Annotated in this window: 123 protein-coding genes and 1 pseudogene (2 of these 124 cut by a window edge); 68 read left to right on the top strand and 56 right to left on the bottom strand. The window is 53.5% G+C overall.

The genetic code is table 11. From position 1 onward, the window contains the following. The 8 genes from IG193_RS02180 to IG193_RS02145 all read right to left on the bottom strand — a co-directional run. On the bottom strand, positions 1-84 hold the start of the coding sequence (locus IG193_RS02180; protein ID WP_192819265.1) for a hypothetical protein. 1,014 nt of this gene lie to the left of the window's left edge; 84 of the gene's 1,098 nt are visible here — the first part of the coding sequence; its start codon is at positions 82-84; the stop codon falls past the left edge of the window. Next, positions 68-1,009: a hypothetical protein gene (locus IG193_RS02175; RefSeq protein ID WP_192819264.1), complete on the bottom strand. Its 942-nt coding sequence runs from the start codon at positions 1,007-1,009 to the stop codon at positions 68-70. The genes IG193_RS02180 and IG193_RS02175 overlap by 17 nt, the downstream gene beginning before the upstream one ends. Positions 1,010-1,333: 324 nt before the next feature. After that, the gene (locus tag IG193_RS02170; RefSeq protein WP_192819263.1) at positions 1,334-2,614 is read right to left on the bottom strand and encodes a DUF58 domain-containing protein; all 1,281 of its coding nucleotides are present in this window, start codon (positions 2,612-2,614) and stop codon (positions 1,334-1,336) included. Continuing rightward, entirely contained in the window at positions 2,611-3,639 is a 1,029-nt protein-coding gene (locus IG193_RS02165) for an AAA family ATPase (RefSeq protein WP_192819262.1), read from the bottom strand. The genes IG193_RS02170 and IG193_RS02165 overlap by 4 nt, the downstream gene beginning before the upstream one ends. Further along, on the bottom strand, positions 3,629-4,522 hold the full coding sequence (locus IG193_RS02160; RefSeq protein ID WP_192819261.1) for a DUF4350 domain-containing protein: 894 nt from the start codon (positions 4,520-4,522) through the stop codon (positions 3,629-3,631). The genes IG193_RS02165 and IG193_RS02160 overlap by 11 nt, the downstream gene beginning before the upstream one ends. After that, on the bottom strand, positions 4,519-6,294 hold the full coding sequence (locus IG193_RS02155) for a hypothetical protein (RefSeq protein WP_192819260.1): 1,776 nt from the start codon (positions 6,292-6,294) through the stop codon (positions 4,519-4,521). Before IG193_RS02155 ends, IG193_RS02160 begins: the two co-directional genes overlap by 4 nt. A gap of 116 nt (positions 6,295-6,410) precedes the next feature. Further along, positions 6,411-6,662: a hypothetical protein gene (locus IG193_RS02150; RefSeq protein ID WP_192819259.1), complete on the bottom strand. Its 252-nt coding sequence runs from the start codon at positions 6,660-6,662 to the stop codon at positions 6,411-6,413. Further along, positions 6,640-7,338 (bottom strand): hypothetical protein, encoded by a 699-nt coding sequence (locus tag IG193_RS02145; RefSeq protein ID WP_192819258.1) that lies wholly within the window; start codon positions 7,336-7,338, stop codon positions 6,640-6,642. The genes IG193_RS02150 and IG193_RS02145 overlap by 23 nt, the downstream gene beginning before the upstream one ends. A gap of 122 nt (positions 7,339-7,460) precedes the next feature. On the opposite strand from IG193_RS02145, the gene IG193_RS02140 reads away from it, so the two are divergent. The 22 genes from IG193_RS02140 to IG193_RS02035 all read left to right on the top strand — a co-directional run bounded on the left by IG193_RS02140 (position 7,461) and on the right by IG193_RS02035 (position 28,951). Further along, positions 7,461-9,350, top strand: a complete 1,890-nt coding sequence (locus IG193_RS02140) for a hypothetical protein (protein ID WP_192819257.1) — start codon at positions 7,461-7,463, stop codon at positions 9,348-9,350. Between the two features lie 54 nt (positions 9,351-9,404). Then, the gene (locus IG193_RS02135) at positions 9,405-9,833 is read left to right on the top strand and encodes a hypothetical protein (RefSeq protein ID WP_192819256.1); all 429 of its coding nucleotides are present in this window, start codon (positions 9,405-9,407) and stop codon (positions 9,831-9,833) included. Positions 9,834-9,876: 43 nt separating this feature from the next. Next, positions 9,877-11,334, top strand: a complete 1,458-nt coding sequence (locus tag IG193_RS02130; protein WP_192819255.1) for an oligosaccharide flippase family protein — start codon at positions 9,877-9,879, stop codon at positions 11,332-11,334. 44 nt (positions 11,335-11,378) lie between these two features. Next, positions 11,379-11,642 (top strand): DUF86 domain-containing protein, encoded by a 264-nt coding sequence (locus IG193_RS02125; RefSeq protein WP_192819254.1) that lies wholly within the window; start codon positions 11,379-11,381, stop codon positions 11,640-11,642. Next, the gene (locus IG193_RS02120; RefSeq protein ID WP_192819253.1) at positions 11,632-12,015 is read left to right on the top strand and encodes a nucleotidyltransferase domain-containing protein; all 384 of its coding nucleotides are present in this window, start codon (positions 11,632-11,634) and stop codon (positions 12,013-12,015) included. Before IG193_RS02125 ends, IG193_RS02120 begins: the two co-directional genes overlap by 11 nt. Next, positions 12,015-13,076 (top strand): ATP-binding protein, encoded by a 1,062-nt coding sequence (locus IG193_RS02115; RefSeq protein WP_192819252.1) that lies wholly within the window; start codon positions 12,015-12,017, stop codon positions 13,074-13,076. Before IG193_RS02120 ends, IG193_RS02115 begins: the two co-directional genes overlap by 1 nt. Positions 13,077-13,176: 100 nt before the next feature. After that, positions 13,177-14,283: a glycosyltransferase family 2 protein gene (locus IG193_RS02110; protein WP_192819251.1), complete on the top strand. Its 1,107-nt coding sequence runs from the start codon at positions 13,177-13,179 to the stop codon at positions 14,281-14,283. A gap of 62 nt (positions 14,284-14,345) precedes the next feature. Continuing rightward, entirely contained in the window at positions 14,346-15,347 is a 1,002-nt protein-coding gene (locus IG193_RS02105; protein ID WP_192819250.1) for an ATP-binding protein, read from the top strand. Further along, a complete protein-coding gene (locus IG193_RS02100) occupies positions 15,344-16,369 on the top strand; it encodes an ATP-binding protein (RefSeq protein WP_192819249.1) in 1,026 nt (341 codons plus the stop codon). The genes IG193_RS02105 and IG193_RS02100 overlap by 4 nt, the downstream gene beginning before the upstream one ends. A 1-nt stretch (position 16,370) precedes the next feature. After that, entirely contained in the window at positions 16,371-17,285 is a 915-nt protein-coding gene (gene hepT / locus IG193_RS02095; RefSeq protein ID WP_218042162.1) for a type VII toxin-antitoxin system HepT family RNase toxin, read from the top strand. A gap of 68 nt (positions 17,286-17,353) precedes the next feature. Further along, the gene (locus IG193_RS02090) at positions 17,354-18,355 is read left to right on the top strand and encodes a glycosyltransferase family 4 protein (protein WP_192819248.1); all 1,002 of its coding nucleotides are present in this window, start codon (positions 17,354-17,356) and stop codon (positions 18,353-18,355) included. Beyond that, a complete protein-coding gene (locus IG193_RS02085; RefSeq protein ID WP_192819247.1) occupies positions 18,333-19,139 on the top strand; it encodes a class I SAM-dependent methyltransferase in 807 nt (268 codons plus the stop codon). Before IG193_RS02090 ends, IG193_RS02085 begins: the two co-directional genes overlap by 23 nt. Position 19,140: 1 nt before the next feature. Further along, complete coding sequence (locus IG193_RS02080; RefSeq protein WP_192819246.1) at positions 19,141-19,434, top strand: glycosyltransferase; 294 nt, start codon at positions 19,141-19,143, stop codon at positions 19,432-19,434. Further along, positions 19,431-20,507 (top strand): glycosyltransferase family 4 protein, encoded by a 1,077-nt coding sequence (locus tag IG193_RS02075; RefSeq protein WP_192819245.1) that lies wholly within the window; start codon positions 19,431-19,433, stop codon positions 20,505-20,507. Before IG193_RS02080 ends, IG193_RS02075 begins: the two co-directional genes overlap by 4 nt. Before the next feature lie 440 nt (positions 20,508-20,947). Beyond that, the gene (locus IG193_RS02070; RefSeq protein ID WP_192819244.1) at positions 20,948-22,447 is read left to right on the top strand and encodes a hypothetical protein; all 1,500 of its coding nucleotides are present in this window, start codon (positions 20,948-20,950) and stop codon (positions 22,445-22,447) included. Then, positions 22,440-23,111, top strand: a complete 672-nt coding sequence (locus IG193_RS02065) for a hypothetical protein (protein WP_192819243.1) — start codon at positions 22,440-22,442, stop codon at positions 23,109-23,111. The genes IG193_RS02070 and IG193_RS02065 overlap by 8 nt, the downstream gene beginning before the upstream one ends. Further along, on the top strand, positions 23,108-24,253 hold the full coding sequence (locus IG193_RS02060; RefSeq protein WP_192819242.1) for a glycosyltransferase family 4 protein: 1,146 nt from the start codon (positions 23,108-23,110) through the stop codon (positions 24,251-24,253). Before IG193_RS02065 ends, IG193_RS02060 begins: the two co-directional genes overlap by 4 nt. Then, positions 24,250-25,329 carry a glycosyltransferase gene (locus tag IG193_RS02055; protein ID WP_192819241.1) on the top strand — a complete coding sequence of 360 codons (1,080 nt, stop codon included), beginning with the start codon at positions 24,250-24,252 and terminating at the stop codon, positions 25,327-25,329. The genes IG193_RS02060 and IG193_RS02055 overlap by 4 nt, the downstream gene beginning before the upstream one ends. A gap of 184 nt (positions 25,330-25,513) precedes the next feature. Further along, positions 25,514-26,134 (top strand): (d)CMP kinase, encoded by a 621-nt coding sequence (locus IG193_RS02050; RefSeq protein ID WP_192819240.1) that lies wholly within the window; start codon positions 25,514-25,516, stop codon positions 26,132-26,134. Positions 26,135-26,235: 101 nt separating this feature from the next. After that, the gene (locus tag IG193_RS02045) at positions 26,236-26,928 is read left to right on the top strand and encodes a nucleotidyltransferase family protein (RefSeq protein ID WP_192819239.1); all 693 of its coding nucleotides are present in this window, start codon (positions 26,236-26,238) and stop codon (positions 26,926-26,928) included. Positions 26,929-27,094: 166 nt separating this feature from the next. Next, positions 27,095-27,997 carry a glycosyltransferase gene (locus IG193_RS02040; RefSeq protein WP_192819238.1) on the top strand — a complete coding sequence of 301 codons (903 nt, stop codon included), beginning with the start codon at positions 27,095-27,097 and terminating at the stop codon, positions 27,995-27,997. A gap of 57 nt (positions 27,998-28,054) precedes the next feature. Further along, the gene (locus tag IG193_RS02035) at positions 28,055-28,951 is read left to right on the top strand and encodes a nucleotidyltransferase family protein (RefSeq protein WP_192819237.1); all 897 of its coding nucleotides are present in this window, start codon (positions 28,055-28,057) and stop codon (positions 28,949-28,951) included. A gap of 112 nt (positions 28,952-29,063) precedes the next feature. Here the strand turns inward: IG193_RS02035 and IG193_RS02030 are convergent, their stop codons facing one another. Next, a complete protein-coding gene (locus IG193_RS02030; protein WP_192819236.1) occupies positions 29,064-30,308 on the bottom strand; it encodes a hypothetical protein in 1,245 nt (414 codons plus the stop codon). Between the two features lie 567 nt (positions 30,309-30,875). On the opposite strand from IG193_RS02030, the gene IG193_RS09165 reads away from it, so the two are divergent. The 7 genes from IG193_RS09165 (at position 30,876) to IG193_RS01995 (ending at position 34,281) form a co-directional block, all read left to right on the top strand. Next, positions 30,876-31,022, top strand: coding sequence for a hypothetical protein (locus IG193_RS09165; RefSeq protein WP_225876105.1), 147 nt, complete (start codon positions 30,876-30,878; stop codon positions 31,020-31,022). 163 nt (positions 31,023-31,185) lie between these two features. After that, positions 31,186-31,458, top strand: coding sequence for a hypothetical protein (locus tag IG193_RS02020; protein ID WP_192819235.1), 273 nt, complete (start codon positions 31,186-31,188; stop codon positions 31,456-31,458). Further along, complete coding sequence (locus IG193_RS02015) at positions 31,433-31,915, top strand: type II toxin-antitoxin system VapC family toxin (protein ID WP_192819234.1); 483 nt, start codon at positions 31,433-31,435, stop codon at positions 31,913-31,915. The genes IG193_RS02020 and IG193_RS02015 overlap by 26 nt, the downstream gene beginning before the upstream one ends. A gap of 335 nt (positions 31,916-32,250) precedes the next feature. Further along, positions 32,251-32,400: a hypothetical protein gene (locus tag IG193_RS02010; RefSeq protein ID WP_192819233.1), complete on the top strand. Its 150-nt coding sequence runs from the start codon at positions 32,251-32,253 to the stop codon at positions 32,398-32,400. Between the two features lie 35 nt (positions 32,401-32,435). Then, on the top strand, positions 32,436-32,804 hold the full coding sequence (locus IG193_RS02005) for a hypothetical protein (RefSeq protein ID WP_192819232.1): 369 nt from the start codon (positions 32,436-32,438) through the stop codon (positions 32,802-32,804). 394 nt (positions 32,805-33,198) lie between these two features. After that, on the top strand, positions 33,199-33,597 hold the full coding sequence (locus IG193_RS02000) for a hypothetical protein (RefSeq protein ID WP_225876104.1): 399 nt from the start codon (positions 33,199-33,201) through the stop codon (positions 33,595-33,597). 30 nt (positions 33,598-33,627) lie between these two features. Continuing rightward, the gene (locus tag IG193_RS01995) at positions 33,628-34,281 is read left to right on the top strand and encodes a hypothetical protein (RefSeq protein WP_192819231.1); all 654 of its coding nucleotides are present in this window, start codon (positions 33,628-33,630) and stop codon (positions 34,279-34,281) included. A 131-nt stretch (positions 34,282-34,412) separates the two neighbouring features. Here IG193_RS01995 and IG193_RS01990 read toward each other — a convergent pair whose 3' ends face one another. From IG193_RS01990 to IG193_RS01970, 5 genes are all read right to left on the bottom strand, one after another. Next, a complete protein-coding gene (locus IG193_RS01990) occupies positions 34,413-35,057 on the bottom strand; it encodes a PD-(D/E)XK nuclease family protein (RefSeq protein WP_192819230.1) in 645 nt (214 codons plus the stop codon). A gap of 119 nt (positions 35,058-35,176) precedes the next feature. Beyond that, positions 35,177-35,536 carry a nucleotidyltransferase domain-containing protein gene (locus tag IG193_RS01985; protein ID WP_192819229.1) on the bottom strand — a complete coding sequence of 120 codons (360 nt, stop codon included), beginning with the start codon at positions 35,534-35,536 and terminating at the stop codon, positions 35,177-35,179. Continuing rightward, positions 35,512-35,901: a HEPN domain-containing protein gene (locus IG193_RS01980; protein WP_192819228.1), complete on the bottom strand. Its 390-nt coding sequence runs from the start codon at positions 35,899-35,901 to the stop codon at positions 35,512-35,514. Before IG193_RS01980 ends, IG193_RS01985 begins: the two co-directional genes overlap by 25 nt. A gap of 326 nt (positions 35,902-36,227) precedes the next feature. Next, complete coding sequence (locus IG193_RS01975; protein ID WP_192819227.1) at positions 36,228-36,674, bottom strand: type II toxin-antitoxin system VapC family toxin; 447 nt, start codon at positions 36,672-36,674, stop codon at positions 36,228-36,230. Next, on the bottom strand, positions 36,671-36,919 hold the full coding sequence (locus IG193_RS01970; protein WP_192819226.1) for an AbrB/MazE/SpoVT family DNA-binding domain-containing protein: 249 nt from the start codon (positions 36,917-36,919) through the stop codon (positions 36,671-36,673). Before IG193_RS01970 ends, IG193_RS01975 begins: the two co-directional genes overlap by 4 nt. Positions 36,920-36,994: 75 nt before the next feature. On the opposite strand from IG193_RS01970, the gene IG193_RS01965 reads away from it, so the two are divergent. After that, on the top strand, positions 36,995-37,240 hold the full coding sequence (locus IG193_RS01965; RefSeq protein ID WP_192819225.1) for a hypothetical protein: 246 nt from the start codon (positions 36,995-36,997) through the stop codon (positions 37,238-37,240). An 8-nt stretch (positions 37,241-37,248) separates the two neighbouring features. Here IG193_RS01965 and rfbC read toward each other — a convergent pair whose 3' ends face one another. Genes rfbC through IG193_RS01945 form a run of 4 tightly spaced genes read right to left on the bottom strand, consistent with a single transcriptional unit; the run spans position 37,249 to position 40,771 of the window. Further along, positions 37,249-37,806: a dTDP-4-dehydrorhamnose 3,5-epimerase gene (gene rfbC / locus IG193_RS01960; RefSeq protein WP_192819224.1), complete on the bottom strand. Its 558-nt coding sequence runs from the start codon at positions 37,804-37,806 to the stop codon at positions 37,249-37,251. Continuing rightward, entirely contained in the window at positions 37,806-38,699 is an 894-nt protein-coding gene (gene rfbD, locus IG193_RS01955; protein WP_192819223.1) for a dTDP-4-dehydrorhamnose reductase, read from the bottom strand. Before rfbD ends, rfbC begins: the two co-directional genes overlap by 1 nt. Continuing rightward, positions 38,696-39,694 carry a dTDP-glucose 4,6-dehydratase gene (gene rfbB / locus IG193_RS01950; protein ID WP_192819222.1) on the bottom strand — a complete coding sequence of 333 codons (999 nt, stop codon included), beginning with the start codon at positions 39,692-39,694 and terminating at the stop codon, positions 38,696-38,698. Before rfbB ends, rfbD begins: the two co-directional genes overlap by 4 nt. A gap of 9 nt (positions 39,695-39,703) precedes the next feature. Next, positions 39,704-40,771 (bottom strand): glucose-1-phosphate thymidylyltransferase, encoded by a 1,068-nt coding sequence (locus IG193_RS01945; protein WP_192819221.1) that lies wholly within the window; start codon positions 40,769-40,771, stop codon positions 39,704-39,706. A 199-nt stretch (positions 40,772-40,970) separates the two neighbouring features. Here IG193_RS01945 and IG193_RS01940 point away from each other — a divergent pair, with 199 nt between their 5' ends. Beyond that, positions 40,971-41,366 (top strand): hypothetical protein, encoded by a 396-nt coding sequence (locus tag IG193_RS01940; protein WP_192819220.1) that lies wholly within the window; start codon positions 40,971-40,973, stop codon positions 41,364-41,366. A 231-nt stretch (positions 41,367-41,597) separates the two neighbouring features. Here the strand turns inward: IG193_RS01940 and IG193_RS01935 are convergent, their stop codons facing one another. Further along, the gene (locus IG193_RS01935) at positions 41,598-42,029 is read right to left on the bottom strand and encodes a nucleotidyltransferase domain-containing protein (protein ID WP_192819219.1); all 432 of its coding nucleotides are present in this window, start codon (positions 42,027-42,029) and stop codon (positions 41,598-41,600) included. Next, a complete protein-coding gene (locus tag IG193_RS01930) occupies positions 42,013-42,420 on the bottom strand; it encodes a HEPN domain-containing protein (protein ID WP_192819218.1) in 408 nt (135 codons plus the stop codon). Before IG193_RS01930 ends, IG193_RS01935 begins: the two co-directional genes overlap by 17 nt. Positions 42,421-42,701: 281 nt before the next feature. On the opposite strand from IG193_RS01930, the gene IG193_RS01925 reads away from it, so the two are divergent. Beyond that, positions 42,702-43,508 (top strand): hypothetical protein, encoded by an 807-nt coding sequence (locus IG193_RS01925; protein ID WP_192819217.1) that lies wholly within the window; start codon positions 42,702-42,704, stop codon positions 43,506-43,508. A gap of 174 nt (positions 43,509-43,682) precedes the next feature. On the opposite strand, the gene IG193_RS01920 is transcribed toward IG193_RS01925, so the two are convergent. Beyond that, complete coding sequence (locus tag IG193_RS01920; RefSeq protein WP_192819216.1) at positions 43,683-44,105, bottom strand: pepsin/retropepsin-like aspartic protease family protein; 423 nt, start codon at positions 44,103-44,105, stop codon at positions 43,683-43,685. Positions 44,106-44,160: 55 nt separating this feature from the next. On the opposite strand from IG193_RS01920, the gene IG193_RS01915 reads away from it, so the two are divergent. From IG193_RS01915 to IG193_RS01905, 3 genes are all read left to right on the top strand, one after another. Beyond that, entirely contained in the window at positions 44,161-44,322 is a 162-nt protein-coding gene (locus IG193_RS01915) for a hypothetical protein (RefSeq protein WP_192819215.1), read from the top strand. A 33-nt stretch (positions 44,323-44,355) separates the two neighbouring features. Further along, entirely contained in the window at positions 44,356-45,420 is a 1,065-nt protein-coding gene (locus IG193_RS01910; protein ID WP_192819214.1) for an AAA family ATPase, read from the top strand. A 70-nt stretch (positions 45,421-45,490) separates the two neighbouring features. Beyond that, complete coding sequence (locus IG193_RS01905; protein ID WP_192819213.1) at positions 45,491-45,766, top strand: HPr family phosphocarrier protein; 276 nt, start codon at positions 45,491-45,493, stop codon at positions 45,764-45,766. Positions 45,767-45,768: 2 nt separating this feature from the next. Here IG193_RS01905 and ptsP read toward each other — a convergent pair whose 3' ends face one another. Further along, positions 45,769-47,481 carry a phosphoenolpyruvate--protein phosphotransferase gene (ptsP, locus tag IG193_RS01900; protein ID WP_192819212.1) on the bottom strand — a complete coding sequence of 571 codons (1,713 nt, stop codon included), beginning with the start codon at positions 47,479-47,481 and terminating at the stop codon, positions 45,769-45,771. A 115-nt stretch (positions 47,482-47,596) separates the two neighbouring features. Here ptsP and nagA point away from each other — a divergent pair, with 115 nt between their 5' ends. Genes nagA through IG193_RS01885 form a run of 3 tightly spaced genes read left to right on the top strand, consistent with a single transcriptional unit; the run spans position 47,597 to position 51,806 of the window. Then, entirely contained in the window at positions 47,597-48,748 is a 1,152-nt protein-coding gene (nagA, locus tag IG193_RS01895; protein WP_192819211.1) for an N-acetylglucosamine-6-phosphate deacetylase, read from the top strand. 2 nt (positions 48,749-48,750) lie between these two features. Further along, entirely contained in the window at positions 48,751-50,580 is a 1,830-nt protein-coding gene (gene glmS, locus IG193_RS01890; RefSeq protein WP_192819210.1) for a glutamine--fructose-6-phosphate transaminase (isomerizing), read from the top strand. 5 nt (positions 50,581-50,585) lie between these two features. Next, positions 50,586-51,806, top strand: coding sequence for a neutral/alkaline non-lysosomal ceramidase N-terminal domain-containing protein (locus IG193_RS01885; RefSeq protein ID WP_192819209.1), 1,221 nt, complete (start codon positions 50,586-50,588; stop codon positions 51,804-51,806). Here IG193_RS01885 and IG193_RS01880 read toward each other — a convergent pair. From IG193_RS01880 to IG193_RS01865, 4 genes are read right to left on the bottom strand one after another with little or no spacing between them, the layout of a single operon-like run. Further along, positions 51,798-52,901: a Gfo/Idh/MocA family protein gene (locus IG193_RS01880; protein ID WP_192819208.1), complete on the bottom strand. Its 1,104-nt coding sequence runs from the start codon at positions 52,899-52,901 to the stop codon at positions 51,798-51,800. The two genes, IG193_RS01885 and IG193_RS01880, sit on opposite strands and share 9 nt — an antisense overlap. A 17-nt stretch (positions 52,902-52,918) precedes the next feature. Next, positions 52,919-53,422 carry a PTS system mannose/fructose/N-acetylgalactosamine-transporter subunit IIB gene (locus IG193_RS01875; RefSeq protein ID WP_225876143.1) on the bottom strand — a complete coding sequence of 168 codons (504 nt, stop codon included), beginning with the start codon at positions 53,420-53,422 and terminating at the stop codon, positions 52,919-52,921. Positions 53,423-53,440: 18 nt separating this feature from the next. Further along, positions 53,441-53,881: a PTS sugar transporter subunit IIA gene (locus IG193_RS01870; RefSeq protein ID WP_192819206.1), complete on the bottom strand. Its 441-nt coding sequence runs from the start codon at positions 53,879-53,881 to the stop codon at positions 53,441-53,443. Positions 53,882-53,887: 6 nt separating this feature from the next. After that, entirely contained in the window at positions 53,888-54,772 is an 885-nt protein-coding gene (locus tag IG193_RS01865; protein ID WP_192819205.1) for a DUF7916 family protein, read from the bottom strand. An 88-nt stretch (positions 54,773-54,860) separates the two neighbouring features. On the opposite strand from IG193_RS01865, the gene IG193_RS01860 reads away from it, so the two are divergent. After that, on the top strand, positions 54,861-56,465 hold the full coding sequence (locus IG193_RS01860; RefSeq protein ID WP_192819204.1) for a PTS system mannose/fructose/sorbose family transporter subunit IID: 1,605 nt from the start codon (positions 54,861-54,863) through the stop codon (positions 56,463-56,465). Positions 56,466-56,474: 9 nt separating this feature from the next. On the opposite strand, the gene IG193_RS01855 is transcribed toward IG193_RS01860, so the two are convergent. Both IG193_RS01855 and IG193_RS01850 read right to left on the bottom strand, forming a co-directional pair. Continuing rightward, a complete protein-coding gene (locus tag IG193_RS01855; protein ID WP_192819203.1) occupies positions 56,475-57,179 on the bottom strand; it encodes an HAD family hydrolase in 705 nt (234 codons plus the stop codon). Between the two features lie 229 nt (positions 57,180-57,408). Continuing rightward, positions 57,409-58,137 (bottom strand): phosphoribosyltransferase family protein, encoded by a 729-nt coding sequence (locus IG193_RS01850; RefSeq protein ID WP_192819202.1) that lies wholly within the window; start codon positions 58,135-58,137, stop codon positions 57,409-57,411. Positions 58,138-58,222: 85 nt separating this feature from the next. On the opposite strand from IG193_RS01850, the gene IG193_RS01845 reads away from it, so the two are divergent. From IG193_RS01845 to IG193_RS01835, 3 genes are read left to right on the top strand one after another with little or no spacing between them, the layout of a single operon-like run. After that, positions 58,223-59,017 (top strand): hypothetical protein, encoded by a 795-nt coding sequence (locus tag IG193_RS01845; RefSeq protein ID WP_192819201.1) that lies wholly within the window; start codon positions 58,223-58,225, stop codon positions 59,015-59,017. 3 nt (positions 59,018-59,020) lie between these two features. Next, positions 59,021-59,857, top strand: a complete 837-nt coding sequence (locus tag IG193_RS01840; RefSeq protein ID WP_192819200.1) for an energy-coupling factor transporter transmembrane component T family protein — start codon at positions 59,021-59,023, stop codon at positions 59,855-59,857. Continuing rightward, a complete protein-coding gene (locus tag IG193_RS01835) occupies positions 59,839-61,497 on the top strand; it encodes an ABC transporter ATP-binding protein (RefSeq protein ID WP_192819199.1) in 1,659 nt (552 codons plus the stop codon). Before IG193_RS01840 ends, IG193_RS01835 begins: the two co-directional genes overlap by 19 nt. Here IG193_RS01835 and IG193_RS01830 read toward each other — a convergent pair. Continuing rightward, positions 61,466-62,491: a hypothetical protein gene (locus IG193_RS01830; RefSeq protein ID WP_192819198.1), complete on the bottom strand. Its 1,026-nt coding sequence runs from the start codon at positions 62,489-62,491 to the stop codon at positions 61,466-61,468. The genes IG193_RS01835 and IG193_RS01830 overlap by 32 nt on opposite strands. Positions 62,492-62,553: 62 nt before the next feature. Continuing rightward, complete coding sequence (locus IG193_RS01825) at positions 62,554-64,017, bottom strand: DUF2139 domain-containing protein (protein ID WP_192819197.1); 1,464 nt, start codon at positions 64,015-64,017, stop codon at positions 62,554-62,556. Positions 64,018-64,143: 126 nt separating this feature from the next. Here IG193_RS01825 and IG193_RS01820 point away from each other — a divergent pair, with 126 nt between their 5' ends. Both IG193_RS01820 and bgaS read left to right on the top strand, forming a co-directional pair. Further along, on the top strand, positions 64,144-65,418 hold the full coding sequence (locus tag IG193_RS01820) for an MFS transporter (RefSeq protein ID WP_192819196.1): 1,275 nt from the start codon (positions 64,144-64,146) through the stop codon (positions 65,416-65,418). A 5-nt stretch (positions 65,419-65,423) separates the two neighbouring features. Then, on the top strand, positions 65,424-66,986 hold the full coding sequence (gene bgaS, locus IG193_RS01815; RefSeq protein WP_263971727.1) for a beta-galactosidase BgaS: 1,563 nt from the start codon (positions 65,424-65,426) through the stop codon (positions 66,984-66,986). Here bgaS and IG193_RS01810 read toward each other — a convergent pair. Beyond that, positions 66,970-67,872 carry a helix-turn-helix transcriptional regulator gene (locus tag IG193_RS01810; protein WP_192819195.1) on the bottom strand — a complete coding sequence of 301 codons (903 nt, stop codon included), beginning with the start codon at positions 67,870-67,872 and terminating at the stop codon, positions 66,970-66,972. The genes bgaS and IG193_RS01810 overlap by 17 nt on opposite strands. A 155-nt stretch (positions 67,873-68,027) precedes the next feature. Then, the gene (gene galT / locus IG193_RS01805) at positions 68,028-69,071 is read right to left on the bottom strand and encodes a galactose-1-phosphate uridylyltransferase (RefSeq protein WP_192819194.1); all 1,044 of its coding nucleotides are present in this window, start codon (positions 69,069-69,071) and stop codon (positions 68,028-68,030) included. Position 69,072: 1 nt separating this feature from the next. On the opposite strand from galT, the gene IG193_RS01800 reads away from it, so the two are divergent. After that, positions 69,073-70,257: a galactokinase gene (locus IG193_RS01800; protein WP_192819193.1), complete on the top strand. Its 1,185-nt coding sequence runs from the start codon at positions 69,073-69,075 to the stop codon at positions 70,255-70,257. A 227-nt stretch (positions 70,258-70,484) separates the two neighbouring features. On the opposite strand, the gene IG193_RS01795 is transcribed toward IG193_RS01800, so the two are convergent. Further along, positions 70,485-72,476 carry a P-loop NTPase family protein gene (locus tag IG193_RS01795; protein ID WP_192819192.1) on the bottom strand — a complete coding sequence of 664 codons (1,992 nt, stop codon included), beginning with the start codon at positions 72,474-72,476 and terminating at the stop codon, positions 70,485-70,487. Between the two features lie 31 nt (positions 72,477-72,507). Beyond that, positions 72,508-73,545, bottom strand: coding sequence for a UDP-2,3-diacylglucosamine diphosphatase (locus IG193_RS01790; protein ID WP_192819191.1), 1,038 nt, complete (start codon positions 73,543-73,545; stop codon positions 72,508-72,510). Between the two features lie 147 nt (positions 73,546-73,692). Between IG193_RS01790 and IG193_RS01785 the strand changes: the two genes are divergently transcribed. Both IG193_RS01785 and IG193_RS01780 read left to right on the top strand, forming a co-directional pair. After that, positions 73,693-74,802 (top strand): hypothetical protein, encoded by a 1,110-nt coding sequence (locus IG193_RS01785; protein ID WP_192819190.1) that lies wholly within the window; start codon positions 73,693-73,695, stop codon positions 74,800-74,802. A gap of 40 nt (positions 74,803-74,842) precedes the next feature. After that, positions 74,843-76,912: a Sip1-related alpha-galactosidase gene (locus IG193_RS01780; RefSeq protein ID WP_192819189.1), complete on the top strand. Its 2,070-nt coding sequence runs from the start codon at positions 74,843-74,845 to the stop codon at positions 76,910-76,912. A 36-nt stretch (positions 76,913-76,948) separates the two neighbouring features. Here the strand turns inward: IG193_RS01780 and IG193_RS01775 are convergent, their stop codons facing one another. The 5 genes from IG193_RS01775 to IG193_RS01755 all read right to left on the bottom strand — a co-directional run bounded on the left by IG193_RS01775 (position 76,949) and on the right by IG193_RS01755 (position 79,972). Continuing rightward, positions 76,949-77,299, bottom strand: coding sequence for an aspartyl protease family protein (locus IG193_RS01775; RefSeq protein WP_192819188.1), 351 nt, complete (start codon positions 77,297-77,299; stop codon positions 76,949-76,951). 126 nt (positions 77,300-77,425) lie between these two features. After that, the gene (locus IG193_RS01770; RefSeq protein WP_192819187.1) at positions 77,426-77,773 is read right to left on the bottom strand and encodes a hypothetical protein; all 348 of its coding nucleotides are present in this window, start codon (positions 77,771-77,773) and stop codon (positions 77,426-77,428) included. Further along, positions 77,760-78,140, bottom strand: a complete 381-nt coding sequence (locus IG193_RS01765) for a succinate dehydrogenase (protein WP_192819186.1) — start codon at positions 78,138-78,140, stop codon at positions 77,760-77,762. Before IG193_RS01765 ends, IG193_RS01770 begins: the two co-directional genes overlap by 14 nt. A 5-nt stretch (positions 78,141-78,145) precedes the next feature. Continuing rightward, positions 78,146-78,811 carry a succinate dehydrogenase/fumarate reductase iron-sulfur subunit gene (locus IG193_RS01760; protein ID WP_192819185.1) on the bottom strand — a complete coding sequence of 222 codons (666 nt, stop codon included), beginning with the start codon at positions 78,809-78,811 and terminating at the stop codon, positions 78,146-78,148. A gap of 6 nt (positions 78,812-78,817) precedes the next feature. Next, positions 78,818-79,972, bottom strand: coding sequence for an FAD-dependent oxidoreductase (locus IG193_RS01755; RefSeq protein ID WP_192819184.1), 1,155 nt, complete (start codon positions 79,970-79,972; stop codon positions 78,818-78,820). Positions 79,973-80,305: 333 nt separating this feature from the next. Between IG193_RS01755 and IG193_RS01750 the strand changes: the two genes are divergently transcribed. Then, a complete protein-coding gene (locus tag IG193_RS01750) occupies positions 80,306-80,713 on the top strand; it encodes a HEPN domain-containing protein (protein ID WP_192819183.1) in 408 nt (135 codons plus the stop codon). Further along, positions 80,676-81,020, top strand: coding sequence for a nucleotidyltransferase domain-containing protein (locus IG193_RS01745; protein WP_192819182.1), 345 nt, complete (start codon positions 80,676-80,678; stop codon positions 81,018-81,020). The genes IG193_RS01750 and IG193_RS01745 overlap by 38 nt, the downstream gene beginning before the upstream one ends. Before the next feature lie 3 nt (positions 81,021-81,023). Here the strand turns inward: IG193_RS01745 and glpK are convergent, their stop codons facing one another. Continuing rightward, on the bottom strand, positions 81,024-82,601 hold the full coding sequence (glpK, locus tag IG193_RS01740) for a glycerol kinase GlpK (protein WP_192819181.1): 1,578 nt from the start codon (positions 82,599-82,601) through the stop codon (positions 81,024-81,026). Positions 82,602-82,740: 139 nt separating this feature from the next. Between glpK and trxA the strand changes: the two genes are divergently transcribed. Continuing rightward, positions 82,741-83,145 carry a thioredoxin gene (trxA, locus tag IG193_RS01735; protein ID WP_218042161.1) on the top strand — a complete coding sequence of 135 codons (405 nt, stop codon included), beginning with the start codon at positions 82,741-82,743 and terminating at the stop codon, positions 83,143-83,145. A gap of 63 nt (positions 83,146-83,208) precedes the next feature. Next, positions 83,209-83,955 carry an HAD family hydrolase gene (locus IG193_RS01730; RefSeq protein WP_192819180.1) on the top strand — a complete coding sequence of 249 codons (747 nt, stop codon included), beginning with the start codon at positions 83,209-83,211 and terminating at the stop codon, positions 83,953-83,955. Here the strand turns inward: IG193_RS01730 and IG193_RS01725 are convergent. Then, positions 83,936-84,652 carry an SDR family NAD(P)-dependent oxidoreductase gene (locus tag IG193_RS01725; RefSeq protein ID WP_192819179.1) on the bottom strand — a complete coding sequence of 239 codons (717 nt, stop codon included), beginning with the start codon at positions 84,650-84,652 and terminating at the stop codon, positions 83,936-83,938. The two genes, IG193_RS01730 and IG193_RS01725, sit on opposite strands and share 20 nt — an antisense overlap. A gap of 70 nt (positions 84,653-84,722) precedes the next feature. On the opposite strand from IG193_RS01725, the gene IG193_RS01720 reads away from it, so the two are divergent. The 3 genes from IG193_RS01720 to IG193_RS01710 are packed head-to-tail and all read left to right on the top strand — an operon-like array spanning position 84,723 to position 87,028. Then, complete coding sequence (locus tag IG193_RS01720; protein ID WP_192819178.1) at positions 84,723-85,592, top strand: lysine exporter LysO family protein; 870 nt, start codon at positions 84,723-84,725, stop codon at positions 85,590-85,592. Positions 85,593-85,636: 44 nt separating this feature from the next. Further along, positions 85,637-85,882: a ferredoxin gene (locus IG193_RS01715; RefSeq protein ID WP_192819177.1), complete on the top strand. Its 246-nt coding sequence runs from the start codon at positions 85,637-85,639 to the stop codon at positions 85,880-85,882. Positions 85,883-85,927: 45 nt separating this feature from the next. Then, on the top strand, positions 85,928-87,028 hold the full coding sequence (locus IG193_RS01710; protein ID WP_404813141.1) for an MFS transporter: 1,101 nt from the start codon (positions 85,928-85,930) through the stop codon (positions 87,026-87,028). A 126-nt stretch (positions 87,029-87,154) separates the two neighbouring features. On the opposite strand, the gene IG193_RS09125 is transcribed toward IG193_RS01710, so the two are convergent. Then, positions 87,155-87,301 carry a hypothetical protein gene (locus tag IG193_RS09125; RefSeq protein ID WP_218042160.1) on the bottom strand — a complete coding sequence of 49 codons (147 nt, stop codon included), beginning with the start codon at positions 87,299-87,301 and terminating at the stop codon, positions 87,155-87,157. Between the two features lie 29 nt (positions 87,302-87,330). Here IG193_RS09125 and IG193_RS01705 point away from each other — a divergent pair, with 29 nt between their 5' ends. From IG193_RS01705 to IG193_RS01695, 3 genes are read left to right on the top strand one after another with little or no spacing between them, the layout of a single operon-like run. Further along, positions 87,331-88,116, top strand: coding sequence for a hypothetical protein (locus IG193_RS01705; RefSeq protein ID WP_192819175.1), 786 nt, complete (start codon positions 87,331-87,333; stop codon positions 88,114-88,116). After that, the gene (locus IG193_RS01700) at positions 88,113-88,538 is read left to right on the top strand and encodes a hypothetical protein (protein WP_192819174.1); all 426 of its coding nucleotides are present in this window, start codon (positions 88,113-88,115) and stop codon (positions 88,536-88,538) included. The genes IG193_RS01705 and IG193_RS01700 overlap by 4 nt, the downstream gene beginning before the upstream one ends. 45 nt (positions 88,539-88,583) lie before the next feature. Next, positions 88,584-88,865 carry a hypothetical protein gene (locus tag IG193_RS01695; RefSeq protein ID WP_192819173.1) on the top strand — a complete coding sequence of 94 codons (282 nt, stop codon included), beginning with the start codon at positions 88,584-88,586 and terminating at the stop codon, positions 88,863-88,865. A gap of 30 nt (positions 88,866-88,895) precedes the next feature. On the opposite strand, the gene IG193_RS01690 is transcribed toward IG193_RS01695, so the two are convergent. After that, positions 88,896-89,447, bottom strand: coding sequence for a flavin reductase family protein (locus IG193_RS01690; RefSeq protein WP_192819172.1), 552 nt, complete (start codon positions 89,445-89,447; stop codon positions 88,896-88,898). A gap of 61 nt (positions 89,448-89,508) precedes the next feature. Here IG193_RS01690 and IG193_RS01685 point away from each other — a divergent pair, with 61 nt between their 5' ends. Both IG193_RS01685 and IG193_RS01680 read left to right on the top strand, forming a co-directional pair. Then, the gene (locus tag IG193_RS01685) at positions 89,509-90,402 is read left to right on the top strand and encodes a carbon-nitrogen hydrolase family protein (RefSeq protein WP_192819171.1); all 894 of its coding nucleotides are present in this window, start codon (positions 89,509-89,511) and stop codon (positions 90,400-90,402) included. A 302-nt stretch (positions 90,403-90,704) separates the two neighbouring features. Further along, the gene (locus IG193_RS01680; protein WP_192819170.1) at positions 90,705-91,376 is read left to right on the top strand and encodes a coiled-coil domain-containing protein; all 672 of its coding nucleotides are present in this window, start codon (positions 90,705-90,707) and stop codon (positions 91,374-91,376) included. A gap of 42 nt (positions 91,377-91,418) precedes the next feature. Here IG193_RS01680 and IG193_RS01675 read toward each other — a convergent pair whose 3' ends face one another. The 10 genes from IG193_RS01675 to IG193_RS01630 all read right to left on the bottom strand — a co-directional run bounded on the left by IG193_RS01675 (position 91,419) and on the right by IG193_RS01630 (position 101,091). Next, positions 91,419-92,066, bottom strand: coding sequence for an HAD family hydrolase (locus tag IG193_RS01675; protein ID WP_192819169.1), 648 nt, complete (start codon positions 92,064-92,066; stop codon positions 91,419-91,421). Positions 92,067-92,112: 46 nt separating this feature from the next. Next, positions 92,113-93,204 carry an ABC transporter ATP-binding protein gene (locus IG193_RS01670; protein WP_192819168.1) on the bottom strand — a complete coding sequence of 364 codons (1,092 nt, stop codon included), beginning with the start codon at positions 93,202-93,204 and terminating at the stop codon, positions 92,113-92,115. Positions 93,205-93,259: 55 nt separating this feature from the next. Beyond that, positions 93,260-95,410 carry a transaldolase family protein gene (locus IG193_RS01665; protein ID WP_192819167.1) on the bottom strand — a complete coding sequence of 717 codons (2,151 nt, stop codon included), beginning with the start codon at positions 95,408-95,410 and terminating at the stop codon, positions 93,260-93,262. A 56-nt stretch (positions 95,411-95,466) separates the two neighbouring features. Further along, positions 95,467-97,131, bottom strand: a complete 1,665-nt coding sequence (locus IG193_RS01660) for a CTP synthase (protein WP_192819166.1) — start codon at positions 97,129-97,131, stop codon at positions 95,467-95,469. Between the two features lie 216 nt (positions 97,132-97,347). After that, positions 97,348-97,545, bottom strand: a complete 198-nt coding sequence (locus tag IG193_RS01655) for a hypothetical protein (RefSeq protein ID WP_192819165.1) — start codon at positions 97,543-97,545, stop codon at positions 97,348-97,350. A gap of 35 nt (positions 97,546-97,580) precedes the next feature. Further along, entirely contained in the window at positions 97,581-98,495 is a 915-nt protein-coding gene (pyrD, locus tag IG193_RS01650) for a dihydroorotate dehydrogenase PyrD (RefSeq protein ID WP_192819164.1), read from the bottom strand. Beyond that, the gene (locus tag IG193_RS01645) at positions 98,476-99,744 is read right to left on the bottom strand and encodes a dihydroorotase (protein WP_192819163.1); all 1,269 of its coding nucleotides are present in this window, start codon (positions 99,742-99,744) and stop codon (positions 98,476-98,478) included. The genes pyrD and IG193_RS01645 overlap by 20 nt, the downstream gene beginning before the upstream one ends. A 269-nt stretch (positions 99,745-100,013) precedes the next feature. Next, positions 100,014-100,289 (bottom strand): hypothetical protein, encoded by a 276-nt coding sequence (locus tag IG193_RS01640; RefSeq protein ID WP_192819162.1) that lies wholly within the window; start codon positions 100,287-100,289, stop codon positions 100,014-100,016. A gap of 26 nt (positions 100,290-100,315) precedes the next feature. Beyond that, a complete protein-coding gene (locus IG193_RS01635) occupies positions 100,316-100,720 on the bottom strand; it encodes a pepsin/retropepsin-like aspartic protease family protein (RefSeq protein ID WP_192819161.1) in 405 nt (134 codons plus the stop codon). Further along, complete coding sequence (locus IG193_RS01630; RefSeq protein ID WP_192819160.1) at positions 100,699-101,091, bottom strand: hypothetical protein; 393 nt, start codon at positions 101,089-101,091, stop codon at positions 100,699-100,701. Before IG193_RS01630 ends, IG193_RS01635 begins: the two co-directional genes overlap by 22 nt. Before the next feature lie 331 nt (positions 101,092-101,422). Here IG193_RS01630 and IG193_RS09270 point away from each other — a divergent pair. Continuing rightward, a pseudogene (locus tag IG193_RS09270) lies at positions 101,423-101,536 on the top strand (HEPN domain-containing protein); the annotation flags it as partial. A 199-nt stretch (positions 101,537-101,735) separates the two neighbouring features. Then, positions 101,736-102,056, top strand: a complete 321-nt coding sequence (locus IG193_RS01620) for a nucleotidyltransferase domain-containing protein (protein WP_218042159.1) — start codon at positions 101,736-101,738, stop codon at positions 102,054-102,056. Positions 102,057-102,136: 80 nt separating this feature from the next. Here the strand turns inward: IG193_RS01620 and IG193_RS01615 are convergent, their stop codons facing one another. Next, positions 102,137-102,901: an HpcH/HpaI aldolase family protein gene (locus IG193_RS01615; RefSeq protein ID WP_192819159.1), complete on the bottom strand. Its 765-nt coding sequence runs from the start codon at positions 102,899-102,901 to the stop codon at positions 102,137-102,139. Between the two features lie 101 nt (positions 102,902-103,002). Between IG193_RS01615 and IG193_RS01610 the strand changes: the two genes are divergently transcribed. After that, positions 103,003-104,025, top strand: coding sequence for a D-isomer specific 2-hydroxyacid dehydrogenase family protein (locus IG193_RS01610; protein WP_192819158.1), 1,023 nt, complete (start codon positions 103,003-103,005; stop codon positions 104,023-104,025). Here IG193_RS01610 and IG193_RS01605 read toward each other — a convergent pair. Then, positions 104,022-105,551 (bottom strand): gluconokinase, encoded by a 1,530-nt coding sequence (locus IG193_RS01605; protein ID WP_192819157.1) that lies wholly within the window; start codon positions 105,549-105,551, stop codon positions 104,022-104,024. The genes IG193_RS01610 and IG193_RS01605 overlap by 4 nt on opposite strands. Continuing rightward, positions 105,539-106,255, bottom strand: coding sequence for a helix-turn-helix domain-containing protein (locus IG193_RS01600; RefSeq protein WP_192819156.1), 717 nt, complete (start codon positions 106,253-106,255; stop codon positions 105,539-105,541). The genes IG193_RS01605 and IG193_RS01600 overlap by 13 nt, the downstream gene beginning before the upstream one ends. 90 nt (positions 106,256-106,345) lie before the next feature. On the opposite strand from IG193_RS01600, the gene IG193_RS01595 reads away from it, so the two are divergent. From IG193_RS01595 to mntA, 6 genes are all read left to right on the top strand, one after another. After that, a complete protein-coding gene (locus IG193_RS01595) occupies positions 106,346-107,233 on the top strand; it encodes a dihydrodipicolinate synthase family protein (protein WP_192819155.1) in 888 nt (295 codons plus the stop codon). Between the two features lie 54 nt (positions 107,234-107,287). Further along, complete coding sequence (locus IG193_RS01590) at positions 107,288-108,658, top strand: ABC transporter substrate-binding protein (protein WP_192819154.1); 1,371 nt, start codon at positions 107,288-107,290, stop codon at positions 108,656-108,658. Positions 108,659-108,708: 50 nt separating this feature from the next. Further along, a complete protein-coding gene (locus IG193_RS01585) occupies positions 108,709-109,566 on the top strand; it encodes a carbohydrate ABC transporter permease (RefSeq protein WP_192819153.1) in 858 nt (285 codons plus the stop codon). Positions 109,567-109,568: 2 nt separating this feature from the next. Further along, positions 109,569-110,444 carry a carbohydrate ABC transporter permease gene (locus IG193_RS01580; protein ID WP_192819152.1) on the top strand — a complete coding sequence of 292 codons (876 nt, stop codon included), beginning with the start codon at positions 109,569-109,571 and terminating at the stop codon, positions 110,442-110,444. Between the two features lie 7 nt (positions 110,445-110,451). After that, on the top strand, positions 110,452-111,927 hold the full coding sequence (locus IG193_RS01575) for a gluconokinase (protein WP_192819151.1): 1,476 nt from the start codon (positions 110,452-110,454) through the stop codon (positions 111,925-111,927). Positions 111,928-112,030: 103 nt separating this feature from the next. Continuing rightward, positions 112,031-112,291 carry the 5' end (the start) of a type VII toxin-antitoxin system MntA family adenylyltransferase antitoxin gene (gene mntA, locus IG193_RS01570; RefSeq protein ID WP_192819150.1) on the top strand. The gene runs 543 nt beyond the window's last position, so the window shows 261 of its 804 coding nt (coding positions 1-261); the start codon lies at positions 112,031-112,033; its stop codon lies beyond the right edge, outside the window.

Genomic DNA, 112,291 nt, shown 5'->3' with positions numbered 1-112,291 from the left:
CAGCTCCATTACGAGCACTTGGAGAATTATTAGCAAGTGGAGCTTAAAGCCCAGGACGCGAGCAACTTCAGCAAGTATTCTCAAGCTCTCCCACCCTGCTCTGGACTACCAGCGGAACGAGCAGGAGCAGTACAGCGGCGTAGACGCCAGAGGGCAGAAGCAGCGAGGAGAGGGGGAGGGGCCTGGAGAACACTGTCACCCCGAAGAACCTCAAAGCCCACAGGGCTCCATGCGCAAGCACAACACCTGCCGCAACTCCATAGGCGGACGAGAGTAGAGCTACAGCTGCAAGCGACAGGGAGAGAGAGCACTTAAGCTCGTCCACCCCCAGCCCCTGGCCCCTGAGTACGCAGAGCTCTCTCGAGAGAGACTCGACAGCCCTAGACAGCGTCAGGGGCGAGACCGCAGCGAATGGCAAGAGAGAAAGGAACGCTAATAAGAGCATCGCCCCCGAGAAGCTCTCGCCGAAGTCGCTTACAACCTCAAGCTGAGTCGAGTGCCTGGGGCACAGCTTAACCCACCCAACGCCTCTCGAGGCATTCACGACGATAAAGCCGCCTTTAAGGTACCTGCATTCAACGAAGCCAACCGCACTAGCATTAAAGATCCCCCTGTTGAGAGAGAGCTCAGCGATGAACCCGGGAACCCACAGCTCTGCACTGACGAGGGCACCGCTTCTCTCTCCCCTAGCATATGTAGCCCTGCACCCGTAGAGGCTAAGGAAGACATTAAGGTCTTCGACGAGATATACCGGTACAGCTCTAACTTCATTCACGTTTAGGTAAACTACCCTAGCCCAGACACAGCCAGCCTCCCGGGGCGCGTAGTGGAGGCCTGCAGTAGCCACAAAGCTCAGCTCGTGGACGAGCGCCGAGGAGCCCACGATGTAGATAGACGACAATGTAAGCGGCAGGGAGACGACGAGCAGGGTTATCCTGAGGACTTCTCCCCTCAAGCAGACTCTCGCCAAGAGTAGTGAAGACCTTAGCACCCTGCCCCAACAGGACATCCCTGAAAGACCTCAACCCATCACCCATATTACTACCTCCCTTAAAAACCTCTCCTTGGAGCCAAGCTCTCCCGTGTGAAGAGAAAAACTGGGGGCTACTGCAGCGCCATACGAGAAGGTGGAAGGACGATACCCCGGAGGTTATAGCAGTACATGTGTTTTACTATGAGGGCTGGTTCCAGGCGAAAGCTCTAAGAAGTGCAGAAAGGCTCCTAGAGGAGCTCGAGTGGTCGTAGCCACCCGCTCTCTCCACGCACTTAGATGGGATAGTGCGTCCGCGGCACTCCCTGACGGAAAAACCCGGCATGATTTCCCGTCACTTCTTCAGATGGAAGGCTCGATGACGAGAGTCTTCTGGATCTCCTTCCTGCAGAGAAACACGTTAACGCCCAGAGAAGACAGTTTCCTCGTCGCCTTATGAAAACTGGACTTAACTCTCTCAGCCTCAACATCGTCGCGGGCGTCCAGCCAGGGCTCAGCTGGCACAACAAGGCTCAAGATCCCGCCACTCCTGGCAACGCGGGATGCGAAGTCCAGCACCTCGCCGGTAGCGTGTAGGAGCGAGGTGACGTAGACAACATTCCCGTGGGCTAGAGTCCCCTCCTGCGCCCCAAACCCAGGGTTCAAGCCGGCAACTTTCTTCAAAACTCCACGTATCTCGTCGATCGTCTGTGGCTCGATAAACTCGTATATATCCAGCTCCTCCACAATTCTGGACTCTAGAACCCTCCCCACAACGTAGGCGAGAAGCCCCTGAGTAGTGTTGAAAGAAAAGAACCTCCCCGTGTCAGTCTCATAAACGCCGGAGGCTTGTACACCGTGTGAGACAAGCCCTACGGCCAGCGACAGAACAGCCGAGGCAACAGCGTCGCACGTGTAGGGGCCCGTACACCTGAGGTCGAATACCAAGAGAGGCTGGAACCCGAACCCTCCCCGGAACTCCTTCACGAACAGCAACTGCCTCCTCGCTGTAGACTTCCAGTCGATAAACTTCAGGTCGTCGCCAGGCTGGTACTCTCTGCTGCCAACGTACTCCTCCGGCGTAGACCTCAAGTAGACAACCTGGGACAAAGCCTCCTGCGGTACAGCAGCCTTAAAGCTACCCCCAACCCCGAGCAGCGCGAGCGCTCTTTGAAGCCAGAGCAGCGTGGCGGGCTTGACGCGGAAGGTGACTCCCACGGGCACTTCCTCCAGTAGCTCGAATAAGCCCAGCCTGCTGTACACCCTAGCGGTAATCTTCTCGACACTGTAAACTCCACTGTACTTGAACGCGGCTTCAAAACGGTACGCCAACACTCTACCCCTAGCCTCAACGTCCCCGACGGCCAGCCACGCCGGCAAGCCTACGGGCTCGAAGAATAGCCCAGCCAAGACCTCAAACCCCGGCCTCTCCCACACCCACACCTCTTGGACAGGCTCACCCCTAACCTCGAGCACTAGCCTGCGCGCGTCGAGGAGAAGCCTGGATAAGTCGAAGACGTAGACAACAGACGCTACGGCGGCAAACAAAGCCAGTAACTGGTCCTGGAGGAGAATAGTTGAAGCCCAGAAGAAAGACAACATGGCTAGGAAAGCTACGCCGCGCTCCGTGGGGGAGACCTTCATACCTTTGGAACCTCCACGCTCTTCAGAGCCCTCTCCACGACGTCTAGAGGCGAGACACCCTCAGACTGGGACTCAGGCTTCAAAACAATCCTATGCGCTAGGACGTAACGCGCAACACTCTTCACGTCGTCCGGGACGACGAACCCCCTACCCTCCAGGAATGCGAGAGCCCTAGCCCCCCTGTAGAGCCAGATACTAGCCCTAGGCGAGGGCCCCAGGAGAACCTCGCTAGAGCGCCTAATGAAGCCCACAAGGCTAACGATGTACCTCGTGATCTTCTCCGAGACGTAGACTGTCTTCATGAGCTCTGAGGCCCTGAGAAGCTCCTCCTGGCTAATAACAGGCCTAAGCTTTGAAGGTGCCTCACCCGAAGGCACCTCTAAGACAGACTCCACAGCGTCTGAGATATCAATGATCGTGGCCTCAAGCCCCTCGTCAGGGTAGGACGTCTGGTACCCGTAAGCAAACCTGTCAACAAGCACGGGCGTTAAAGGGTAGGTGCCCTCACTCCCAACTGGCATCTGGGATGCAAGCACGAGGAATGGCTTAGGCAGTGCGTGTCTAACGCCCTCGATGCTAACCTCCCTCTCCTGCATGGCCTGGAGGAGGGCGCTCTGGGTTCTGGGAGGCGCCCTATTCAACTCATCGATAAACAATACGTTCGTAAAAATGGGGCCTTTTCTCAGAACCCACTCACCCCTCTTCAAGTCGAAGTAGTACGTACCTATGATGTCGCTCGGCAGGAGGTCGGGCGTCATCTGGACACGCTTGAACGAGCCCCCAATCAGGCTCGCGAAGACTCTGGCAACGCTAGTCTTCCCAGTCCCGGGGGGTCCCTCGATGAAAATATGCCCCCCTGTCAGCGCGGCCACGAGGAGTAGCTTCTTAAGGTCGTCGTAGCCCACAATGTAGGAGTCAAGCTTATTCAGAATTTCAGAAGCCCGCACTAGGAAAGCCTTAGCCTCAGCCGTGAAAGCAGAGTTTCCTACACTCTCCTCCCGCAAAGCACCCACCTTATACTCCATGCCTGGCACCAATAAGCTTTCGAATCCTCCTAGAAATCGCCAGGGAAAGAGCGTACATTAACAGGCCTGTGAGAGGGACGCTTATGTACCTCAGGGAGGAACCATAAACCAGGCCTAGAACCCCTAAAAGCAGAGACCTAGCGCGAGTATACGTGCCGGCGTCCCAGAGGCCTACTAGCACGTAGACACTCCTAGAACCAACTAAATTTTTGATCATAGCAGAGTTCCCACCTAGATTAACCATCGAGTTAATAAAAATTGACGCATCCGAAAACACGACAAGCCTGCCAGAATCAATAGGCTCCATGTAGGCTACACAGAAAGGCCCGTGAGGCTCCCCCCTGTCGCAAACCCCGTTAAAATCTACGTCTAGGCAGCTGAAAGGCGAAGAGTAGGCGAGGCAGACACCACTGCCACCGGGCTCCAGTACACTAGCATAGTTCAGGTAGAGCTCCAGTGTACTACCATTTACACGCGCGAGAGCCCGTGGAAGGTAAGGAGACCTATACATGAAGACCCCGTCTTCCAGGAGCCCACCCCTAATACGCGTCGACGCCCCTAAAGCCCCCAGTATAGAGTTCCCGGAGCCGAAGTCGTCTGCAACTACGAGCACCCCGCCCCTCTCTACGAACCTCCTCAGCTCGAGAGCATTGACTGTAGAGAGGTTAGCCGAGGGCCCCACTATGAACAGGACAACCCCGCGCGGGAGCCCCCTTATGTTCCCGACGTCTACAACACTAGCGTTAAACTCCTGGCAGAACGTTGTGAGCCCATTCCAGAGAGGGTTATCAGGCGAGAAGTCGTCTGTAGAGGGTATAAAGGCCACCAGTAGGAGCAGTACAGCCAGAGACAGCCCCACGCCCAGCAGAATATAACCCTTCAACCCCCACCACCTAGAATGCTCGTAAATGCCCTAATTATCCTCTCAATCAGGTGCCTCTCGCCCTCAAGCTGGCTGTAAAGCACGACTTCGAGCTTCAGCATGAAGGATCTCACAGGTGCCCACAGAGCCTCAGAGACTCTACCCTTAATTGCGCTCAGATACTCTCTTAGAGTGTAGCTAGGCTCAAACCTTACACCAGTGACCCTCTCTAGAAGCTGTACCAGAGACTGGAAGAGGCCCTTTAACCCCTCCTCCTCGCGTGCCGTCACTGCACGCGCGGGCTGAGGCTCTTCGGCAACACGACGCGCCCGGATGGCCTCCACTGGTCTGGGGAGCATGACTAGGAATGCGAGGAGCGTCACGCCCACGGCGGGGAGGAAGGCCAAGGTGTTGTAGACCGGTAGCTCTAGCTCTACATCGACGTCCCTGTACCCCGGGTCTAGGGGGGAGATGTGCAGGACGACTCTAACACTCCTGTCAAGGTAAGTGTAGGGGACGCTTAGAGAGACGTTGTACCCCGTGGCTGAAGCGAAGACCCCCGGGGCAGGGTAAACATCGACTCGTGACTCCACACTAGGCGAGACAGAGAGAGTATAGGTAAAGCCCGTGAGTAGGAAACTGGGAGCACTGACCTCGACGCGTGGCGTAAGCCTGGCAACTTTTACGCTCAAGCTGACAAGCCCGGGGGCAATTCTGCCCAGAGGGGAGCTCGTAACCCTAATGGTGTACAGGCCTTCCCGGGCCGAGGCGGGGACAGGCACTGAGAAGTTGTGGATCGAGCCGTCTGAGATGAAGCTCGCGTTAAACCCGAACGGCCCATCAACAGCCACTTCTAACCCCTCCTCTGCCCTCACGTGAAGCGAGAAACTCCTCCCGGGGAGGCATGTAGAGTTATCAAGCCAGGCCTCCAGTGTGGGCTTGAAGAAGACGACATTGACGTAGACTTCGGGAGACCTCGCATACTTGTAAACACCATCTGACAGGAACTCTGCGTACACTCTAACAGGGGTCTGGTAAACCCTAACAGGGAACCACACGCTAAACCTGCCGTCCCCGTCAGTAACAACAGTATACTTCTCCGAGCCGAAGTACACGTAGACAGGCCTGCCAGCAACACCCCACCCGTACACCGAGACAAGCCTCCCACTAACGCCCAAGTACTCGCCGTAGAATACTTCAGTCCGAGAAACCTCAATCTCTAGAGACGCCCCGATGGAGGTGTCAGAGGCTCTCTGAACCTCGTCGAGAAGCCTATAATACCTCTCCTCGAGCGCGTCGAGCGCGGCCCTGAGTCTAGAGAGCACCTGGTTCAACGCCTCTCCAGGCAGGCCCAGAGAGCGTAGGACACTCACAGCCGCCTCAACGTCGTAGTACTGCGTCTCCGCAACCCTTATACTTGTGGAGGCGTTCCTAAGCACGGCGAGAGACGCATTGCAGTCACCCCTCACGTAAAAAGCCTCTGCAAGGTCTAGCAACGCCTTGCTCCTGTTCAGTGTACTCGTATAGGAGTCGAGGAGCTCGTTCATCCTCCGGTAAGCCAGCCTAAGACGCTCGGGCACGTAGGCCGCTGAAGCATTGGCGAGAATGCCCCTCGCCTGGGAGAAGTTAAAGCTCGCCAGGTACGAGGAGTAAGACATGTACAGCCTGGCAAGCGCGAAAGCGTCGGGCCCCGCCTCGGGTACGAGAGACGGGTCGACATGCCTCACCAGAGAAGGCTGGGCGAGAACAAAAACCAGCAGAGCAAGCACGACTGGCGGGAGTAAACGCCTCAAAAAGCCCCCCTCCTGATTCCCAGCACGCCCTTAAATAACTTTTGACGAACCCGCAATGGCCCTTACGGAGTCGTGTCCGCTGAGCCCCGGCCGAGACATAGAAGGTGCTCAGGCGCTTAAACAGCGTGTAAGCCGAGCACCTCGAGCACCCTGTAGACAACTATAGCCACGAATACAGCGAAGAGGACGGCAGCCAGGTAGTCCCTCGTGACACGCCTAGGCCTGAACAAAGCCTTCACGACAAAGTACTCAAGAGTATAGACCGATATATAGGCGTCAACCCTGCCCTCGCCCAGCGAGTACAGAGCCCAGAAAGCCAGGAAAACGGCGAGTGCGAGCACGGTGTTAGCCAGGTAGTCCCTCTCCACCAACCCCACCCCTCACGACAACCCTCCTCAAGTCACCCTCCAGGGTATCGCTTACAACAGTAGCGCTACCCCTCACCACAGCCATGACGCTCCCCGCTATAATGCCGTAGACACTACCTGCACTCGTCGAAAGCCTGTAAGGCGAAGAGGTCTTAACACCCCTAAACTCGACGAGCGCCCCCTCACCTCTCTCAACGCACCTAACCCACTCCGCGAGCCCGAGCCTGTCCACGGCAACCTCCTCGACGAGGCTACAGAAGTCCCCAGCCCCCGGGATAAGCCCGCTAACAGGAGACCTGAGGGCAACGAGGACGTTATCGCCCTCGACCCTCACGAAGAACTCGGGCCTCTCCCTGGGCAAGCTTGAGAGGGGCTTCTTGGAGACGAAGACGTACACGTCGCCCCCGTAGGACGCGTACGCGTTGTAGCTACCAACCCTGAAGAACTCCAGTGCAACGGCCATGTTCACGAGAGAAGACTCCACAAGCCCGAGCAGCTCCCTCGAGAGAGTAATGCGCTGGGGCGTCAAAGCCATACTGGCGCCCACCACTGCAAGCCCAAACCAGAGCGCCACGAGGGGCGTAAAGCCCATGAAGAGGTAGGTGGCAGTAGCCAGGATAGAGCCAGCCACTACTAGGGAGACGCCGAAACCCTGGTACGCCGAAACCCTCGTCATCGCTACACTGGGCAAGCCCCTAAGCGAGTACTTATACTTTGTTATAGCAGGCGCGAGAGCAAGGCTTCCAGCCCTTTTGCGAAATGAAAAACATTTATCGCATTACTCCCAGGAAGATTGAAGTGCGCGTGAGGCCCTGTAGCAAGCGTTTACAGTTACTAGCCGCAGTCCTCATGAACGCGCTCGGCCTACTAGCGGGCCTCTACGGCGTGCTGGCTTTCAAGGACAACCCAAGCCTCGACACAATAGTGCGCCTAGACTACCTGCTGTGGGCGGACTTCGCCCTCACCCTCGCAGCCGTGGCAATCAACGTCAAGGTGTTCTCGGCGAGCCACAGCGTTGCCTCAACCTACGTGCTCAACCTCGTCTACGCCGTCCTCCTGCTCTACGCCCGACTAGCCTCAACCCTCCAGTCGATGCTGGACTACGACCTCATGAACCCACCGGTAGGCACGGTGTACACGCCCAGAGCCCTACCGCTGGCCCTACTCGTAGTAGTTCTCTCGGCCCTAAACCTCGTACCCTCGCTAGTACACCTGCTACTCTCGCGACCGGTAGCCCTCGCAGACGCGTACACTCTACATCAGGTGCTAGAGAGGGCGAAGCCCACCCTAGCCAGGAGACTGGACATAGGCACGCCCCGCAGGGCTATACCCCTAGCCTTCCTGACAGCATTCATCGTGAGGCTGTACCCAGAGCTGAAGTACTGGCCGTGGCACGTAGGCTGGGATACCGTCGAGTACGTAGCCCACCTCAGCGACTTTCTCGAGAAGCCCAACCCCTTCGCCCCCCACTACTGGATGGGAGGGATGAGGCACATACCCCCGCTCCTGGACATCGTCCTCGCCCTACCAGCAAGGCTCGCCGGCGCCTGGCTAGCCTTCAAGCTATACCCGCCCATAGCCTACGGGGCCCTAGCTGCCGTTACATGCGTGTTCGCCGCGAGGCTCTCGAAGGACTGGAGGAAGGGCTACGTAGCCTCGCTCCTCTCAGCGCTCTACATCCTCAACCTCAGAATATCTTGGGACTACCAGAGGCAGCTCCTCGGAAGCATACTCCTGCTGGCAACACTGGCGGCTCTCGACACTGCAGCCCTAGGCCCGCTCTCCAAGGCTACACTGCTCGTCCTCACGGCGCTGTCGCACGAAGTAACAGCCTTCGCGGCAGTAGCAGTATCGGCCTACTGGCTCTGGGAGGCCCTAAAGAGGCGTGAGAAACCCGCACCGCCGCTAGTAGCCCTAACCGCCTCAACGCTCCTCGAACTCTGGTACTGGGGAGCCCCCGTAACCCCAAACCCCTACACGCAGGTAGTCCCACCCGGCCTCGTGCCCTACGACTACTACAGCGAGGCCCCACAAACCCTGGCGTACCTCGTAGCAGGCCTAGCGCCCCTACTGCTCCCCGCCTCCCTGTCGCGGCACAAGCCCAGGTATACTGCCGTGGCTGCGCTAGCACTCCTGCTCGCTGGAACCTCGCCTCTAATCGCCCCCTACACGGCCGCGGCGACGTGGTACAGGTTCCTAATACAGGTCTCCCCGATCCTGGCGCCAGTAGCCTTCCTGGCCCTCTTAGAAACCCGGGCAGACGGGAGGCTAGTAGCCGCCGCGCTGGCGGCGGCCGTAGCGCTCCCATCGGCATACTACATAGCGGGCTCGCCAATGACTTCAAAGTACGCCTCGAGCATACGCGAGTTCCCCTACGCGATGGTTCCGGGCAATGCGCCCCACGTGCTGGCCGAGATGAACAAGACAGCCTGGCTCGTAGCGGCGGGAAACCACACAGCTATAGCCGCAGAGCCCAGTATAGCCAGGTTCATACACCTCTACATGAGGAACCCCTCTCCGCAACAGCTCGCGTGGCTTTGGAGTAGCTCTGCGACGCTCCCGTGCAACATTACAGTCACGCCCACCTTGATCGTCACGCAGGGAGAGCTCCAACGAGGCCCCTGTAACGCCACAATCGTGCCGGTAGACACTAACGCTACGTTCAAAGTGTACCTCGTAAAACCCTAGGCACTCACTAGAAAATTATTTATGCGTTCAGTGAATTATACCCCAGGCTCGTTTATGGCGGGGTGCGAGGGCTCAGCCCGTCTCCGCGGGCAACAACTCAACACCAGCATCGAGGTACAGGTAACGCCGAGGCTTGTGCGCGCCGCCCTCACTAAGGCAAGGCGTACAGGGGCATACTGGAAGCTCAAGCCCGCGGAGCGGGCAATACTCGTCCTCGCGTCCCGCCTCAACTACATAAGGAGCCCAGTCCTCCTGGACTCCATACTCTCCATACTCGAGAAGGTGTGGCCCCAGAAAGCCCTGGTGATAAGGGCCTACGAGGCAGGGCTACGCTACATAAGCTACAAGGTGGGCCTAGCACTGAGGCTTGGGGCGAGGGCCGCGGCTGAGGGGCTACTAGCCCTGGCGGGAGACGCGAGGAGAGTAGTCCTTGTTGGGCTGAGCTACTTGAACACGCCTTCATTCTACAGGGTGGTGCTGTGAGGCCCCCTCAACAGGGCAAACACCGGTAGACCCCAAGGACACCATGGCTGAACCAGAGTACTTCCTAAGAGGCGCCTTCTGGCTCACGGCAGGCCAGCTAACAGCCACGCTCGTAGCCGGGATAGCTTCGATACTCGTCGCCAGGATCCTCGGGCCCGACGGGTACGGGCTCTACAGCCTCTCGATCTCCGCCGCGAGCCTCCTAGCAGTGTTCTCGTGGTTTGGCGTAGACCAGGCTACAGTAAGGTATGCCTCCCGGGAGAAGCAAAAGGCTAAACGCTACCTGGACGCTGCCGTGACACTCGCAATAATAAACACTCTAGCTCTAGCAGCCCTCGGCACGGCGGCCTCACGGCTACTAGCGTCAGCAGTCAACAGGCCTCAGCTAGCACAGCTGGTCTCTCTCGCCTCGATAGCTCTAGCCTTCTCGGTACTCTTCTCGACGTCGGGTCTCCTCACAGCCGTAGGCAGGCCAGACGTGACTGCCAAGGCTGGCGTTGCGTTGCAGCTCCTGAGAGCCCTCCTGGTGACAAGCCTAGCCCTGCTAGCAGGCTACTACGGCGCGGTGCTGGGCCACAGCCTGGCGTACGTCGCGGCGTCCCTACTCGTACTCGCGGTCTACTCGAGAACCATAGGGGCATGGAGGCCGACTCTCTCGGGGCTGGGGCGCGTGCTCGCCTTCGGTATCCCGCTCTGGCTGCCAGGAGTCATCGGGGCACTCGTAGCATTTACCCGCACGGCTATAATGGGCATGCTCCTGAGCAATACAGACATAGGAGGGCTGGCAGTAGCGATGAACTTCACCGCCCTACTGGGGGTTCTGGTCGCGCCTTTTTCCTCCATGGCCCTACCCTACATCTCAGCCTCAAACAACAGCGAGGAGAGAGCTCTAAGCCACGTCGTGAAAAGCTCAGCCCTAGTGGCAACACCGCTGGCAGTCTACACCCTACTCTACGCAGAACCCCTAGTTCACGCAGTCTACGGCGCGGAGTACGCGGGCGCCGCGTGGCCCCTCAGGATACTGGCCCTGCAGTACCTGCTCCCACTAGCGGGCTCCGCAGGGCTCGCGCAGTACCTGGTAGCCAAGGGAGACAACATGACAGTACTGGAGGCATCCGTCCTCGCAAACCTCGTACAGCTAGCAACAGTATACCCCCTCACCCGGGCGCTACACGCCCTGGGAGTCGCGGCAACACTAGCAGCGTCCCAGGCTGCGTGGCTCGCCTACACGGCTCTAAAAGCAGGGGTGAAAGCCTACACGCTCAAGCCACTACCCCCGGCACTACTAGCCGCGCTGCCGGCAGCACTGCCACTACTACTCCAGGCGCACCAGCTACTCAAGGCAGCCCTAGGCCTCGCAATCTACGCCGCCGCATATGCCATCCTAGCCCTGAAAACCGGCGCACTCGCCCCAGCAGACGTGGCGGTACTACTCAGGCAATTCCACAGCCTTACAGCCGGCCCGGCGGAGACGCCAGGGAAGAAGCAGCACTGCCACTGAGCTAGGCACGCTAAAGCGGTGCTCGTCGAGGGCTCGTCGAGGCGTTGACCGCGGCTCTACACCACATAGCCAGGAGGGGCTTTAGCCTAGCCCCAGAGACTCCGACTGCGACGTTGAGGCTCCTCGCCGAGAGGGGGCTTGTAACCGTGGATGAGGTGGAGGACGTGGCTAGGCTCATAAGGTTGAGGAACCTCCTCGTCCACAGGTACTGGGTCGTGGACGACAAGAAAATACATGACGAAGCGAGAAGGAATTTTAAAAAGGTAGTAAGCCTCGTTGAGAGGATTAAAAGGCTCTATGGAGTTTGAGGAGAGGTACACCTACTACAGGGGGAGGAGGGAGGAGGTGCTAGGAGGGCTGAGGAGGATTCTGGGGACGGAGCCAAAAGTCCTCCTGGCCACGGTCTTCGGGAGCTTCGCGGAGGGCGAGGTGTACAGAGACGTAGACGTTGCAGTCTACGCTGTTGACGCCGACCTGCACTACTACCTAACACTGGGCGCGAGGCTGGAGATGGAGCTGGGAGTGCCAGTGGATCTAGTCCCTCTAGACGAGGCGCCGCCCACGCTAACAATAAGGGCGCTGAAGGGGATCGTGGTCGTGGAGAAGGCACCGGGGCTCTACGAGGCGTTGCTGAGCAGGGCGCTGGACGAGCTAAGGCTGATCGAGGCGGTGGAGCGGTAATGATGCGGATCAGGCTCCGCTTCGTCCCGGGTGTGGACGTTGAGTTCGTGGATAGGGATGTGGCCATCCGCCAGGTCGGGGACTTCGCAGAGAGGGGCACCCGCTTCCCCCTGGTGGTCTACGGGCCGGAGGGCTGCGGCAAGACCGCTTTGTTCAGGCAGGCCTTCGAGGTGCTCCGCGAGAGGGGCTACAGCGTTGTGTACATAAGCCCCCTCGAGAGGGAGGCTAGAGATAGGCTAATCGCCACCGACGATTTCAAGCCTAAGCTGGCTGTGGACAAGCTTGCACGCCTCTTGACGAGGCTGACGGGGGCCGTCGGCGGCGAGGCCCCCGCCGCTCTGGTCGAGTATGCTCTCAACTTAATTACATGGGCAATAAGGAGGGGCAAAAGGAGGATCGCTGTTCTGGCGGACGACATATTCAAGGCGGTTGGCTTAGACAAGGCAGAGATATACGTGAAGATATTGCTCAACTTCATAGAGTACCCCTCAAGGCCGGTAGAGAAGATAGTCGTGCTGGTGGGCTCAAGCGAGGGGGAGACTAGGGAGAAGATCGGCAGACATAGATGGTCTCATATAGTAGCCATGTGGAATATGCCAAGGGAGGGGTTCAAGCGGTTGTACGATCAACTGCCGGGGGAGAAACCCCCACTCGAGGACATGTGGAGAGTAACCGGGGGGAACCCCGGGTACCTAGCCAAGCTTTGCGAGGCCAGGTGGAACGTTGAGGTCTTTATCAGCAATTTCATACGTGAGAGGAAGCTTAGGTCTTTCGTGGACAGGCTTACTCCGCTTCAGCGTGAGGTGCTGGCGGAGGCTGTGGAGGATCCCGACGTGCTTAGGCGTAGGCTTAGGGAGGCTGAGGACAAGAGGCCAATGGTAGACCTGATAAACAGGCTGGTGGAGGAGAACTTAATAGTTGACTATCTGCCGTCTAGGGAGCCCCATGGGTGGATTGACGAACCGCCGCCGGTGGACAGGGAGCTGGGCATTGGGGAATTTTTCGCATGGCAGATGCCCCTGCATAGGGAGGCTGTTAGGAGGGCGCTCGAGGCCCTATGAAGGTGGACGCCGGCGGACGTGGCCTCAAGACGGCGGCGCGCAGCACCTCAACACATAGACGTGGCGGTGGAGTCCTCCCCGCGGAAGCCGCAGAGAAAAAATGATATTCGAGGCTGTAGCCTTACTACTAGCGTTCATACACTTTAGCATCCCGCTAGCATACTACTGGTACGCTAAGGCCGTGTGGCTCAAGAAGCCCTGGAACATAAAAGCTGACCTCAACTACACCCCTAGGGTCACGGTCATAGTCCCAACGTACAACGAGGCAACCCTAATACAGCAGAAACTCGACGATATCGCGGCACAAGACTATCCGAGAGACAGCCTAGAAGTCATAGTAGTCGACTCGGCGAGCACCGACAGAACACCGGAGATAGCGGAGGAGTGGGCTAGGGGGAACAACCTCCAGGTGAAAGTGCTCCGGGAGCCCGTGAGGAGGGGGAAAGCCCATGCACTGAACACGGCCTTAAGCCACGCGACCGGAGAGGTTGTCGTGGTCTCAGACGCAGACTCGACGTGGGCTACAAGGGACACGCTCAGGAGGGCCGTAGCAGTTCTCGCAGACCCGTCCGTAGGAGCAGTCACGTGCATCAAAGTGCCTGCAGGCAGGAGCCCCGGGAGAGTCGAGGAGACCTACAGGGGCTACTACAACACCCTCAGAGTAGCCGAGAGCAAGAAGCACTCGACGCCCGTCTTCCACGGGGAGCTCGCGGCGTTCAGGAGGAAGCTCCTTGATGAAGTAAAAGCTTTCCCAACCTACACGGGCTCTGACGACAGCCACACAGCGACGCTCATAGCCTTGAAGGGCTACAGGGCCGTGGCGCTCGAAGATCTCGTTTGCGTGGAGTTCCTGCCCACTAGGGGCTACACGTCCTGGAGGGTCAGGAGAGCCCAGCACCTGGTACAGCACTTCGCGTACACGCTAAAGCGCGTACCGCGAGCCCCAAGGGGCTTGAAGCCAATACTCGTAGCGGAGGCATACTTGCACCTGCTAAACCCATGGCTACTGCTAGCAGCGGCAATACTACTGTCCGCTGCGGCGGCAAAGGGGGACGTGCTAGCGGCGGCGGCGCTGTCTGCGGGCATACTACTGCTAGCCCTCAAGCCCTACAGGACGTGGATAGCGTCACAGCTATACCTAATCCTCGGGTCGCTGAGGAACCTCTCCGGCAAGGGGATAGCGTGGGAGAAAACAGCGAAGAGATAGGCGTGGCAGGCGCCACTACACGGGGAGGCCGCTAGGAGTGCATTGAGTGAGGAGGGTAACCCGTGAGGAGGGTTAAGCTGAGGCTGGCTGATCTAGATGTGGAGTTTGCTGATAGGGATACTGCTCTTAGACAAGTTGAGGAGTTTGCTGAGAGAGGTACCTACCCTGTATATGTTATATATGGACCTGAGGGCTGCGGGAAAACAGCCTTATTTAGACAGGCAAAGGCCATACTTGAGGAGCATGGCTACATAGTAATATATTTTAGCCCAATGGAGAAGGAGTTTGAATACAGATTAAGTGTATCTGATGATGCTAAAGAGCTCGTAAAACCTGTTCTCGAGGTTCTTCTAGGAGAAAACGGTGCTAAATTTGTTGAGAGGGCTATAGAGCTAGCGTCTAGGGTTATGAGGTATAGAGAAAGAGTTGCTGTTTTAGCAGATGACATCTTCCAGGCTGTAGGCCTAGAGAGAGCTGAGATATACGTAAAGATGTTGCTGAACCTAATAGAATATCCTTCTGCACCTATAGAGAGGGTTGTGGTATTGGTGGGTTCTAGCGAGGGGACAACCAGGGTGAGGGTTGGTAGACATAGCTGGGCATTGCTAAGAGGTATGTGGAATATGTCTAGAGACGGATTTAGAGAGCTATATGAGCAAATATCTGGTGAAAAGCCATCGTTCGATGAGGTCTGGAGGTGGACTGGAGGAAACCCTAGATATTTAGCAGAACTGTATAAGGCTGAGTGGGATGTGGAAGTAGTCGTGAAGGGCCTAGTCAGGAGGAAGGGACTTGATAAACTAGCTAAAAAATGGAGACAGGGCCTTGAGAGGGCTGTGGAGGACCCTGATTATCTATGGGACGAGTATCCGAGAACCGAGGGATTGATTCAAGAGCTCACCGAGCTAAACCTACTATCTGAGACTGGCTATAGAGATACATACCTATGGATAGATCAGCCGCCACCTGTAGATAAGGAGCTTGGTATTGGAGAGAAATATGCTTGGCAGACTCCTTTACATAGGGAGGCCGTTAGGAGGATATTGAGGGAGATTGGTTCATGAAGAGGATTAAACTGAGATTAGCTGACCTAAATGTCGTGTTTACCGATAGAGATATAGCGGTTAGGCAGATAGAAGAATTAGCTGATAGAGGTACCTACCCTGTATATGTTATATATGGTCCTGAGGGCTGCGGGAAAACAGCCTTATTCAGACAGGCAAAGGCTGCGTTGGAGGAGTGGGGGTACTATGTAGTATACTTTAGCCCCCTTGAAAAGGAAGCTATGTGGAGACTGAGCATTACTGAGGACGCTAGAGAGTTGGTTGAACCTGTATTGTCAGTGGCATTGGGGGAGAGTGGTGCTAGGTTTGTTGAGAAAGCTATAGAAATAGCTGCCATGCTCATGAGGTATAGGGAGAAGATTGCTGTTCTAGCTGACGACATTTTTCAGGCTATTGGTCTTGGTAAAGCTGAGATGTACGTAAAGATGTTGCTGAACCTAATAGAGTACCCAAATACACCGATAGAAAAAGTAGTGATCCTCGTAGGCTCCAGTGAAGGGATGACTAGATCAAGGATCGGTAGGCATAACTGGGCCACGATTTGGGGTATGTGGAATATGCCGAGAGAGGGGTTTAGGCTGCTCTACGAGCAGTTACCAGGTGAGAAGCCCGGCTTCGAGGAAGTATGGATGTGGACAGGTGGAAATCCTAGGTACTTGAGCGAGCTATATGAGGCCGGGTGGGATGTGGAGGCGGTCGTGAGGAGGATATTTGTGGCGGGGGTAAAGCCCCTTGTGAGCGAGCTCACGCCGCTCCAGCAAGCGGCTCTTGAGGAAGCCGTAGATGACCCAGATACGCTCCTGCGCAGGCTTAGAGAGGCTGAGGACAAGAGGCCAATGATAGACTTGATAAATAAGTTAGTGGAACAAAACCTAGTCGTGACCTACTTGCCTCCCAGGGAGCGGCTCCTGTGGATAGACCAGCCGCCTCCCGTGGACAGGGAGCTAGGCGTAGGCGAGGACTTCGCATGGCAGACACCCCTACACAGAGAGGCCGCTAGGAGGGCACTTGAGGCGCGGTAGAGTGCAGGCTGGTCGTTCGCATAGGCCAGGCATGCTAAGCCGTGAGCCAGCCATGGTGGGCGGAGGCGCTGTTGACAGGGGTGAAGTTGTTAGGAGGCTATCGGAGCTGTTCTCGGAGCTGAGGGATGTCGAAGTGGCCGTGCTGTTCGGCTCGTTGGCGCGCGGCTCCCCGAACCCGCGCGACATCGATATTGCCGTGAGGTTTTCCGCCGAGAAATCACTCCTAGACCTGTCAGAGCTCGCCGTGAGGATCGCTGAAAAGCTTGGTGTTGGGGTAGAGGCCATAGACATAGTGGATCTGGGAGGGGCAAAGCCCCTGCTCTTATTCAAGGTGTTAAAGGAAGGCGTGGTGGTGAAGGGCAGCGAGGATGCCTTAATGAAGCTTCTAGAGAAGGCACTCCTAGGCACTGACCAACTAATGGAGACCAGGCTCTGGGGCACACTCGACCCAGAGCCCAAGGTGGATGAGGTCATCATATCCTCGAGAGTCGAGGAGATTAGGAGGAACAGGGACTTCCTAAGGAGCGAGATACTCACTAAAAAGGTCGAGGAACTCACATACAAAGATGTTTTAGCCCTCGAAAGAGCAGTCCACAGAATAATCGAGGCAATACTAGACATATGTAGACACCTCATAGCAGTCCACTCCCTCGGACTCGTTGAAAGCTACGGCGAATACCCGCTCAGGCTAGCCCGCGCAAACATCATGCCAAGGGATCTAGCGGAGGACGTCTCTAGGCTAGCGGCGCTGAGAAACATCCTCGTTCATAGATACTTAGAAATAGATTTGAGGGAGCTCTACGAAGCCGCGGAGAGAATCGTTGGGCACATCACCCCAAAGTTCCTGGAATGGATTAAGGACTTGAGCAAAGACAATACCTCATACAATAAGGCCGAGGGACAAACCCATGGATAAAGGCCACGGCAGGACTGATATATACTCCGTATACGTCGTAATAGCCCTAAGGACGGGGCTTAGGTAAGATGAGGATAGCGTTCACCAGGCGCAAGGACGCCACGTACATCGACGGGGTGAATAGATTCGTGTACACGCTCGCGGCGGGGCTGGAGAGGCTGGGCCACGAAGTGTTCATCGTGAGCCACACAGCCGAGGATAGGGAGGCTGCGGCGCGGGTATTCGGGCCGAAAGCCAGGGAGGTGATAGCTTTGGCGAAGAAGCACAGGGGATGGCTAGGGATGGCGCTGGACTGGTGGCTGAAAGGAGGCAGGCTGCTAAGGAGACTGGGGGCAGAGGCGGCCGTGGTCAATGGCGTAATACCGCTCAGATTTAAGCCAAAGGTGGCGGTAAACCACGGCGTGTTCAAGGTCGGCTTAATTGGGAAATTCGCCGCACCCCTCTATAGGCAATACAACGAGGTAGTGTGCGTCTCACACAAGCTGGTGCGGGAGCTGGAGGCCTTGGGCATAAGATGCAGCGAGATAATACCCATACCCATTGAAGTCGCGAGATACAGAGCGAGGCCGCTCGAAGAAAGAGAGAGGCTAATCCTGCACGTGGGGACGAGGCCCGTCAAGAGGGCCGATATATCCATAGAGGCGGTGAAGGAGCTGAGGCGCAGGGGCCACAACGTGAGGCTAGTGGTGGCGGGGCCTCCTAATCCGCAACTGCCGAGGCTCGAACACGTGGAGTACAAGTTCGGCGAGCTGGCGGAGCTCTACTCCCGCGCCCTCGCCCTAATCCTACCCTCAGAGTACGAGGCCCTCCCCTACGTCGCGTTGGAGGCGCAGGCCTCAGGCACGCCTGTCGTCGTGAGCGACGCGGTGCCCGAGGAGGCGGTCGTAAACGGCGTCACAGGCATTGTCGTCAGATCCAGAGACCCCAGGGCGTATGCGGATGCGCTGGAGAGGCTGATGACCGACGAGGGGCTGTGGCGCAGGATGTCGGCCGCCGCATTGGAGCACGCGAAGAAATACGACGTAGAGGCCGTGGCGAGGAGGTGGGATGAGTTACTCTCCAGGTTTTAATGTCGAGGAGATCGTGAAGAGGCTGGGAGACGACAAGGCCCTATGGTCGTTCTACCTGGAGTACTCCAGGAGGATCTACGTGGTAAACCTAGCGAAGAGGTTCTGCCCTGGAAGGCGTGTCGTCGACCTCGGCGCACAGCCCTTCATCTTGAGCTGCATGCTGAGGGCGTTAGGCTACGACGTGACCGCGGTTGATGTAGAGCCCGAGAAATACGAGAGCATGGCAAAGGCATGTGGAGTTGAGGTCGTGAAGTCCGACTTGGAGAGGGCCATTGATCTACCCAGTGAATCCTTCGACTGCGCGGTATTCTCCGAGGTGCTGGAGCACCTAAACCCCTACTACGCCCCAAAGACTCTCTGCGAAATAGGTAGGGTGTTGAGGACGGGCGGCGTCCTCATCCTAACCACGCCTAACGTGGCAAGCCTCTTCAGGAGGCTGAAGGCCTTAATCGGCCGCAACCCGATCTACAGATACCATGTCCACGAATACACAATGGACGAGGTACAACAACTATTGATTGAGAGCGGCTTCGAGGTCGTCTTCAAGGAGTACACGCCGGTGAATGATTTGAGCTTCATCGACTGCTCAGAGGAGGAATACAAATCGCTGAGGAGCTATGTGGACCTGCTCAAAGCGGCGATTAAGAGGCCGTCTAAGATCCGCGTGCTGAGGGCCGCGGCCTACCCAGTGGTGAGGATGGTTCCGTCCCTTAGGATGTTGATGGCCCTAGTGGGGAGAAAGGCGCCACGAGCGTGTAAAGCCGTAGTTGAAAGATGGGGGTGAAATGAGGATAGTCCACATTGCGCCGTTCTACCGCCCGGTCGTGGGCGGGGTCGAGGAGGTCGCGGAGAAAATAGCGGAGTACATGGCGTCCAGGGGGCACGAAGTATACGTGTTGACCTACAACAGGGACAGGCGGAGAGCGGGAGGATTGCCGGAGAGGGAGGAGATAAACGGTGTGGAGGTGGTGAGGCTTAGGCCGGATTTCGCCTACAGCCACGGTACGTACAGCGCGGAATTGCCTAAGGCCCTCGAGGCGCAGCGCGGAAATCCTCAAAATATAACATGGATACCATGAGGATAATCTACGTCTCGCCCGGCTATTTCCCGCGGATAGGCGGCGTAGAGTATGTGGTGAAGTCTGTGGCCGAGAGGCTAGCCTCCAAAGGCCATGAGGTGACAGTGGTAGCGGGCTCACCCGAGGCCGAGGCGCCGGGCAGAGAGGAGATAAACGGCGTGGAGGTGCTCAGATGGCCCACCTGGGCGCCGGGCGGCGCCTACCACATGCCCAAGGCCACCGGCAAGTTCGCGGAGGCAGTGGCGGAGCTCTGCAGGGGGGCCGACGTCCTCCACATACATAACATACACGCTATCACGGCCTACTACGCTTGGAGGGGGTGGAGGAGGTGCGTAGGTAAGGTGAGGCTGGTCGTCACGCCTCACTACCATAGAACCGGGCATACCATATTCAGAAGACTACTCTGGATCCCTTGGAGAACCGTAGTGGGTAGAATGCTGAGGAGTGCAAGCGTGATTCACGCTGTATCAGAATACGAAGCCATGTTGCTTGAAGAGGACTTCGGTGTGAAGCCCATTGTGATAATGCATGGAGTTGACGAAGACGTGTTAAGCTATAAGTGGGATCCAAGGGGGTATGCCATGTACGCTGGGAGGATCGAGAAGTACAAGAACATAGATCTCGTAGCATGGGTAATCGCGGAGATGAATAGACGCTACGGCACAGACCTGGAGTTCCTAGTAGTCGGTGAAGGCCCTTACGCGGAAAGGCTCCGAAGAAACCTCGAGAGGATAGGCCTAAAGTACAGCATACTGCCATTCCAACCGAGGAAGAGATACTTAGAGCTACTCTCGCATGCAAGCCTCTTTATGACGCTATCAAGGAGAGAAGCATTCGGGATAACACCACTAGAAGCAGTAACAATCGGGGTTCCAACAGTCATAACAAAACCGTGGGGAGAGCACTTCAAGGGGATCGGCAGGGTACTCATAGTCGACGCAGACGAGCCCGTTAGCAAGCTGGCCGAAGAAGTACACAGGTTCCTGTCACAGGCTAAAGCGAATGCAAACAAGCGTGCTTGTACGTGGGACGAAATAGCCCTAGAATACATTGAGAAGCTTTACACTATCTAAACCAAAGAAAGAATTCAATCTTGCTCAGTCATGAAGAAGACTGCAAGGTTTTGAAAAAGTCGCACAGCCTTGCAGGACACGTAAAGACAGCTACACTTAAAGCCTTTAAGGAATACCTCGAAGATAACGGTTTCAGAGAGTCTCATCATTGTATAGCAAGGAAGGATTTTTAATAATTCTAGTCGACCATGCAATGCACTTCTTCCCTAGCTTAAGTAGAAGGTTCGCCGTATTAACGAAATACATGGGAGACAGGAACAAATCCTAATATTTTCTGAATATAAAAGCATATAAAAGCATACAAGGACTCTCATGAAAGCCTTGCTAGTAGTCCCGAGCAAGGGTTGCGGGTACCTTACTTATCTAACGAGAAGCAGAGCAATATTGTTAATGAATTTAAAAAACATTAATTTCAGGCGACACTGAAGGTGCAGATTTAAATGAAACTTACATTATCAAAGAACGAAAATAGAATTCTTCAAATAACAGTCTCTCTAGTCACGTCCATTGCAGCTCCTATTTTTCTGCTTGGACTATATAGTGTTATGCATCACGTTTCCTATGGGCAGCTTGCTGACTCCTATGAAATTAGCCATAGTGGTCATATCCCCCTTAGAGGGTTTTGCCCCCTAACTCCGGTACCATTTGTATGGGGTGCAGTGGTATTTGAGGTCTTGGCCATGGACATCATGCATGTGAATCTTTTATTTACCGTTCTATTTCTTACATCGCTAGGTATGTTGTCTGTCTCTGTTATGCGACAGCATAGGCTGGCTGCTCTTGCTGTTATTAGCCCCGCTATTGTTCTACTCTATCCTTCAACAATATATGAGTTTGGGTTTCATCACCAATGGTTCGCTGTATTGGTCTTTGCTTTTACTTCATACACGGCCTTTAAGTTCGTTGCACATGACGCAGATTACGGAAGGGTCTCCCTCTTGCTTTCAGTGCTAGGGTCTTCACTAGCATTATCACACCCGTTCACCCTTATACACTTTATTTCGCTCGTGCTAGCTATGCTATTCCTAGCATCCCTCTTACATAGTAATAGAGGCTCCAGAAATCTCTACGTGTGTTGTGTCTCCTCTATTCTAGTCAGCATAGCTTCAACAGTTTTTAATGAAACCCTTATGAACATCGTTAAGAGAGATTACATTCCATTTTTAAAACACTTGGAGTTACTAGTACATGAGTCCTTAAGATACTCACAATTAGTGACTACTCCTCCTCCTCAAGGTTTACTTCCATTCGTAGGATCAATCGTGGTCAAAATATATATTGTGGTAGTATTCATCATCCCTTACATAGCTCTTCTCCTCAACAGATTTTCCTTGAAGAATAGATCAGTCTTAATCTTTACCGTAAGTTTAACTAGTTCCGTAGCTTTCTACATGGCTGTTGGTTTAACATTACTGCCATTGACACTAGCCTTTACCGGGAGATGGTTATGGCACTTTGTCATATTACCACCCTATACTCTTTATATTTTAAGTCTAATGCCTGCGGAGAGGAAGAAACTGGGCAAGCTAATGGAGCTTTTCAGGCATATTTTCACGGCCTTGTGCTTGATCGGCCTGGCGACATCGCCTTTAGCCACGGTTGAAAGAGTCCCGTTAAAAGACTACTATGCTGTTTATTCACCATACACTATAGCTTTAAATAAGGTGTTGCAACATCTATCTCATGGAGTCTCCCTTACACCAGGATACTATTTAATGAAACTTAACGTCACTGTTCCTGTGGATGAAGTAGCCCTTTACACATTCAAAGACCCCCAATCTAGAATAAAAGCTCTACATAGCACTGACGTGGTGATTCTGAGTAATGGATTAAAGTTGCAGCTGATGCTTGAGAATACAGATCAGCTCTACAACACCCTTCTTGATAAACGTGATAAAATCTACGACCAAGAAACATATGCGGTGCTTTGGCGTGTATAGAAATCGCCAGAAGAGGGGAGCCGTTATACTGATTTCAGGCCCTGAGGCTACGGGAAAAACAACACTATCGCTAAAATTATCTAGGAGACTATCATGTCCTAAGAGTACTTTCTTAGGATTCCACTACCTAACATTCATGATCTTAGCATTACTAAAGGGAATTCTCATAGTGCTTTATCCGAAGGCATTTTTCTTGAAAAAAAGCAGTCTTTTAGATTATCCCAGGTTAGCAAGTCTTTACTACAGATTATTGCCTATTATTTTCTACATAGAACTGTTATCTCTGCATTTGGCATACTACATTAAAATTAGATTACCGCTGTTTCTGCGGGGCTGCATCATCGTAGATGAGGGCATCATAAATATCATTGGGAACTACTTAGAGCTCGCAACACGTGTAAATGATCCAAGGGTGTGGAGATTTCATCTAGCTCTTATAGTAAGAGTTTTGGCTCTGAACAGAGCTATGCTTAAACAGTATAAGGTATACAATATTTACCTCGACATAGATTTCCCCGAACAGCTGAAAAGAGTTGTTAAGAGGGGAAAGCCTACAACGACAGTTGGTGGGCTTTACAGACGTAGGACATTCTTAGAGCTCGCAAGACGTTTATATGCAAGGACTTTAGGAGGAGAAGTGCACGAGGTGTATATAAATAAATGAAAACTTGCATACTTCACGTATCCCTTAATCCTATAGGTGGAGGTGAGCGTGTAGTATTAGAGATGGTTAAGGCGCTTAAAGATATAGGAGCTGAACCGCTTCTTATATTACTTGAGCCCCCTAAGAATCCTCTTCTTCACGAATTCTTAGAGGAGATTCGCAGTACACGTGTTTTATGGCTATTTGATTCTCGGCGCCCTATTACTCTAAAACATGCAGTGGGAAGCTTTAATGCAAGGTTCCTCAGACTTCTTAAAAAACTTGATTGTAATCTTTTAATAAATGCTACAGGGTTATATTCTATAGTATTAGGAGATATAACGTACGTCCACTGGCCGTTTCACTTAGACCTCTCTTCAACCTTCAGGAATTTCGGTGAAAAAATTTACGGGAGTCTAATGCTTGAGTTTGCCGATGCCGTGAATGCTTTAATGGAACCGAAGTTTATAGCGTATAACAGTAAGCTAACATTTAGAAGAACTATGGAGGTTATGAAAACGCTTAGACCGGCTATACCTGTTACATATTTTAAATTCAACAATGCCACCCATACAATACTATACCCACCTGTTAATGTCGAGAGGATAGTCAGGCATGCGAAGCCTGACCTTAAAGAAGATTTAGTTGTTACATTAAGTAGAATAGACAGTAGAAAAAGACTTGAAATGCTACTACCTATAGCTAAAGAAGTACTCCAGGAAAAGCCCCACACCAGCTTTATAATCCTCGGCGCTCTCAATGATCCAGAATATTTCCAAGCACTAAAAAGCTTATTTGAACGTAAATCGGTAAACGTACGCTTCGCCATCAATACACCCGAAAAGGAAAAGCTTCGAATACTGTCTAGAGCAAAGGTTTTACTCCATTTAATGCCGTTTGAACATTTCGGGATAGCCATAGTCGAAGGGATGGCTGCCGGGGCTATACCAATCGTACATAGAGAGTGTGGAGTATCAGAGTTCATTGATGATGAATACCTTTATTCATCTTACAGAGAAGTTCCCGGGAAAATTCTGAGAGCTTTGAATATTTATGACACACACCTCGCTAAGAAGTTCATGGAGATGGCCATGAGATTTGATGCTAAAGTTTTTAGGACAAAATTTATCTCCCTCTACAATAAGTTGGTGTCAAACCGATGAACCCCCTGACCTCTATAATATGGGTGAACCATAACAGTTATAGATTTATAAATTTAACGCTTGAGAGCCTCGAAGGCGCACTCAACATTGATTATTCTCCTGTAGAGCTCATAGTGATTGATAATGGATCCACCGATGGAAGCTTTGAATACTTAAAGAACTACATAGAGTTGAGGAAGCCCTCAGACATGAAAGTGAAAATTATTAGGTTAAACAAGAACATTGGGTTTACAGCTGCGGTAAACATAGGCTATGCATCTAGGAGCAAGGACGCAAAGTACGTGGTACTCCTCAATAATGATGCTGTTCCTTACCCTGAAAGTTTAGCAACACTCATCGAGGTTATGGAACAAAATCCTGGGCTCGGTGCCGTACAAGGAATCATAGTGTCTCAATCTAACCCCGAGATTATTGATACAGCTGGAGGCTTCCTAAGTGAACTGTTGACTTCACACATGGCTTACAGGGGAATGCCTAGGCAGACTGTGAAGAAGGGGTTTTACATAACGTATGCAGATGGTTCCTATGCCGTGTACAGTATAGATGCCTTAAAGAAATCTTTAAAGAATGATAAAAAAATATTCTACGATTTCGCGTATGGATATTTTGATGACGACTTCATAGGCCTTAAATTATGGAACAGAGGCTTCAAAATCGCTTCACTGCCCATCGTTGCGGCAAAACACCATAGAGGAAGCACTTTTGGAAAAGTTAAGCCTCTGCAAATATATCTCGGCTTCAGAGGCTTAATAGCATTGAGCCATATCTCGAATAGCAGGCTCAAAGGTTTAGTCAGCCTCTTGGCACTGAGAAGCTTTTCACCAGTGGCATGCTATGGTATTCCAGCCAAAGAATGCAAACAGTTAATATACTCTCAATATAAAGCATACTTAATGGGTAGAAGGATGGGAAAAATACTGTCCATACTCGGCGAAGATATAGATTTATACAGGGCGCCAATAGTCAGAATACCCCTTCATCTAGCGATACCGTACTTAGTCTTAATCAGGAAGCTCCATGAATATGTGGATAAAAAGATCGTAAAACTCGTGGAAGAATTACAAGTGGATTTCTAGTCTTTGAGCGCTAGAAATATTTCTCCTGAATAGTTTGGGTATATCACTAATGCTTTGAAATGGTCAGATATGAAGGCATGCAGTCTCTACGTCTTTACAAACTGAAGACCTCATTCTTTGACAGTCTGTTTTGAAGTCTTTGTGTTATTGGCTGCTAAAGGAATAGGTAACAAGATGGTGGAATATGATAATTTGCCTTTTTGGCCCCGATGGCTCTGGTAAGAGTAGTTTGGCCAGGGTTCTCGCTGAAGTGCTTACCCGGAGGGGTTTTAGGGTTAGAGTTTCCTGGATGAGGGGCACCCACACGCTCGCCTCCTTGCTTGCCGTTTTTCTGTCCAGGTTTTGGGCTTTTAGGGGCCGCGACAACCCGTACTACAATATTTCTATTCCCCGGAAGATGAGGAGGTTGTGGCAGCTCTTGGAGTTCGCGTCCGTTATCCCAGTTATTCTTTCAAGGTTTATTTTGCCCAGATTGCTCGGCTATTGTGTGATAGCTGAGAGGTATTTGCCTGACTTCATAGTCTGGGTTTCACTTACTACAAGAGACGTAAGCTATTTGAGGAGTTTGGAGGCGAGGTTCCTGTTAGCGTTGTCGGAGAAGGCGAGTGTTAAAGTTTATGTGAGGGCGTCTGAAGCCGAGCTGGCTAAGAGGAGGAATGATGTGGGTTCTGGGTTCATAGTTAAGCAGCTTGAGCTGTACGATAAAATAGCTAAAGCTATAAATGCACAAGTAATAGATACGACGGGAAAGACTGTAGCGGAGTCTGCTAGAATCTTATATGACTTAGTAAAGCAGTGTTCATAAGTTGGGAAAGTCGTTGGGTAATATATAGATGGCTAGTAGGTTTTCAGCATCTCTGCTTGAATTTTCCCTTCTAAACTCTTGTTTTTGCTAAAGTGGGTTCGATGGATAGTGTTGAGGGGGTTTTGATTGCTATGTTGGATGGTAAGAATGTTCAGTTAAATAACCTAGAAGTTCTCATTGAATATGCCAATAAGAATAAGGTTCTTCTTCAGATTTTAAGGGTGTTAAACATTCAAAATTCTTTGAGAGAGTTACAGGAGAATAGTCTAAAGGAGAGAGTAAGGACAGTTCAGCTCATCACAAAGGTTTTAAAGGGTTATGATTATGCTTTCTTTAAGCTTGTTAAGCCTGTAGTGTATGTTCCAGCAGATATAGACCTTCTTATCAAGGCGAGTCAAGCTGTTTATGCGGCTAAGCAGCTTATTAGTTTAGGCTATAAGGTTGTAGTTAAAGATCCCTATTGTATAACTTTGGTAAGGGGCGAGTCTATAGTAGACTTATATGTGCATCCAAGCTTAGGTGGTGCCATATTATTGGACGGTCAAAAGCTCTTAGAGCATACGAGCTTAATGGAATATGAGGGTATAGAGATAAGAAGCTTGAGCGCTTATGCTGAAGCCCTAATAGCGGCTGCTCACGCTATATACAAGGAAAAGTTATACACACTAAATGATTATTATACTGTCAAAAAATGGGCTACAAGTGAAACCATAAGATTGGCAGAGGAGCTAAAATATAAGCCAGCCCTAGAATATGCTACAGAATTGAACCGGCAGATAGAATGTGTCGTATGAGGGAAGAGTATGGAAAGCTTTAAAAGTTGTAAATGCGATTTTTATATTAGGTGTTCATCGTTAAACCACACCATAGCTAATGTGAAGATATGCTTTGGCTTTACCATTCAAAGTTACTTATTTATAAAAGCCAAAGATAATATATAGTAATTCAGGGTGATTAATAATGGAAGGTGATTTTCAGAAAATTTCAATTATTATAAGAACTTATAATCCAAATAACTATGTATTCGATGCACTTCAATCAATTGACTCACAAGATTTTAAAGGTAAGATAGAAACGTTATTACTTTATGATCGTGGGTCTGAAACTGATGAAATCCTGGAAAGGCTTAAAAATTTCAAGTTTCAATCTAAAAATATCGATTTAAAAATTTATGTTCATAGACATATGTCCGCCTATAGAGCTATGTTAAAAGGTTTAGAATTAGCCTCCGGTGACCTAATTTTTTTCTTAGATTATGACAACATATATCCCTCTAACTATATTTCAAAGATGGTTGAAAATTGCGTTAATTATGACTGTTGCTTCACAAATCCTACAGTATTTGATAAGAATGGCGTTGTAATCGGAAAGCTAGTACGAGTACCAAAGGATTATCTTAAACCTGAAAAGATAATCAAAGGTAATTATATAGATATAAGTAGTATTTTAATTTCTAGAAAAGTAGCCAATTATTATATAGATATCTCATATAGATATCTAACTTCAAGATATTACGATTGGATTTACGAAGATTGGTTGTTAGGTTTTGTTTGTCTAAAAAAATTTCGAACAAAATATGTAGAAGAAACTTCTCCTTTTTATAGAGCTCATGACTCGAACTTAACCTTTTCAAAGGATTTTTCCTTCGATAAATTTATTTTCAGTATAGATAGAGAAATAAAGACATTGCATGCGATGTGTTCAGCATTTTATAATGAATTAAGTGAGAAAGAATTAAATTTGATAGCTATGGCTTTAGCTATCAAAGAACGAACATTGGCAAATTATATTTTGAAGAGGAAATCCTTCAGAGAGGCATTATATGTTTTCCTTAAGGGTCTAAAAGATTTATTAATTAAATAGGAGATATTAGGGAGGCTCATGTATTACAAAGGAGACTTCTACTTATATGATGAGTAGATGAGTATAAGTACTTGGAAACATGCTGATGATAGAGAGAAGAGAGGTGTTGAGGAGGCTTTGATCGCCGTGCTGGAGGGTAGGGGTGTCCGGCTGGGCGACCTGGATGTCCTTATTGAGCACGCCAGGAGGAATAAGATCCTCCTCCACGTTTTAAGGGCTTTAAACGTCCAGAACCATTTGAGGGAGGCGCAGGAGAATAGCCTGAAGGAGAGGGTGAGGACTGTCCAGCTCATTGCGGGGGCTTTAAGGGGCCTTGACTACGCTTTCTTCAAGCTCGTTAAGCCCGTAGCGTACGTCCCGGCAGACGTAGACCTCCTCGTCAGGGCGGGCCAGGCTGTCCAAGCAGCCAAGCGGCTTATCAGCCTGGGCTTTGAGGTTGCCGTCAAAGACCCCTACTGCGTGACCTTGGTGAGGGGCGGGTCTGTAGTGGACTTGTACGTGCACCCGAGCCTGGGCGGTGCCATACTGATGGACGGCCAGAGGCTCCTGGAGCACGCGGGCCTGGCGGAGTATGGCGGCGTGGAGGTGAGGAGCCTGAGCACGTATGCCGAGGCACTGGTGGCGGCGGCCCACGCCGTCTACAAGGAGAAGCTGTACACGCTGAACGACTACTACACGGTCAAGAAGTGGGCCACGGGAGAGACCAGGAGGCTGGCGGAGGAGCTGAAGTGCGAGCCGGCCCTGGAGTACGCCATGAGGCTGAACAGGCTGGTGGAGAGCGCCGGGATTAGGGTGCCCTACAGGATCCCGGCCGGCGCGTGGGCGGGGCTCCTGCTCAGGAAGATATTCGAGGACGGGCTCGCAAGGTCTACCTCCGTGAACCTCGTCAGGGCCTTGGCGAGCAGGCGTGCGGGTAGGCTTCTGACGTCGAAGCTTACTAGGGAAACGTACTAGCCAGTCTTTTATTGGACGTTGCTTTTTAGAAAGTTTGGTCAAGCGAATTTGCTGGAATGACTTTAATGACTTTTAGGAGACGTTGATGGGGGGGGGCTATTACACTGATACATCAATCGGCAGCTAAACCAAGTATTTCAGCGACGTATCTGAGCCTGTCCGAAATGTCCTTGAACGCTAGAACGTAGTGGTTACCTATAGGATGCTCTGTTAAGTTCTTCGAGTCAGCGTCAAGTCTTATCCTAACTTGAGTCCTGCAGTGTTGAGTGCTTGAAGGAACTCCTGAAGTTACCGTGCCCACGGCGAACCTCAAGGTCTTAGTTATGGGGTCTAACCTGGCCATAGTTACTCTAGAGCCTTCGGGTATGAGACCAGCTATGCCTACGCCTAGGCCGGACTCGAAGTGCGTTTTTAGCTCGTAAGCGCTGGTAAGCTTTAAGGCTATGGTGCAGTGGGCCATTAGAACTTCATTGCCTTCAGCCCAGGCTAAGTTGCCCATGAAGACAGGCGCGTTGCTTAGCTTAGAAGCTAGGTACATTGTTACGACTGCCGGTAGATCGCCTTCACATCCTGCGGTGAAGCCCTCGGAGTTCAATAGGGCTAGCGGCAGGCAGGCGGTGGTCTTTAGCTCTTTAATCACGTCGAAGCACCTTATCGTTATAGCGTCTAGCCCGTAGCTACTAATTATGCTCTTTAAAGCTAGGTATATCTTGAGAGGTTTCACGAGCTCTTCCCTAGCTACGGAGCTCCTCGTAGCACCTCTAAACACGTTCTCAACTAGACTTGGAACTTCTGAGTCGGGAACCCTGCCCGCCTCTTCGTAGAGTTTCTCGAGATCTACCCTGACGAACTCCATGTTGCTGAAGAGCTCTTTCAGCCTGCTCTCAACTTCGGTTCCCGAGCTGTAGGTCAGCCAAGGCGAGGGCTCTCCGATAAGCCCTAACTTCAAGCTGGAGAGCCTTGACGCGGCTCTCCAGGCATTAATGAAGTCGAGGACTTTGCCGCTCGGAGGCCACTCTACGATTAGCGAAGACCGCTTGCCTGACGCGGTTAGCGTGGCGTACGCCTCTAGAGAGGCTGGCAAGCTATTCATAGTCTTGTGGGGTAATAGCACTGTATAGCCGGCGAGGTCAGACACCCTAACTATCAAGTTTTCACTGCCGCCCGTCAGCACGGCGACTAGGGCTAGGTCTTCGCCGGTTACGCCTACGTTGCTTAGTTCTCCTTCAGAAGTCACGATCTTAGAGACTTTATCAACGTGTTTTCCAAGGGCTCCCACATACTGGTTTAAGACCTCGTTAACTGCTTGGGGGTCGTGCAACGGTGAAGCCACGGGAATTAAGTATACACGCCCCACTTTAACTCCGAGGAATCCAGACTCAAAAGTTAAAAAGTTTTTATTGAGCCTCAGGCATTCCTCTGAGTCGTGGCTTTATAAGGAACTTCTAATGTACGTGTTCCTAGCCCGGGATGCCCTGAAGTTTAACAATTAGCCGGGCATTCTCGCGTTTAAGGGCGCCTCTTCTAAACTAATGTCCTTTAAGGCGCTCATGGGCACGGAAAACATAGGCGCTGTTAAACTCCTGTAGCATCGTCTAGGGCTGTCGAGGGCTCAGCCGAGCTATCTGCTTTGTACCGGTACTCCCGGCAACTCGGGCTTGGGGGGTCGGGGATCTATAGCACTGTAGGCAGCATGCCACGCGGGGGAAAGCTTTAGAATTAGCGGGTATAACTCTACACGGGTGCATGCTCCTAGGCCACACTATAGCTAATGTGAGGATATGCAACCCCAGTGATGTGAAGGCTTGCATGGGCCTCGAGTTAGTTGTAGACACTGGCTCGAGTTATACCTGGGTCAAGCGTAGCCGCTTGGAGGCTATAGGCGTGAAGCCCGTGACTAGGTGGAGGTTTAGGGGTGGAGTGTATGGGGGAGAAGGCGACGCGGGTAGTGGTCTTCGCGGAAGAGGGCGATGCGGAGGTTCTCGGAGTAGACGCGCTGGAGGGTCTCAGGCTCGAGGTAGACCCGGTAACAAGGCAGCTTGGGAAGACGGGGGCGTTACTCGCCGTTTAACGTTCTAGCTTGTCTGCGCATTTTATCATTCCTCAAGTGAAGAGTGTTGCTATTTTTATCAAAATCTCCGTATAGCGGTAAGGCCGTCTAACTCGGGGGCAAGCTACTAGCTTTACTTGGACAACTTTTTATACTTTCATCGGTATTATTGGTATAGGAGGTGGTGGAGGTGGCTAAGGCAAAGACCAGCATCTACGTGGATAGGGAGCTATGGGAGAGCTTCAAGAGATACGCGAGGAGCAGGGGCGTGGAGGTGAGTAGGCTCCTCGAGGACGTTATCAGGGACGAGTTGCTCGGCGAGGCTCTTCTCAGGGCGGTATCGGAGCTAGTCAGCTCCGAGGACTATGAGGTAGATTTTGAACCAGTGGAGCCAAGCGGCTTAGTAAGCGAGCTGGTCAGGGTTTTGAGGGATGGTAGGTCAGGTAGTGTATCTTGACAGCAGTGCCGTGTTGAAGAGGTACGTCAGGGAGCCTGGGAGCAGTAGAGTCAGGGAGGTCTTCCTGAAGGCCTACTCCGGGGAGCTAGTTCTATCCTACAGTGTATGGAATATCGGCGAAGTCCTGGGCGCTCTAGACCGCGCCAGGGCCTCTGGCAGGCTAAGCGGCGAGGCTTACGAGTTGGCCAGGAGGAGGTTCGTGCTCGAGGCCAGGAGGATGGTAAAGCTGGGTCTTGCCCTAGTAATCCCGTTGAAGATCGGCGTCCTCAAGGAGAGCTGGAAGCTCCTCGAAAAACACCACATATACGAGGCCGACGCCCTGCAGATAGCTAGTGCTAAGTACGTCAACGCCGCACATTTCATGACCGGAGACAAACGCTTGCACGAAGTAGCCGTTGAGGAAGGGTTGAGAAGCGAGTACCTGAGTCCATCGTACGTGGGGCCTGGATCCTCTTAACGCCCTATTAGGGGACAGTAACCCCCTTTACTACCAAGTTTTCCGGGCGCACTCACCTCTCCCGGCTCAGAGGACGAGCAGTTGTAAGGGCGCCTCGGTGACGTTCGCTGGCAGGTGGTAGCAAGGGAAATAAAAGGACACGTGGAGTTTTGAGCCGTGGAGGTAAAGGCGGTTTTGGCCGAGGCCTTGAACAGCGCCAGGAGGGCTAGGGGCTTGAACCCGCCCAGGAGCGAGGCGCTCAGGTAGGAGCTCTACGCCTTCCTGCAGAATGTCCTCGACGCCGTGGCTATAGTGTGCCAGACTGGGCTTGAGGAGGCTCCTATGGGGATTTGGGCGTGTCCTCTACGGGATGGGTGTTGCCCATTGTCGAGGAGGTAGTGGAGGCCGTTGAGAGGCTATTTATTTGGCAACGGGGTCTCAGGAGACCCGACTGTGACATAGCCGCGTGGACAAGGCCGGGCGCGACTGTGGTAGTCTCTGTGTGATAGGATTTAAATCCTGGGTTCACGTCCGCTGCTCAATGGGCTCTGTAGTTGTCGAGGTTAAGGTTCGCGGTGTCTCTCGCGAGGCTGTGCTTAGGGCCTTAGTCGATACTGGGTTTTACGGCGATTTGATCACGGCGTCTAGGGCAATTGAGGGCTTGGGTATTGAGTTGAGGCACGAGAGGCTGAGAAGGTTGCCCGATGGTAGGCTTGTTAAGGTTAGGTTTGGGGGCGGGGAGATCGAGGTTATGGGACTCGTCGTATACGGGGACGTGGAGGTGTGGGATGACCTCAAGCTGCCAGAGGGTATCGACGCATTGCTCGGGGTAACGGCACTGGAAAGGCTTGGGCTGAGGATCAATCCGAGGACGGGGGAGCTGGAGAAGACGGAGCTCTACCTGCTCTAGGCCTGTTTTGACTATTTCGCAGCGGCCTGGCTTGCTAGTTTATTGGGGATGTAACCTTATTGGACAGGTTCATTAGTCTTCCATAACATACCTTAACCTTTATCTTCAAAACTGTTACTCACACCTCTAAATCAACTCATCAATAACTTCAGGAGTTAACAACGTCAACACATAGGTATCTTCTTCTTGCTTCCCAACAACCGAAGGCTTTTCCTCATAATCCATAGACCTTTTTTCAACCCCCAATATTCTAATATTACTAAAGCTGACGACGGCGTTTGCTGGGTAAGTCAGTGACGTGTATAAAGCTTGAAACGCATAGTTAGAGTCCTTTAAGGTTCTACCTTGGCTTTTAGTCGTAGAAGCCCTTATATGCGAACCACGGGTACTGGAGATGATGGGCTTCATAAGGGTTAGGTTTGGGGTGTATAACCCCGTGAACCCGGGGGACGTGGTTGAGGTTGAGGGCTTAGTAGACACTGGGGTCATATACACGGTGGTACCGAGGTCGGTACTCGATAAGCTGGGCGTGAAGCCCCTGGAGAGGAGGAGGTTCAGGGCTTTCGGAGGCTACGTGGAGAGGGACGTCGGCGAGGCCGGAGTTGTGCTCATGGGCAGGCGTAGGACAGTGCCCGTGGTCTTTGGTGAGGTGGACGAAATAGTCGTGCTCGGCGTCACGGCGCTCGAGGCGTTTGGGCTAGAGGTCGACGTGGTTAGGGGGTCGCTCAGGGAGGCAGAGCTACTAATGCTATTACAATCGAAAGTTGGCCGTAGCCCGCAGTTTCAGGGCTAGGCATTTATATCCCCTTGGAGGAGTTTGGTTGTGGAGCCTGTTGTATCGGCTGCGTTGAGTGAGGCAGTCAGGGCTGTTGTCGACAAGCTTAAGGAGGGTAAGAAGCTCAGCACAGAGGACATCTTCCTCCTGTACCTCGGCACTATTGTCGAGGAGCAGAGGGCATTAAGGGCAGAGGTTAGGGAGGAAGTGGCGCGGTTGAGGGCCGAGATAGGCGAGGTCAGCAGGAGGATCGACGAGACCAACAAGCGCATCGACGCTCTGACCGTCGAGTTCGGCAAGCGGATAGATGAGGTGAGTAAGAGGGTCGATGAGACTAACAAGAGGATCGATGCACTGGCGGTTGAGTTTAGCAGGCAGATGGGCGAGGTCAGCAGGAGGATCGACGAGACCAACAAGCGCATCGACGCTGTAACCGCTGAGTTTAGCAGGCAGATGGGCGAGGTCAGCAGGAGGATCGACGAGACCAACAAGCGCATCGATGCTCTGACCGTCGAGTTCGGCAAGCGGATAGATGAGGTGAGTAAGAGGGTCGATGAGACTAACAAGAGGATCGATGCACTGGCGGTTGAGTTTAGCAGGCGGATCGATGAAGTGAGTAAGAGGATCGACGACCTGTACAAGCTCCTGTCTAGCATCCACCAGGTACTGCTGGAAATATCCAGGCACGTGTCGGCAAAGTAGTGCCGGCAGGGGCGAGCGGGTTCAGAGGTTACACGAGGCCGTAATGGCTATGTTCAGGGTGGATCCCCTCTAGCTCTCTACTGTAGTTCTCCAGGTGTTAAAGATGGCAAATCTTCTGAACCGTTCTCTGTTTAGACTGCTGTATAAACTTCTATCCCGTAGGCTAGGCATAGCTGTTTCGCGTAGTCGTCGATGAAGGGCGTGACGAACACTAGCTTGGAAACTTTCCTGCCAGTAACCTTCTCGTAAAGTTCAGCTTTTCTCTTGAATATCGGCACGTCGGAGGCCTTCACGTGCGCTGAGATCTCAACTACAATGACTTTTCCACCAGATACGACAATACCGACCTCAACGGGTGCTTCACGGCCGTAGACGTAGCCCTCCCTGTCGATGTACTCCCACTTTTCGACACTAGCTCCAAACTCCCTGCTTAACAGCCCCTTTAAGCCCTCTCTGAAAGCCCCCTCAATCATAATACCCCACCTAGCGCCCAACGCGGCTAAATGCCTGTCTAACCTACCAATATCGTCTCTCAACTTCCCCTGCTCCTCCCACAGCTTCTTTTGGTCTTCTCTCAAAGCCTTCACTTCCTCCCATAGCTTATTCGTGTTCTCCCACAGTTTGTTCAAGTTCTCCCATATCTTGGCCTGCCCCTCCCCCAGGCTGTCCAGCCTCTTCAGCACCTCCAGTACGCCGAGGTACCCCGCCACCGCGTACCTAAACTCGACGTCCCTCTCCAGCAACTCGAGCATCTTTTTCTTAAGCGAGCTACTCATTGTCCTAAACACTATATCCAGAGCTATCTTGGGCTGCTGAGAAGGGCTCTGTTCTCCTCGGAAATGATTGGGCTATTGAGAACAGTGTTACCACAAGGATTATGCTGTCGGCGGCGACCCTAGGGCTGAGAGGACAAGTCTCTCAGGAGGTCGTCCAGCCTCCTGGCTTCCTTCTTCATCTCGAGCATGTAGGGCGACGTGGACTTCTCCCACTCCTCCCGCGTGAGCACGAGGAACTCGACGCCGGGTTCTAGGTACTTGGACATCATGTTGAGCCTGTCGATGTACCTAACTCCCTTCATCTCGTCGCAGATGATCACTAGGTCTATGTCGCTGTCCTCCAGGTAGTCGCCCCTAGCCCTGGAGCCCACGACGTAGACCTCCTCGATCTTGAACTCTTCCTTCAACTTCTCCACGAACGCCTTAGCCCTTTTCAACATGGCCGCCTGGCTCTTCACTGCAGATGCCGCCTTACCCATTCAACCACCCTACTAGCCCTCCTCAATAAGTCCTCGGCGTCCTCCCTACTATAAATCCTAGCCGGCACAGCGTTCGCCGCGTCTGGGTACCGCGACACGACGTAGTGTATGGTCAGCTTGCTTGCGTCAGCCCTAATTTCGTCTACGCTGACTCTTAACTCGCGTTCAATAATGTCCAGCATCTCGACTAGGTCATGAGTTCTAACCGCCTTTCCACTAGCTATTAAGAGGGCCTTAAGCGCCTTCTCGGCGGCCTGTTGGGAGTAAAACGCCGCCGCGTAGTAGTGCGCCGTCCTTAGCAAATCCTCGGCTGTGCTCAAATCAGCCAAACACTGTTCAAACCACCTAACGGCCTCCTCCCTCATACAATGGACATACCGCTAAAAATTAAAAAACCTTTCAGCAGGCCCGCGCCTACGTCATAAGCAAACGTCGCACTCATCGTCCTAAACACTATAGCCAGCTCCTTCTCAGGTGCTTGCCCAGCGTCACGGCACTCGAGGCGCTTGAGCTAGAGGTCGACGTAGTTAGAATACCGCTCGAGGGGGATAGAAGGTGTCTGCACCGCGTTACCTCCACGACGCGAGGCCCTTCGAGATGTCGAAAATTTCTCGTAACTTTTGGGCAGGGCCTCCATCAGCCCTTTTCCTCTCGCACCCAGGAGGAGGCAAGTAGCTGGCGGGAGGGGATGCTAAGGTAGGCTGTTAGCTTTGCCCATCTTCTCCTTGACGTCCTCTGGGATGGGGTTCTCGTATATCAGGCCGTATTTCCCGGCAAGCCTTTTCACGTGCTTATCGTCCGAGACAACGATGGGGATTCTGTTCTGGAGCGCTGTTGCGACGAGGAGGCCGTCTCCCGGGGGGACGCCCTCCTCTAGGGCCAGTAGCAGGCCCCGCGGGGAGGCGCAGAGGATGTTTAGCCCCTCGGCTACTATTCTCAGCTTCTCCAGTACGGCGCTGCGCGGGCGCACTCTATAGTACCAGTACAGCGTGTGGTAGGCCTCGAGTAGGGTTGTGTCGAGGACATAGGCCTCAAGCTCTCCCTTGAGGGCTCTAACAAGAATGGGCCTCGCGTAGGGTGTTGCTATGTGGTTCTCGAGTAGGGCGTACGAGAGTATGTCAGCGTCGATGACTCTCAATGCTTCACACCGCCAAACCTGTGCTTGCCTACCTCAGCGTCCCAGTTCTCGCCCCTGCCCGCGTACAGCTTCAACTCCTCGAACTTCCTGACAAGCTCCTCCCTACTGGCCTTCCTCATGACAATAGTGCTCCCCAGACGCTCGACAACAACCTCGTCGCCGGGCTTTAACCCTTCCCTGACTTCTCTAGGTAGCACAACTCTCCACTTACTGTCAATTTTCACTCTTCCCACTACCACTCCCACACCCACACTTTAAACACCCTCTATATAAATTTTACGGATGAACTTTCCCAAAGTCTTCTGATAAACGTGCCCTGTATGCAACCGACGCTTGGTGTGGCTGCCGTGAAGAGGCTGGGGGTGGAGTCGACCCTGCAATGTGGTAAAGTAGAGCGTACAAGACTGTATGACCCTGGCTATGTTTCTCGGCGGTTCAACGTCGGCGATGATTTACGGGTGGTGCTGGCGAGTAGGCTTCCTAAGGCTAACAGGGCTCTGGCCTCTGGCGAATGGGGTACCGGCTATGAACGGTACTCTGACACGGGATGCTTACTTGCCGTGTAACCAGTGGTTTAGATGGGGTAGTTGAAGTTTGTCTCGGCTTCCTTCAGGAGAGGGCATTTTGAGTCTTTTTCGCTCACAATTACCTCCTCTCTCAGGGGCCACTGTATGCCCAGCTCTGAGTCGTCCCACCTTATGCACCTCTCTGCCTCCCTGTTGTACTCCTTGGTGACCAGGTATAAGAGGTAGGTATCCTCCAAGGCTTGGAAGCCGTGCGCGAAGCCTGGTGGGATCCACAGGGCGAAGCCGGGGTAGAGCTCCGCTACGACGTGTTTCCCGAACCACGGCGACCCCTTCCTGACGTCTACAGCTACGTCTAGGACTCTGCCGCTTACCACTGTGACGAGTTTGCCCTGCTCGAAGGGTTTTAACTGGTAGTGAAGGCCTCTCACGACGCCGCGCCTGGAGAAGCTCAAGTTGACCTGGACGAAGTCATAGGGTATGCCGTGGGCGAGGGAGTCTGTCCTCTTGTAGAGCTCTGTAAAGAACCCCCTGTCGTCGGGGAAGATGGCGTTCTCGACTAGGATCACATCTGGTATAGCGAGCCTCCTGGCGGACTTTATGGGCACTAGCCGAGCCACCTCTTCATGTCCTCTACGAACATTCTTACACACTCACTAGTAGCTGGTAGTGAAAGGCCCAGCGCCCTGGCCTTCTCCGTGTTCAGGCTACTGTCTACAGGTCTCCTGGCAGTGAGTTTCGCGTCTTTCAGGCTTGTAGGCCTGACTCGTTCTTCGCTGAAGCCCCCAGTCCTGGCGACTAGTAGTGCGAACTCGTACCTGGACATCCTCTCGCCCGCCAGGTGGAGTACGCCCGAGAAATCTGCTCTAGCCAGCCTCTCGAGGGACTTTGCAAGCTCGACGACGTACGTGGGGGAGAGGTACTGGTCTGAGAAGGCCCTCACTTCCAGGCCCTTTGACAGGGCCTCGTAGACGTTGAAGCCGAAGTTCCTCTTGCCCGCAGGGGAGTAGCCATAGAGCCCGCTCACCCGGACGACGACAGGGCCCTCACAGGCGGAAAGCACTGCCTCTTCCCCCAGGAGTTTCGTCAGGCCGTAGTAGTTCACTGGGCTGGGCGTGTCCTCCTCGCTGTAGAAGCCTCTAGACCCGTCGAACACGTAGTCTGTTGACACGTAGATGAGTTTAAAGCCTACGTCCCTGCACAGCCTCGCAATAGCCCTGGTGCCCAGCACGTTGACCCTGTAGGCCCTCCCCCTGTCGACCTCGCACCCATCGACGTCCGTGTAGGCGGCGGTGTGGACGACTACCTCAGGCCTACTAAACTGTACTGCCCTGGCCACAGAGTCCCGCTCCTCCAGGTTGACGTGGAGCCACTCCACCCCCTCAATATCCGGGGGCTTCTTCTCGTGGAATGTAGAGTAGACCTGGGAGCCCCTATCCGCGAAGATTCTGGCAACCCAGTAGCCGAGGAGCCCGGCTCCGCCTGTAACAAGCACCCTCATCTCCGGGCCACCCATGGCTCGTCGCGGAGGACGTACTCGTCGACGAGGGGCCTCCACCACCACTCGTTGGACTTGTACCAGTCGATAGTCCTGGCCAGTCCTTCTTCGAGGCTGACGAGGGGCCTCCACCCGAGCTCCCTGATCCTCTCGCACTTCATGGCGTACCTCCTGTCCTCGCCCGGCCTCCCCCTGACGTGGACGACCCACTCTGACGGCTCTCTCCCCATGAGGAGAGCTACCTTCGAGACAACATCCTTCACCGTCGCGTACTCGCCTGCACATATGTTGTATATGCTCCCCGCGGAGCCCTTCTTCATGACGAGTTCAATGGCCCTGCAGTTGTCCTCGACGTATAGCCAGTCCCTGACCTGCGAGCCGTCACCGTATATTGTAGCCTTCAGGCCGAGCACGAGCCTTATCACAGTCCTCGGTATCAGCTTCTCAGGGTGTTGCCTGGGGCCGTAGTTATTGCTAGGCCTGACTACCAGGTACTTGAGCCCGTACGTCCTGCCGTAAGCCTTGAGCATGAGGTCGAAGCCTGCCTTCGAAGCAGAGTACGGGCTGCTAGGGTTGAGGGGGTAGAGCTCGTCAGCGTAGACCCCCTCGGGGAGATCCCCATATACCTCGTCTGTCGACACGTGGAGCAGGGGTTTGTCGAGCCTCCGCAGGATCTCCAGGAGTATGTGGTGGCACACGATGTTCGTCCTGATAAACCTTGAGGGCTCATTTATTGACTTGTCAACGTGGCTCTCGGCGATGAAGTTTACGAGGAGCTCTGGCTCAAACCTCTTCACAAAGTCCCCCAGGAGCTCCTCGTCGCACAAGTCGCCCCTCTGGAAAACCACCCTGCCCCCCTCTACCAGGTCTGTTATGTTCTCGAGCCTCCCAGCGTAGGTGAGCGCGTCGTAGACTGCCACAGTGTACCCCTGGGAGACGAGGTGCCTCACGAAGTTGCTCCCTATGAACCCTGCACCGCCTAGAACTAGAACCCTCATCAACTCCACCTACAACTCGACGTAGCTGTAGTCTGATATAACGACTCTGAAATCGCCGTACAGCTCTCTTGAACACTTCACGACGCTCTCCCTCCCGACGATGCTGTTGACAAGCCTAAGCCTCCTGGTGTCGAGGAGGGCTCTCTCGAGGACAAGGCTCCTGGCCAGGGAGCCGCTCTCGACCCTCGTTCCGGCTTCAAGCGACGTGTAGCTCTCCACGACTGAGCCTCTAGACACGTATGCACCCCTGCCGATGTAGGCAGGGCCATACACTCTGCCCTCGACTACCGCGCCCTCCTCGACTATAACTCTCCCGTTTACGTCGCCGGTGACTTCCCCTCTAAACCTGCTCTCGACGCTGTCGAGGAGCAGGCTAACAGCCTCAAGGAGGCTCTCAGGCGTCCCAACGTCTTTCCACCACTTCTCGACGAAGCCGTACGTAACCCTGTAGCCGCTGTCAATGAACCACTGTATGAGGTCTGTTATCTCGTACTCCCCCCTCCACGACGGCTTCAGGCTCTTGAAAGCCCTTGCATACAGGTCGGGGTCTCTGAACATGTAGACCCCCACGAGTGCGAGGTCGGATACAGGCTCTCTAGGCTTCTCGACGAGCCTCACGACCACGCCGTCCCTGACTACTGCTACCCCGAACCTGGATGGGTCTCTAACCCTGCTCAGCAGGATGTGTACGTCGCTCTCGCCCTCCAGGAAAGCCTCCAGGTACTTCGCCACGCCCTCCGCGAGTAGGTTGTCGCCGAGGTAGACTATGAAGGGCCCCTTGAGGAAGCCCTCCTCTAGAGCCCTGAACACGGCGTGGGCTATGCCGAGCCTCCTCTCCTGCACGACGTAACTCAGCCTAACGCCGCTGTTGGAGCCCTCCCCGAGGGCTTCGCGGATCATGTAGCCCAGGTAGCCGACTACAACGGCAATATCCCTCACGCCGGCCGAGGCGAGGTCGCTGATGACGCGCTCGATTAGAGTTTTCCCGAGTAAGGGGATGAGGTGCTTGGGCACAGAGAACGTTATGGGTCTCAGCCTGGAGCCCTCGCCGGCGGCAGGCACAACGCCTTGAAGCATCGCTCTAATACCCGCCTCGACAGCTAATATACCTAATGCCCCTCCTATAGGACGTCTGGAGCACGCAACGCATCATGCTCCTGCGATTGAAGCCAGCATTGTTGCTACAACCGATAGCCCGACTCGAGGGCTAGGCGTCGACTACACACTGCCAGGTGTGAAAGTTTAAAATAGTGGTCTGCTTAGGCTGTATTGAGTAATGGGACACGTTAGGGTAAAGACGGTATTCTACAATGCTGTTGACTACGTGAGGTGGGTTAGCGGCGAGCTCCCAGAAACTAGTGTTAGGAGAGTTAAGGCCGACTCTCTAGTCGACACTGGCGCTACCTACCCGGCGCTCCCCAGAGACATTATTGGGAAACTAGGCCTGGTCTTCTTGAGGGAGGTTGAGGGCGAGGTAGCCGGGGGGAGGGCTAAGCTCACGCTATACGGGCTGGCTATAGTACAGATCGAGGACAGGATAGCTGAATGCCCTGTTATCGGGAGACCTGAAGGCACGACGCCTATTGTCGGCGTTGTGGTGCTCGAGCAGATGGGCTTCAGAGTAGACCCGGTTACAGGGAGGCTGGTTAAAGGTTTGCCACTAATGCTTTGAGCACGGTAGCCAGAATCAGCCCTGCAGCCCCTTGTTTCTCCCATCTCTCGCTGAACCCCGCCTGCGTGGAACCGGCGTCACCACGCCGAGCTCTAAGCGTGCTACTTACTGGGGCTTTCCACTCGTGGCCAGAGAGTACTAAGCCAGACACTTTTCTCTAACATCTCCGACTTAAAGAAGGGCTTTGGTCGCAAGCATTGGAGCAGTGAAGTCAAGTTTCACTCCTTAGCCCTACTGGCTTGGAGAGCCCTCGTCCTGCCAGGGGGGCACTACTATTGTAGTGCTCGTCCTCGCGAGCCCCCTCTCCTTGAGCTCTCGGTATTTGCCCACCAGTACGTCCAGTTCACTGCTCGAGTACAACACTCTCCCCTCCTCCATAGCGTCGACTATCAGCGGGTTGCCCCTGCTGAGCATGTTCAGCGCCTCTTCGAGGGTATAGGGGTGTGGTTCTACCGGCAGTTTGACGTCCTTGAGGATCTCGAGGACGCGCCTCAGCCTGGCGAGATAATTTTCCTTAAAGTCTGCTATGATTAGCAGGTCGTAGTCGCTGCCCGGAATCCAGTCGCCACGCGCCCGCGACCCGAACAGGATTATCGCCTTCACGGGTAAACTCTCTACGAGGAGCTTTACGAGCCCCTCCAGGGACTCAGTCTCGCCCGCCACGGATGACCCGCCTCGCGAAGTTCAGGATCCTCATAGAGGCTTCGAGGGCTGTCCTAGACATTTCTTCATCATAGGCTTCGTGCGGAGTCCCAGCCGGGTGCGCGTTCGGGTATCGCGAAGGAACGTAGTGAATGTCGAGCTCTCTGGCGCAGGAGAGCAGCTCTTGGTCAGAGTTGATGCCGGTCTTCGCGAAATACCTCTCCAGCAAGACCCTGATACTGTGGCCCCAAGGCGCCTCATTCACGTAGTAGAGGAGGGCCTTCGCGGCTTTCTCAGCTGACTGGTGCGCGTAGAAGGCGGCCGCGTTGTACCTTCTCTCGCGGTGCAGTATTGTAGCAGTCTCGTAATCCCACTCAGCCTCGCTGAGCCACCTGAGCGCCTCGTCCCGCATCCCGCCTGTGCCCTGTTAAGTATCCAAGGTGAGTGCTTATATAAATACCTGGGCTTCACGGCCCTCCGTGGAGCACCAGGCGGGTGTATGTTGGAAGCGCTCTGCGGGCATATACACCCGCGGGCATAAAGAACACGTACTTAGCTCTAAGCGCCGCTGGAATGTCCCGACAAGGGCGGCTCCGAGGTTCTCCAGATATTCGGACAGCCAGGCCCAGAGGCGGCTAGTAAAGAGGGGACTAAGAGTGGGAATATACATATACTTCTCCACAGCATACAGCATTGAAAGGTGCTGTGCTGTCTCTCGAGGCCTTGACGACTATTGCTTCAACAGCGGCCACACTAGTGGGCCTTGCCGTAACAGCCTCCAGGCTCTCCTACCAAATGGGCAAGAAGTTCGCGGTAATAGAGTCCAGGCTCCAAGAGCAAGACAGAAGACTCGGGGATCTTGAAAACAAGATAATAGGACTTGAAAATAAGGTAGTAGGACTTGAGAACAAGGTAACAGGACTCGAAAGTAGGATAACGGGCTTCGAGGGTAAAATAGCAGGGCTCGGAGAGAGGATAACAGGCGTCGAGGAGAAGTTGGATAAGAGGATTGCAGAAGCTAAGGATGAGCTAAACAAGAGAATCGTAGAAGTCGAGGGGAGGCTAAACAAAAGAATAGCAGACGTGGAAGGGAGGCTAGCCGGGAAGATCGAGAGACTGGCATACGCTTTCACTAGCTACCAAGAGTTCCTAATGAAGTATTTTGTCTCAGAAGGTGTTCTAAGGCGTGAGGCGGCCGAGATGATAGCTACAGAGGCCAGGAACCTCATGAGACTCGCAGTGTCGAACCCGTTCACAAAAGAGGAGTGGGAGAGGTTGAAGGTTTTGCTAGACAAGAGTGAGAAGGATGAACTCTCGTTGGACGAGGCGTACGAGCTCTTGAACCTCGCGAGGAAGGCCGTAATGGAGTACGGGGAGTACCCGGAGGCGTGGAAGCTGCACATGTACGCGGCGATGATGGTGGGGTTCGCGTGGAAAAAAGCTAGGGAGGCTGAGAAGACAGAGAAGCGGGGAGAGGAGAAGAAACCCGGCTCCTCCTAGTTGGGAGCTCCAACCACAAAGTTAAAGGCGCCCACGTCCCTGACCCCAGACCTGTTTCAAAACAGCGAGCTAGGCGTGGGACTCAAGCCTATGCCGTACCCCGTGATATCCCCTGCCTAGAGGGCGGGCTTCCGGCCACAAGGGCTCGCCCAGGCGACGGTAGTCGGATTTTCCCTAGAACCAGTACTGCGGCTCCTCAGTCTCCCTCACAGCCTCTTCATCGCTGAACTTCCACTTGCCCCGGAGATCCAGTATCACTATGCCGAGCTCTGACCCGAGCACGTCGCTTATCAAGACCTCGTACTCGTGGTCAGACACCATCACGTCGGCCTCAACAGGCCCTACTGTCCTCCCTCCTGCCTCCACATACACATGCACGGCCCTGGGTATGAGGTAGTTTCTAACGGGGCCGCCTGCAGTCCCGACTTCCACGAGGACTGCCTCGACAGGGGGAGGCCAGAGCCCCAGCTCGTAGGCCACCCTCCTCGGCACTAAGAGTTGAGGGGTCTCTGCCTCAAAGCCGGAGTTCACGAGGGCTGAAGTAGCGACTTCTCTGCCCTTACGACTGGCTATTCTCAGCTTCACCCTTACAGCCACGCCTAGACCCCTCCAGCTTATATATGTGCCCTACCCGCCTCCTTATGCGGTATATATGCCCAATCCTCCCAACGAGTCTGCCGAGCCTCACTTCAACACCCCAGTGTTGAGGGACTATAGCCTGATAAATCCGTTACTGATAGTAGCGCCCCTCCCCAGCCTCCTGCCTACTGTGGAGATTCCTAGAACCCCCGTGTTCAGTGGTAAAGTATTTTAGTTAGGGGGGTAACTTGGTTAGGGGGGTAACTTCATGGGCTACTTCGATCCCGAGCCCAAGAGGAGAGTTGAAGACTTCTTCGACATGGAGGAGGAGATTGACGAGCTCAAGAGAGGGCTAGGAGCGTCCAAGCTCGTAGTTGTATCAGGGCTCAGGAGGTACGGGAAGACTTCCCTGATTCTGACTACGCTGAATGACATGGGCGCCAGCTACGTATTCCTCGACTGCAGGCTGTTGCCCAGCGGGATGATCTCTGCGAGCGACATCCTGTACATCCTCGAGGGCGAGTTGAGCTCGAAGCCGTGGTTTAGAGAGCTAGCAGAGGCCGTGGAGGGGGTTCAGGTCGGGGGCTTCGGCGTCAGGTTCCGCCGCAGAGACTACAGGACGCTTGTTAGAGTCCTCGAGTCGCTGGAGGGGAGGATTCTGGTCTTCGACGAGGCCCAGGAGTTGAGGAGGTCTAGGTACAGGTTCGACTACCTGCTCGCATACCTCTACGACCACGTGGGCGTCAGGGTGATACTATCGGGCTCGCAGGTCGGCTTGATGTACAAGTTCCTGAGGGTGAACGACCCTTCAGCGCCGCTCTACGGGAGGCCGCTCTACAACGTGAGGCTTAAGCCCCTAAGTCCGGATAGAGCCCGCGAGTTCCTCGTCAGAGGCTTCGAGCAGGAGGGCGTTGAGCCCCCTCTAAGCGCCATAGAGGAAGCCCTAGAGCTCTTCGACGGCATCATAGGCTGGCTCGCCTACTTCGGCTACTCATATACCAGGCTAGGGCTAAAGGATCCCAGAGCAGTGCTCGGCGCTGCAGCAAGGCTCGCCTACGAGGAGCTGGAGCACGCGCTACGGGTGTTTGCGGCGGCGAGGCCGAGGTACGCGGCTGTCTTGAAAGTTGTCGCAGAGAGGGGGGAGGCGAGGTGGTCGGAGATACTGAGGTTCGTCGAGGCGGAGCTCGGCAGGATACCCAGGAACACCCTCAGCAACATACTTAGAAACCTCTCAGACATGGGGCTTCTCAGCAAGACTGAGGGAGGCTACCGCATACCGGATCCCGTCCTCAGGCACGCCGTCAGGAGGTACTTGAGACTGACAGCAACGTAGAAACCCTCCATGAAGTTCTATTAAAGATTACTGAGAAAAGCGTTTAAGGCTGCACCGTCCCCTTACTGTGATGACTCGGGAGGTCAGGCTGAAGGTTGTGAACAAGAGCGGGCTCCACGCCAGGCCGGCAGCCATCTTCGTCCAGAACGCTAAGAGCTTCTCCTCGAGGATAGTTGTGAGGAAGAACGGCAAGTCCGCGGACTCGAAGAACATACTCCAGCTGTTGTCGCTAGGCATAGACATGGGGGACGAGATAGAGATTGTAGCCGAGGGGCCGGACGAGGACAAGGCGATCGAGCACCTCACGAAGCTCCTACTGGAAGTCCTCCCGGAGCAGGACAAGTAGCCCTACTCGTAGACAGCTACCCCGCTCTCGTCGAGGACTTTCTTGGACCACTCCCTGACGTCGCCCGGCCCCTCGGCGTACTCTAGAAGCTCCCCAACCTCCCTCTTGATGTTCTCTACTCTAAGCCTCCTCACGACGTACTTCACCCTACCTACGAACTGGGGGGCGACGCTTAGGCTCTCAACCCCCAGGCCCAGGAGCACTGGGATCGCTAGGGGCCTCGAAGCCATCTCGCCGCATACCTCTATCTCGGCCCTACCCTTGACCTGCCTAACAGCCTGGGCTATAAGCCTCAAGACCGCGGGGCTCAGCTCGTCGTAGAGGTACGCTACGAGGCTGTTACCCCTATCTGCAGCCAGGACGTACTGCGTGAGGTCGTTCGTGCCGAAGCTTATGAAGGAGAGACCGCCCCTCGAGACTAGGCTCCCCGCGAGGAGCGCACTAGAAGGCGTCTCGACCATGACGCCCAGCTCAAGCCTCCCGGTGCTCACCCCTGAGGCCTCGAGCCTCTCCCTCTCCTCCTCGACTACTCGCCTGAACTCTTCAGCCTCTTCTACCGCACTAACCATGGGCAGCATCAGCCTAAGCCTGCCGTGGCGTGAAGCCCTGAGTAGAGCCCTCACGAGCGGCAGGAGGAGTTCCTCCCTGTACTTGAAGAGTAGCCTAGCACCCCTCAGCCCCAGCTGGGGGTTCTGCTCGCGCGGGAGCTCCAGGAACGGGACAGGCTTGTCTCCCCCAATGTCCGGCGCCCTGACCGTCAGGGCTTTACCACCCATGAGCTGTGCAGACTTCGAGAAGAGCTCGTAGAGCTCCTCCTCGCTCGGCGGGGTAGACCGCGCCATGTAGGCGAACTCTACCCTGAAGAGCCCAACCCCCTCGCAGCCGTACTGGTCGAGTATACGCAGCTCCTCGAAGCTCCCCACGTTGCAGTAGACGTTGACGCGGTGGCCGTCGAGGGTAAGAGCCTCCAGCCTAGCCTCGCTGGCGAAGACTTCGAGAAGCTTGCTGTACTGCTGGGCAAGCCTAGCGTACTTCTCCAAGTCGCTGCCAGACGGGTCTGCGATAAAGTAGCCTTCTAACGCGTCGACGATCACCTGCGAGCCCTCGGCTACAGCGTCCAGGTCGAGGCTACTCACGATGAGGTACGGCACCCCCTTGAGCCTCGCAAGTATAGCCACGTGTGACGTCACGCCGCCGCTCTTCGTGACAAGCCCCCTAAGCCCCCGGTTTACGAGCTCGAGGAACTCTATGGGGTCTACTTCGTCTCCAATCGCCACTTCTAGCCCAGCTCCGTACTGCTCTGCTCCAGCACCCTGTAGTAGTGTTACGAGCCTCGACGCTAGATCCCGCAGATCCTGGGCCCGCAGCGCGAACAGCTCGCTGCCCTGCTTGAGCATCTCGCTATACTTCTCATAGACGCTCCTGACAGCGTATGCTGCGGAGTAGCCAGCCTGGGACACTAGCTCGAGGGCCTCCGACACGAGAGACTCTAGCATGAGTTGCTGGGCCTCGAGTATCTCCTGCTCCTGCTTCGGGAGGAGCTCCTTCAAGGCACTGAGCTTTCCAGCGAGCACCTCTCCAGCCCTCCGGAGCCTCTCGGACTCCACTCCCACGTCTACAGCCCTAGCCTCGAGGGGGACGGCTAGTACGTCTACTTTCCTAAGCACATTGGCCTTACCGATAGCTATGCCAGGAGACGCGACTACGCCTTTCACCCGCATCACTGCTATAGCCTTGAACCCAAAGATATGCCTTTAGCCAACCAGTAGCGGGGGCATAAGTACCGTTGTTACAGAAACTTTTTCAGCACTGCTGTCGCAACAACACTTGATGAGGGTTATAGTTAGAGGGGGCAGAGTCCTAACACCCTTTCTAGATCTAGGCGAGAAGGATATTGCGATAGAGTCCGGGGTAATACGCGACGTGGGCAGTAACCTGACGGGCGACAAGACCGTAGACGCGTCAGGCCTAACAGTAGCCCCCGGCTTTGTAGACACGCACTTTCACGGCTACGGAGGCGTAGACTTCACGCTCGCGAGCTCCGGAGACGCCCTGAGAGTAGCTCAGGAGGTTACGAGGCACGGGGTAACAGGGTTCCTGGCGTCCCTCGTCGCGGCACCCCACGAGGTGTTGCTGAAGGCCTCGTCTGAACTTGCTGTGGCAATCGAGAGGCAGGAGCCCGGGTCTGGCGCGAGGATACTCGGAATACACCTAGAGGGCCCCTACCTGAACCCGCAGATGAGGGGCGCAATGGATCCCCGCTTCTTCAGGGAGCCCTCAACCGCAGAGCTCTCAGAGTACTACAGAGCCTCAAGGGGGCACATCAAGCAGGTCACGGTCGCGCCCGAGCTCCCGGGATCCACCGAGTTCATAAGGCGCGCCGTGGAGATGGGTATCACCGTGGGCCTGGGGCACACAGATGCGACCTACGAGGATGCTGTTAGAGCCGTGCTAGCAGGCGCCTCAAAGGCCAACCACATCTTCAACCAGATGAGACACTTCCACCACCGCGAGCCGGGAGTAGCTTTCGCGCTCTTAGAGCAGCCAAACGTGTTCATCGAGATGATAGCCGATTTAATCCACCTACACCCTGCTACAACCAGGCTTGTTGCGAGAGTAGCAGGCCCGGGTCGCACAGTCCTGATAACAGACGCTGTCGCCGCGACAGGGCTACCCGACGGGGAGTACACTCTCGGAGGCCTGAAAATTGTAGTTAGAGGAGGCGTCTCGAGGCTTGCTGAGACAGGAGCGCTTGCCGGTAGCACGCTCACAATGGACAGGGCAGTCGCAAACATTGTGAAGCTGGGCTTCAGCCTCGCTGACGCCGTTCGCATGGCTTCTACTACGCCAGCCCTAAGCATAGGTCTAGGGGGCAAGCTGGGCGTCATAGCGCCCGGCTACCTGGCAGACCTCGTCCTCCTAGACGAGAAGCTAAGAGTAGTCAAGACAATCGTCGGGGGAGTGGAAGTATACGGTGAGTAGCCATGGGAGGCCTCTTCGGGGCAGTAAGCAGGAGCGGCGCTAATGTAGTGCCTAGCGTCCTCGAGGGCCTGAAGAGGATGCGCTTCAAGGGCTACGACGGCACCGGCATAGCAGTCGTGGAGGGCGGCGTGCTGGAAGTGTACAAGGACGCCGGCTGGGTAGACTACGTCGCAGAGAAGCTGGGCCTAGACAGGCTGACTAGCAGCATAGCACTGGGCCATACCCGCTACGCTACACACGGGAGGCCTACAGCCGAGAACACGCACCCCTTCGCCGACTGCAGGCAGAGAGTGGCTGTTGCTGGGGACGGCGCGATAAGCAACTACGAGAGGCTCAAGGACAGGGTAGTAATGGGAGGCCACAGACTACAGTCTAGAAGCGACTTCGAGGTAGCGGCGCACCTCGTGGAGGAGGAGCTCGAAAAAGACAGGAGCTTCACCGAGGCCCTTAAAGCCCTCCAGGGTGCCCTGGAAGGGTTCTACGCGGTAGCAGTGCTAGACAGAGACGCAGAGTGCATAGGAGCTTTCACCCAGGCTACACCCCTGTACATAGGGCTGTCGAGCAACACTCTCTACATAACAAATACCCTGCCAGCCCTCTACGGCTTCGCGGACAGCTACGTTGCCATCGAGCCAGGCGAACTAGCACTACTCTGCAGGGAGGGAGTCCGAGTATTCAAGGAGGGTAGGGAAGCCCCGCTTAAACCCGGGTCCCCCGTAGATGTAGACCCCTCACTCGTGGAGAAGGGCGGCTTCCAGCACCACATGCTACGCGAGGTGTACGAAGCCCCCTACGCCCTCCTGAGGACGCTGAGCAGCGTCCAGGAGAAGTACCTCCAGCTCGCCGCACGCCTAGTGCTCGGCGCGGAAGATGTCTACATAATAGCCAACGGGACAAGCCTCCACGCAGGTATGGTCGCATCGTATTACCTCTCGGAGCTTGTGGGCATAAGCCCAGTCGTCACCAGCGCTGCAGAGTTCCCCCTCTACTACGTCGAGAACGTAAGCCCGGGGAGCCTAGTCGTAGCAATCTCGCAGTCAGGCGAGACAGGCGACGTGCTCTCGTCGCTGTACGAGGCGAAGCTCCGAGGCGCGACAATACTAGGTGTAACGAACTACATAGGCTCCAGGCTTGCGAGGCTGTCAAACGTCTACCTACCCATAGCCGCCGGCCCCGAGCTCGCAGTCCCAGCCACAAAGACGTTCACGTCGACGCTGTTGCTACTCTACCTCGTTGCCCTAAGAGCCTCCAGGGAGGCCGGCAAGACCGACGCAAGCACGTACGCCCAGAAAGTATCCTCAGCAAGGGAGGCGGCACTCCGCCTCGCGGAAGCACTCCCAAGGGTAGACGAAGAGGCAAAGCAGGCAGTGAAGCTGGTAAGGGGGTGCAGGGGAGGGTACGTGGTCTCCAGGGGTATAACATACCCCCTAGCCCTAGAGGCCGCCCTGAAGCTCAAAGAGGCGGCCTACTTCCACGCCGAAGGCGTAGAGGCCGGAGAGTTCAAGCACGGCCCCTTCGTCCTCGTAGAGGAGGGCTTCTTCACGGGCTTCATAGTACCCGTCGAGAAGCTCTCGGCAGAGGCAACGTACCCCCTAATACAGTCAGCCGCCGAGGCAGGGGCGTCAGTAGTAGCCGTGGGCTTCGAGGGCGACGGGAGACTAGCGGAAATCAAGAGCGAAAGACTAGCCGTTATCTCCACTCCGCCAGCCGAGCGGCACCTAGCCCCAATAGCCTACGCCATCCCACTCCAGCTCCTCGCGTACAGGCTAGGCGTAGAGCTCGGGAGACCAATAGACGCGCCACGCTACCTGACGAAAGCCGTCACAAGGTAGCGGGGATGCCGAGGGCTTGCTTCTCCGAGAAACCTATCACGCCGCCTAACCCCGTAGGGCATCCCCTGGCCGGGTATATTACGCGAACAGGGAAGTCTCAAGGAGTGCACGACGACATATTTGCAAGGGTAGTAATCATAGAAGACTCCGGAAGACTAGTAGTGGCTGTCAGCTTAGACCTCCTAGGAGTTGACAATCAAATGTACTCAGATATTTTAAGAATTGCTAATCAGACGTTTGGCAACAACATCCTGATTATTTCGGCAACACACACTCACTCTGCTCCAGCCACACTGTTTAGATCCCCTCTACTTACATTCTGCGAAGATGTTTTCGATCCTGACTCCTATTCGCACTTCCTAGGTGTAATCGAAAACTTATTCTCAGAGACCAATCCTGTCCAGCCAAGCTCTATATACCTTTGCAAGTCTTTAGTTCAAGGTGTAGCTACAGACAGGAATAATCCCATGAGATACCAGACACTGCCCGCATACTCATTGATTTTTACAACTACTTCCTCGGAAATTCTCCTCTTCAATACAGGTATCCACCCCACTGTACTGGGGCCCGAAAACCTCTTAATCTCTTCTGACTTCATCGGCTACACTGTTGAACGTCTGAAATCACTTAGTGTTTTAAAGGGTGTTCTTTTCTTCAATGGTGCAGCCGGCAATATTTCTACGCGTTTCACGCGTAAGTCACAGACGTTTGATGAAGCCCGGAGGATCGGCTACTTGCTAGCTGACCAGATCGAAGCCAAGCCTGAAAATTGCACGACGTTATCCGGCGATATATCTTACAAGTACGAAGAAGTAGAGGCTGAACTAACCAACCCAGAGGAAATACTCTCAACTTTAAAGTCTGAGTTACCGGCTACAGGGAGCAACAGAGTTCGCGAATCTATGCACGAAGGCTTAATGTTGCTCAGCAAGTTAATAGACTGTCCGGGCTACCCTTCAAGAGATATTGCACGGCTTCAACTTCTAAGGATGGAGGATACTTCTATTGTAACAGTGCCGTTTGAGGTTCACATGAACGTCTATGAGGAGCTGGCCGAGGTTGCAGAAAAGAAAGGTGTTAAAAACCTTCTACTTTTCTCATATACAAACGGGTACCTTGGTTATCTATCAAATCCAGAAGAGGGGGTATTCTATGAAAGACTAGCACAGTTCGTTAGCGAGAGCTCCTTCGAGAAGATCAAGAAAAGTATAGTGGATCTACTCTAGATCGATAGGTTCTCCCTTTGTGCTTGATTCGTAGAAACTACTTAGAAGGACTTGGCTCCGGAGCCCATCCTCCAAGGTTGGTACAGTGCTCTCCCGGAGCCCTGAAACATTGTCGATGAAGTTCTTGTGTAGAATAAGGTAGGCATAAACCCAGCCTTCAAAACTTTTAGGTGCAGGCCATATAAGCCACGGGTAAATATCCTCAAAACCCCTCGTTACTTTCTCGACTCTAGATGTTCCCCTCTTAAAAATATAGATCGTTTGGGGCTCAGTTATTGAGAAGCGGATACCTCCTTTGTCTCCGTGAATTTCTATCCTCATTTGCTCCTCGAAGCCTGGTGAAACCTTAGAGGCTTCAATGCTACCGACACCACCATTCTCAAACTCGAGTACTGCAAACCCCACGTCTTCAGTGTCTACTTTCACTTTTTGCCCTACGCGTGGGTCAAACCTCTCACTTACCAGTGTATATGTCCTACCCCATATCCGCTTTACCTTAAGCCCAGTAAGGTTTTCTGAGAGGTCTAGGGGGTGAACACCAAGGTCGGCAAATACTCCTCCTCCTGCGACCTCTCTACTCATACGCCACTCAAAAGGTGTATCTGCATAAGCGTGCTTTGCATGCGCTATGACAGCTCTGAATTCTCGTATCTCCCCTATTTCTCCCCTACTTATCAACTCTCTAGTAACCACAGAGGCTGGTAGAAGCCGGCTAACCAGGCATATTGCGCCTCTCCTCCTACTCTTCTTGGCTTTAGATACAATCTCTCTTGCTTCTTCAACTGTTACTGTGAAAGGCTTCTCAACAATGATGTCAGCACCAGATTCTATGGCTCTCGACGCGTAGTACGCGTGTGTATTGTTAGGAGAAGCTATTATCACGACATCAAGATCGCCCTTGAAAAAGTCCCCCTCCTTAGTTGTCCACTCTTTAAAGCCAAACTGTCTAGCGAAAGACTCTATCTTCGAGGGAGTTGAGCTCATAGCACGTACGAGCTCTACTTCAGGGAACCCGTCTTCGCGTACGGTAAATCTTAGAGCGCGTAAAGCCCAAGCCTGGGCATTGGCAGACCAGCCAGAACCTATAAGGCCCACTCGAAGCCTCAGTTTAATCACCCAAGTCTTAGGCTTCTAATCTTCTGCTCCATGTCTACAGGCTTTGGCGGAAAGTCTGGAAGTTGCTGGTAGTAGAGTTTCACCCCCATATCCAACAGTTTTAAGAGTGCCTTGTGGTCTTCGGGGCCAATATCGAATGTTTTCTCGATTTTTACTCTTCCAGCTCTATACCCCATTTGACCCAATTGGACAGAATCCACCTTGACGCCCGATTTCTCGAGAAATGCCAGGACGTCTACAGGGTTCTCAAATAACATTAAAACTTTCTCATTATTTTTGAGGTTTTTAATTTTCTCAACAGCCTCCTCGATTTTCAAAACAGCGACAGAGACTCCTGGAGGTGCTAGCATTATCTGGAGCTGTTTGAGGGCTGGGTTTCCTGCAATTTTGTCATTTACAACCCATATAGATGTAGCTCCAACTTTTTTCGTCCAGGCAGCAGTCACTTGACCGTGTATAAAGCGGTCATCTATTCTAATGAAAATATTCTTCTGTTGCATAGACACATACTTCACCTGTTAAATCTGCTCTTTATTTTTTCGATAAAAAGACTCCCCTGGGCTCTCCGTAACTTCACTTAGGCTAGGGCCTATGAATGCCCTAATGCCCTGCAAGCCAGCGTCTCTAGCGCTTTTCGCAGCGTCCTCTGCACTGGAGGCTCCATTAGATAGTAAGTCAATAACCATGGCCATGTTGAAGCCTGTTAGTACTGCTTTGACTTTACCCTCCTGTAAGAGCATAAGTGCGGCTCTGCTGGGAGTCCCACCAAACAAGTCGCATAGAACAATTGTTTCCCCGTCCACACTCTTGGACAATTTTTCATAGTAGTTTTCAAGGCTCTCGCCTTCTAGTAACTCTACACATTTAGCCTTCTCTAGCACAGAGACTCCGAGTATCATAGCTACCGCCCTTATCATCTCGCATCCTAGACCTCCATGGGATGCCAAGACCAACTTCAACTCTACTCACCTCAGATGGGACATTGATATTCTCTTATATGTGTGTCTAACGCCTCTAACTGCAAGTGAGAGCTCCAAAATATTCTCCGGTATAGCGACGCCCATAGAGTAACCTGAATCGCCTATGTGGTGAATATCACATCCACAGGCTTTGGAGTGTAACGCTATACTCCTAATAACCTCCTTGGGACTCCCCTCCTGGGATGTCCCGATAGTACACATAACTAAAGCGTCGTATTTCTCGGCGAGTGAGACAACTTTTTCGATGTTTTCTGGAGAGGCTCCAGGAACTGTAAATGGGGCTGGAACAAGTACTCCATCAGCACCACTAGACATTACTCTCTCGATAAGCGCTAAATCGTACATTTTCTCGTTTTTTAACCCCCCACTGTGCATCTTACCACCGAACACGAGAGCACGAGTTCCAGTAATACTTACAGTCTTCTCAACTCCCACAGCTATTTTATCCCAGGTAACACCGAGGCCGGGATTTCCAGTGACTACTATAAGCCTTGAGCCTAGCTCAATGCTCCGTTTAACAGTCTTCTCAGAGAGCCTCCTTCCCTCAGGAATCAACCCCTCTTCAACAGGCTCGAGGTTGTTTCCAACAAACCTCTGGACAAACTCTGCTATGCCCTGTAAAGACGCAAGTACCTCTGGTACACCTTCAACGCTAGGATTGAGAGCATCGTACATGTTCAGTATGAGGATGTCTGCACCGAACCGTGCGGCGAGCTCGACATTAGACACTCCGTCAACTAGAGGTTTGGAAGCGACAACGACCTCTGCGGCGACTACTCTCCCCTCTGAGGCTTTAACGGCATCTTTAAACTCTCTTGCACTTATACTAGCTAACTCTCTTCCAGTTAAGTCTAATACTCTTTTAGCCATCCTTTGACACTGTTATGAAAACAACCTCGCTATATCATCTTTGCTATTTAAAAAAGGTTTATAAGAAATTACATCGCAAAAAACTTGTATGACAGCACTAGGATCTTTTGAAGTCGGATTGCTTGGCCTCCTCGCCTTTATATTCGGCCTCGACTACATATGGGTAACACCCCTAGGCATCTGGAGACCAGTAGTTGCTGGGACGCTCACAGGGTTAATTCTAGGAGACCCGATAACAGGTCTAGTAGTAGGGGCACTTCTAGAGTTTGTATTTGCAGGTCTCTTCACTATCGGTGGAGGAACAGTACCCGAAGCTGCAACTGGGACAATAGCATCTGTAGTCGTAGCCATAACTACAGGCCTGAAACCTGAAGCCGCGGTTCCTCTAGCTATACCTATAGCAGTTCTCACAATGAACCTCGAAATAGTGGTAAGGTCTTTTGACGCAGTATTCACCCACTGGGCTGACAGAGAAATCGAGAGAGGAAACTTCGGAGCAATACCGTTGATAAACATAGTAGGTGCTGTTCCTTGGGGCCTCAGCAGGGCCATCCCCATCTGGGGGTTTGTAGGAGCACTTGCCATCAATCCTCAAGGTGTCAAGGCTTTCATTGATTCATTGCAAGTGATCCATGTAGGCCCCCTGACTATAAGGTTCTGGGACGCTATGGGCGTTGCTGGAGCTGTGCTCCCAGCTCTAGGTGCTGCAATAATGATGAAGATGATGCTCTCCAGGAGAAACATAGCCTTCTATATTCTCGGATTCGCCCTTGCCGCTTACCTAAAGCTGAGCCTACTAGCCATAGCACTCATAGCTGGCTCAATAATCTTTGCTCTATACCTCTTTACCCACAGAGAGGTTCTTGAAGGTACAGAATCTTCTTCGACAGTTACCCCTCCAACTGGCAAGGCGACGGCAAGAGACTTCCTGCGGTGGTTTGGTGTTTCATGGTTTATTCAATCCTCCTGGAACTACGAGAGAATGATGGGAACGGGATTCGCACATGGCATGCTTGAAGTGGAAAAGAAGTTGCGAAAAGACCCTGAAGAGATCAAGTCATGGCTCAGGCTTCACAACGAGTTCTACAACACAGAGCCACACCTACACAACGCGATATACGGAATGGTCATATCACTCGAAGAGCAGGGGGCAGACCAGGACACAATACGCGGCATTAAAACTGCACTCATGGGGCCCTTTGCAGGCCTAGGCGACTCTATAATGTGGTTCACAATACTGCCTATAGCATTCCTACTGGGGGCCTCTCTAGGTGTTCAGCGTAATATCCTGGGACCGATAATAGCGCTCCTAATTTGGATACCTGTGTCATGGGCTGTGAAGTACTATACTCTCGTCTACGGGTACAGATACGGTTTATCCATGGCGGAAGTGTTAAAGGGAGAGGTGCTGAAAGTCTTCAGGGAAGCGATAACAGGCTTCGCAATGGCGATAATGGGAGGAATAACAGCCACATACGTCAGAGCAACAACCCCGATAGTTCTAGCAGCCTATGGCGGGCAGGCCATAAAACTACAACCGGTACTAGACCAGCTGATGCCTTCCTTGCTCCCATTACTCTTCACGCTATTCACATACTGGCTCATCAAGTATAAAGGCTACAGCTACGGCAAAGCCGTAGTAGTACTATTCCTCGTAGCCTTCATCCTGGCAATCCTAGGAATTCTAGGATAAAGAACAAATTTAAATTAATTTTTTTACAGCTTCGATAACGCCTTCTCCCCGCTCCCCACTAGTGACGTAATCGGCACTTCTCTTAAGAGACTCGTCTGCATTGGCAACAGCTACTCGGATGCTAGCTAGCTCGAATAGAGGGAGATCTGACGCACTATCCCCGATTGCGACAACTCGATGCTTCCATCTAGCCAGCCTTAGAAGCCTAGAAAGGCCAACGCCTTTGTCAAGCCCCCTAGGGGCGAAAACGTATGTTCTAGAGCCGACCTTCTTTATTTCCAGCAAAGCCGTGCTAACCCCTGTAGCAACCTTCTCGGCCCTTGCCAGCCAGTCTTGGTCGAAGTAGTATAGCACTTCTCCCTTGTTCACTGGAGGCACCTCGCGGGAAACAATATCGATGAGCTCTTCCCAGCCCCCCGGCTTAAAGATGACGAGCTCTCTAGAGCTGACCCCCTCCCCGCCCTTCAGGGTGGGGCTTTCAGCTGTGAAGTAGATAACGGATCCTAGCTCAAGTATCAAGGCGTCGAAGACATCAACCCTCTTTATAAACCTCCAGGCATCAGCTTCTGGTCTAGCTGTAGCTAGGACGAGTTTAAAGCTGTGCGTGCTCTTCAAGCGCGACAAGTCCTCGATTACGCGCGGGTCAGCAGGAGAGTTCTCGGGGGCAAGTGTTCCGTCATAATCAACGACAAACAACACATTACTTTTCTTCATTGCCACCACATTGTCACCAGCCTAAGTAATTAAACTTTGGTGCTACCCAGAATACTCCCGTAAACTACTATACCTAGCTCTCCCATCATCGGAACTCGCTAGTACCCTCCCTAGTGCTTTACTCGACTTCGACTACTGCAACTTCGCCGTCATTGAAGAGGACATCGACCTGCCAGCAGAAGCCAGCTCTGGGCACTCTCTAGACTCTGCCTCCAGACCTGCAGAAACACTACAGCCTCAAGAGGGCCACGAACTCAGAGCCTGCCGGCACGGCCTCGCGCCACGCCTCCCCGAGAGCGACCATCGATACGCCGCCCACAACCCGTGCGTCGGCCTTCGCGGCTATATTGACGAGGGCTCTGAGAGTCCTGCCCGTGCGGAACAAGTCGTCTACGATTAAGACTCTGTCGCCGCCCCTCAGCATGTCGGCCGGCATGTACAGGTGGACGTAGGAGGGAGGGTCTCTGAGTAAGAGGTCTGCCTCCAGGTACTTGAGCGTCGGGCTCTCGCGCTCCCTCCTGGCGACAGCTAGCCTGGTGCCGAGGAAGGAGGAGGCGAGCGCGGCGAGAGGTATGCCGTTGGTCGCCGCCGTGACGACTACGTCGACCCTGCCCCTGAACAGGGCGTAGGCGACTGACGCCGCGAGGTCGAGTAGCTGGGCGTTGTAGGCTATAAGTGGCACGTTGACTATACCCTGCGAGTCCACCTCTACTGCCCTCCGGAAGGCCTCCCCTACAAGCCCGCTGCGGTAGATTATGTCAAGTATAGCGTAGGCCTTCTCGGGGGCCGGCAGGACAGACCCGCTCAGGTACCGGCTCAGGTCTACAGGCGAGAGCTCCAGCCCCCTCGCGCTTAGGGCCTCGAGTATCACGCGCGGCTGGACGTATGCCCTGAGCGCGTGGAGGGCCTTCTGGCACACGAGCTGTGCTAGTACCTCGTCTACTCTCCTAGAGCCCATCGTTATCATATTCAAGATAAATCCATATAAACTTTTCCTTTTAAAATAAAGAAAAGTTTATATAAACATGTAAAGTAGTGCTCATGTGACGGGGGGAACACGAGCTAAGAGGAGAGTGACCTGGGGCCACATAGTATCGTTCGTGCTGGCAACAGCTATCGCATACGTCCTTGCCGTCCTGTCCTCCCTCATATTCCCCGTACTCGGGGCTCCCGGCGTCTCAGCCCTCTACGTCGCGGCCGCAGTGTACGTGCCTCTCGGCGTGTGGATGGGGATGTGGGGGGCGCTGGCAGGCTACTTTAGCTGCTTCTTCCTGGGGCTCTACCCGAGCGGGTACACCGTCATCCAGTCTGCAGTCTGGTCTTTTGCAGACTTTATCGAGGCAATTGTCCCGGCCATGCTCTTCAGGCTCCTCCGAGTAGACCCAGACTTCACTGTTAAACGCGGGAGAGCCGCCAAGCTATTCCCAGTGTTTGTTTCACTGGGCTTTGCAATCCTGGTGCTTGGGATCATAATACAGGTTCTCTGGGGCTCTCTCGGAGAACCCTTCACGTCTATCTACGTCGGAAGCGTGTACACAGGCCTAGCACTAGCACTGGTAGGCATAATGCTCGGCCTTCTCGTCGGCAACGCGAAGACCTGGGCCACGTACATAGCGGGAGTCATTCTGACATCAGTACTTTCAGGCCTGTGGGGCGCGGGGACGCTCACCGTCTTCAACTTCCCGCCGCCCCTGCCCTCTGAGCTCTTCTGGCCTGTCTTCACGGGGTGGGTTATCGGGGATCTCATAGTACTCTCGGTGATCTCAACAGCTATACTAGTAGCGCTGACTCCTGTGTTCAAGCGTACCGAGCTATACGTCGAAGGATGGTGGAGCTAGAGGATGCCGACTATACTCGAGGAACTCGCCGGGGCTCCTGTGCGCCCTACAGTCTACAGCAAGGTGAACGGCACTGTTAGGATACTAGTCCCACTTTTTCTGTCGCTAGGCGTTCTATTCGTGAAGGACATACCATCTACACTCCTCCTGATACTGGTCTCTCTCTTCTTCGTAGCAGTTGCCGGGGTGCCTCTCAGGTTCCTAAAATCTTACCTGCTACTCGTGATCAGCCTCTCGGCTTTCATAGTTCTGTCATTCGTCCTCTTCACCCAAGTCCCCGGGAACGTCCTATTCTCGGCCACACTACTCAGCCTGAAGGCAGAGAGGGGGTTATGGGAGTGGAAGCTCGTAGTCACCGACGCAGCCCTAACCAAGGCAGGCTTCTTCATAGCCAGGATACTCGCAATGATCCTCGTAGCCACGATATTTGTAGCCACAGTCTCAGACAGGGACATTGTGTGGGGTCTCCGCAGGCTAGGCCTGCCCGCAGGCCTGGCGGTCTCTGCGTCTCTCTTCTTCAGGGGGCTCAGCTTCTTCGTATCTGACTTTTTCACCGTGCGGGAGGCTATGATGGCTAGGGGTGTTGACTTCGAGAAGACGGGCCTCGCCAAGCGCTTCCTGCTCTATGCTAACGCCCTGATACCCCTGCTCTCCCTCATGGTCACGAGGAGCCTCGAAATCTCCCTGGCTCTCGAGTCCAGGGGTATAGCCCCCTCTACCAGGTTCTCCGCCAAGTACCACAGGGACAGGCTCACGCTGCTCGATGTCTTCTTCCTGGCCGTTGCAGTCGCTACTACAGTACTGCTTGCGTGGTGGTCTCTATGGCTGCAGTGGAGGTAAGAGACCTCTACTGGAGGTATAGGGGGTCTAGGGAGCCAGCCCTGAGAGGCGTGACTCTGGACGTTAGGGAGGGGGAGTTCCTGGCAATAACCGGGCCCAGCGGCTCTGGGAAGACTACACTGCTCATGGCCTTAACGGGAATAATACCCCAGAGGCTCCCGGGAGAGTTCAGCGGCAGAGTCAGAGTTCTCGGGCGCGACGCCTCGAGGACAGATGTCTACGATATTTCAAGAGAAGTGGGCATAGTCTTCGAGGATCCGGAAATCCAGTTTGTGATGAGTACGGTCGAAGACGAGATAGTTCTAGGCCTAGAGCCCCTGGGCCTAGACGAGAGCGAGTTGAGGGAAAGGCTCTACTGGGCTCTAAACCTCGTAGGCCTAGACGAGACTTTCCTGAGCCGCTCGCCTAACCAGCTCTCGGGAGGGGAGAAGCAGCGGGTAGCAATAGCCTCAGCAATTGCCCGCAAGCCTAAACTGTTACTCCTAGACGAGCCCACCTCGGATCTAGACCCGGTAGGCAAAGAGGAGGTAGTCTCGGCTATCAGGAGGCTACGGGACGAGTTCAAGGCGACGGTCGTCATGGTAGAGCACGAGCCAGAACTCATCGAAGAGTTTGCAGACAGGTTAGTTGTTATTGACAACGGTAGAGTGGTGCTTGAAGGCACCCCCAGCGAAGTCTACGAGCTAGGTGTGAGAGCAAAGGAGCACGCGGCCTACCCGCCCGACTACTTCGAGCTCGCAAAACAGCTGAGGGTGAGCCCCCCGACTCTCGACCAGCTCCTAAAGGTTGCCCGGGAAGGCATGCTAAACGTCCAGCCCCTCTGCGACTCAGTATCACCCCTAGGCCTCGAGAGAGGGGTTGTTGCCTCGCTCAGGAGCGTCTGGTTCTCCTATACTAGAGGTAAAGACGTCCTCAGGGGAGTAGACCTTGACCTTAGAGCAGGCGAGCTTGTGGCCCTTATGGGGCCTAACGGCAGTGGTAAGACGACTCTATCGAAAGTCATCGCCGGGCTCCTAAAACCCAGTAGAGGCTCTGTCCTGATAGACGGAGTTGAAGTTAGCAGGTATACGCGTCTAGAGCTCTCGTCTAAGGTGGCATACGTCTACCAGAACCCCCAGCACCAGCTATTCAACCAGACTGTCTGGGAGGAGGTAGCGTTTAGCTGGAAGATAAGAGGTGTCCCCGAGGAGGAGTACGCGGAGAAAGTTAGAGAGGCGCTAGAGCTCTTCAACCTCGAGGGCCTCGAAGACGAGCACCCCTTCTTCCTGAGCAAGGGCGAGAAAAGGAGGCTAGCGATAGCCAGCGTCTACACTCTAGGGCCGAAGATACTCATTGTAGACGAGCCGACAACCGGGCAGGACAGGAGGCTTAGCGAGCACCTAATGTCTATCTTCAAGTCCCTCGCGAAGATGGGTAAAACAGTACTAGTAGTGACGCACAACGTCAGCCTGGCCTTCAAGTACGCCGACAGGCTTGTGGTAATGGCCTCTGGGAGGATAATAGCAGACGGGCACCCAAGAGTCGTGCTGAGCGACGACGACGTCGTGAGGGAGGCTCACCTAAAACAGCCAGTCGAGGTTTTAGTCTGTAGGGAGGCTGGCGTCACGCCTACTCGGGGGTACAGGCATCAACGCCCATAGCTCTCTTTAACCCTTTTCTCCTCTTCTTGAAGACTTCTTCAAGCCACTCCTCGTACCAGGAGGCCCCGCGGACGGCGTTGTGTAGCACCTCCAGGCTTTTGAGGCTCCGCTCGAGGTGCTCCCCTATCTTCCCACGCTCGTACCCGTACCCGTTGAAGAGGAGGCACTGTCTCTCGCTCCAGTCGCCGGGCTGATCCATCCCCGGGAAGTACTCTCCGAGCATAGCTCTGAGAGCCTCGGGTACCGAGACCCCTGCAATAGTCTTCTCGGCGTCGACACCCCTTGGGCCGATGTCGGGGCCGTACAGTGGCATGTCGTACTGGTTTGAGGCAAGCGCGGCGAAGTCTTCGAGGGCGAAGAAGAGAGGTGTTATCCCGTTCTCCCCTAGGAAGTCGCCCACAACCCTGGCACCGCTCTCGGAGATGAAGCCGTAGATGACAACTTTCTCGAATTGAACACCTTTAAACACCGCCATGTCTAGCATGAAGCGTAGCGCCTCCTTTAGAGTCCTCCCAGTCGCCACGGTGTCTGCTACAACGAGCGTCTTCTCCTCCCCAGAGAGCCCTGTGAGCTGGGCGCTGGCTACGTGGGGCTTCGCTTCCGCGTGCTTCTCGCCTAATCCACCGGCGTAGACGACCTTAACAAACTGGCTCTCCACACTAAACCCTGCCTCTCTGAGCGCGACGTCAAGCCTGTAGCCCTGAGAGCCCCTCAGGACGTGCATGAACACCACCTTTCTATCGGCGAGGCCTGAACGCCTCAAGTAGCCTGCTACCAGGCGCGCCGGGTGCGTGACGAGCGAGTCGAGCTTCCTGCCCACTATCTCGGGCCTACTCGCTACTAAGGCGCTTTGAACCGAGTGGACGATGAAGGCTTCGCCATTCACCTCGAGGGGAACCCTGTACACTGCACCATCGTTGCCTCTGTAAACCTCTTCTCCGTTGAGTAGCCGCAAGCCGACTTTGCTTGCGAATTTCTCAATCTCTGACTCCATTACACGCTACACTCTAAGCCCGTGGAATGCCTCGTCTTAAAAAACTATCTTTCTCGGGAGACCTACTCTAGGACGACTTTCGCCTTCAACTCGGGATCCTCCTCCGCGAGCTGGAATGCCACGATGCCCTTGAAGGCGCCGAGGTCTATAGTGTTCCGCCCCTCCTTTATGCTAATGCTGTCCTCCTCAGCCCTGGCAGGCGGCAGGCTGAAGTCGTAGGAGAAGACCCTGAGCGTGTTGTCCTTGCTACTCCTCAACACGAGCCTCGGCTCCCTGTAGCCGTAAAGGGGTATCCCGCCCCAGGGCATGTCCAAGACCTGTGACCCAGAGACTGTAAAGTAGACTGGTGGAGTACTGCTGAGGAGTGTTCCCACGTCGACGGCCAAGACCTCCTTCCACCCGGCGTCGACAGGGCCGGCGTCTAGGGCCCCGTAGTTGGCAGTCGTGGACGTGCCCAAGTAGACTACACTCCCAGCGTTCTCTATGGACGTCACGCGGGCCCCGAGGGCTCCAACTATCCGCGCTAACGGAGGAGTTATGTACACGAGGACACTCGGGCCAACAATAGTATTCATTGCCCGCGCCATCTCCCTCTCTTCCTCGTTCCTCGGGTAAAGCACGCCGTGCGTGAAGGCGTTGAACGCTACGAGCACGCCGCCTCCGAGGGGCGTAGCAGTTGTCCTCAGGGGGCCGTAGCCCGAGAGCCCGAAGTCGAACATCCTGACAAATGAGACGCCCTCGTCGTTTAGTGGGTTGCCCACGAGCACGCCGCCCCTCACGAAGTGGAAGTACCTCCCGTAGGCTGAGATTGCAGGCCCGCTCATGGCGAAGAATACTGGGTACGAGTCCACGCTGATTTTCGAGTAGTCGAGGCTAAAGTAGTCCCACTTCCCGCTAACTAGATCCAGACACTGTATCGCTTCCACCCCCCTCCTCCACTCCCTCATCACGTCGAAGCACGCGTAGTCGGAGAGGAGAGCCCCCTTGAGGGACGGGTTCTCGCTGATCTTCTCTGCTTTCCCGCCCTTCCTAGGCAGGGCATACACGCCGAGGTTCCTGTGGCCGTCCGCCCTAGAGAGGAGTAGCCTGTCGTTAACAGGATCGTAGACTATATTGGATATCTCACCAGCCCACTCTGACTCATGGCCAATACCCTCCTTCCACAACAGTCTCACTCTATCCTCGCCAATGCTGTACTCGTGTACATGGCTGAACTTATCGTAAAAGTATATTCGCCCCCCTCTCCCTGCTCTGCCAGCATACCTAGCCGGGGCATGAACCCACCCTCCAAAGTATATCGAGTCGTCGACGACGTCGACAGCGTTGTACGTGTCGCCACCGCTCGTAGGGAGGCTGCCGACCTGCTCAAACCTGTATACTCTTTCGCCGCCACTCCTGACGAAGTGCGCCTCTGCCTCGAACGCTACCGTAAAGTAGAGGACTCCCTTGTAGAACTTCAACCCGAAGACCCCACCGCTACCCCATTCTGGCCCATACCTTGGCGGGAACACGTGCAGCTTCTCCATACACTTCTCGATCTAGAGCCTGCACTTTTATAAATTTAGGTTTTATTCTCCCAAAGAGTACCGAAAAGCAGCGGTTTTTTCCAAAGAGAGTAAATAATATAAAGATTGTTGCGCAAGTTTAATTGTATGCATAAAAGGTACAGGTGGTTCGTAGTACTCTTCTTCGTGCTCTTCCTCACCACGCACCAAGCCGACCGCTTCATAATCTCCGCCGTGGCACCGCAGGTCATGGACGAGTTCCAAGTCACTTATGGGCAACTGGGCCTAGTGTTCTCGCTGACAGTCCTCATCGCGGCAGTCCTCTACCCCCTGTGGGGCTACCTCTACGACAGGTATTCCAGGAAGCTTCTCGCCGGATTGGCAGCTATTATATGGGGCTTTACCACGATATTCAACGCCCTAAGCAGGACATTCGCTCAGTTCTTCGCAACGAGGCTGGCCACTGGGATAGACGACGCGGCTCCGCCGGGAATATACAGCCTCGTAGCAGACTACTTCGAACCGTACGAGAGGGGGAGGGCGATGGGACTCTTGAACGCTACAGGGCCCCTGGGAGCTATTATCGGGTCGATACTAGCACTATCAATAGTCGGGGCTGGCATTTCGTGGAGGAATGCCTTCTTCATAACGGGTCCCATCGGGGTTCTCATAGGGGTTCTCACGATACTCCTCGTGAAGGACATTCCTCGTGGGAGTTCTGAGCCCGAGCTTGAAGGACTGCTCAAAGAGGATGTATACAAGGCGAGGTTCTCCGACCTTAAGAAACTGCTGAGAAATAGATCCCTTCTGCTCCTATACTTGCAGGGGTTCTGGGGCGTTTTCCCGTGGAACGCTATCACATTCTGGATCATAACGTACATGGAGAAGGAGAGAGGCTTTACGCCCGGCTTTGTGATGCTGGTAATGGTTCTGTGGCTCGTAGCGATGACAGCCGGGAACATAATCGCAGGCTACATTGGCGACATGCTCTTCCGGTTAACTAAGCGTGGGCGCGCACTCTTCGGGGCAATAGTAGTGCTGTTCTCAGCTATCCTACTATACCTAACCATGAACTCCAGGACTCCAGAAGAATTCCTGGTGCTCGGCACGCTCACAGCATTCGAAATACCCATGGCTGGCCCCAATGTCTCAGCTGCGATAACCGACGTCACTGAGCCGGAGCTAAGGGCGAGCGCTACAGGCTACCTGAGATTCTTCGAGAACATCGGTAGCGCCGCCTCCCCGGCCCTCACAGGCTTCATGGCTGAAGGTCTCTCGCTAGGCGCGGCGATCACTCTCGTAGGCGTGTCGACGTGGCTCCTCTGCTTCGTCTTCTTTATGATTCTCGCCATCATAATCCCCAGGGACATTGACAGGCTTAGGAGTATAATTAGGCAGAGGGCGGAGCAGTTGAGGGGGTGATCCAGGTGTTCCCGAAGGGTTTCCTGTGGGGCGTTTCAATGGCGGGCTTCCAGTTCGAGATGGGGGATCCCGCCGGGGAAGCCATAGACCCCAGTACAGACTGGTTTGCGTGGGTGCACGACAGGTCGAACATTAAAAGAGGCATAGTCAGCGGGGATCTCCCCGAGAACGGCATAGACTACTGGCACAGGTTCAGGGAAGACCACGACATCGCGAAGTCCCTTGGCATGAACGCCTACAGGCTCAATGTCGAGTGGAGCAGAGTGTTCCCTAAACCCACCTTTAACGTAGAAGTTGAGGTAGAGCGGGAGGAAAAGCTACTAAAGAGAGTGGGCATCGACGAAGGCGACCTTGCAAAGCTCGACGAGCTTGCAAACAAGACGGCAGTGGAGCACTATAGGGAGGTTATAAACGACTTGAGGGAGAAGGGCTTCTACGTCATATTAAACCTCGTACATTTCACGCTCCCGATATGGCTCCACGACCCCCTACTAGCACGTGCATCAAAGCTTAGAAGAGGCCCTCTGGGGTACGCCGACCCGCGCTTCCCAGTAGAGTTTGCTAAGTTCGCCGCGTACGTGGCCTGGAAGTTTGGAGACCTAGTCGACATGTGGTCTACGTTTAACGAGCCGAGCGTAGTTGTAGAAGCAGGCTTCCTCTTTAGAAACGGGAGATTCCCACCGGGACTCTTCAGCTTGGACGGCTATAAGAGGGCACTAGTGAACATTGCACAAGCCCACGTTCTGGCGTACGATGTTATCAAGAGGTTTGACAGGAAGAAAGCCTACAGCGAGAGCCCGAGCGAGGCGTACGTGGGCATAATACACAACATAATACCCTTCTATCCACTACGACCCGGTAGTAAGCGGGACGTCGTGGCCTCAAAATTCTCGGATCACCTGCACAACCGCTGGATATTAAACGCAGTAGCGAAAGGCTGGGTAGACCTAGACATAGACATGCGCATGGAGCCGAGCGAGGTCTTCGAAGCGTACAAGGGCAAGCTCGAATGGATAGGCGTGAACTACTATTCGAGGCAAGTGACTAGGGACAGAACCAGCATCATCCGCATTCTAGCCAGGATCCCGGCCTATCCGGAGATGGTTAAAGGTTACGGTAACGAGTGCCAGCCCAACTCCCAGAGCCTTGCAGGGAGGCCTACAAGCGACTTCGGGTGGGAGGTCTACCCCGAGGGCATCGCGGAAGCCTTGGACATAGCTTTCGAGTACGGTAGGCCTGTACTCATTACAGAAAACGGGATAGCAGACAGGGAGGACAGGCTGAGGCCACACTTCATAGCACTCCACCTAAGAGTTGTTGAGGAATACATCTCCCAGAGGAAGCCAGACCTAAGAGGATACCTGCACTGGGCGCTCACAGACAACTACGAGTGGGCTGAAGGCTTCAGGATGAGGTTCGGCCTCTACGCCGTAGACCTCGAAACAAAGAAGAGGATAAAGCGGCCGAGCGCCGACGTGATGGCTACAATCATAAGAGAGGGGACAGTTCCAGACGAGTACCTCAAGAGAGCCTTAGAGGTGGTGAAGGGGGTTAGACTGTCCTTGTAAGCTTCACGAAGTTCCTACCCGTTCTCTTCTCTACGACTACAAGCCCCCTTGACTCAAGCTTTTTTACGTGCCTCCACACAGTGGTTATTGGGAGTCCGAGTAGGCTTGCAAGCTCAGACTGGAAGAGGCCTCCGCCGCTCTGTTTGAGGATGTTTAGTATCTGCACGTCCACCTCCGATAACCTCTCTCCAGCCTCTCTCCTCCTGAGAAGGAAGTAGGCTACTACTACTGCAGCAGTCACCGCTGCCAGCCCGTAGAAGAGCGGGCTAAAGCCCTGGGGCTGCCCTTTCTCCTGCTGTACTTGGGGTGGAGGCTGCTGAACTTGAGACGCATTTGAGGGGGGCTGTGTCTGCGGTGGGGGCTTGGGCTGTGTCTTTACGGCCGGCGGGAGGATGTATGCCAGTTTGACTGGTCCAGCTGGGTACGTGAGAACTATGCTCTGCCCCTCGGTGGCTATGCTTGCTGGTATAACGTAGAGTGCGGAGAGCGTCGCGTTCGGCGGTAGCTTTACGACAGCGGGGAGAGGGGTCGTGAAGTTGACAACCCACCTGCCACCCACCTTTGAAGTTATCGTTTGAGTATAGTAGTCGACAGTGACTTGTGTCGAGTTTATAGCTATGATAGTCATCACGCTGCTCGTCTCGTTGATAGCGTAGGTTAGCAGCTCCCCCCTCTCGTTCTGCACGAGCACAAGGAAGTTTGGGTCTGGCTGCCCTATTAGCCGGAGGTCTATGACTGCTGATCCGTTCGTGGGGAAGGTGTACACAACGTGGGCACTACCATCCACGAACACTTCAACTTTCACTAGGCTAGTTGGAGAACAGAGAGCTCTAAGTGTGGAAATAGCTAGCAGGAGAGACAGGAGGAGCGGGTGTAAGCTCTTCATACCCACTTTACAGCACATGATACATTTATAGACTTAACTCTACCTTGAGAGGAAACCCCCGCGTATGCAAAGACCGTAATAGGTAGCATCCGGTGCGGCCGCACTTCTTGTATTTAAGGAGGGTATAGGAGAGGGTTGTCGCGCAGTGACTAGGCTTACCGAGAATAGACCTTCCCCATGGCAATGTACCCCTGCTCCCGCATTTTCTCTACTGCTCTAGCCAGCGCCCCCCTAAGCTCTCCAGCCTTCTCCTCCGGCAAGCCATCATACGTGAACACCCACCCACCCCACTCTATCCCTGCAGCGTACTTTAGTTTATCAGCAGTCCTGTGGACGGGGTAGAACTCGACGTGTAAGTGGAAGCCCTCGTATCCCCTACAGGGCCTCTGATGGAAGATCATCATGTACGGCAGGCTGAAGCCGAAGAGGGTATTATACCCCGCTACAATGACTTTAATGGCGTCCGCGAGCAAAGCCCTCTCGTCTGCGCTCAGCTCTATAAGGCTCTCTACATGCCTCCTAGAGTAGATGTGGACTTCATAGGGCCACATGGCGAAGAAGGGGAGGAAGGCTGTAAACCCGCTGTTCTCGTAGAGCACCCTCGAGCCCTCCTCGTACTCGAGGTCTAGTACGTCACATAGCAGGCACCTGCCGCGCTCAGCCCTATGCTGTCTCATCATTTCATATTCCCGCCTGACCCTCGGCGGGACGAAGGGCAGGATGTATATCTGGGAGTGGGGGTGTGTTAGGGAGACGCCGATAACTTCCCCCTTGTTCCTGAATGGGAGGACGTACTCGACAGCGGGGTCCCTGCACTCCTCCTCGGCTACTCTGGCTAGGATCCCAATGTACTTTACAAGGTTCTCGGCGGGGATCGTGTCTAGGTCGCCCTCGTGGCTCGGCGTCTCCACCACGACCTTTGCACCGCCGTAGGCTCTCTCCACGCGGTAGAGATCCAGGCTCTGGCGTGAGACTTTCGCATCCCTCCTCAAAGCTGGGTACTTGTTGTCCAGGAGCACTACGTCCCAGCCGTAACCCGTCTCCTCAGACCCGGGGCAGAAGGGGCACTTCTCAGCTTCCCGCCAGGGCCTTACAGCTCTCCCACTTGACACTATGACCCAGCAGCCGAGAAGAGGGTTCCACCTCAACTCGTTGTAGCCCTCCACGAAGTTTAATTCCACCGTGCCCACTATATTCATTGTGAAAGTACCCGCCGTACTATTCGAAGTCGCTCCGAAGAGGCCCGTGCTCGTCTCGTCAGCCCCGGGCCGCGTCGACTTCCTGAACACCCACCAAGACTACAAGGGGCTCCCTGTTGTCCCGATAGCGGTGAACCTGAGGACATATGTCGCCGTCCTCGAGGAGTCGACTCTCTTTGAGGTTGAGAGCCTAAACTTGCGGGAAGAAGGCCAGGAGTACAGGGACAGGTTCGGCCCCGAGCCGCAGCTCCTGCCCGGGAGGTGGTGGGGGAACTACCTCAGGTCGTGTGTCATCGCACTAGAAAGGAAGGCGGGCGTCAAGCTCGGCAAGGGGTTCAAAGCACTGATCTACAGCGAGGTGCCAGTTGGCTCAGGCCTGTCGAGTAGCGCGGCGCTCGAAGTAGCCTTCCTGAAGGCACTCGACTCGTTCTTCAACCTGGGTTTATCAGCGCAGGAGCTTGCAGAGACAGCCTTCTACGCCGAGAACACTGTCGCCGGGATACCCTGCGGACGGCTGGATCAGTACGCCTCGGCATTCGGCGGAGCAATACTCCTGTATCCGAGGCCCCCCGTGCGTGTCGAGCCGCTGGACATAGGTAGTCTCGACTTCATCGTCGTCGACTCGGGGATAAGGCACAGCGTTGCAGAAATCCACCCCAGAAGGCAGGCCGAGATAAACCAGGCTCTCTCCCTGCTCCTCTCGTTCCAGGATCTGCCCCCCACGCTTAGAGAGAAACTCGCGCCAGACTACTCTAGGGCTAGGTGGGAGGAGATCACGTTCGATGAGGTGAAGCCATTCCTAGACCGCCTCCCCGACAGACTCGCCAAGCGCGTTGCGTTCACCATACTCATGCACGAGTCGACTATGCGGGCGGTAGACCTCATTAAGAGTGGGTCGCTGAGTAGGGAGCTACTGGCACGGGAAATCAATGTACAGCACGAGCTCCTCAGGGACTACTACGACGTAAGCCTACCCGAGCTGGAAGAGCTACGTAGAGTCATGATGAGCTCGGGAGCTATAGCGGTTAAGATCAGCGGTGCAGGGCTAGGTGGGAGCCTCTTCGCCCTGACAGGAGAGGGAGTAGAGGAGAAAGTAAAGGTCATAGACAGTGCGCTGAAAGCTGGAGCTAGGAAGGGCTGGCCGCTGAAGCCAGACCAGGGTGCTAGGATCGAGTACCATATCTGAAACAGTGGTCGGCTCCGCTCTATGCTCCAGTAATCTCTGTTGCTTTGGGTGTGGGTGAGGCCCCGGGGTCTCCAGGTTATTTTAGCCCCCTCGGAAGACGGGACTACCTGGCCCGCTGAGCTGGCCCCTACCACTCTCAGCCCTACGAATCAGCCAGGACAACCTAGACCTAAGCAATTACTCAAACGAGGTAACGGCCTCTACGGAGCCCGAAAAGCCCTGGGACATTACTTCTCGAAGCAGCCGTAAGCTCCGGCCAAGTCAGGGTAGCCGCAACGCATGAGTGTCGCACACACAGCGTAGTTAGTCCTGCCCTTAAGCTGCCTCCACCTAACTGCGGCGTCGTATAGGATTCCAACGAGTGTACACTCCTTTCTGACGAGTTCCTTGACGAGTCTGTCAACCTCCTCAACTGCCTCGGCAGAACGCCCCCCGCCTAGCATAGCGTCAACGAGTAGAACGCGTAGGGAGTAATACTCCTGTTTCAGCTCTCTCTCTTCTGCGTAGCGAAGTGCCTCGCGCAGGTGCCTTTCAGCATCACTGTAGAGTCCCATGCCAAGGTAGGCAACGCCTTTGACCCTGCTAACATCATACATTGTTTCATCGTTCACTACTCTCACTTCGTCTAGAAGCTGTAGAGCGAGCTCAGGTAGGAAACGGCTAACCCGGAGTTCTGCCAGTTTCACCGCGAGGGAAGCATACTCAGAGCGGAGTTCCTCAGAGCCCAGTGCTCCCAGAATGCCTAGAGCCTTTGAGACCAGCTCCTCGGCTACAGCAAGGCTACCCGCGCTTTCAGCGGCCCTAGCAAGAACCCCTAGCCTGAAGGCAGTCGCCCCTCTGAGCAACCTGGATATAGTACCACTACTTAGAACAGCCACAGCTTCTAGAGCCTGGATACTCGCCTCTTCAGATATATTATTTATGGCGGCAAGTGCGATGTATCTCGCCGTCCCCGGAGCCCCTACAACAGTAGACCACGCCGCGTGGAAGGGGGACTCGGAGGTGAAAACATGCTCGTAAATGTTAGGAGGGCTTAGAAGAGTTTTCTTAAATATTTCTCTTGAGACATCACTTCTCCAGGAGTACAGGGAGTAGGCGTCGTGACGCAGTAACAGCCTGTCCAGTAGAGCCTCTTCCTCTTCACTGACTTCAAGCAAGCTTGTGGGGAAGCAGCGTGACCCCAGGGATGCTGGGACGGCGAGCTTGTTAAGTAGGGGTTCAGGGATAACCTTTTTCAGCCTCGCTCCTGCTTCCTCGATGGACTTTGGGATAACGAAACTCCTGCCGTGAAGCTTGGACAGAGAGACGTAAAGTAGTGTTGTCTCGACGTACCCCGGATTGCCGCTAGAGTTCTTCAAAACCTCAGCAGTCTCTGGCTCAGCAAGCGAAACTCCATCCCAATCTGCCAGCCTCCTCACAATCTCCTCTAACTCCCCAGCCGTGTACCTGTTGTTGACATCTATCTGGACATACTCACCACCCCACCCAGCCGGAATAACTCTAGGCTTACCTGGTGTAAAGACCACCTTCTTCCCGACGAGCTTCGAGGCAATGCTCTGCGCGCCTGCGTAGAGAGTAAAGCCTTCTCTTGAAAGCTCCACTAGTGTTTGGTACATTAGTGAGAGCTTGCCGGATCCGCGAGGCCCAGAGAACTCTACGCCCTTACCTGCGCGGATAGCTGATACCGCCTCTCCTATCACGCTATCTGCGCCTTCCCCCCGAACCTGTTCTACGAATACTGGCCACAGGTAGCCGAGAGACCATGTAATATCCTCGGCGAATACCGCTAAGACAGGTGTTGCCGATCCGCCCTCGAACACCATAACCTCCTTGCCGGCCCTCTCCCTTACCTCTGCGATTATCCTCCTCCAAACTCTAGGTCTCTCGTCGGGTAGAGCGCCACTCTCAACTAGGAGCTCGTATAGTCGTTGAAGCCCTTCTAAGCTCCTAGCGTCCAGCAGGGCCAGGTCGAGGCCCCCGAGGAACACCTCGACTACGAGTGATAGGACAGTAAGGGATTCATTGTCGAGCGTGCACGGGCCCTGAACCCTTGATAGCCTGTCTAGGCGGCTTCTCACTTTCTCTGCTTCCTCCAGGCTGGTTATACTCGAAACAACAACTTCGACGTCATTCCAGTGGTTTACAGCGCAGGTAGCAATATCGCATAGATTGAGGCTCTCGTCCCGCAACCTGCTAGCTACACAAGCGTAGTAACTCAAGGTTCACACCTCCTATAGCTACCCGTCAAGACTATTTATCGCTAAAGTCGATCGAGCCGAGAACTCTCACGCCATTGCCCTCCCACTTACCCAGAGTAACCGCTCTGCTCGACACCCGCACGAACGTGCAGTAATCGTTCTCCCCGTTCTCGACCCACGACCCAGTGTTCGCCAGCAGGCGGCTGTTTTCCAGTAGCAGTTCAGGCACGTGGGTGTGCCCCAGGATGACGCCATCAACCCTACCCACTTCCGGCACACTTTCAAGCACATTCACTATGGCGCGGAGTGGCTTGCTGACAGCAATGTGGCTGAGGCTCTTACCACGTAACCTACTCTTAAGGAGCTTGACACCTATACCCTCTACAATGCCGTACCATATCTTGTCCTGGAGCTTGCGCCACGAGAGTATCGCCAGCGGTGATAGAAGGAAGAAGGCGGCGAGGACTAGGAGAATCTCTCCGGTTAGAGTCGAGACACCGAGGGCTCCGATTATTAGCAGCAGGATTAGCGTGGCCAAGCCTGCGAAAAACCACTCTAAGGGCCCTGGAAGCGAGAGAAAGGACTCAGATAGGATGTATATGTAGCTTTGCACCTTCCACAGGCTTTTAACTCTCAGAAACAAAGTATCAAGCTGGTGGCCGTGGAGAAGGAGAAACTTCTTCCCGTTAACCTTAAGGACGAAGAAGTCTGGCACAATATACAGATCTCCTCTCCCCCTACTACTCTCGAGGCGTAGGCTTGCCACAAGCCTGTCATGGTTCCCTGCAACGTACACTACGTCCTTGTCGACCTTCGCCAGAGCTTTCACGGGGTAGTACGCGTTCCTGACGATGTCCCCCACTCTAGCATTCCAGAACTCGAATATATCGCCAAGCAGCACTACGAGTTTCACTTTCTCGTCGCTACAGTAACTTGACAAGAAATCAGCGAACTCTCCATGTTTAGACAGCTCCCTGTTACGGAGCCTCAACCCCAAGTGTACATCCGATACGACGACAGCCTCCTCGCCGTCTCCCAGCTCGACCTCCAGGAAGCTCCCAACCTCGCTGTCAACCCTCTTAACCCTCATGGGATCAGGGCCTCAAACTGCACAATATAAAAATAAACTTAATTCTTCAGCAAGTAGCTCTGCTTTTCTCATGGCGGAAAGTTCTTTTCTCGCGTCTTGCCACAGTTTTCCTAAATAACCCCCATTGCGCAACAGTTGTTGACCGGTATGAAGCAGAAACTGGTCGCCCTAACACTAGTAACACTGTTGCTGGCATCCGTCGCGTCAGTACTCCGCGTCGCCGCGAGCACAGACTTGTCCCTAGAGGTCTTAATAGCCAACGCCCAGAAACTCCAGAAGATAGCCTACGAGAAGTTCTCGCTCCTAACCTCGGCGGTAAACACCTCGCAGTACGCGTCTAACCTGACAGAAGTAAAGTCTCTACTCTCAGAAGCAGATAGCTACTTGAACCTAAGCATCAAGCTCTACAACTCCGGAAACTTCACTGGGGCTAAGACGTACGCCATCTACGCCCTCAACACATATGATGCTGCGATAGAGCTGATCGAAGAAATCGCTGAGAAAGCCGGCGTAGAACTCGAGGTCGAGGTTGAAGTTGAGGCCCCCGGGAACCGGACAGCCGCTAACGTGACAGTCTCCCTCAACAAGACAGTAGCCATCAACAAGACAGCACTCACGCTCCAACTCCAAGTACTTAAAGCCAGGCTAAGCCAGCTCGAAGCGGCTCTGTCTAAGATAAACCAGTCTCAAGTCAACCTGACATACGTATATACGCTGATCGCGTACGCTAAAGACGTCCTGGCACAGACCGAGGAGAAGCTTGCCAGTGGAAACATAACGGTTTCAGAGCTAGCCGTAAACCTAGCTGTAGTGAAGAAGATCCTAGGCCTCATAAACGCAGAGCTGAACAGGCTGTCACTCCACCTGACGGTCATAAGGGCAATGAAGCTAGGGTTATTGAAGAAGAATGAGACATCATTCCTCAATATGACGCTACTCAACCACACGGCACCCAAGTTCAAGGAGATTAGGAACAGGACGAGAACAGGGATAAACGAGACAGCCGCAGTACTAAAGGAAGTGGAGAAGGAGGTTCGGAACATAACTAAGGCTGTTAAAGAGGCCGTTAAGGAGCTGAAGGAGAAAATCAAAGAAGAACACGGAAAAGAGAAGGAGATAGATATCTCTGCCAAGCCACCCAAAGAGAAGCCACTACCTCCTGGCCTCGAGAAGAAGCTAAAGGAAACCGAGAAAGAAATAGAGAAGGAGGTAGAAAAGAGCGAGGAAGAGGGCAAAGGCAAGGGCCCTAGAGGTTAAAATAAGTTTTTTTCTCTTTTTCTCTTTTTTATACCCTAGTATGCCTGGTGATGATTTCAGCCCTAGCGTTACAGAGGTGTTCGTCTCGTTTGAGGGGCTTCTCGAGAAAACCACTGCCTCTACCGGAGGAGTATACCTAACTAGTAGCGGGCGCCAGGCTAGACTCTCCAGGAGAAGCGTCCACGGAGTTTCCATCCTGGAGCTCCTAGGCTCGGGCACGTCGACGGTGGAGGGGGTTGCCGCCATACTGGGAGTAAGGCTCCCGCACTACCGCCGCGTACTGGCCTTCCACCATACCTACGACCCGCCCGGGTATCTGGGCGGGTCGAGTGAGCCATACCATTACCCCCAAGCCCAGGAGGTAGGGGGGTTCATGGTAAGTCCTTGGACTTTTCCATGGCACGCGAAGAGCCTCGACGAAATGCCCACGTCGCTGAAGATAAGCCAGTTACTGCTAGAAGTCGAGGAGGGGTACGCTTTCCTCCTAGCTGTCCCTTCAAGGGGTTATGCCCCGTACTTCACTAAGCCTAAGGGAGCATCTCTAGAGCTAGTCGTTACAGCAGGCACCCAGCATAACTGGAGGGACTTACCCCTGCTTGCATACGCTACTTCAAACGACCCTTACACGGCCGTTGAAACAGTGTACAAGGCTGTAGCCTCGTACCTCGATAGGGTATGCTCCCTGAGAACCAGGAAGAGGTTCCCGGACGCGCTAGGTTTTCTCGGTTGGTGCACCTGGAACGCTTTCTGGCGAAACCTAGATGAGCAGAAGGTAGTTGATGGAGCGCGCGAGATAATGGCGAAGGCGCCTGTCCGCATGGTTCTCGTGGATGACGGGTGGATGACAGAGGAGAATGGCAAGTTAAAGGACTTCGAGGAGGACAGGCAAAAATTCCCGCGGGGGCTTGCTGGCATAGTGGACTCTCTGAAGAGGAACGGCGTACGAAGCGTGGGCCTCTGGTTGACTCTAAACGGCTACTGGAATGGCGTTGACCCTAAGAGCAAATTGGCTGAATCATACAGGGATGAGCTCGTAGAGGTGGGTGGACAGTTAGCGCCTAACCCAGAGAGGGCGCATAGCTTTTACATAGACTGGTTTAAGTCCATCCGGGCTAAGGGTTTCGACTTCGTGAAGGTAGATAACCAGTACGCGTTGTCCACGGTCTACGCCGAGAGCTACCCGGTTGAGCTTGCATCACAGAAGCTCCACGAAGCAGTCGAGGCTGCAGCTGCGTTGTGCGGCTTGGAAGTTCTGAATTGCATGTCTCTCAACCCCGAGCACTTCTTCAACTGGTACAAGTCTAGCGTCGTGAGAGCGTCGATCGACTACAGCGTACCGCATAGTGTCTCTAGGTCGAAACTCCACGTATACTTCAACGCCTATAACTCTATCTGGCTATCCCAACTGGCCTGGCCCGACTGGGACATGTTCCAGTCTTACGACCCGCTGGCCCTCATTCATGCCGTTGCAAGAGCGTTGAGCGGCGGGCCGGTCTACGTCACGGACGAGCCTGGGAAAACCCGAGGCGAAATACTGTCCCCCCTCGCGTTCAGGGACGGGAGAATCCCCCGCCTCGACGGGGTTGGGCGCCCCACGCGCGACACGGTCATGCTTGACCCCTACAACGAGAAAGTCGTGCTGAAGCTTGAAAACAAGTTGACTGTGCCGGGCTTAGGCACCTACAGTCTCCTAGGAGTCTTTAACATCTATAGGGGTCACGAGAGAATAGAGTACTCTTTCAAGCCAGGAGACTTGGGGGCCGAGGGCGACGAAGTCATCGTCTACGAGTTTTTCTCAGGCACCGCTCGTAAGGTGGACTCCCACGAGGAGATAAAGAGTGCTCTCGAGCCTAACGGCGTCCACCTCTACATTATAGCACCTTTGAGACATGGAGTCGGGGTACTAGGGACTCGAGAGCTGTACATAACCCCAGCAGTAGTTGACTACGCCGAGGACATTAAAGGGGAAATAGTCGTCCACCTGCGGGAGCTCAGGCCCATAATGCTCTACCTCGAGAAGAGCGTCCTGGTAGACGGCGAGGAATCGGCTCCGGGTTTCCACGAAATACACCCGATGAGAACTGTCTTGAAAATCAAGGCTTTGCAGTAGTCAAAGGCCCCGCAACTTCCCGCAGAGAGGGGTTGTCTAGGCAAGGAACATCCGCATAGGCTCTAGTGTGCGTTTAAATGGGTTGAGGACGAGCCCGAGGATTTCAAGCGTCACTGTGCCCAATAGTGCTTGGTCATCGGCTTCCCCGAGGACTACGGGAGTATGTCCCTCACCTTGTGGGAGCGAGATGTAGCATTCCGATACTTTCCGTTTTACGGTTCTCCCGTCTGCTAGTACGAATTCGTGCTCACGTAACGGCGTAAGGCCGATTTTTCTCCAAACTTCCTCCGGGAGAACAGTGTATGTGGCCCCGCTGTCCACCAGGAATCGAACACTTTCTTCGCCCGCCGGCCCTTTTACTTTCCCTTCAATGAATACTACGCCCAAACCCGACCCCCTTACTCTACATTAATAGTCATGAAGGTTATTATTTCGCTTTTCAGCTCTCCTATACATCACCTTTGAGGAAGTTCTGCTTCCACAAAAATGGATCCTGTGGAAACTTCTTGGAAATTAAGGCTTTGTGGCTAGGTATAGTGTTAGGGCTAGGGTGTAGGTAAATATCAGGATCCCGAGCACAGACAATATTTTCCTCGATATATCCTCGCGGAGGATACCAGCTTCGACTAGAACCATGTGTAACCCGTAGAGGGCGTGGTAGAGGACGGCACCGACGAGTGCGAGCTCCAGCGCTACAGTGACAGGGTTCTTGAAAGCTCGTAGAACCTCCTCGTATGTTGGTAGGCCCTTGTACGAGCCCTGAACGTGTACCCGCACGAGGTGCAGTGTGACAAGCAACGTCAGGAGAGCGCCTGTCAGCACTTGAAGTACCCAGCCTGCACCCTTCTTAGGCGAGAGCACAAGCAATCACCCAGACCCCAACGGCTATTAGCACCACTGCCAAGGCCCACGCCAGTATCAGCAAGAGGCGTCTATGCTCGAGCATGTATCCGAGCTCCACGATGGCTGAGTAAACACCTAGTGTTCCGTGCAGGACCAGGGCGCTCCAGAGCAGCGAGTCGGCTACCAGGCCAAGCCTCCCTCCGAAGAGTCCAAGGAGCGCATCATATGCCTCTTTCCCTAGGACAAGAGTAGAGATGTCGATCAAGTGCAACAGGAGGTATAGGGCCATAACCACACCCGTAAGCCTCCTAACACTGAAAGAGAAGTGCTCAAAGCTTCTCCCCCTCACCCTAAACCAGCTCTTTAAAACCCCTACCAACTCCATTAGCATCACCCCTCTACCTCAACTTCACCCTTCAGGAGCCTCCGGCGGAGCCTCATTATAGACTCGCCGGGCTTAAAGTCGACGGGGCACCTTACACTACACTCGAATGCGGCGTGGCAAGCCCAGACACCAGCTCTAGAGTCAATGACGGCTGGAACCCTCCCCTCGGCGCTTCTCGAAACAATGGCCAGCAGTGAGGGGCCGAGGTAGTCTTTGAAGGTGTTGGCAATCGGGCAGGCAGAGTAGCATATTCCGCACTCTGTGCAGTCGTAGAGCTTCTCAAACTCGACTCTATCCAATCTGGAGTCCAGCTTCTCGAGAGTTGTAGGCGTGACGAGCCTGTACTTGCCGAACATTCGCGATTTATCTACAGCCAGGTCGCTTACCACCCTGAAGCCCCGTAGAGGCTCCACTACGACAACCCCTCCCCTAGCCACCTCCCCTATCCTCGTTATGCAGGCGAGCCTCTCGACGCCGTTTATAACCATGCCGCAAGCCCCGCAGACGCCGTGGTGGCAGGCGTGCTCGAAGGTCAGGGTTCTGTCCCCCTGGAGGCTAACCCTCTCGACAACGTCCAGGACGCTCTCGTCCGGCTCAGCCTCAACCTCGAACACGTCAAACCTCCGGCCCCCTGTAGCTTTAACCCTCCTCACGACAAGCCTATACTTCAACACCAATCACCCCTCGAAGAACAGCCAGTAAGGCGCAAGAGGGGTGCTCGCAGTACTAGACTCTCTCGCGATTCCAAGCCTCTCAGAGACAAAGTCCCCTAGCTTCTCGGCCATAAGTCTTGCAGTCGTGAACTTCCCGCCTATTATGCTCACAAAATTCTCGACGCCCTCACGGGAGTGGTCTATGACCGCGAAACTCCTACTGACCTCTCTCCCGCTGCTTGCAGCACCCTCCCCGACTAGGGGTCTGGAGGACACGTATACGGCTTTAACTCTGAGCCTGGACACTACCGGTGCTAGCTCAGAGCCTCTTCTAATCATCAACTCGATATGCTCTCTAGGCGGGGCGACTTTATCAGGGTCTTCGACGACCCAGGAGGTTGTCCCCACTACACTCGTCCCCCTGTGGTGGACAATGATGTCCCCGTCGCCTGGCTTATTGAGTCTGTTGAAAACCATGTTTCCAATCCTCCCATCCAGGGCTACCATGACGCCTGGACTAGGCTTAACAGGGACTCTCAGGCCTGCAAGGCGCGCAACTTTATCCGCCCAAGCGCCGGTAGCGTTCACAACGAAATCCGGCTTTACCTCGTACTCCCGGGGGACTGTCTTGTCCAGTATTCGCACTGAGACTACCCTCCCGCCTTCAACCTTGAAACCAGTGACTTCGTTGAACGGTTTTATAACTGCGCTGTGAAGCTTTGCAGAAGCCGCGAAACTGAGGATTACCTTCAGGGGGTCGAAGGTTCCATCGGGAACCCGGATTACAGCCTTAAGCCCAGGGTTAAGGTTAGGCTCTAGCCTCAAGGCCTCCTCCCTGGAAAGCTCCTGGACAGGGATACCTGCTTTGTCGCACTGCTTGAGGAAGAAGTCCCTGTACCCCAGATCGTCGTCTGAAATGGCTACGAAGAGCCCGCCGTTCTTCTCGAAGAGGAAAGGAGCAATCCTTCTCAGAATAACGTTTTCCGTGTAGCACTCCCTGGCAACCTCGACATCTGCGATGTACCGGCAACCACTATGGAGTAGGCCGTGTGTTCGGCCGCTAGTCCCTGCTCCAAGAGAGCCCCTCTCGACGAGAGTAACTCTAGCTCCTCGGAGGGCAAGGTCATAGGCTACTGCTACTCCTGTAATTCCACCGCCAACCACTAGTACATTCGGCATCGAGAACCTCAGAGATGGAAATCAGGCCTAAAATATTTCAATCTTTGTTATTATTCAGAGGGCACAACAGAAAAGCCAGAGGAGCAGGCTACGCGAGCCCGCCACGCGCGGCGCCTCTACAAAGATCAAGCCCCCAGGGTTTTCTCGAGCCCTCTGTAGAGCGGAGCCATACCCGTAGGCTTAGATGCCTGGAATTGCTCTGGGTATAGCTTACCGAGGAGCATGATAAGGCTATGGCCTACTAGAGAATTACCCCCCCCCACCACCCGCCGTGGGTGGACATGAGGCTATGGTTTATTACCTTGGCCAGGAGGTTATTGCTGGTGGTATATTTTGGGCCGGAGGGAGGAGTATGAGTACCTCGTTGAGAGGTCTAAGAGGTTTTACGAGACTGCGCTCATGCAGATTGAAAGGGGTTTCTATGACCTAGCCTGTTTTAGCCTTGAACAGTCCCTCCAGCTGTACCTTAAAGCATCCCTACTCATGCTCGGCGTAGATTTCCCTAGAACACACAGCGTCAGAAGGCTCTTAGAGCTTATACGGGAAGTTACAGACGACAATAAGATTGCGGAGCTCCTTTCAAAGTTTAGCGTGGAGCTAGGAGTCCTGGAAGACGCGTACATAACCTCCAGGTACGTGGCCAGAAGCTATACTGCTGATGAAGTTGAGAGAGTTAGGAGAACCGTTGAGGAGGTGGTGAGCGTTGTCGGAGGAGTTGCTCGTGAGAGAAGCAAAGCGTAGGGCGGAAGTGTTCAGGAACCTCCCAGAATACCTTAAGCTCATACGCGACACTGTACTAAGGCTTGACGAGAATGCCGAAATCTACCTGTTTGGCAGTGTAGCCGAGGGCAGAAGCCTGCTCTCCAGCGACATAGACATACTAGTAGTTACAAACCTTCCTCCGCCGAAAATCCTGGCGGAACTGTGGAAAGCCGGTATCGAGGATCCATTTGAAATACACGTTATAGATGGGAGAAGCCTGGAAGCGTACAAGAGAAGGGCAAAACTAGTGCCAATACAGGACGCCATTAGGCTCACCAAATCATAAGTTTTAGTAGCCGTAAGCCCATGGAACCTCTCTAGCCCAACCGAGCGCACGCCTGACGGCTGCTCTCCAGCCACTGTAGAGCCGCTCCCTCTTCTCGGCGTCCATCTGCGGCTTGAAGACTTTCTCGGCTCTCCACAGCTTCTTGATCGCGTCCAGGTTTTCCCAAAATCCTATAGCCAGGCCGGCCAGGAATGCGGCGCCAAGAGACGTCGTCTCCCTGACGAGCGGCCTTATAACCTCCACGCCGAGAATATCGGCTTGGAACTGCAACAAGACGTCACTTCTAGATGCGCCTCCATCCGCTTTAAGCCACTTGATGCGGGAACCCGTATCCCTCTCCATGGCTTCAATGACGTCGCGTGTAAGGTAAGCTATGCTCTCTAGAACGGCTCTAGCGAGGTGGCGCCTCGTAGTACCGCGCGTAATGCCTATGATTAGGCCCCTCGCGTATGGGTCCCAGTAGGGAGCCCCTAGGCCAGTAAACGCGGGTACAAAGTACAACCCGCCGGTGTCATCTGCAGACTCTGCGAGCGGGTCTACCTCGGGGGAGACCTCAATTATCTTAAGTCCGTCGCGTAGCCACTGTATGGCGGCACCTGTAACGAAGATGCTGCCCTCTAACGCGTACGTGGCTTTTCCCGGCTCGAGGCTGTAGAAGACTGTGCTGAGAAGGTTGTTTTTAGACTTGACTATCTGGCTCCCCGTATTCACGAGAATGAAGTTCCCAGTGCCGTACGTGCACTTAACTTCACCAGCGTCAAATCCTGCTTGGCCGAAGAGTGCAGCCTGCTGGTCGCCGGCATCGCCGGTCACTGGTATGCTGTAGCCGTTGAAGACTCCACCAACTTCGGGGCCTGTGTAGCCGTAGACTTCCTTGTCGCTTGAGGGGCGGGGGAGGGGTAGGCTTTCCGCGGGGATGCCTCCGAGGATGCTAAGTAGCTCCTCGTCCCACTCGAGTCGCCTAATGTTGAACAGCATCGTCCTTGAGGCGTTAGAGTAGTCGGTTACGTGCGCGCCCCCCTTTTCTGGCGTGAGAGTATTGGGGGAGCCTTTAGTGAGGTTCCAGATAATCCACGTGTCAATAGTTCCGAATATAGCCTCCCCCCTACTGACTTTCTCTCTTAGCCCGCTCACGTTCTCGAGGAGCCACTGGATCTTGCTCCCAGAGAAGTAGGGGTCTGGGACGAGGCCTGTTTTCTCGTATATCGTCTCGAAGTAGTTTTCCCGCAACGCGTCGGTTACAGGGGCAGTCCTGCGATCCTGCCACACGATAGCATTGTAGAGGGACTGGCCAGTCCGCGGATCCCAGACGACAACAGTCTCGCGCTGATTCGTCACGCCGATTGCGGCAACCGCCCCGGGGTCAACCCTAGAGCGTTCCAGCGCCTCCTTTATGCACAGCAGCGTCTTTTCCCAGATCTCCAGAGGGTTGTGCTCAACCCACCCGGGTTTAGGGTATATCTGTGAATGCTCCCTATAGGCCCAGCCGCCTGGGATAGGGCTCCCGTTCTTGTCGTACAAAGCGACACGTGTCCCAGTTGTTCCCTGGTCGACTACGAGAACTATTCCCTTCTCTCTCACAAAACCCCCAACTGTACAGAGAGTATTTATTTTTTGCTAAAAATAGAATTTTTACTATTTTGACTAAACGACGAGATATATCGAGCTAGCGACTTCCTAAATATATTAACCCCTGGGGGTTACGTTACCTGGAGGTGCTATGGAGGCCGAGCTCGAGCTAATCAAGCGGAGGCTCCTCAAGGAGATGATCTCTCCACGACCGGTAGAGAAGAAGTGCCCGTATGAGGGTAGAGCAGACAAGACAAGCATGGATATAGCCCTAAAGCAGTGCCAGGTAGCAGTCGTCGACTTCTGGGCCGAGTGGTGTGCTCCGTGCCGGTTGACGAGCCCTATTGTCGAGGAAGTTGCCGAGAAGTTTGCAGGTCGCGTCGCGGTCTTAAAGGTTAACGTCGACGAGAACCCTGAAGTCGCCGCCGTGTACGACGTCATGAGTATCCCCACGATAATAGTCTTCTGGAGGGGTAGAGAGTTCAAGAGGTTCGTGGGCTACAGCCCGTTTCTCCGAGGCGAGCTCGAAAAGGCCATCATGAGGCTTATGGTGTAGGCGTAGCAACCACTACCGCTAAAATCTTTTAAGCCCCGCCCTGCTTTTGAGGGGTCGAGTAGCATGCAGGATTTAAAAGCACTCGTCGAGCGGGTCAAGGTGTTCTCCTTCGACATCGACGGCACAATTATAGACAGCTACAGCTACATGCGTGACGTCATCGAGATCCTGCTACTCTACCTCGGAGTGCCGGCGAACATGCTCCAGCCCGTGTCTAACGACGCTGTCGACGAGTGGTACAGGCTTGAGAGGAGCGGGACAATGGACTACTCGAAGATGCTCATCATCCTCCTAGAAGCCGCAGGCAAGAGAGGACTAAAGCTGAGCCCGGACGCGGGAGAGTTCGACGAGCTCCTCGTCGAGGCGCGCGTGAAGGCTTCTCCCACTCTACCCTGTGCAGTGAGAGTCCTGCGGGAGCTGAAGAACAAGGGGAAAGTTGTTGTCTCCGTGTCGGGCGGTGACGGTGTTCCTGGCATGAAGAGGAAGAGAATAGATCAAGGCGAGCTCTCGAAGTTCTTCGACGAGATAATCGTTGTCCCGGAGGACGCCCCGTCCAGGGTTGAAGCCCTGGCACGCGTAGCAGAGAAGTACAAAGCTAGTTACAGCGAAGTCGTCCACGTAGATGACCGGGTCGAGCACGCTAACAACGTGGCGGAAGCCGGCTTCCAGTCTATTCTCGTTAAAACGGGCATGTTCAACCCTGAACGCCCCGTGAACGACGGCGTGATTGTCCTAGAGAACCTCTGCCAGTTATACGAGGCTCTCGCTGGCGAGAGGCCCGCCGTGGAAGTCAAACGCGGTAGACGTTGATAGGCGAGAAGAACCCGAGGACGCCGAGCACTCTCGGTATAAATACTTCTTTGCAACCATGCTCAATGCAATCGACTACTCTCTCGGCAACTTTTTCAGGCTTTAAGGCGTGGCGTGGAGTTCGAACACCTGCCCTAGTGAAGAACTCACTCGCAGTAGGGCCGGGATACACTCTGACTACGCGTACCCCCGCCTGCTCGAGCTCCTTCTCAAGGGCAAGGGAGAGGACATGCAGTGCGGCCTTCGACGAGCTGTACGTAGCCAACCTCGGGCTAAGCGCGAAGGCCGCCGGTGTGATTATGTTCACGACGGTGGCGCCTGGGCGAAGCACTTCCCTTAAGGCTATGACGAGCTGGATCGGCCTCACAGCGTTCACGAGGAACACCTCCTCTACTTCACGGAGGGTGTGCTCGACTACCGGTTTGAAAACAGCGAAACCAGCATTGTTGACGAGAACATCTAGCTGCGGGAAATTCTCCACGACGAGCTTTGCTATGAGTGAAGGGGAATCCTCCTCTGCTAGGTCTTTCACAATGTATGTGAAACTGCTACCGAGCTCTGCTTGGAGCGCTTTCAGCTTCTCCTCTCTCCGTGCTACTCCTATAACCCTGTACCCCCTTTTCACAAGCTCCCTCGAGATATGCTCTCCAATACCACTCGACGCTCCAGTTACGAGGGCAGTCCTGTGCAAGCTCACTTTGAAAACCTTACAATTCACCGCTATGAAAGTTTTTTAAGTATTTCTCTCTGGAAGTATGGGCGCCTAGGTGGAACTGGGCTTGACTGGGATCCTAGTAGCTTTCGCCGCGTCCATAGCTCTCAGTAAAGTCCTTAAAATCAGAGTACCTGAGCCGGTCTTCAAGGCAGCCGTCGTATTACTGGTCTTCACAATATCACTCTGGGCCTCAACGAACGGGGTCGCCCCCCTCATATACAGCATGGCGGTTTCAGTCGCGATGCTGGCCCTACTCGTTGCCGTCCTCATACCTCTAGGCTTGCTAGTCGACAACGACTCGGGTGTAGATCGTGGCGGAAAAGTCGAGGTAAGAGCAGACCCACTTCTACTGTCAGCTATTGCTACTGGCTGGCTGGCAGGCTTTCTGCTCGACGGCACATATTCTGCGATCATCAGTAGCATTGTTACACTCGAAGTGTACGCTGTAATCATCGTAACTGGCCTTACAGTCGCCGAGACAGTGAGTACAGATACTATAAGGAGGAGTGGTGCCCTAGCATTCAAGACAGTCTTCTTGAGCATAGTGTCAGCGGTGATCGTAGGCTTGCTCGCCTCCTGGGCTCTAAACTTACCTCTCGGAGTAGCCCTAGCCATAATGCTAGGCCTGGGGTGGTACAGCTTCACGGGGCCCTTCGTAGCGCAAGCGTACGGTCCAGTCTGGGGTTTTACAGCCTTCCTGACTAACGTACTGAGAGAACAGATAGCCTTCGTGCTAGTACCCTTACTCAAACGCCCTAAAGTGTCTATGGTCAGCATCGGGGGGGCCACTACGATGGACAACACCCTGCCGGTCTACGTGTACACGTACGGGGAGGAGGCGTCTGTCGTGAGCCTGATTCACGGCTTTCTCTTGACACTGCTAGTACCGCTCCTGGAGAGCATCGTAACTAGCGCCCTCTAGAAAAAGATATAAGAAGGGGATACACGAGTAACCATCAGGTTCAGATGGCAAAGTACAAGGTTGTAATTGACCGAGAAGCGTGCATTTCCTGCAACTCTGCCCCCTCGCTGTGCCCCGAGGTGTTCTACCTAGACCCCACCGACTACAAGAACAGGGTTCAAAGAAGCTACGAAGTCTCCTTCGACGGCAAAACATCCACGGGGATAATACCCGAAGAGCTCTACGAGTGTGCCAAGACTGGCGCCGACTCGTGCCCGGTGGGAGCCATCAAGATCGAGAGAGGGGACTAGCAAGGGGCTCTCCACCCTGCTAGATAGAGTTGCCAGGGAACGACCTTGGAAACCGCCTACATTCTCTCCTTCACGGCCTCTTTTCTTCAAGCCGTATTCATGCCTGTACTAGTTCTCTACGCGTACAACACGTCTCTAAGCGAGTTTCAAATAAGCGTCATCACAGGCTTCGCCTCGCTAGTCTACATCGTTGGAGCTCTCTTTTCCTCTAACATTCACCTACGCACAGGCAACCCTAGAGCCGTAATAGCGGCGTCATTCGCCGTAATGGCTATGGGCTTTGCAGCCCTACCATTCTCCTACGACTTTGCAGGCATTCTCGAATCCACAAGCCTCGTGCTCCTGGGCTTCGGAGTCTTCTGGCCAGCCGTAGAGGCCTACTTGTCCCGTAAAGAGTCTAGCGTCTCGAAGTTCTCTTTTTCCTGGAGCTCGGGCTCCCTAATTGGGGCCTTACTGACCTCTACGCTCCTCAGGCTCAACCCCCAAATCCTCTTTGCCGCGTACTCGCTTCTCTCAGTACTCCAAGCCCTGCAGGGGCTCAAGATGAGTAGTGCGAGCAGTAGGAGGGCAGGCACGGATCTTGGCAGTCCAGGGAGCGTTAAAGACCTTCTCCTGTACTGGACACCCTGGGCTTACTGCATAGCATACTCGGCCTCCGCGAGCGGAGTACTCACCTTCTACCCTCTGTTCGTAGCGGACAAGAACATCTCCAGGGACTACATTTCCCTCGTAAACTTCACCATGCTGCTGTCGAGGACTCTCACGTTCTTCCTCTTCGAAAGGCTCCCAGCGCACTTGAAGAACACGCTTCTCGCCTCGCTGGGGTTTGCAGCGGGCCTTGCTCTGACGTCGACGACCAGTGTCCCAGTAGTAGTGCTTATCGCCGGAGTCATTGGCTACGGCCAGGGCGTCGTATACGCGAGAGCCTTACAGCTGGTGTTCAACAAGAGTGGGAGCACGGAAAAAATGACTTCACTTTTCGAATCCTTTATAGGGCTCGGCTACGCCGTCGCGCCCCCTCTGAGCAGTCTTGCTAATATGGCTGTAGGCTTCGAACCTATAGCGTTCGCGAGCACTCTTGCCCTAATCTTCTCGCTCTTCCCAAGCCTCAACTCAAATTTGGAGGAAAAAGTAGCTGGACAGTAAATAAACTGTCAGGTTACCTGAAGCTACTTACAAGCCCCAGGCCTAAACCTCAGTATCGGCATTTCCACAGGGTTTTCCTCTTAGAGGAGGGGGCGGGCCTTGTTCACATCAAAAGACCTACCACCATCACGGGAACATTGAGAAGCTCACGCTCGCTGTCCCAGCGAGCAGAACCGAGGAAGCACTGGAGTCCATAGTGCACAACTTCAGGTCTAGCGGGTTCAAGGTCAGAGGAGTATCAGTCAAGGAGCCTACCCTCGAGGACGTGTTCATAGTGCTAACAACCAAGCGGGGTGGTTGAAGTGGACTTGAGGGTCTTCCTCTCCCAGCTAAAGGCTGGGGCTTACCTGTGGGCCTCCTTCTACCGGCACGCGCCAGCCCTCATAGCTGTCCTCCTACTGCGACCGTACCTAGTACTCCTAGCCCTGGTTGCCATAGAGCCGCGCGCTTCGCCTGCAAGCATAGTGCGCGATGTCCTGCTCAGCGTCTTAATAGTCTCCTCAGTGGACATAATATGGGATCTAGCTGGAAATGCTTTTTCACTTCGCTTCCTGGGGATTTTGCCGTACTTGGCAGTCTCGCCCTCAACACCTTCCCTCGCGCTGATCCTGAGCTACATTCCCAGGTACATTATTGAGTCGCTTCTCAAGGCACTCGAGTTTGCACCGTTGCTGGCGATATTCCTTGGCCTAGCACAAGCGCTTCTGTACACTTCAGCGCTCTTCGCCCTCTCTGCACTCGCAGTAATACCCCTTCTCGGCCTCAGCTCGCTGGTAGCGTACTCTGTGCTAGCCTCAAAGGAGGAGACAGTGTGGCTTGACCGGCTCGCCCCCCTAATCCTGCTTGTCTCCGGTGCTATATACCCCGTGTCCCTCTTGCCACCATGGCTGCGAGCACTTTCAAGAGCACTCCCCACAACCTACCTCTTCGAGATGGCTCACGCCGTAACAGAGGGTAGTTTTACTAGCGGGTCTTTCCTAGCCCTCTCCGCAATGTTCCTCACAACGAGCATGCTCTTCAACATTATATTCCAGTTCTTGGTATCAAGGGGAGAGGCTGAACTCATAAGGAGAGGGGTTCACGTATGAGGAGGCTTAAGGCCCTCTTTTGGCTTCACGCGCTAAGGACTAGGCGCTACTTTCTGAGCACAGCGTCTGGAGCCCTAACCGACGCTCTGTGGATGTCCATTTTCCTCTTTGGTGCGTATTCTTCGAGGGGCCTGGAATACGCTAGAGAGGTGTACTGGGCCCTTGTAGCGTGGGCCATAATCGCTAACGCTGGGTGGATGATTGGGGGGTGGATTGATTACCTGTCAGAGCTGGGGCTCCTTGAACCCCTCGAGTTCGCAGGGGCGTCTCCTGTAATTGTATCGTCGGCTAGGGGCTTTGTTCTAGTCTTCCCCGTAACTCTCTCAGCGCTGGCTGTTCTAGCCTTCTCCTACGGCTTGGGCATCGATGTGCTAGGCGTTTCTTCCCCGGCTATGATCCTCGCCTCGCTCGCAATACTCTGAGCCCAAAGCGTAGCGTATGGAGCAGTCCTGGCGGCAACAGTTCTCGTGACGAGTATACCGGCGGCCCTTCTGGACATCGCAGCTCTAACGTACCTAGGACTGCTGCTGATCCCACTCTCGCAGGAGCACGTGCGAATTCTAGCACTCCTACCCTTGCTGGGACCGGGCTATGTTATTAGGTCTAGTGTCTCAAGATACGCCAACTGGGATCTACTCGCATACTCTGCTCTGCCAACAGCGCTGTTAGTGCTCATAGCACTGGCATACTCGGAGAGAACCATGCGCGCCGTGAAGAGGAGGGGCTTCAGGGCTGTAGTCTTCCAGTGACTATGGATTTTGAAGCGCCCGTAGCCCTACTCAGATTTCACTCTCGCTTGTAGAGTACTTGTCGCCTCCAAGGTGGAGTAGCGGTTTAGCCCTGTCGAGAATATACGTCGTGCCGTCCCAGACGTCCTCCAACACCCGGGCTACTCTAACTCTACCCACGACGAGCACGTGGTCGCCCGCGGGGTACTGTGCCCAGACACTGCACTCGATACAGGAAAGAGCGCCTTCAACGCAGGGCACTGAGAGCTCCTTGGCGTCGAAGAGCCCTATTCCAGCACTCCTGGCCTTATCTACCTCCCGTCCAGACACGGAGCCCGTGAAGTCGACAACGCTCTTCATGCCCACTGGGACGGGGTTGACGGTGAATTCTCCTCTGGCCTGCAGTAACTCGTAGGTGTAGCGTCTCGGAGAAACTGCAACAGTTAGGAGAGGCGGGTCGACGCTCGTGGGCATAGCCCAGCTTGCCGGCATGACGTTTACCCTGCCGTCGCCGGACTTCGTGACGATTAAAGTGACGAGCTTCGGGTGTAGTAGCCTTGTATACCTATTAATCGGAACATCGACATATCTAGCGCTAAACACGTTTTTTCTCCACGCCCCGTAGATATAAATGTTTAAAGTCTTCAATTCGGGAACACTTCACGTGAAGCTCGTAGCAGTCCAGTACGAGTTTAAACCCGAGAGTTATACGGATGTAAAGGCGTTCTATGAGTCACTAGAGGAGCCACTCCTGGAGGCAGAGTCAAGGCTCGGGAGCATCGAGGACAGTATCGTGGTATACCCGGAGCACGTGGGCACATTCCTGGTCTTCTTGGACGAGAAACTCCACGAGGAAACTCTCGAGAGGGAGCTAGCAAGGATAGCTCTAAGAAGCCTTCCCACGTTCCTGCTCAAGACCCTACAGACCCTCAGCCCAAGATACGCACTCGTGTCCATTAAGTGGAAGAACATGAGGAAAGCCTACTTCGACTCTTTCAGCAAGCTTGCATCCAGCCATAGAGCCGTTATAGTAGCGGGCTCTATCCTGGAGCCCTCGGCCCCGCGCTCCATCCATAATGTTTCGTACGTCTTCAACAGCGACGGGAGAGCCAAGTGCAGACAGGTGAAAGTTTACCTCGACATCCCCGAGGCGAAGCTGGGTGTTTCGCCCGGGCGGCTCGACGAGATAGACGTCTGCGAGACCCCGCTGGCGAGACTGGGGGTAGCAATATGCCTGGACGCCTTTAAGGAGGACGTCGTCTCAAGGCTGGCCTCTAGAGGGGCCACAGTACTAGTGCAGCCGTCCGCCAACCCAGAGCCCTGGAGCGAGAGGCTCGAGAAAGAGTGGAGGAACAGCTCCTGGCTCATGGTTCAGAAGTTTGACCCCCTAGTCTACGGCATAAACCCCATGGCTGTGGGCAGAGTGCTCGGCCTGGAGTTTGAAGGCATAAGCAGTATTGTCGCAAAGGCAAGTATAACACCTGATGGATCAGGCTACCTCGCGAGGGCAAAAAGCCCCAAGAGTAAAGGCGTACTGGCGGTCTCCACGCAGGAATAAGTTTTTTACTTCCCTCCTGGGAACATTTTTCACAGCATGCCTAGGCCAGGCTCACTCTTAGAGGCTATCGATGACAGAATATCTCTTGTCGACTCACTGTCAAAACCTTTAGCTGCCGACCGAGCTTATACACATACTTCTGGGTCATACCTTCACACCGGGACTATAGTTCGCCTATTCCTTAAGCCTCAAAAAGCCATAAACTTTAGGCTGACTATTACGGGAGGCCGCCCCGCCCAGGACGATTGTTGCCGGGTTTAAGCTTTAAAAGCCCAGTGCGCGGTTGTAGGCTTAGGTGTTGCATGGACACCAGTGTTCTCTCGCCCGAGGAGAAGCAGAGGATACTCAGAACCCTCGAGGTAGACACCGAGTTCAGGTACGCCGTCGCCGGCCTAATCGGCGTCTCCGAAACCCTGAAGAGGCTGGACAGAATAGAAGACGAGATAAGAGCCCTAAGGGAGGACTTCAGAGCCCTGCAGAGGAATTTCGGCACCTTACGCGAGGACTTTATTGCCCTGCGAAAGGACTTCATTACCCTACGTGAGGACTTTAACAAAATGCTGGGTAGAATCGGGAAAGTCGAGAAGAGGCTTGGCGACGTGGAAAGAACCTTGGAGAGGCTTGCCGTCACGATAGAGGACGAGGCCCAGGACGCTGTCGCTTCCCTCCTCTCCAAGCGCAGCATCACAGTTGCTGTCTCCAGCCTTAGAGTTGACGAGAAGTACGAGTTCGACATCTACGCCTCCACGGGCGATCTGACCGTAGTAGGCGAAGCAAAGGTGAGGGCCTCGCCGAGGACTGTAGACAGGCTCCTCAGGCGGGTGGAGGAGGCCAGGAAGATTAAACCGGAGTTCTTCAAGGGGAAAGTCGTGCCAGCTCTCTACTGCCTCAGGTTTGCTGGAGACGTAGTAGAAGCCCAGAGGAGAGGAGTGTGGCTCATAGTCTCCGGGAAGGAGCTCACGAGCGTCTTCTAGAAACAGGCATGCGTGAACCAGTCGCGGCGAGAGCCTTGGGGGCTAGGCTCCTCTTAAAACCTCCTCTAGCAGGTCTCTGAGAGAGTCCCCGCTCTTCCTGTCTACAAAGAGAGCCTTCACGCCTGCCTCTACGGCGTTCTTAAAATCGTTCTCCTCGTCGTCGCCTACATGCAGGACTTGGTCGGGCCTCACCCCCAGCTTCTCGGCAACCCTCCTGTAAAAGGCGGCTGGCTTGCCTGGTAGGCCGAAGTCGGAGGAGGACGAAAACACACGGCTAAACGCCCTAGAGTACAGCTCGACTTTCGATAGGACTAGGCCCACAAACTCCCGCGCAGCACTAGTGCTTATGATCAGGGTGTACCTCCCCTGCAAATCCTCCACGACTTCAATAGCGTCCTTGTAGGGCCTTATCCTCTCCGAGGCCTCCCTAAGGGCGCTCTCGAGGTGCTCCTCTATCCCAAACCTCCTGAACCAGTAGCCCGGCATGTACCACCTCACGTCCCCCGGGCCTATTTCGTCGTAGCTCGCGTACACTATCCTCTTGGCCTCCTCGAGCGCCAGTCCGTGCTTCTCGGCGTAGAGCCTGGGAACGAGCTCGAGCCAGAAGTAGTCTACGTACTCGCGCGTGACAAGCGTACCGTCGAGATCGAAGCTTACAACGGAGACAGGCTTAGCTACCCCTAGCGTCACACTTCTTGGGAGAAAGAGTTAAATTAAAAACTTTATTCCCTAAGGTCTAGACAATAGCCTTGCCAGTTCTCTTGTCGAAGATGTGTGCATACTCTAGCTTGAAGCGTATCCAGAGCTTCTCGCCTGGAGTCGCTTCGAAGTGCCCGGGGTATTTCGCCTTCACTAGCGTGTCACCGTGCTTGAAGTCTATAATCGTCTCCGCGCCGAGTGGCTCCGTAACGAAGACCTCAACCTGGTAGCCACCGGGGAGCTCTTGCTTGCTAATATCTATGTGCTCCGGCCTTATCCCGAATATTACCTCGGAGGGCGCCCCGCTCTCCAGCAGGATTTTCCCGACATGCTCCGGCAGCTCTACCGTGAATACCCCCGTGTCGAGCATCACGGATCCGTCTCTCTGCCTCACGGACGCGTCGATGAAGTTCATTGCAGGGGCACCTATGAAACCTGCAACGAAGGTATTGGCGGGCCTGTAGTAGAGCTCGGCTGGATCTGCGAGCTGCATTATCTTGCCCTCGTTCATCACCGCGATCCTGTCGGCCATCGTCATGGCCTCTGCCTGGTCGTGGGTGACGTAGATCGTAGTTATCCCCAGCTCCCTCTGGAGCCTCTTGAGCTCGGCCCTCATGTATACCCTTAGCTTGGCGTCCAGGTTGCTGAGTGGCTCGTCCATCAGGAAGACCTGGGGCTGCCTGACTAGGGCTCTCCCGAGGGCAACGCGCTGCTGCTGCCCGCCGCTCAGCTGGCGTGGATACCTGTCGAGCAAGTCCTCTATCCTCAGTAGCCTGGCGACCTCCCTCACGCGCTTGTCTATCTCCTCCCTCGGCAGCTTGCGTACCCTGAGCGGGAAGGCGATGTTGTCGTACACTTTCATGTGCGGGTAGAGCGCGTAGTTCTGGAAAACCATCGCCACGTCCCTGTCCTTCGGCGGTAGGTCGTTTACGAGCCTGCCTCCTATGTATATCTCTCCCTCGTCAGGCGTCTCAAGACCGGCTATAAGCCGCAGCGTGGTAGTCTTGCCGCACCCGCTCGGCCCCAGTAAGACTAGAAACTCCCCGTCCCTAGCTTCGAAGGACACCCTGTCTACCGCAACTACCTTCCCGAACCTCTTAACCAGCTCTTTAACAGCTACTCTTGCCATGCCCTATCCCCCTACTACAAAGACTTTTCTCCGCAAGCCTATATATATGTTAACCCTAACTATCGACATGATTAACAAGGCTCTTAGCGGCTTTTAAACACCTGTCTCTAAATTTATTATAGGCCTCCGTGAAACCCCTCATAGTCTTCACGCGCGGCCCAAAGGTAGCCCACTCCTCTACTCGCAACCCACTCTCGCCGTAGCCATCCACGGCCAGGCTAGCCTCAAGCATCAACTTCTTCAGCTCCGGCGTGAGGTCATAGGCCTTCCTGAACTCACCCCACTTTAGGAGCAAGTCGAGCTCCTGGGGCCCCCAGTTGACGGAGACAGCCTCCCGGTAGTCCTCTAGTCTCGCCCCCCGGGCCAAGTACTCGAGGTGAACGTTCAACTGGTGGTTGGGGAACTCCGTGTTTGTCATGTTCCTGCCCGCGAGCGTGTAGTACGTGTCGGCTGGCTTACGCTTAGAAGCGGGTAACACGTCTATACCGTCGAGAACTTCCTCTGCCTGCTCTGGGGTTAGGCCGTACTTCCTGATTATGTAGCTTATCCATAACCTTCTGTTCCTCTCGCTAAAGAATATCTTCCAAACCCTCTGCGCGACGAAAGTACCGCTCAGCGAAATAGCCTTCTCCCACGCCTCGAGGCACGACCTTACCTCTTCTCTAGTCGCGCCGCAAACCCCAGCATTTAGGAGGAAGTCTATTAGGGCGTCGTTCACTAGAGACTTCATGTAGGCCTGGCTCGAGACGAGCTCAACTTTCTCGTCGAGAGTCTTTGCCTCGAGCTCGTAGCCCCAGCCTGTCGGGCCTCTCCAAACCCCGCCGGGCGTAGCCTCTGGCACTCCAAGCCTACGAGCAAGCTCTGAGAGCGCGCGCTCGGGGTTCTCGTAGAACTTCAAGGCCGTCCTTATGAGTTCCGATGCTTTCACCTCGCGGAGGTGTGCCTCTAACCTCCCGCCCATGTTCGTCTCGTAGACCTTCGTTAACTTAACCCCCCTCTTCACAGCAGAAGCCCTCCCCTCAATCTTCGCCAGAATGAGACTCACCTCCTGGGACACCGAGAACGTGACAGTGTTGTTCGTCCCGATGCCCATGCTCTCCAGAATCCTCGTTATCTCCAGGGAGGCCTCACTGCTACCCGCGACTTTGAACACTATATTGGGCCTACCCCTCTCCATGTAGCTAGGCCAGCCCCAGAGGAGGTACGCGTCGTACTTCCTGAAGTAATCCTCTGCGAGCATGTAGATCTTCAACGCGTCTCTAACGCTACCCTCGACGCTGTCCGCCACGTTCGGGTTAAGCTGGTAGCTAACCATGCCGTCCTTGAAGTCTAGCAGAAAGGCTACGGGCCTAAACACCTCCATGTTAGGCAGCAGGGCTAGGAGCGTCGCGACCATTGCAAGCTCATCTCCCTTACTCTCGATGTCCTCGAGAAGCTCCCTGTGCGACTTGACATACTCCCTGAACCTGTCCCACAGCTCCGGGTCGTCCTTGTAGGCCTCAGCCGCGAGCACGGGGTTTGTCGACACCTGCACGAAGCCGAGCCTCCTGAGCCACCTCAGGCCTAAAGCGTAGTCATTCCCGAATCTGCAGAGCCCCTGCACGGTCATGCGGTAATAAGCGTTCGACTCTATAAGCTTCCTCATGGCGAGCAGGAAGCTGGACAGGGGGTGTCTCTCGTCTAGGCGTTTAGATGCCTCCTCGGACATCCAGGCCAGCAAGCTCTTAGCTCTAGGGTTGCTGGACATGACCTTCTTCATGTCGCGCAAGTAGTATTCAACAACGGCTCTCGAATGAACGGGTACACCATGCCTAGCAGCTTCCTCCTCTTCGAGGCTCTGGAGCTCTGCCAGAGTAAAGCCGAACGCTCTCTCCCTCTCGCTGTCCGGTATCCTGGCCCAGTGCGACTCGAGCCCGACAGTGTTTAGTGCCACCTCGCTAAGTAGCGCGTAGAGCCTCAGGGCCTTGAGGGGATCCCCAGCCGTGAACGCGTCCAGCATGAGGAGGTGGACTCTCCTGTTGAGCTGCCCAACTAGGCTCGAGTAGAGTCCGGAGGTGAGGGGGTTCAGTAAGTTGTCCGCGCCGAGGTCGGGATATCCTCTCAACGCTGCGAGTACCGCCAGGGAAGGGTGATCCGAGACAGGTGGTTGCTCTGGGAGGGCTTCGCGCCGGAAAATGCCCTTAATGTAGCTTTCCTCGACTCTCACAGACTCCTACTAGCAATAAAACTATATTTATGAAATAAGGGGAAAATTTATAAAACTCAGAGACTCTTCTTCTTGTTCTCTAAAACCGCTTTAAGGAAAGCCCTGTAAATGGGCGAGGGCCTCCCAGGCCTACTCTTAAACTCCGGGTGGAACTGGACGCCTACGACCCAGCTGTTGCTCGCTATCTCGATGGAGTTCACCATTCGGCCTGAGGGATCCGTCGAGGAGACTATCAACCCCTTCTCCTCCGCTAGCTTCACGTAGTCGGGGTTTATGTGGTACCTGTGCCTGAATCTCTCGTACACCAGTTCGCTACCGTAGGCTTCGTAGAGCCTTGTACCTCTCCTTATTTTCACGGGGTGTGCTCCGAGCCGCATTGTTCCACCCTTGAAGACAGCCACCTTCTGCTCTGGTAGCAAGTCCACTACAGGGTGGGGGGTTTCGGGGTCTATCTCGGTGGAGTGGGCGTCGCGTAGCCCGACTACGTAGCGCATAAACGCCACGAATAGGAGCTGTGCTCCGAAGCATATCCCCAGGAATGGCTTGTTATTCTCCATGGCGTAGCGGGCGGAGTGTATCATGCCTTCAACACCCCTAGCGCCGAAGCCCGGCGTCAGCAAAATGCCGTCGGCCTGGCTGAGGAGTTCTTCGACCCTGCTGGGCTCGCGCTCAAAGTCCTCGGCTTCAATGTACACACGCTTTACCCTCACGCCGAGCGAGGCCCCTGCGTGGCTGAGAGCCTCGTTTATGCTTATGTAGCTGTCCTGGATCATCGTGTACTTCCCGGGCATTGCTATGACGACTTCATCCCGGGCGCTTAGGAAAGAGGACACAATGCTCTCCCACTCCCTCACCCCCTCGGTGCGGGGCTCTGGGGTGATGCCTAGGAGCTTGCTCAAATACCTCCCGAGGCCCTGCCTCTCGAGTACTAGCGGTAGCTCGTATACTGTCTCCAAATCGGGATCTGAGAACACTGCCTCGGGCGGGACGTTGCAGTAGAGGCTTATCTTCTTCTTGACGTCCTCGGGCAGTGGCCTGTCCGACCTCCCAATAATCACGTCCGGTTGCAGGCCCATGCTCTGTAGTTCCTTGACGCTGTGCTGAGTCGGCTTTGTCTTCAGCTGCCCGAGAGTAGAGAGGTAGGGAACTAGAGTAACGTGGACAAGGGCTGTTGTGCCCGGGGGTTGCTCGAGCCTAAACTGCCTCACTGCCTCCAGGAAGGGCATGGCCTCTATATCCCCCACTGTTCCGCCGATCTCCACGATCAGGACGTCCGGCTTACTGCGCTCAGCCACCCTCCTTATCCTGTCCTTGATCTCGTCCGTGATATGGGGTATCACCTGGATCGTCCTCCCGAGGTATGATCCAACCCTCTCCTTGAGGATCACCGAGAGGTATACCTGGCCGGAGGTAATGTTGTTCGAGGGGTGCATGTTCATGTCGAGGAAGCGCTCGTACGTCCCGAAGTCCTGGTCGATCTCCGCGATAGTAAACCTGTAACCAGGCGCAGGCTCAAATTCCCACACCTCCTCGCACACGAAAACCTCCCCGTGCTCGATGGGGTTCAGCGTGCCGGGGTCGACGTTGAGGTAGGGATCCGCCTTTATCATGTCGACCTTGAGGCCCCGCATCTGGAAGATCTTGCCGATCGAGGCGGCCACCACACCCTTACCGAGCCCGCTAACCACACCGCCGGTGACGAAGACGTACCTAGTCTGCATAATGTCTAGAGCACGACCGGGTATTAACCCTTTACCTCCGGCTAGCCCCTTGCAGGCCTACTCTTGAGAACCTTCAAGTATTTCCCCGCTCTCTCACCCCTATGCGCCTCCTGTATTGTCCCGTGCGACTTGATGATGGGGTCGTTGAACAAGACCCAGTAGAGGGGCCGCTTCTAGCCTCTCCCGCGAACAGCTCCATCGCCCTCGGGTTGGCCTCTACATCTCCAGGTTCGAAGCGTTATATCGAGCCACTCTCACCCACTTCTCAAACTCACACTGTCTATCTTGTCTCTGAAAAGCCTCGTAGAGGTACCACGACGTAGCCCCCACAACCCCCTCGATTACTTGGACGGGCTCGAGGACAAGCCCGTCGAACTCGTTGAGTGGTCGGGCGAGCCTAGCCTCCCTCATCATCAGCCATGCTGTAGTAGCTGTGCTATAGCTAGATTTTAGTCTTTGTGCGCGAGCCCCACGATCTCTCTTGCAGAGGCAAAACCCTCCTCCTCCAAGTACCTTGCCAGCCCCTGAGTTATCTCGCTGAAGAGGGAAAGGTTCCTTCTCGCGATGCTGGAACCGACCCCGACGGCTGTTGCACCGGCGAGCATCATCTCGACAGCTGCCTGCCACGAGTCGACGCCTCCCACCCCGATGATGGGGACGTCGCTATACTCCCTGTATAGGTCGTACACGACTTTGACCGCGATAGGCCTTATGCCTGGGCCCGAGTAGCCTCCAAACCTGTTGCTGAGCACGGGCCTCCGGGCGTATACGTCTATAGCCATGCCCCTGACCGTGTTTATAGCCGTCAGCCCCGAGGCCCCCGCCCCGAGAGCCTTCCCGGCGACTTTGATGTAGTTGTGGTGGGGGGAGAGCTTGACGAAGACCGAAACCCCCGTAGAGCCCCTCACCTCCTCCACTATCCTGGCTACTAGGTCGGGGTTATCCCCGATCTCGGCGCCCATGCCCTTGACGTGGGGGCACGAGACATTCAGCTCTACTGCCTGCGCACCGCACTCCACACCTCTAACAGCAACCCTCACAAACTCTTCTAAACTCCCCCCTCCGGCGCTCAATATAACGGGTATCGAGAGCGACGCCCTCATAGCCCTGATCTCCTGGCAGAACGCCTCGATCCCGGGGTTCGCGAGCCCGATGGCGTTCAGAAACCCGTGCTCCAGCTCCACAAACGTCGGGTTATCGTAACCCCTCCTGGCCTCGAGGGTTATCGTCTTCGTGGTGAACCCCCCAGCCCCAGCCTCTTCAACTCTTTTAGCCATGCTAGCACTCGTCCCGAGGATCCCGGATGCCAGGACAGTCGGGTTGCGTAGTCTCAGCCCTGCGAGCTCAACCTCTAGGGACGGCAAGTCTGCCACCCTTATCGGCCATGAAGTAGCCAGCGGTATATACTTCTAGCCCACGCACGTACACGGCGTGCGTCTTCGTGTGGAGCACGTGTCCCTCGAAGGGCGTGTACTTTGCCTTCGACTCGAACTCCTCACCCCTAATACTCCACTCCTCCCTAGCGACTACAACAATATCCCCGTCAAAGCCGGGCGCTATCACCCCCTTCCTGAAGCCCAGGAGCTCTGCGGGCTTCCGGGAGTAGAGCTCTATGGCAGACAAGCTAAGCCTACCAGAGAACACCTCCTCGAGTAAAACGTGGAGGGCTATTTCCAGCCCCGGGAACCCCGGCGCAGGCTTCTCGCCGAGCTTCTCCTCGAGCTTGTGTGGCGCGTGGTCGGTGACTAGGGCGTCTGCGAGCCTATTCTTCAAACTCGCGTACACGGCTCTCCTGTCCCCCTCACTTCTCAGAGGTGGGTTGACAACAGCGATCCGCGCGAGGGCGGAGGAGTACAGGGAGTCATTGAGCAGGGCGTGGTGGGGCGTGACGTCGAACGTCACCCTAGGCTGTAGGAATGTCTTCGCACGCAGTACCTCGAGCAGGGCGGCCTCCGTGCTCAAGTGGGTCACGTGGAGCCAAGCACCGGTGGCCTCCGCGAGGTCAAGTGCTCTCAGGACTCCAGACCTCTCCGCGATGGGGGGCCTAGCCTCGCTGTGCCGCGGCGCATCCCTGAAGAAGTGCGGGTCTTCTGCGTGGACGACGACGGGCCTGCCCAGCGTGCTCGCATACCGGAAAACGTTTAACACTTCCTGGGAGAAAAGCTCCTCAGGGTACAACTTAAAGCCTACAAATAGGTTCCTACAACCCTCTAGCTCTTCGGGCCTAGGGTTGAAACCGGCGTAGAAGGCAAAGTCTACTAGAGACTTCTCCGAAGCCCTCAAGAGCTTCTCCCGGAGCCTCTCGCAATTGTTCGCAGGCGGTGCATTGTTGGGCATGTCGACGACTAGAGTAACGCCGCCTTTAACAGCAGACCTAGAGCCCGTGCCCCAGTCCTCCTTGTACTCTAGGCCGGGCTCTCTCATGTGGACATGTATATCGACCATGCCAGGCAGTATGAGGAACTTCCCGCCGAACTCTATCCTGGCGTCACTACTCGGCGCCAAGGAGGGCTTAGTGACACTAACGATAGTGCCGCCGTCGACACCTATCGCCACTTCCTCGAAAGAACCCCCAAGGTAAGCCCTACCTATAATCACTAGGTCTACAGCCACCCCCAACCCTCCTATACTGGAGGCTACTACGCAGATAAAAAGCCATCCAAAGAGCTTTCCGGGATAACAGTTATCGCCTGTAGCGACGTACTGGTCAACCCTGTACCCTGTTAAAGAATTTATACGGCTCCCAACTAACTACATTCGATGGGACTTGTTAAAGTGAGAGGCTTTGCCTCGAACTTCAGCGGGAACCTCGGGGTGGACGTGGAGTCTATCGTCGACTCCGGCGCCACCTATCTATAATCCCTGGGGATTTAGCCGAGAAATTAGGCCTCAAATACACTGATACCAGGAGGTTTAAGACCGCTAGTGGAGAAATCATCGAGTACCCCGTAGCTGAGGCGAGGATAGAAATCGAAGGCCGTAGGGCTACAAGCCTCGTAGTCGTAGGCCCGGAAAACGTCCCCCACTCCTAGGGGTAACAACACTAGAGCTACTAGGCCTAGAGGTAAACCCGGTATCTGGTAGGTTAAAACCTGCAGAACTCTGGCTACTCTGACCTCGATTACCAGTCCTACTCGGGAGTGATGAGGAACCAGCACCCGCTCATAAAATTATCCACGGGCAACTATAATTCCACCTCAACAACCCCGCTCTTCCCGTCTAAAACCAGCCTAAACCTGTTTAGTAGAGCCCTTCCAACTAGGTTCTTCTTGGCAAGCAGCGCTGTGTAGATCTTGCAGGCAGTTCTTAGGCCATTTAGCTCAACAATACCATTCGAGACTCTAAGGTCTATGAAATACCCTCCAGCCACTGAACCCCGGACTACTTCTGGTTCCTCATAAAGAGCCAGGCCCAGTTTAATGTATAGGTCAGGGGAAATTAGTAGAGACCCAGAAAACCCGGTATCGACATTCGCGTCTATCTCAGCGAGATACCTCTCAGACGGTGTGTAGACTTTTAGTCTAATGCAAGGTACGGGAGGCCTCTCTCTGTCTGAATACCACCCCCTTACAGTTCTACCAGACTCCATCCCAGCTCTACCTTCTCTGGGGCTTCTTCCACTATCTTCTTCACTATCCCATGTCTCGCATTTGCTCTTTCTACGGCTTCCGCGGCTTCCTTTATCGAGTCGTAGACTCCTAGCAAGCTACCGTGGGCGATAGCTACGTATTTACCTTTATACTTCTCCAGTTCCGATCTAAGACTCTCATAGGCTTTCCTATTCCTGTCAGCTTCTTCATCAATAGTTGAAAATGCCTCCAACACCTCCGGCCTTATCGAAAGCCAGAGCTTCAGCGCCTCGTTAACAATGTCACCTACCTTCACTCCTCTAAGCGCTGCAATGGCCTTTATTTTCCTATAGGTCTTTTCGTCTACCCCCCTGATCGTTACCGTGCTCATCGCATTACCTTAGAATGAAAACAATGAAAACTAAGATAAAAAGATTTCTTGTATACAAGTTTTCAAAATTCTCTAACTATGTGTAACACAGGAAGTAAGCGAACTAATTCTCACTCTACAAGCGACGAGAGGGATTTAGACTAAAAGCCTTGTCTCTCAGAGCGCCTTAGGAAGAAAGTGATGGAGGGGCTGCTCGGCAGAAATATTAGAACGGGAGCTAAGACTATCCTTCTCTGAATCACTTTTAAATATGCGTGCGGCGCCAAAAAGGTGGACATGAAGAAAGAAGAGCTGGAAAAAATTGCTTGAAATGTAGAGGAAGTTTAAAGATGCAGCGGATTTTCACTTTTCTCGTGGTGACTATGATCTAGCAGTATTTAACATTGAGCAGTCCCTACAGCTTTTCCTAAGGGCTAAGCTACTCGAGAGGGGTCGATTTTCCTAAGATTCATTACATTGAGGAAAATTTTCCTGCTGCTTGGTAGAGTTCTGGGGAGAGAAGAAGAATTCGAGAGTTTCGCGGAGAAAAAGCACTGGAGTTTGCGGGTTTAGAGGTGCGTACATTACTTCTAGATATTTCGCTAGAGACTTCACTAAAGAAGAGGTAGAGAAGTTAAAAAGGCTCTCAGAGGAGGTTGAGGAGTTTGTTAGAAGATATTCTAGTTGAAGAAGCAAAAAGGAGAGAAGAAGTATTTAGGAACCTTCGAAGCTACCTGAATAGACTCAAAGACGCTATGAAAAGGCTAGATAGTAATGGGAAGTTATTCCTGTTTGGTTCAACATCAAGAGGAGAAAATACTTTAGCTAGCGATATTGACATCCTAATTTTAACCTCTCTTGATCCTAGTTTCGTAATAGCGAATCTGAGGAAAGCTGGATTTGACGACCCGTTCGAGTTCCATGTAGTGGATAATAGTAGGTTTGAACTCTATAAGCGCTTCATAAAAGATCTAAAGGAAATCTAGTTTACAGCGCTTCTCACAGGCTTGAATGCGGTCAGTGAAGTATTTTTGAGACGTTCTTAGGAATCAGCACAAGAATAACTCTAGGCTATGCTCATGGATAGTCTCCTAGCAGTTTCCAGTCTCTCACGAGCCCCCGCGATTAAAAAGCGGTAGTCACTGCCGAGCGCGATGAGCTTAAACTTATTCCTGAGGGCAAACTCGAGAGACTCGTAATCTGAGCAGTACATACCACCCGGTACTCCCGTTTTTTCCGAGATTTCCGCTAGCCTCTCAATAGCTCTCCTCACGACATCATCTTTCCAGGATCTCTTGCCATACGAGAAGGAAAGGTCGTTGGGCCCTATGAAAAACGCCCCCACGCCCTCCACGGATAAAATCTCTTCAGCGTTTTCAACTGCTTCCCGGGTCTCGATCTGGACTATCACGAGAATGTTCTGGGCCTCCTTAAAATACTCGTTTCTCCTAAGCCCCCAATAAGCCGCTCTTCTAGGCCCCACACCCCTTATACCCTCAGGAGGATATCTAACGGACTTTACAGCTTGAAGGGCATCCTCTCTGCTGTTGATGAGGGGGAAGAGGATACCTGCTACTCCCAGGTCGAGTACTCGTTTAACGTAGACGGGGTTGTTAAATGGTACTCTTACGAGCGGTGTAGTGTCCCCCCTGACACCCATTAACATGTACTCGAGTTGTTGGTAGTCTATGGGTGCGTGCTCTAAGTCGAAGAGAAGCCAATCAAAGCCTACAAGGGAAAGCATCTCCGGGATCTCGGGGTTAGCTATTGTAACCCATGCACCATAGCTCGTCTGTTTCCTCCTAATGAGCTCTGGTAGTTTACCGAACATAGGCGTCCAACTCTTAACACAGGCCAAAATTATTATCAATTGCCTAACCTGTTTGGATGGGTTGATATATCACCCCTTCAGTAAGCGTAGCGTGGAGGAAAATGTACAGAGTAGCTATAGTCAATTCACGTTCTTTCGGTGTTAGCGCCCCCGACCTACTCGAGGAGCTCAAAAAATACGCTCAAGTAGACTTCATAGATGTAGATAAGAAGTTAAGGGGTAGAGAACTAGCAGAGAGGCTCAAAGGGTACCACTTCATCGTCGCAAGCGTTACCCCCACTTATGACAGAGAGTTCTTCAAAAACAACAAGGACGTCCTGCTTATAGCTAGACACGGCATAGGTGTAGACAACGTAGACTTGGATGCAGCGACGGAAGAAGGCGTAATAGTAACTCGTGTCCCCGGGTACAAAGAGCGCGATGCTGTTGCCGAGCTGGCAGTCGCCCTGTGCCTAGCTGTCGTCCGTAAGGTCTGCTACTCGCACAGTCTAGTAAAGCAGGGGAGGTGGTCTGAACGCGGGAAGGTGGTTGGTTTCAACATACGCGGGAAGACAATAGGCGTTATAGGCATCGGAAATATCGGTAGTCGTGTTGCCGAAATCTTTGCAAAGGGGTTCAGTGCACGGGTTCTAGCTTTCGACCCATACGTCAAGCCGGGAGATGCTGAAAAAATAGGAGCACAGCTTGTCGACTTCGAAACTCTCCTCAGGGAATCAGACATCATAACATTGCACGCGCCTCTCACACCTCAAACGTACCACATAATCGGGGACAGAGAATTCTCGCTGATGAAGCAAGGCGTTGTGATTATTAACACTGCTAGAGGAGAACTCATCGACACGCAAGCCCTGATAAGAGCACTGGAGAGCGGGAAAGTAGCGGGTGTTGGCCTGGATGTAGTTGAAGACGAGCCCATAGACGCTACACACCCGCTCCTTAAATACGAGAACGTAGTAATAACCCCTCACATTGGCGCCAACACAAGAGAGGGTCTAAGAGGGATGGATGAAGCCAACGTCGACGCTATAATGAAGGTGATACGAGGCGAGGCACCAATAGAGTACGTGGTTAACCCCGAGGTTCTCAAGAGAGGCACGAGAGCCAGCTTAAAACCTAGCACCTAGATAGTGCTGTAGCTTTGACTAGCATGGTAGAGGTAGACCGGTTTTATTCTCTCAAGTAGTAATTTGAATAAGTTGTAAGCGCCTCTATAGGTGTTTATATTCTTCTCGTTAGGCACAAATGTTTTGGCAATAACAGCCTTACTTTGTGCAAAGGTCTTAACATCTCTTATCTGCCCGAGTGCTTTCATCCCTAGTATAGTTGCCCCCCATAGTGCTGCATCCTTAGCTTGGATACGATGGATAGGCACTTCTAGCACATCTGCTATTATTTGAAGCCATAAGTCTGAACCGGCTCCTCCACCAGTTATTCTGACTTCTCTCACGTGTAGTGAATTCTCTGCTAGAGCTTCTTTAACCAACTTGAGGTTGTAGGCGACCCCTTCAAGGAGGCTCCTAACAACATGCGCTCTAGTGTGGTACTCCCTAAGACCAAATAAGACTCCTGAGGCCTCATTTCCGAACTCTGGGATACGCTCGCCAAGAATGTATGGTATGAAGACTAAACCTCCTGCTCCGGCCGGCGCTTCTGAGGCCTCAAGGGTTATAAGGTCGTATACGTTAATGCCAGTTTCTTCTGAGACTATCCTCTCGAGCTGGGCAAAGTTGTCTCGAAACCACTTGAGTAGAATGCCTGCATTATTGAGAGCTCCCCCGGGTAGCCATATACCTTCGCAGGCATAGTACGTTTGGAACCTCATCTTCCCCACTTTATCCACGATAGGCGTATGAGTTGCGACGCGTAGCATCGTGCTAGTTGAAAGGTGAGAGGAACCAGCACCATTAGATAGGGCTCCTTCACCAACAGCTACAGATCCTCCATCGAAGATCCCTGGAATTACAGGGACAGAATGTTCTAAGCCAATAAGCCTGGCAACCTCAGGTTTTAGTTCTCCAACAACTCTATCCCCTTCGACAAGTTCTGGGAGTTTAGACTCGTCCAATCCTAGTTCTTCCAGTAGCTCACTGTCCCACTCCATAGCAGCCATGTTTAGGAGTTGCGAGCCAGAGGCTGAACTCTTCTCGAAAACTACTTTACCAGTGAGCCTATAGATGAGATATCCTCTCACGTCCACGAAGTAGGCAGTTCTACGATATATCTCAGGTTTTCGCCTATAAAGCCAGTATATTTTTGCAAGCTGGTATATGTAGAGGGGTGGACAACCAGTCTTTTCGTAGACAAGCGGAGGCTGTACCTTCGAATACATCTCACCGAGTATCTCGACAGGTCTTCTATCAAGCCACGTAAGTATTCCTGTCAAAGGTTCACCTTGAGGATCAATCCCCACCAGCCCGAAGAGGTAGCCTGAGAAAACTAAAGCATCGATTTTAACTTTTGAACTAGAAACCGCCTCCCTCGCTAGTTCTAGGAAAACTCTTAGTAGAAACTCGGGGTCGTGTTCTGCAGCGTGGTGTTCAGCCCTCAAGACAGGTATTTCAACTGTTTTGTAGAAGAGGAAATTTGATTTTTCATCAATAACTGATACTTTAAGCGTAGTAGTGCCAACATCTGTTGCTAGGAAATACATAAATAGGATCCCTGCTGGATAGAGCCTAGTAGGAGTTCGATCAGTTTTCGCTCCCCTTTCCTCAAGTGTTCACTCAGAGTAGTCTTGGAGATGCTAAGTAACCGTGCCAACTCGCTAAGTGAAGTCCTACGCGGCCAGTCGTAGTACCCGCGTTTAAGCGCCTCAGCGAGAATTAACCTCTGGTATGATGTCATGATATTATCAACAGCTATTCTCAACCCTGTTAAGCATGTCTCCTTTATAACCATCTCGTGTGGAAGTTTCTCAAGAAGTAATACCTGACCGTATTTCGAGAGATTCGAAAGTAGAAGCTTTTTATCTTCAGGCGAGAGTATGTAAAACTCCCTGTTACCTGACTTAATTACATACGGGAAGAACGTAAACCTGCTGGAACCGAGAGTGTACTCATAAAACTCGCAAAGATTCTTTGTTACCGCTAGCGTTAACGAGTGCCTCCTCTTACTTAAAATCCGGTAGTCTATAACTTCTGGGTATTTCTGGAGCATCTCGATGATTAACTGGTGCGTCTTCTCTTTTCTAGGTGGAAGAGAAACATGAACTAGTGTTGTGGCTTTATCGCTATTCATTATTATTCCTTCAATGTAGACATTTGCACCAGCAATCCTGCTTAAATTACTTAATACGCTTTTATATGGCTTCATAACAACCTTGTAGGCGAGTAGGCGAGTTGAGGCCTCTCTCATAGCTTCCTCTATAATCTCACATGCATCTCCTCTATAAAACCTATTCTGTTTGGTATAATAAATAATTAGGAGAAAACTTAAATCTATTCTATGATGGGGACAAAACTCTTCGGCATAATCCCCCCTTTACTGACGCCCTTTGACTCTCAGGGTAAAATAGACTTTGAAGCCCTCGGACAACTGTTGGACTTCACGAAACCCTATGTTCACGGGTACTATGTATGTGGGACGTACGGCCAAGGCCCGCTGATGAGCGTAGAAGAGAGGAAGAAAGTTGTTGAGAAGGTAATTGAACGCATGACATCCTCAAAGTACGTGGTAGTGCATGTTGGCTCAACATCAACGGAAGTGGCTGTAGAACTTGCTAAACACTCTGAGCAGGTGGGAGCTAGAGCTGTTGCGAGTGTCCCCCCCTTCTACTATAGGCACACAGAAGAAGCTGTCGTAGAATTCTTCAGAGAGCTCGTAAACTCGACAGATCTGCCAGTCTATGTCTACAATAATCCTCCTCGAGTAGGGTACCCGGTAACCCCCGAACTGGCAGCTAAGCTTAAAGAGGTAGGGGTCGCCGGAGTGAAAGACAGCAGTTTCGACGTCCTCACGTATATAAATTATAAGCTTTTTGCAGGCGAAGAGTTCGACGTTATCGTTGGAACAGAAGCCCTAATGCTGCCTACCTGGGTTTTGGGTGCTAGGTCTTTCATACCCGGGATGTCAAACTACCTTCCAGAAATCGTGTATGAGCTCTTCAAAACCCTGGAGGAGGGTGATTTTGAGAAAGCAAGGGTACTTCAATTTCGAATAAACAAGCTACGCGAGGAACTACACAGGCTCGGCAGTCCAATATCTATTGCCTACACAGTGTTGAGAGTAAGGGGTATTAAACACTGCTATCCCAAAAAACCACTTTTACCGGCTCGAGGAGGTCAAGAGGAAAGTATAAAAAGATTACTCGAGGAATACCTGCGAAATTTTTAGCCTAACAAGTTTGGCTTAAAAGAGATTAGTAAGACTCTTATTTGATTAAGTTGTATGAGTGAGCAAAAAGGTAAGCAGAAGAGTAGGGTGATCCTAGCCGTCGCGATCATAGCATTACTAGCGGTAGTAGGCCTAGCTGTGCTTTTCTTCGTCAAACCAGCACCAACCCCAGCAGAGAAGCCTAAACTCGTAATCTGGGGGAGAGCAACATTCGTCCCCCCACAAATGTACTGGGTTGAAAAGAAAGTAAGGGAATGGGCGGCTAAGAATAATGTTGATGTAGAGATAACATGGCTAGCAGTAGCCGACATAGGTAAGAAACTAATTGCCGCTGTTGAAGCCGGGAATCCACCAGATATCGTGATAAACGGGCACCCTGTCGCAATATTTGCCGAGCGTGGCCTTCTGCTACCAATCGACGATATTGTAAAGAATCTCAACGAGAGCGACATCTACGAAGTCAAGTTAAAACAGTGTTCATGGGAAGGACACTACTACTGTATCCCCACGATGTTTGAAGCAACATGGCTACACGTTAGATGGGACATCGTAGAGAAGGCTGGTGCACAGGACTTGTTCCCCCTGAAAACACTAGACGACTTATATGTTGCCGCTAAGAAGCTACATATGGTTGAGCCCGGCGTGTATGGGATAGGATTACCACTCGGACTAAATGGGTATGACACGTGGTGGACTTTCCAGCACTTTTGGGGTGGCTACGGAGGTGGGATGTTGACAAGCAGGTCTGTTAACGGGGTTATAATGGACAAGGAGCCGTACAGGAGTGCTCTTAAGAGGGCCTTTGAGATAGAGAGGAAAATTTGGACAGAGGGGCTTACACCGCCTGACAGCGACCAGTGGGTTGATGTCTCTAACAACAAAGCCTACATCGAGGGGAAGATAGCTATGGCTATAAACCCTGCTAGTATCTACTACGCTCTAATGACCCAGAACCCAAAGCTAGCTGCAGTCACAAAACTCTTCCTATTACCAGTTTCGGTTGACTGTGGGGATGAGAGCGTATTTATATTCAAGACAACAAAATACCCAGAGCTTGCAAAAGACCTCGTCTACTACCTATTCGCCGACAAAGATGACTACAGGCGAGGTTTCGTAGAAGCCTCAGCGCTCTATGCGCTCCCAATTTTCAAGAGTCAAATGGCTGTAATTTCAAGAGACTGGAAAGCAGGCAAATACCTCGCATTCGGTGAAGACCCGGCCAAAGCAATAGAGAAAGTCAAATTCATGGAGACAGCAGCATTCCCGCTTGGCGAAAGAACAACAGTCAGTGAAACCTTCCGTGAAGGCTTCATTTGGAACGAAATGATTCAGAGAGCGGTCGTCAAAGGAGAGAACTACGACACAGTAATAGACTTCTACGCTCAAAAACTACGAGAGGAGGTAAAGAGAGTATATGGCGGATAAATTAAGTTTAAAATTTTGATTTTTTTATACTTTTTCCTGGTGTTCCTGTTATGAAAAGAAGGCTTAAGGACTCTATGTACCGGTGGTTCTACGTGCTTCCCACAGTAGTTCTAGTATTCTTCATCTTCATCGTACCAATAATCTACGAAGTGTGGCTCAGTTTCCAGGCTAAACCTGTTGGCGGCGAACCAGTATTTGCTGGGCTTTATAACTACCAGAGGCTTCTCTCCTCCGAAACTTTCTACAAGACAGTAGCTAACACGATAATATACTCGTTTTCCTCTGTATTCGTAAAAGCATTGATCGGACTTGGCGCAGCTCTCCTCTTAAACGAGAAGTTCTGGGGGAGGGGCTTCTTGAGAGGTTTTTCTATTCTCCCCTGGGCATTTCCATCTTTTGTTTGCGCAGTTCTCTTCTGGTTTAACTACGATTACAGAGGTACATTTAATACACTCCTGAAAGCCCTCGGTTTACAACCCGTACACTGGCTGAGCTACAACAACGCGATGTTGTCAGTGGTTATACTCAATATATGGCATGGCTGGCCTTTCTTCTTCATGGGGTATTTGGCAGGACTACAGGCGATACCTGTTGACCTCTACGAGGCAGCGGACATCGATGGCGCTACAGCACTTCAGAAGTTCAGGCATATAACTCTCCCCATGCTAAAACCTGTTATACTTACTGTGGTTCTCTTATCCCTAATGTGGACTATGGGCGAATTCACCCAGATATACATGACAACGGGCGGAGGCCCTATCGATGCAACTCTCACTATACCAATCCAGACATACAAGATAGCCTTCCAGACAGAAGTTAACATGCCGCTAGCAGCAGCGTATAGTATCCTAGTTCTGCCCATCTACCTTGCCTTGATATACTTCACGTTGAGACAGATGGGGGAGTAGCTATGCCTACGAGACAAAACCTCTACAAGCGGATAGTTATAGTGTTCGGAAGTACACTACTCCTACTATGGATAATAGTCCCCTCCTTCTGGGCGTTCAAGACAAGCCTCTCCCCACATGAGGAAGCCTGGAAACCCCTTCCATCCCGCATGACACTAGACCACTATATTAGCCTCTTTAGCCCTACATATGAAGCTATACTGAGGGGGCAGGGACTGAGAGCTACTATTCCAGACCCCATGATAATATATATCAGTAACAGCTTTATAGTCTCTCTTGTAGCATCAATACTTGGCGTATTTTTCGGCTCTCTGGCAGGGTATAGTCTGGCTAGATTCAACTACCCCGGTAAGAGGTTTGTAGTGTGGCTTGTTCTCTTCGCCTACGTGTTCCCGGTCTTCACGCTCATGGTGCCTATAACTCTCATTATCAGGGCGATAGGATTGTACAATAGCCTGATAGGGTTGGCTTTAGTTCACTTAGCCTATACTCTTCCCTACTCTACACTGATGATGAGAAGCTACTTCTATGGAATACCTGTAAGCCTTGAGGAGGCAGCCCTTATAGACGGTTGTACCAGATTCGAAGCTCTATGGAGGATTGTAGTACCTGTTGCGGTACCCGGTTTTGTAACGGCTTTTATCTTCTCGTTTACACTGTCTTGGAATGACCTCCTCTTCGCACTAATTCTCCTAAATACAAGCAAATACTATACGCTGCCCATCGCGACAACATTCTTCCTTTTCGGCGGAGAAATAGTAGACCCTGGAGGGCTTGCGGCAACAGCCATTTTCGCCGGGATTGTTCCGGCAGTGATCTACATGTTCGTTCAAAAGTACGTCGTTGTAGGGCTAATCAAAGGAGCTGTAAAAATGTGAAAAGAGGATGAGTGAGCTTCTTTTAGCAGTTGACATCGGAACTACTAACCTAAAAGCTGCACTTTTTCGAGTAGAGGATGGAAGAATAATTGATAGCTTCTCGCAGAAGATACCTATGTATACAGGTGGAGGCATCGCAGAACAAGACGCCGAGGAGATATACAGGATATACGAGAAGACGGTAACGTATTTCGCCAAGAAAGAACAGTCAAAAAGGATACGTTCAATCTTCCTGTCGTCCCAGATGCATGCCTTTGGAATCCTATCAAGGGAAGGTAAACCCACTACGAGGCTACTAACATATTTTGATACACGTAGCAAGGAGTCTCTACCCCTAATAAACAAGATTAGATACGAGCTCTACAGGGAAACAGGATGCCCCCCTCTACACGTCTATCCACTTGCAAAAATCCTGCTAGCACGCAGTAAAGGTTGGCTAAAACCGAGAGACAAGATTATGCTCTCAGCCAAAGACTATATTATACTGAAGACTGTGGGGGCTCACCTTCTCGACTTCTCTACAGCTTCAGGCTCTCAGCTCCTGGATATTCACAATTTAAAGTGGAGCTCGCTAGCTCTGGAACTTGGAGGAGTAGATGAGAACCAATTACCCGAGCTACTGGAGGGCGCCGAAAAACCTCTGAATGTAAGCTTAGAGTTCGCTAGGGCAACGGGCTTGTCGGAGGACGTCGAACTATATGCTGGAGTCTCAGACGCCTCGGCAAATCAACTGGGTGTCGGGGCGACTAGGAGTGACACGCTAGCGATAAACCTAGGGACAAGCGCTGCTGTGCGCTTCCTAGTCGACAAGCCCGTCCTCGACGACGAGAAAATGCGGTTTTTTCTGTACTATGCTGGAATGGGAAAATACCTGGTAGGAGGCGCTGTGAACAATGGAGGTATAGTCGTGGAATGGTATATAAAGAGCTTAGGACGGGCAGAGATAGAATACTCTAAGCTCGCTGGCGTCGACATATACACAATAGTAGACTCTATAGCCTCGAAATCGCCTCCGGGCTCTAACGGCTTAGTAGCCCTACCCTTCCTGCTCGGAGGGGAGAGGTTCCCCATAAGAAACCCTGAGGCCAAGGGTCTCCTCTACGGCCTTCAATTCCGCCACACGAGGAGCGACGTGCTGAGAGCACTAATGGAGGGGGTGGTATTCACGCTGAGAATGATATACGATGCCCTTTCAGAGCACGGGTTGAGAGCAAGTACTATAAAGGTCGGGGGTAACGGGTCTAGTCTTAAAACCTGGCGGCAAATAATAGCGGACGTCTTCCAAGTACCTGTCCACAGGGCAGAATTCGTGGAGTCAACGCTACTAGGATCTCTCATTCATTACTCCACAGCTAGGAGGGTACAAGTTAGCCTCAACATACGCGAGGACATAACTTACCCAAATGAAGACAGCAGAGAAGTCTACAGGGAAACATACCTGCACTTCCGCAAGTTGATGGAGTTATTTTACCCGATAAGCTAGACTTTCCCTCTAACTCCCTAAGAGGTAGTAGAGGATCGACGGTTCAGGCGAACTAAACTAGAATAGCGTAAAAATTAATTCTCAAGCCAGCCTAATTTGCTCTGTGGAGATTAGAGCCCCCGTCTCCAGGGCCGTAGACGCCCTGAGAAAGGCAGGCGAGCTAGCGGGCAGGGCCTCGCTCGATGCTTACGGGGAGGCGTCACTACGGTGGTTCCTGTACGAGGCCCACCAAGACCCGCTCGACGCCATGGCGGCGCTCATATCGGAGCTGGGGATCAAGAAGCCGCCCTCGTACGCGGGGATGGGCCAGGTACTCGCAGAGAATAGTCTCGTGAGCCCCGGGGACGCCGAGCTCATCGCCGAG

Source organism: Infirmifilum lucidum (assembly GCF_014876775.1).
Taxonomy (GTDB): domain Archaea; phylum Thermoproteota; class Thermoprotei; order Thermofilales; family Thermofilaceae; genus Thermofilum; species Thermofilum lucidum.
This window is presented reverse-complemented; position numbering and strand designations above follow the sequence as displayed.

What these genes read in the sequence shown, in the direction of transcription:
- IG193_RS02005 (WP_192819232.1), top strand. Translation starts at nt 32,436, where the DNA reads ATGGGCTCTGTAGTTGTCGAGGTTAAGGTTCGCGGTGTCTCTCGCGAG.
- IG193_RS01830 (WP_192819198.1), bottom strand. Translation starts at nt 62,491, where the DNA reads ATGGAGTCAGAGATTGAGAAATTCGCAAGCAAAGTCGGCTTGCGGCTA.
- IG193_RS02070 (WP_192819244.1), top strand. Translation starts at nt 20,948, where the DNA reads ATGAAACTTACATTATCAAAGAACGAAAATAGAATTCTTCAAATAACA.
- rfbB (WP_192819222.1), bottom strand. Translation starts at nt 39,694, where the DNA reads ATGAGGGTTCTAGTTCTAGGCGGTGCAGGGTTCATAGGGAGCAACTTC.
- IG193_RS02115 (WP_192819252.1), top strand. Translation starts at nt 12,015, where the DNA reads ATGATGCGGATCAGGCTCCGCTTCGTCCCGGGTGTGGACGTTGAGTTC.
- IG193_RS01655 (WP_192819165.1), bottom strand. Translation starts at nt 97,545, where the DNA reads ATGATGAGGGAGGCTAGGCTCGCCCGACCACTCAACGAGTTCGACGGG.
- rfbD (WP_192819223.1), bottom strand. Translation starts at nt 38,699, where the DNA reads ATGAGGGTGCTTGTTACAGGCGGAGCCGGGCTCCTCGGCTACTGGGTT.
- IG193_RS09125 (WP_218042160.1), bottom strand. Translation starts at nt 87,301, where the DNA reads ATGAACACGTCCTCGAGGGTAGGCTCCTTGACTGATACTCCTCTGACC.
- IG193_RS01580 (WP_192819152.1), top strand. Translation starts at nt 109,569, where the DNA reads ATGCCTACGAGACAAAACCTCTACAAGCGGATAGTTATAGTGTTCGGA.
- IG193_RS01910 (WP_192819214.1), top strand. Translation starts at nt 44,356, where the DNA reads ATGGGCTACTTCGATCCCGAGCCCAAGAGGAGAGTTGAAGACTTCTTC.
- IG193_RS01940 (WP_192819220.1), top strand. Translation starts at nt 40,971, where the DNA reads ATGGGACACGTTAGGGTAAAGACGGTATTCTACAATGCTGTTGACTAC.
- IG193_RS01915 (WP_192819215.1), top strand. Translation starts at nt 44,161, where the DNA reads ATGCCCAATCCTCCCAACGAGTCTGCCGAGCCTCACTTCAACACCCCA.
- IG193_RS01590 (WP_192819154.1), top strand. Translation starts at nt 107,288, where the DNA reads ATGAGTGAGCAAAAAGGTAAGCAGAAGAGTAGGGTGATCCTAGCCGTC.
- IG193_RS01825 (WP_192819197.1), bottom strand. Translation starts at nt 64,017, where the DNA reads ATGGAGAAGCTGCACGTGTTCCCGCCAAGGTATGGGCCAGAATGGGGT.
- IG193_RS01885 (WP_192819209.1), top strand. Translation starts at nt 50,586, where the DNA reads ATGCCGAGGGCTTGCTTCTCCGAGAAACCTATCACGCCGCCTAACCCC.
- IG193_RS01600 (WP_192819156.1), bottom strand. Translation starts at nt 106,255, where the DNA reads ATGAGAGAGGCCTCAACTCGCCTACTCGCCTACAAGGTTGTTATGAAG.
- IG193_RS02055 (WP_192819241.1), top strand. Translation starts at nt 24,250, where the DNA reads ATGAACCCCCTGACCTCTATAATATGGGTGAACCATAACAGTTATAGA.
- IG193_RS02100 (WP_192819249.1), top strand. Translation starts at nt 15,344, where the DNA reads ATGAAGAGGATTAAACTGAGATTAGCTGACCTAAATGTCGTGTTTACC.
- IG193_RS02000 (WP_225876104.1), top strand. Translation starts at nt 33,199, where the DNA reads ATGATGGGCTTCATAAGGGTTAGGTTTGGGGTGTATAACCCCGTGAAC.
- IG193_RS01865 (WP_192819205.1), bottom strand. Translation starts at nt 54,772, where the DNA reads ATGGCTAAAAGAGTATTAGACTTAACTGGAAGAGAGTTAGCTAGTATA.
- IG193_RS02165 (WP_192819262.1), bottom strand. Translation starts at nt 3,639, where the DNA reads ATGGAGTATAAGGTGGGTGCTTTGCGGGAGGAGAGTGTAGGAAACTCT.
- nagA (WP_192819211.1), top strand. Translation starts at nt 47,597, where the DNA reads ATGAGGGTTATAGTTAGAGGGGGCAGAGTCCTAACACCCTTTCTAGAT.
- IG193_RS02075 (WP_192819245.1), top strand. Translation starts at nt 19,431, where the DNA reads ATGAGGATAATCTACGTCTCGCCCGGCTATTTCCCGCGGATAGGCGGC.
- IG193_RS02135 (WP_192819256.1), top strand. Translation starts at nt 9,405, where the DNA reads ATGGCGGGGTGCGAGGGCTCAGCCCGTCTCCGCGGGCAACAACTCAAC.
- IG193_RS02090 (WP_192819248.1), top strand. Translation starts at nt 17,354, where the DNA reads ATGAGGATAGCGTTCACCAGGCGCAAGGACGCCACGTACATCGACGGG.
- IG193_RS01785 (WP_192819190.1), top strand. Translation starts at nt 73,693, where the DNA reads ATGAAGCAGAAACTGGTCGCCCTAACACTAGTAACACTGTTGCTGGCA.
- IG193_RS02060 (WP_192819242.1), top strand. Translation starts at nt 23,108, where the DNA reads ATGAAAACTTGCATACTTCACGTATCCCTTAATCCTATAGGTGGAGGT.
- IG193_RS02120 (WP_192819253.1), top strand. Translation starts at nt 11,632, where the DNA reads ATGGAGTTTGAGGAGAGGTACACCTACTACAGGGGGAGGAGGGAGGAG.
- IG193_RS01780 (WP_192819189.1), top strand. Translation starts at nt 74,843, where the DNA reads ATGCCTGGTGATGATTTCAGCCCTAGCGTTACAGAGGTGTTCGTCTCG.
- IG193_RS02035 (WP_192819237.1), top strand. Translation starts at nt 28,055, where the DNA reads ATGAGTATAAGTACTTGGAAACATGCTGATGATAGAGAGAAGAGAGGT.
- IG193_RS02175 (WP_192819264.1), bottom strand. Translation starts at nt 1,009, where the DNA reads ATGTCCTGTTGGGGCAGGGTGCTAAGGTCTTCACTACTCTTGGCGAGA.
- IG193_RS01730 (WP_192819180.1), top strand. Translation starts at nt 83,209, where the DNA reads ATGCAGGATTTAAAAGCACTCGTCGAGCGGGTCAAGGTGTTCTCCTTC.
- IG193_RS01965 (WP_192819225.1), top strand. Translation starts at nt 36,995, where the DNA reads ATGCAACCGACGCTTGGTGTGGCTGCCGTGAAGAGGCTGGGGGTGGAG.
- IG193_RS01875 (WP_225876143.1), bottom strand. Translation starts at nt 53,422, where the DNA reads ATGCAACAGAAGAATATTTTCATTAGAATAGATGACCGCTTTATACAC.
- glmS (WP_192819210.1), top strand. Translation starts at nt 48,751, where the DNA reads ATGGGAGGCCTCTTCGGGGCAGTAAGCAGGAGCGGCGCTAATGTAGTG.
- IG193_RS02110 (WP_192819251.1), top strand. Translation starts at nt 13,177, where the DNA reads ATGATATTCGAGGCTGTAGCCTTACTACTAGCGTTCATACACTTTAGC.
- IG193_RS01610 (WP_192819158.1), top strand. Translation starts at nt 103,003, where the DNA reads ATGTACAGAGTAGCTATAGTCAATTCACGTTCTTTCGGTGTTAGCGCC.
- trxA (WP_218042161.1), top strand. Translation starts at nt 82,741, where the DNA reads ATGGAGGCCGAGCTCGAGCTAATCAAGCGGAGGCTCCTCAAGGAGATG.
- IG193_RS02050 (WP_192819240.1), top strand. Translation starts at nt 25,514, where the DNA reads ATGATAATTTGCCTTTTTGGCCCCGATGGCTCTGGTAAGAGTAGTTTG.
- IG193_RS01810 (WP_192819195.1), bottom strand. Translation starts at nt 67,872, where the DNA reads ATGAAGAGCTTACACCCGCTCCTCCTGTCTCTCCTGCTAGCTATTTCC.
- IG193_RS02080 (WP_192819246.1), top strand. Translation starts at nt 19,141, where the DNA reads ATGAGGATAGTCCACATTGCGCCGTTCTACCGCCCGGTCGTGGGCGGG.
- IG193_RS01585 (WP_192819153.1), top strand. Translation starts at nt 108,709, where the DNA reads ATGAAAAGAAGGCTTAAGGACTCTATGTACCGGTGGTTCTACGTGCTT.
- IG193_RS01765 (WP_192819186.1), bottom strand. Translation starts at nt 78,140, where the DNA reads ATGGAGTTGGTAGGGGTTTTAAAGAGCTGGTTTAGGGTGAGGGGGAGA.
- IG193_RS01990 (WP_192819230.1), bottom strand. Translation starts at nt 35,057, where the DNA reads ATGAGTAGCTCGCTTAAGAAAAAGATGCTCGAGTTGCTGGAGAGGGAC.
- IG193_RS01860 (WP_192819204.1), top strand. Translation starts at nt 54,861, where the DNA reads ATGACAGCACTAGGATCTTTTGAAGTCGGATTGCTTGGCCTCCTCGCC.
- IG193_RS02170 (WP_192819263.1), bottom strand. Translation starts at nt 2,614, where the DNA reads ATGAAGGTCTCCCCCACGGAGCGCGGCGTAGCTTTCCTAGCCATGTTG.
- IG193_RS01635 (WP_192819161.1), bottom strand. Translation starts at nt 100,720, where the DNA reads ATGGAGTCTGGTAGAACTGTAAGGGGGTGGTATTCAGACAGAGAGAGG.
- IG193_RS01755 (WP_192819184.1), bottom strand. Translation starts at nt 79,972, where the DNA reads ATGCCGAATGTACTAGTGGTTGGCGGTGGAATTACAGGAGTAGCAGTA.
- IG193_RS01680 (WP_192819170.1), top strand. Translation starts at nt 90,705, where the DNA reads ATGGACACCAGTGTTCTCTCGCCCGAGGAGAAGCAGAGGATACTCAGA.
- IG193_RS01605 (WP_192819157.1), bottom strand. Translation starts at nt 105,551, where the DNA reads ATGTATTTCCTAGCAACAGATGTTGGCACTACTACGCTTAAAGTATCA.
- IG193_RS01905 (WP_192819213.1), top strand. Translation starts at nt 45,491, where the DNA reads ATGACTCGGGAGGTCAGGCTGAAGGTTGTGAACAAGAGCGGGCTCCAC.
- IG193_RS02015 (WP_192819234.1), top strand. Translation starts at nt 31,433, where the DNA reads ATGGTAGGTCAGGTAGTGTATCTTGACAGCAGTGCCGTGTTGAAGAGG.
- IG193_RS02145 (WP_192819258.1), bottom strand. Translation starts at nt 7,338, where the DNA reads ATGACGAGGGTTTCGGCGTACCAGGGTTTCGGCGTCTCCCTAGTAGTG.
- IG193_RS01930 (WP_192819218.1), bottom strand. Translation starts at nt 42,420, where the DNA reads ATGCGGGACGAGGCGCTCAGGTGGCTCAGCGAGGCTGAGTGGGATTAC.
- IG193_RS01700 (WP_192819174.1), top strand. Translation starts at nt 88,113, where the DNA reads ATGAGGAGGCTTAAGGCCCTCTTTTGGCTTCACGCGCTAAGGACTAGG.
- IG193_RS01595 (WP_192819155.1), top strand. Translation starts at nt 106,346, where the DNA reads ATGATGGGGACAAAACTCTTCGGCATAATCCCCCCTTTACTGACGCCC.
- IG193_RS01980 (WP_192819228.1), bottom strand. Translation starts at nt 35,901, where the DNA reads ATGAGGGAGGAGGCCGTTAGGTGGTTTGAACAGTGTTTGGCTGATTTG.
- IG193_RS01855 (WP_192819203.1), bottom strand. Translation starts at nt 57,179, where the DNA reads ATGAAGAAAAGTAATGTGTTGTTTGTCGTTGATTATGACGGAACACTT.
- IG193_RS02045 (WP_192819239.1), top strand. Translation starts at nt 26,236, where the DNA reads ATGGATAGTGTTGAGGGGGTTTTGATTGCTATGTTGGATGGTAAGAAT.
- IG193_RS02040 (WP_192819238.1), top strand. Translation starts at nt 27,095, where the DNA reads ATGGAAGGTGATTTTCAGAAAATTTCAATTATTATAAGAACTTATAAT.
- IG193_RS01660 (WP_192819166.1), bottom strand. Translation starts at nt 97,131, where the DNA reads ATGCAGACTAGGTACGTCTTCGTCACCGGCGGTGTGGTTAGCGGGCTC.
- IG193_RS01715 (WP_192819177.1), top strand. Translation starts at nt 85,637, where the DNA reads ATGGCAAAGTACAAGGTTGTAATTGACCGAGAAGCGTGCATTTCCTGC.
- galT (WP_192819194.1), bottom strand. Translation starts at nt 69,071, where the DNA reads ATGAATATAGTGGGCACGGTGGAATTAAACTTCGTGGAGGGCTACAAC.
- IG193_RS01615 (WP_192819159.1), bottom strand. Translation starts at nt 102,901, where the DNA reads ATGTTCGGTAAACTACCAGAGCTCATTAGGAGGAAACAGACGAGCTAT.
- IG193_RS02085 (WP_192819247.1), top strand. Translation starts at nt 18,333, where the DNA reads ATGAGTTACTCTCCAGGTTTTAATGTCGAGGAGATCGTGAAGAGGCTG.
- IG193_RS01790 (WP_192819191.1), bottom strand. Translation starts at nt 73,545, where the DNA reads ATGAGGGTTAAGAGGGTTGACAGCGAGGTTGGGAGCTTCCTGGAGGTC.
- IG193_RS01670 (WP_192819168.1), bottom strand. Translation starts at nt 93,204, where the DNA reads ATGGCAAGAGTAGCTGTTAAAGAGCTGGTTAAGAGGTTCGGGAAGGTA.
- IG193_RS09165 (WP_225876105.1), top strand. Translation starts at nt 30,876, where the DNA reads ATGGGGGAGAAGGCGACGCGGGTAGTGGTCTTCGCGGAAGAGGGCGAT.
- IG193_RS01945 (WP_192819221.1), bottom strand. Translation starts at nt 40,771, where the DNA reads ATGCTTCAAGGCGTTGTGCCTGCCGCCGGCGAGGGCTCCAGGCTGAGA.
- IG193_RS01820 (WP_192819196.1), top strand. Translation starts at nt 64,144, where the DNA reads ATGCATAAAAGGTACAGGTGGTTCGTAGTACTCTTCTTCGTGCTCTTC.
- IG193_RS01630 (WP_192819160.1), bottom strand. Translation starts at nt 101,091, where the DNA reads ATGAGCACGGTAACGATCAGGGGGGTAGACGAAAAGACCTATAGGAAA.
- IG193_RS01840 (WP_192819200.1), top strand. Translation starts at nt 59,021, where the DNA reads ATGCCGACTATACTCGAGGAACTCGCCGGGGCTCCTGTGCGCCCTACA.
- IG193_RS01835 (WP_192819199.1), top strand. Translation starts at nt 59,839, where the DNA reads ATGGCTGCAGTGGAGGTAAGAGACCTCTACTGGAGGTATAGGGGGTCT.
- IG193_RS01985 (WP_192819229.1), bottom strand. Translation starts at nt 35,536, where the DNA reads ATGGGTAAGGCGGCATCTGCAGTGAAGAGCCAGGCGGCCATGTTGAAA.
- IG193_RS01850 (WP_192819202.1), bottom strand. Translation starts at nt 58,137, where the DNA reads ATGGGCTCTAGGAGAGTAGACGAGGTACTAGCACAGCTCGTGTGCCAG.
- IG193_RS01575 (WP_192819151.1), top strand. Translation starts at nt 110,452, where the DNA reads ATGAGTGAGCTTCTTTTAGCAGTTGACATCGGAACTACTAACCTAAAA.
- IG193_RS02130 (WP_192819255.1), top strand. Translation starts at nt 9,877, where the DNA reads ATGGCTGAACCAGAGTACTTCCTAAGAGGCGCCTTCTGGCTCACGGCA.